Source organism: Curtobacterium sp. MCLR17_043 (assembly GCF_003224215.1).
GTDB lineage: Bacteria > Actinomycetota > Actinomycetes > Actinomycetales > Microbacteriaceae > Curtobacterium > Curtobacterium flaccumfaciens.
Genome location: NZ_QKLH01000012.1, coordinates 1 through 113,697 on the forward strand (window position 1 = coordinate 1; position 113,697 = coordinate 113,697).

The following is a 113,697-nucleotide window of genomic DNA, read 5'->3' on the forward strand; positions in this document are numbered from 1 at the left end:
AGATGTGTATAAGAGACAGATTCCTGGCGTCGAGCGTCCGGGTGGCTCTACCGTCGCGGGATGGCACACCGGAGCGACACCTGGCCCACGCACGAACGCAGCGAGCGACCGTGGCGGAGCACCGTCCGCGGGTGCCGTGACGACCGGCTGGTGACCACCGTGCGGGTGTCGCTGGCCCCGTCCATCGCGAGGGCTCGGTGGACGCCCGACGACGACACCGTCGCGCTGCTCGACCGGAGCGCCACGGCCCTGCGCGCCCTCGACGTCCACCACGGCTCCCGGCTCGCGCCGCTCGGGTCCGTGCTCGGCCGGACCGAAGCCGTGGCGTCGTCGCGGATCGAGGACGAGTCCGCGTCGATCGACGACCTGGCACGGGCCCTCGTCGGCATCCGGGCGAACGCCGGTGCCACCGCGGTCGTCCGGGCCGGCGGCGCCGTCGAGCACCTGGTGTCCGGAGCGGACTCGGGCACCGTCACCGAGGCCTCCCTGCTCGAGGCGCACCGCCTGCTGATGCGCGACGACCCGGTGGACGGACGGTACGCCGGCCGGTACCGCGACGTGCAGAACTGGATCGGCGGCGGTGCCACGCCCCGCGATGCCGTGTACGTGCCACCACCGCCCGAGCTCGTGGCACCGCTGATGGCCGACCTGTTCGCGTTCGTGCACCGTGTGGACCTGCACCCGATCGCCCAGGCCGCGATCGCCCACGCGCAGTTCGAGTCGATCCACCCGTTCACCGACGGCAACGGTCGGATCGGGCGCGCGCTGATCGGTGCCGTGCTCCGGCGTCGCGGGGTGACGACCACGGTCACGGCACCGGTGGCCACCGCGCTCGCGGCGGATCGGCGGCGGTACTTCCGGCACCTCGAGCAGTACCGCGACGGCAAGGTCACCGGGTTCGTGGTCGACCTGGCCCTGGCGATCGGGACGGTCTGTGATGAGGCGACCCTGAGCGCCCTGCTGCTCGCCGAGCACGACGCCGATCGGTCCGCCGGCCCCTGTGCCTCGGGCCCGCACGCGGTCGTCGGCCGTGCGCTCGCCGACGACCCCGTCCTGACCGAAGCGCACCTGGACACCCTGCTCACCACCGACGAGGTCGAGCGCGTCACCCACGACCTGGTGCTGGCGGGAGTGCTCCGTCCGGTCACCGATCGTCTCCGAGACCGGGCGTGGGTCGCACCCGCCGTGGTCGACGAGCTCGAGGCGTTCGAGCAGCGGGTGCAGGCGGCGGTGGGCGGGCGCGAGCGCACGGCGGCCTGACCGGGGGCGCGGGCGAATAGGGTGGGACGGTGAGCAACGAGCACACCGCATCCACCCCGCCCAGCGCCGCCAAGCGGCCCGTGACACGGACCCACCACGGCATCGACTTCGTCGACGACTACGAGTGGCTGCGGGACAAGGAATTCCCCGACACCCTGGCGCACCTCGAAGCCGAGAACGCCCACACCGACGCCGCCACCGCGCACCTCGCGCCGCTGCGCGACCGCATCTTCGCCGAGGTGAAGAGCCGCGTACAGGAGACCGACCTCTCGGTACCGGTCCGCATGGGCGACTGGTGGTACTTCACCCGCACCGCCGAGGGCAGCCAGTACGGCGTGCACTGCCGCGTGCCCGTCGCCGGCCCCGACGACTGGACGCCGCCCGCCGTCGTCGAGGGCGAGTCGACACTCCCCGGCGAGCAGGTGGTCCTCGACGGCAACGCGCTGGCCGACGGCCACGAGTTCTTCTCCCTCGGCACCTACGACATCAGCGACGACGGCACACGCCTGGTCTACGGCATCGACGTCGAGGGCAACGAGCGGTACACCCTGCACGTGCGCGACCTGGCCTCGGGGACCGACCTCGGCGACGCCATCCCGAACACGGGCGCCGGCGCCACGTTCGACCCGGCCGGCCGCTACGTCTTCTACCCCACGGTCGACGAGTCGTGGCGTCCGGACAAGATCTGGCGCCACACGGTCGGCACCGCGGCGTCCGAGGACGTCCTGGTGTTCGAGGAACCCGACGACCGCTACTGGGTCGGCGTCGGTGTCACCCGCTCATCGCAGTACATCGTCATCGAGCTCGGCTCGAAGATCACGTCCGAGGCGCACGTCCTCGACGCCGCGGACCCGACCGGTGAGTTCCAGGTCGTCTGGCCCCGCCGTGAGGGTGTCGAGTACGAGATCGAGCACGCCATCGTCGGCGGCAGCGACCGGTTCCTGGTGCTGCACAACGACGGCGCCGAGAACTTCGAGCTCGTCGACGTCCCCGCCGACGACCCGACGTCCGAGCGTGACCGCCGCGTCGTCGTGGCGCACCACACCGAACGCCGAATCGAGTCGGTCGACGCCTTCGCCGGGCACCTCGCCCTGGAGTACCGGTCCGAGGCGCTCCCCCGCGTCGCGATCATCCCGATCGAGGGCGACGGCTACGGCGACGCGCACGAGGTCCCCTTCGACGAAGCACTGTTCTCGGCGGGGCTCGGCGGCAACCCGGAGTGGGAGCAGCCGACGCTCCGCATCGGGTACACGTCGTTCGTGACCCCCTCCGAGGTCAGCGACCTCGACCTGGCCAGCGGCGAAGTCACCGTCCTGAAGCGCCAGCCAGTGCTCGGCGGCTACGACCCGGCCGACTACGTGCAGGAGCGCGACTGGGCGACCGCGTCGGACGGCACCCGTGTGCCGATCTCGCTCGTCTGGCGTCGGGACGCCGTCGAGGACGGCACCCCGGCACCACTGCACCTCTACGGCTACGGCTCGTACGAGCACTCGATCGACCCCGGCTTCAGCGTCATGCGCCTGTCGATGCTCGACCGCGGTGTCGTCTTCGCCGTCGCGCACGTCCGTGGTGGCGGTGAGCTCGGCCGGCACTGGTACGAGAACGGCAAGACCCTGACGAAGAAGAACACGTTCACCGACTTCGTCGCGGTCGCCGAGCACCTGATCGAGTCCGGCCGGACCAGCGCCGACCGGCTCGTGGCCGAGGGTGGCAGCGCGGGCGGGCTCCTGATGGGTGCGGTCGCCAACCTCGCACCCGAGCGGTTCGCCGGCATCCTGGCCGCCGTGCCGTTCGTCGACGCGCTGACGAGCATCCTCGACCCGGACCTGCCCCTCACCGTCATCGAGTGGGACGAGTGGGGCGACCCGCTGCACGACGCCGAGGTCTACCGCTACATGAGCGAGTACACCCCGTACGAGAACGTCCGCGACGACGTGCAGTACCCGCAGATCCTCGCCGTGACCTCGATCAACGACACCCGCGTGCTGTACGTCGAGCCCGCGAAGTGGACCGCGAAGCTCCGCGAGGTCGGCGCGCCGGTGCTGCTGAAGACCGAGATGTCCGCCGGCCACGGTGGTGTCAGCGGTCGCTACGCGTCGTGGAAGGAGCGGGCGTTCGAACTCGCCTGGCTGCTCGACGTGCTCGGGCTCGCCGACGAGACGCCCGCCGCGGCCACCGCCAACCCGATCGCCGCGGGCTGAGCGACGCCTCGCACTTCGTGAGCAGAAGAGGTCGGGTCCGAACGCGGGACCCGACCTCTTCTGCTCACCAAGCGAACGAAGCGCACCAAGCGCACGCAGCGCGCACCCCGCTCACACGCGGTTGAGCGCGTGCACCGCCTCGTCGTAGGACTCCTCGGCCAGGCGCACCCGGTCCCCCGCGAGCACCCCGTACCCGAAGGTGCCCTCACCCCCGCGCTCCGCGATCGCCGCGTTCGCCCGGAGGATGTCGAGGGCGTGCAGGGACCGCACCCGTTCGGTCAGCACGTCGGCGGCGGTGCCGATCCGCTTCCACAGCGCGTGCGGGAACGCGTCGTCGCCGAGCACGTCCATCGCCATCCGGGCGCGCATCGTCTCCTGCCACGCGGCCTCGGTGGTGGTCCGGTCGGCAGCCTCGCGCTCGGCAGCGGTGTTCGAGGTGTCGTCGGCGACGGCGGCCCGGACGAGCTCGCGCACGCGCGGCTTCACGTCGGCGCCGACGTCCTGCGCGACCTGCTTCGGTGCGCGGAGCGACCACGCCGTCGGAGCCGGTCGCTCGGCCGCGTCGTCGAGGGCGTCGAGCAGTTCGAGGAACGGCACGCCGTGCAGGAACGCGACGACGTCCCGCACCGCCTGGTCGCGACGTTCCCGTGTCGAGGCGAGGATGCGCTCGCGGGTCATCGCGTCGACCAGGTCGTCCTGCGCCGGCGACGACGCCCGCGGCAGCCGGTCGATCAGGTACTCGGCCAGCGCCGCACGCGCGGTGACGCCCGCCAGGCCGTCCGCCGCCTCGGCGGCGCGGTCGACGGCCTCGCCGTCGGGGAACGCCGGGCGGTAGGCGCCCAGGATCGCGGCGATCTCGAGGGTGGTGTCGGCCGCCTGCCGGAGGTCGGCCGTGTCGCCGGAGCGGAGCCGGGCCTCCTGGCCGAGCAGCGCGACGCGCAGCTTGCGGACGCGCTTCGCCAGGATGCGTGCGGTCGTGCCTTTGGCCGGCTTCTCCTCGGTCTGGAGGCGCGGTGCCGGTGCTCCTGCAAGCCCGCGTGCCAGCTTGGACGCGACGGCGGCGGGGCCGGCGCCGACGGCCGCGAAGCGTCCGTCGAGTGCCGCGAACAGCTCGTGGGCGATCTGCGGGTCGACGCCGTCGACGGTCTCGACCTCGACCTCGCGCCAGGTGCGCGGGGTCTCGGGGGCGTCGTCGTCGAGGCGCTGGGCGGTGACCTGGTCGTCGGCGAGCTCGGCGATCTGGTCGCCGTCCTCGTCGAGCAGTCGGGTGACGGTGCGGGTGGTCGTGATCCGGACGACGGGACGCAGCCCGCGGCCACGACGCTCCGTGAAGAGCGCGGCGAGGACCTCGTCGGGCACCGTGTCGGCGTCGTCGGTCAGGGGGAACTGCTGCTCGTGGCGGACCGTGTCCGACTCCGAGCGCTTGATGTGCCAGCCGGCGTCGGGGCCGCCCGTGCGACGGCGGACGGTCACCCGCGCGGCCACCAGGTCGTACCGCTCGGTGTCCCAGTAGGTCGCGTCCAGTTCGAACGGCTCCTGGTGCTCGGTGCGGAGGATGCCGCCCGCGCCGACGAGGTCGGGGAGGGCACCGCCCTCGGCCAGGTCGTAGGTGCGCTCGATCTCGAGGTGCGTGTGGCTCACACGCTCTTGTCTACCAGGCACTGCGGGGTTTCCCCGCACCCGGGGTTAGCCTGCAGGGATGAGCGACACGATCACCCGCGAGCAGTTCACGCCCGAAGCCGGCGGCGTCACGATGTTCACCACCACGTGGTGCGGCTACTGCGCCCGGCTGAAGAACCAGATGTCGAAGGCCGGGGTGCCCTTCACCGAGGTCGACATCGAGCAGACCCCGGGTACCGCCGAGCTCGTCGCCGAGGTCAACGGCGGCAACCAGACCGTGCCGACGCTGGTGTTCCCCGACGGCACGACGGCGACGAACCCGTCCCTGGCCGAGGTGCAGTCCCGCATCTGAGCAGGTCCTCCTCGCAAGACACCGGTGTTCACGCTCCGAACACGCGCATGACGCGGTTCAGAGTGCGAACACCGGTGTTTTGCTGTCCGGGACAGCGCCGGACGCGCCGGCGCTAGCCGCCGAGCGCCTCGGTCAGCAGCGCAGCCATCGCGTCGAGCTGGATGTCACCGGAGTCGACGACCTCTTCGTCCGAACCGTCGAGCGCGCGGGCGGCCAGGGACGCCTTCGAGTCGATGAGCTCGGCGATCTTGGTGTCGATCGTCTGCGCGGCGATGATGCGCCACGCGGTGACGGGCTCTTCCTGCCCGATGCGGTGCACGCGGTCGATCGCCTGGGTCTGCTCGGCGCTCGTCCACGACAGCTCGGCGAGCACGACGTTCGACGACACCTGCAGGTTCAGGCCGACCCCGGCCGCGGTCAGCGAGCAGACGATGACGGCGACGTCGGGGTCGTTCACGAACGAGTCGATCTCGGCCGTGCGCTGCGTCGGGGTCTGGTCGCCGCGGATCGTGGCGGTGCGCAGGCCGCGACGGGCGAACACCTCTTCCGCCTGGTCCATCACGTCGAGGTGCTTCGCGAAGAACACGACCTTGCCGACGTTCGAGGCGAGCTGCGCCGCGTAGTCGGCCGCGAGCTGGGCCTTGGCACGGCCGATGCGGCGGACCATCGAGAACACGTTCTCGCCGGTCGACGAGGCGTCCTGGTCCTCGAGCTCCCAGCGGGCGACCTGGCGGACCAGCTTGTGGTCGATGCCGACGACCGGGTCCTGCCCGGTGCGGGCGTCGAGCGCCTGGTGGTAGCGGCGGACGAGCTTCGCGGTGAGCTCGCGCTCGGCGTCGCGGATGGAGCGACCCTCGTCACCGTCGAGCTCGACGGGGATGTCGGCGATCCGGCGTGCCGGGATGTCCGCGGCGACGTCGACCTTGCGGCGTCGGACGATGCCCTGGTCGATGACGGCACGGCGGGCCTCGACGAAGAACCCGGGGTCGGCCGGCGTCAGGCCGATCTCCTCGAGCTCGTTCATGAGCTTCGCGCGCGGCTTCTTGTCGTCGATCCAGCCGAGGTACTCCCAGATGGTGCGGAAGTCCTCGACCGAGTTGATCAGCGGGGTACCGGTCAGCGCCATGAGCAGCGGCGCGGCGGTGCGCTGGCGGATGCGCTCGGCGATCTGCAGCACGAACCGGGCGCGCTGCGAGTCCCTGTTCTTGATGAAGTGCGCCTCGTCGACGACCATCCCCTTGAACCCGAAGTTGCCGAGCCACCCGGCGTGCCGGTCGAGGATCTCGTAGTTCACGATGACGATGTCGGCGAACCCGTCGAGGTCGTTGCCGTCCCCGTGGATCACCGTGGCGCGGTGGTTCGGCACCCAGCGCTCGGCTTCACGCGCCCAGTTCGTCTTGACGACGTTCGGCACGACGACGAGCAGCGGGAACGCGTTCGCGGCGTCGGCGGCGAGCAGCGACTGTGCCGTCTTGCCGAGGCCGGGCTCGTCGGCGAGCAGGAACGTGCGGTGCCCCTGCGCCGCGGCGGCGACGAGTTCCGCCTGGTGCTTCATGAGCGTGGTGCCCGAGCGCGAGTGCAGCGTCGTGGGCTCCGGCAGCGGCATCGTCGCCGCTCCCCCGCCCGCGCCGTACTCGAACGACTTGAACAGCGGCCCGAACAGCTCCCAGTTCGCCAGGCGACGCGGGTGCGCGACGGGCTGGTCGGCGAGGGCGAAGTCCGGTGGCATGAAGGGGTTCGCCAGCTGGCGCTGCACGACCGCCTGCGGCACGACGGCCCGCACCGGGGTCTCGACGACCGCGGCGGGCTCGGACGCGATGACGAGGTCCTCCGGCTGCAGTTCCATGCCGCCGGCGATCATCATGTCGCGCTTGACCGCACGCGTCGCCTCGGACACCTGGACCTCTTCGGCGAGGAGCTGGATGACGCTGGTGTCGCGCGCCGCCGTCTTCGCGAGGATCGTGGCCACGCCGTCGAGCCGCTTGAGCTGCTCGGCGCGCTGCGCGTCGGTGAGCTCCGTGTCGGCCTTCACTCGCGCGCGCTCTTCGCGCATGAGCAGGGCGACCGCCTGGAACTTCGTCCGGTTCGATGCCTTGAGCGGTCCGCGCTGCGCCGCGGCCTCGACCTCGCGCACAGCGCGGGCGAGGACGGGGATGACGCCGTCGTTGTCCAGCGGCCTGGTGCGACGTGACGCGGTCCGCGTCCCGCCGGCAGCACGCCGGGTGCCTGATCGAGCCAACGCTCCTCCTGTTCCGCCCACACGTCGGGGCGATCCGCCCGTGGGGCGGGAAGTCCTGCACCGGTGCCTGGCGCGGCTCCGGTTCAGCTGCGGGCCACCGTGGCCCACCGCATCGCCGGTCCCCGCATCGGGACGTCCGGTGGACTCCCGCGAGCCGTTCCACACGAGCACCTGCCGGGAGCAGGTTCGGACGGTCCGCGCCGGGATCCGGCGTCGTCACACGCACGTGATGCCCCCTCGGGGCGGTCACGGCCCGGTCCCCGCGTCGATCAAGTGATCGACGGCTGCGTCCGGAATCGACGCGGCACGCGGGAACGCGGTGCGTGCGCGCTCAGTTTACTCCCGGACCACCGACAGAGGCGACCGACGCGTTGCCCGCGCGCGTCGCGACGGCGGACGGGAGGCCCGTGGCGGGCCCGACCCGTGCCTCCAGTCCGTCCTCCGGTCGTGTTCACCCCACCGAAGCGACACGTCTCCGGTTCCCTGCCCCGGTGACCCCGCGAAAGCGACAGGACGCCGCGGATGTTCCGCGCAGAACTGTCGCTTTCGCGACAGCGGCGTCGCGTCTCAGACCTGCGGTGCGGACCGCGGGCGGGTCGAACCACCTGTCGGGAGGCTCGGGGCCGCGTCCGCCAGGGCGGCCTGCGTCGCGGCGAGGAGCTGCTGGGCGGTCTGGATCCCGTTGGCGGAACCGGTGGTCGCCTGGCCGCCGGCGTGGGCGAGCAGCTGGGCGCCGATGGCGGGTCCGATGCGGTCGGCCTCGCGCGGGTTGCGCGCGACCCAGTCGCGGGCGATCGCGTCGGCGAGACGCTCGGCGGCGGCGCCGCGCTCGGCGTCGCCTCGGGACCGGTGCCAGAGCCCGGTGACCACGAGGTGGGCGACGACGGCACCGACGTCACGGACCGGGAAGCCCCAGCCCGCGGTGTCGATGTCGAGCAGGCCGGAGATGCGCCACGGCTCGTCCTCGTCGACGAAGACCTGCTCCAGGTGCAGGTCGCCGTGCACGACCTGCTTGGTCGAGCTCGACCAGCCGATGGAGCGGCGGCCGATGGCGTCGTACAGGCGGTCGATCTCCTCGGCGTCGTGCGGCAGGGCGGCGATGAGCGTGCGACGGTGCCAGTCGGCGTGGTCCATCGCGTCGGCGCGCGCCTGCTGGGTCATCGGGACGGTGGCGACCCGGCCGCTCAGCGCGGCGAGCGACGCCACGAAGCGGGGGTCGTCGGCGATGTCGAGGATGCGGCTGCCGGCGGGCACCCCGCGGATGCGCTCGAGCACGAGCAGGCCGTCGCCACGGCTGGACAGCACACGCGGCACGGGCAGACCGGCCGCGACGAACTGCTCGTGCGACTGCACGATCGGCGCGACCCGGTGCGGGCGGACGATCTTCAGGAACAGGGTGCGCTCGGGGGCGTCCACGCGGACGACCGCGCGCTTGCCGGGCCGGTACGCCGCCACGGTGAGCACCGGGTCGGTGACGGGCATGCCGAGCGTGGTCAGCAGCTCGGCGACGGCGTCGCGGTAGGTGACCTGCGGCAGCACCGGCAGGCCGGGGTCGTTCGGGTACGCCCACACCGACACCGGGTCACCTGTCGCCGGATCGGTGACGATCGCGCTGTTCTGGTCGTGGGTGCCGCCGGTGTCGACGTAGGTCAGGACCGTGGCGCGCTGGCCGTTGCGGTCCACCGTGTCGACCTCGTAGCCGTACAGGTAGCCGTTGCCCGAGGGCTCGACGGAGTGCGCCCGCGCGGCCACCACGGAGGTCCCGGAGCCGGCGAAGGCCTGCGGGATGACGCGCTCATGGTTGGGCCACACGACATCAGTCAACCGTGTCGCGCGGGTTTCGTCGCGTTCGTGCACGGCTCGGCGCGCGGCCGGTGGCTACCGTGGTCGGTGTGAACCCGGTCGCGCGTCTCCGCAGCTCCAGTCGCACGCCGTTCCTGCAGGTCGTGAAGACCGCCGTCGCGGTGGTCGCCGCCGTGCTCCTCTGCCGCCTGGTCGTCCAGGGGCCGTTCCCCACCTTCGCGGCGATCGCTGCACTGCTCGTGGTGCAGCCGAGCATCAACCAGTCGTTCGTGAAGGGGCTCGAGCGGAGCGCGGGCGTGGTGATCGGCGTCGTGCTCGCCACCGGGTTCCACCTGCTGCTCGGCGACGGCGTGTTCGTCGTGCTGCTCGTCATCGTGCTCGCGATCCTCATCGCCTGGGCACTCCGGCTCACCCCGACCTCGGCCACCCAGGTGGGGATCAGCGGGATGCTCGTGCTCACCGCCGGGGTCGTGACGCCGAACTACTCCGCCGACCGGATCCTCGAGACCGTGATCGGTGCGATCGTCGCCCTGGTCGTGAACGCGCTCATCGTGCCGCCCGTGCTGCTCGAACCGGCGCACCTCGCCGTCGCCCGGCTCGCCCGCGACACCGCGGTGGCGTTCGAGCGGATCGCGATCGGCCTGACCGAGGGGTGGGACCGCGAGCGCTGGGACGAGGCGCTCGTCGCGGCCCGCGCACTGCGGCAGCAGCACGCCAAGGCCGAGGCGTCCCTGGGGTCGGCGCGTGAGTCCCTGACGATGAACCCGCGCAGTGGCCGGCACCGGACGATCCTCGACCGCGACGTGGTGACCACCGACCACCTGCGCGTCCTGGTGACCCGGGTCACCGGGATGACCCGGGCGATCCGCGACAACACCGCACCGGACCTGCGTGACGACCCGGTGGTGCACGGCATCGCGACCGAGGTGGCACGGATCGGTGCGGACGTCCGGGCGCTGAGCGCTCGGGTGGAATCGACACGGCTCGACCCGGTGGACGGGGTCGGCGGAGCGGACACCGCTGCCTCCGGGCCGGACGTCGGGCCGTGGGCGGAGGCCTCCGAGCCGTCACTCACCGCGCCGCTCGAGGTGGTCCGGCCGAACTCCCGGCACTGGGTGCTCATCGGGGCACTGCTCGAGGACATCCGACGGGTGCGTGGCGAGCTGCTCGGGGAGGACGACTAGTCAGTCCGCGTCAGCGCGCTGCGCAGGCCGCTCGGTCTGCTTCAGCGCGCTGCGCAGGCCGCTTCCGACGCCGTCCGCACGACGTCCGACCAGATCACCGCGGTCGGCACGACGTCGGTCGCGGTCGCACCCGGGATGCCGGCGTCGGCGTACCGGCTGATCTCCGCGACGACGGCCTCGGTGCCGACCTCGCGTGCAGCACGGCTCGCCACGTCCGGCACCGCCGTCCGCAGTTCCGCGACCACGCGGTCGCGCGGTGCGTCCTCCAGTTGCGCGAGCGCGCCGATGCCCTTCCACGCGGCGTCCAGTTCGGCGCGCAGGCGCACGATGGCCGGGTGGTCGATCGAGTCGTTCATGATCCCCCAGTGCGGGCGGCGCATCGGGTCGCGCTGTCCGCTGCCGGAGCCTAGCAACGAAGCAAGCGGCGCTCACGTCCCTAGAACGTGGGACAGACCGTTCTGCTTTGACCTGTGACGAGATTCAGCGAGTCGGACCCGGAGAACGACCCTCCGCGCCGGTTCGATGCCACGATGGGTCCGAGGAGGTCCACTATGCGGCTGTTGGTGGTCGAGGACGACGACGAGATGCGTGCCCTGATGGAACGCGGACTCGCGGCCGAGGGGTACCGGGTCACGGCCGTCGAGAACGGTGTCGAGGCGCTCATCGCCCTCGGCGAGCAGGCGTTCGACCTTGCGGTCGTGGACGTGATGATGCCCGGCATGTCCGGCTTCGAGCTCGCCCGGCGGATCCGTGAGCGCGAGGACCCCGTGCGGATCCTGCTCGTGACCGCGCGCGACGCCGTCGACGACCGCGTGTTCGGGCTCGACGCGGGCGCGGACGACTACCTCACCAAGCCCTTCGCCTTCGCCGAGCTCACCGCTCGGCTGCGTGCGCTCGGCCGTCGTGAGTCCGCCGGGGCACCCCGCACGATCGAGGTCGGGGACGTCTCCATCGACTCCGAGGCCCGCCGCATCTCGATCAAGGGCCAGCGCGTCGCCGTGAGCCCCACCGAGTTCGCCCTGCTCCGACTGCTCGCCCGGTCCGCCGGCAGTGTCGTCGACCGCCCGAAGATCCTCGAAGAGGTCTGGGACGGTTCGCAGCACGTCGACCCGAACGTGGTCGAGCAGTACATCTCGTACCTCCGCAAGAAGCTCACCGCGCACGAGGCCACCGTCGCCATCGCCACGGTCCGCGGTCGCGGGTACCGCCTGGATCTGCTCGGGGCGTGAGCGGGGCCGACGACGCCCCACGATCGGACCGCCGACGCGGCGGTCCGATCCGGCCGCTGCGTCTGCTGTCGCTGCGTGCCCGGATCACGATCGGGTCGACGGCGATCGCCGCGATCGTCATCCTGCTGCTCGTCCTGGTGATGCGCTTCCAGGTGGTGAGCGTCGTCGCGAGTGCGACCCGCACCCTGCTCGACGCCGATGCCGACCCGTACGTCGCCACGCTCGAGGTCGACAGCGACCCCGACCTCTCGCCGCCGGGCAACGCGCAGCTCGTCGCCGTCGTGTCCCCGTCCGGCGAGATCGTGCTGTCGACGATGCCCGATCGTGTCGAGCAGGCGCTCGGCAGTCTGCGGTCCACCCCCGCTGGCACCTCGATCATCACGGCATCCGGCTCGGAGTACCGCGTCGTGGTGGAGCACCCCGTCAACGAGGCCGGCCGCTGGACCGTCGTCGCCGCCCGCAACTCGCAGGCCGAGGCCATCGTCGTCGACGACCTCACGACGACGCTGTCGCTGACCGGCCTGGCCATCCTGCTCGCCTTCGGCGTGGCGTCCTGGGTGCTCGCGACCACCGCGCTGCGCCCGGTGAACCGGATGCGCCGCGAGGCCGAACGGCTCTCCGTCGCCCCGGAGCGTGCCGAACTGCCGGTGGGCCCGGCCCAGGACGAGCTGGCGTCCCTGGCGACCACGCTCAACGCCTTCCTCGCCCGGACCCGGCAGGCGACCGAGCGCGAACGCCAGATGGTGTCGGACGCCAGCCACGAGCTCCGGACGCCCCTGGCGATCCTGACGACCCAGCTCGACCTCGCCTCGCTCGACGGCAACGACGCCGCCGCCCTCGCCGCCCACATCGAACGCGCCAAGCACAGCGTCGCGCGGTTGTCACGGCTGGCGAACGACCTGCTCGCCCTGTCGCGGATCGAGGAGTCGGAGCGCCGTGAACAGGACGGCGACCGGCGCCCCGAGACCGCCTGGTCGGACCTCGGCGACGAGGTGATGGCCGCGGTCGACCGCGTCCGGCTCATCGCGTCGGCGAAGGACATCACCGTCGACTTCGATCTCGAGCCGCCCGTCGCCGTCGGCGGTTCCGGCCCGGGCATCGGCGGCGGCACCGTCGAACCGCGGTACCGGATCGACACCGGCGGGATGGCCCAGCTCGTCACGAACATCGCGGGCAACGCCGTGGCCGCACTCCCCCGCGGCGGCGGCATCTTCGTGTCCTGGCGGAGCACCGGCGGCGAGGGCGTGCTGCAGATCACCGACGACGGCCCCGGCGTGCCCGAGTCCTTCATCCCGGTGGCGTTCGACCGCTTCACCCGTCCGGACGAGGCCCGGACGTCCCGCCCGAACCCGGACCCGTCCACCGGTGCCGGCGCCCTGCCCGGCGGCTCGGGGCTGGGACTCGCGATCGTGCGTGCGGTGGCGGAACGGGCAGGAGGCACGGCGTCGCTCCGCAACGTGCCCGCCGGTGGGCTCGAGGTCACGATCCGCTTGCCCGAGGTGCGCTGAGCACGACCGCTCACTGGAAGTCCCGCGAGCGGGTGCGGACGGACAGCGACAGGTGCTCGATGCGGTCCGCCACCAGGTTGACGACCCCGTCGGGCGAGCGCTCGAGGATGCCCCGGACGATCACCGCCGGGGACTCCCGCGCCACCCGGCGGAAGCGCCCCCAGACCCCGACGCTGCAGATGACGTTGACCAGCCCGGTCTCGTCCTCGACGTTCAGGAACGTGATGCCGGAGGCCGTCGCCGGACGCTGCCGGTGCGTCACGATCCCGCCGACCTCGACCCGTCGTCCGGTCTCGGCGGTCGCGGTGTCCTGCACGCTGAGCACCCGGCGGGCTGCGAGCCGGTCGCGCACGTGCCGGACGGGGTGGTCGTCGGTCGTCATGCCCGTCGACCACATGTCGGCGATGAGCACGTCCCCGCTCGTCATCTGCCCGAACAGCGGCGGCTGCACGAACACCTGCGTGTCCGGCAACTGGTCCGGACGCTCGGCGGCCGCCTGGGCAGCCGACCACATCGCACCGCGGCGGTCGATGTCGAACGGGGCGAAGGCGTCGGCGGCGGCGAGGGCCTCGAGCTGCGGCGCGGTGAGCCCGACCCGGCGGGCCAGGTCCGACATGTCGCGGAAGGGGCCGTTCGCGTCCCGCTCCGCGACGATCTTCTCGGCGCTCTTCCGGCTGAGCGACGCGACCTCGGCGAGCCCGAGCCGCACGGCGAAGGCACCGTCGCGTCGGTGGCTCGCGGTGTCGTCGGGGAGCGCCTTGTCGAAGGGCAGCACCGGTGGCTGCTCGGTGGCCAGGCACGCGTCGTCACCGGCAGGGGCGTCCCCGTCCGGCAGCGGTTCGAGCGTGGCGTCGACCCCGGACCGCAGGATGTCCGGTCGCAGTACGCGGACGCCGTGCCGCCGGGCGTCGGCGACCAGGGTCTGCGGTGAGTAGAACCCCATCGGCTGCGCCCGGAGCAGTGCCGCCAGGAACGCCCCCGGGTAGTGCAGCCGCATCCACGCACTCGCGTAGACGATGAGGGCGAAGCTGATCGAGTGGCTCTCCGCGAAGCCGAAGTTCGCGAACGCCTGGATCTTCGCGTAGATCGCGTCGGCGTCCGCACCGTGGATGCCGTTGTCCGCCATCCCCGTGTAGAGCTTGTCGCGCAGCCGGTCGATCTTCTCGTGCCCGCGCTTCGAGCCCATCGCCCGTCGCAGCAGGTCGGCGTCGTCACCGGAGCAGTTGCCGACCGCGATCGCCATCTGCATCAGCTGTTCCTGGAACAACGGGACCCCGAGGGTGCGTTCGAGCACGGGTTCGAGCGCCGGGTGCATGTAGGTGATCGGTTCCTCGCCCGTGCGCCGGCGGATGTACGGGTGCACCGCGCCGCCCTGGATCGGACCGGGTCGGACGAGTGCGACCTCGATCACCAGGTCGTAGAACCGCCGCGGGAGCAGTCGGGGCAGGGTGCCCATCTGCGCACGGGACTCCACCTGGAACACCCCGATCGTGTCCGCGCGGCAGAGCTGGTCGTAGACCCCCTGTTCCTCCTTCGGGATGGAGTGCATCTCCCAGCGCTCCCCGCAGCGCTCTGCCGCCAGGTCGAACGAGTACTGCAGCGCCGCGAGCATGCCGAGCCCGAGCATGTCGAACTTCACGAGCCCCATGTAGGCGCAGTCGTCCTTGTCCCACTGCAGCACGGTGCGGCCGTCCATCCGGGCGTGCTCGATCGGCACGACCTCGCCCACCGGGCGGTCGGTCAGCACCATGCCGCCGGAGTGGATGCCGAGGTGCCGCGGGAACCCGAGGACGTCGCTCGCGAGCCCGACGACCGCCGGCGGGATGTCGTGGTCCTGGCTCTCGGTCACCGACCCCCACCGCTCGACCTGCTTCGACCAGGCGTCCTGCTGCCCGGGGCTGTGGCCGAGCGCCTTCGCCATGTCGCGCACCGCGCCCTTGGGCCGGTAGGTGATGACGTTCGCGACCTGGGCGGCGTTGTGCCGGCCGTACTTGGCGTACACGTACTGGATCACCTCTTCGCGGCGGTCCGAGTCGAAGTCGACGTCGATGTCGGGTTCCTCGTCGCGCATCGCCGACAGGAACCGCTCGAACGGCAGCCCGTACCGGATCGAGTCCACCGCGGTGATCTCGAGCAGGTAGCAGACCGCCGAGTTCGCCGCCGAGCCCCGCCCCTGGCAGAGGATGCCCCGACCGCGGGCGTACTGCACCATGTCGCGCACGATCAGGAAGTACCCCGGGAAGTTCTTCTCCTCGATCACGGACAGCTCACGCTCGATGCGCTCCCGCTTGCGAGGGTCGACGCCGTCGGCGCTGCCTGGGTAGAACCGCCGGGCACCCGTCCACGTGAGCTCGCGGAGCCACGACATCGCGGTGTGTCCGTCCGGGACGTCGAGGTCGGGCAACCCTGGCTGCACGGTCTTCAGCCGGAACCCGAGCTCGTCGGCGAGCTCCACGGTCCGCTCGATCGCGCCGGGGTAGCGCCCGAACCGTCTGGCCATCTCGGCGCCGGAGCGCAGGTGGGCGGTGTCGGCGGCCGGTAGCCAGCCGTCGATCTCGTCGAGGCTGCGGCGGGCGCGCACCGCCGCGAGTGCGGTCGCCACCGGGAACCGGTCGGGGGTGGCGTAGTGCACGTTGCCGGTGGCGACCAGGGGCAGCGCGTGCTTCGCGGCGAGGGTGGCCAGGGCGTCGTTGCGGGCGCTGTCGAGCGGGTCGCCGTGGTCGAGCAGCTCCACGACGACGTTGCGGCTGCCGAACCGGTCGAGCAGCACCCGGAGCGCCGTCTCGGCGGCGGACTCGCCACCCTGCTCGAGGGCCTGCCGCACGGAACCCTTCCGGCAGCCGGTGAGGACCCGCCAGTGCCCGTCGGCCCGCGCGGCGAGGTCGTCGAGGTCGTACTGCGGGCTGCCCTTCTCGGACCCGGCGGCCAGGTGTGCGCTCGTCACCGCGCCGGCGAGCCGGTGGTAGCCGTCCTGGCCGTCGGCGAGCAGGAGCAGGTGCGAGCCCTCGGGGTCGGGCACACCGTTCTGCGGTTCGGTCAGCCCCAGGGACAGCTCGGTGCCGAAGACGGTGCCGACCTGCGGGTACGACTCGGCGACCTCGGCCATCCGGGCGGCCCCGTAGAAGCCGTCGTGGTCGGTGAGCGCGAGGGCGTGCAGTCGGAGCCGAGCGGCTTCTTCGAACAGGTGCTCGGGCTGGCTGGCGCCGTCGAGGAAGCTGAAGGCCGAGTGCGCGTGCAGTTCGGCGTACGGCACCACGGGCCCGCCGTCGGTGTCGAGCGGCGACGGGACGTACGGCTCGCGCTTCCGCGACCACGCCGGGCTGTCGCCGCCGTCGCCGTCGTGCGCCGTGCCCGGGCTCCGCTTGTCGGACAGCGCGCGCTCGAACTGCGACCACGGGATGGGTGGGTTGCTGTAGCCCATCAGGTCACGCTCCTGTCGGTGGTGGTGGTCGGGGTCACGTCGCGATCGCCTCGGCCCACCAGCGGTGGTCCGCCAGCACCAGGTACCAGGCGCGCCCCTCGGCGTCGACGAGCTGGAGCCGGTGCAGGCGTCGGCCGCCGGACTCCCACCACCGGACGACGAGCGGCCACGGCCCCGCCCAGGCCGTCACGGCGGAGAACCCGCCGCCCCGGTCACCCTCGGCGCGGAACCGGTCGGGTACGCCGGACAGCACGCCGCGCTCGTCGACGTCGACGCTCGCACCGCCGACGGCGACGACGTCGACCGCTCGGGGACGCTCGAGCACGGTGGCTGGTGGCGGGCCGGGCAGCTTGCCGGGCCACGGTCGGTCGCGAACGGTCGCCAGGGCACGCTCACCACCGGCGGGCGCGTCACCCCACGGCACGAGCACCACGCGCTCGGACAGGGTGCGGCCACCACCGATGCGCGGACTCACCACACCGTCGTGGCCGACCATGCCCTGGATCCGGGCGAGGCCGTGGTGCACGCGCTCGTCCGGGCCGGAGCCCCACAGCCCGCGCTCGTGGTTCGCCATGTCGTCGACGGCGACCGGCTCGAGCACGACCGAGGTGACCGGCGCCTCGAGCCCGCTGGGGTCCACCCCACCGGCGAGCTGCCACCGCACCCGGTCGACCACGTCGGCGGCGTCGAACCAGCGCGGGTGCGCCCAGGTCCGTTCGAGCAGGATGTCGCGCTCGTCGCCGATCCCCACACGGATCGTCGTCGCCACGAGCCCCGCGGCCCGGAGTCGCTCGGCGAAGTCGTCGGCGGAACGCCGGAACGCGAACGCGATCTGGTCGGCGCGGTCCAGCGGGGGTTCGAACGACGCCTCGACCCGGAGTTCCGGCGGGATCTCACGCGCCGCGATCTCGCGGGGGTCGCGGCCCCCGGCCAACCGGTGCAGGAACGCCCCGGCCACGCCGAAGCGGTCCCGCACCTGTTCGTCGCCGAGTGCCGCGAAGTCGCCGAGCGTGGTGATGCCGAGCCGGTCGAGCACCGTTGTGAGGTCGGGGTCGCCGAGCACGCCGAGCGGCAGGTGCGCGAGGAAGTCCGCCGACCCCCCGACGGGCACGAGGCGCACCCGTTCGCCGGGACGCACCGGACGGGCGCGGGCGGCCTGGTCCGCCGCGAACGGGGTGTCGGCCACCCCGGCCCGCACCGCGGGGGCGCCGTGGTCGGCCGCGATGCCGGCGAGGGTCGCCGCCGCCGCGCGCTCACCGCCGTAGTACCGGGCCGGCCCGCGGGCACGGAGCGCGAGGGTGCCCGGCCGCAGCACCTCGACCCCGGGGACCGCCGCCTCGACCGCACGGATGACGGGCTCGAAGGCGCGGTGGTCGAGGGCGTCGTCGTAGGGCTGCACGAGGAGCTCGGGGCACCGCGCCTGCGCCTCACGCACGCGGAGCCCCCGCACGACGCCCTGCTCACGCGCGGACGCGGAGCTCGCGAACACGAGCCCCTTCGCGGTCAGGGCGAGGGGCTGCTCCGGCGGGGTGCCACCGGCCCGAGCCGCCGCGATGACCGGCCAGTCCGGGCACCAGAGCACGATCGTCCGGGTCGGGGGTGGTTCGGGCAGTGCCGCTCCCCGCGTGATCGCGTCGGTCCGGACGCGCCCGGAGGCGATCACGACGCCACCGCCACGGGCCGCAGCACGCGGGTGTCCCCGGAGCCCACCGTCGGCACCGGTGTGGCGGCCCGGACCGCACCGTCGGCCGCGGGCAGGAGCAGCTCGGCGGTCGCCGGACGCACCGCGCCGGCCCGCCCGGTCGCGGTCACGGTGGCCCGGCGCTCCGTCAGGTGGCCGTGGCCCTGACCGATGCCGCTCCACGTCGAGGACGTGACCCGCAGCGTGACGTCCGCCCCGGGCCAGGAGCCGAGCGCGACGAGTGCGCCACCGCGCTGTCGCAGGCGGGCCGACAGCCGTGCCACGTCGCCCGGCACGACCCGGCTGAGCGGTCGGGTGAGGACGATCTGGGCGACGTCGGCCATCGCCGCCGTCACGGCGAGCCACTGGTCACCCGGATCGGGGACGAGCACGAGCCGTTCGAGGTCGATCCCCGCGGCGGCGGCGGCTTCGATCCCGAAGGACGGCACCCCGACGACCGCACACCACGCCCCGGCCGCCGAGGCCGCCTGCAGCATGGTGATCGCGAGCAGCACCGACTCGGGGACGGCGTAGGTGCCACCGACCCGGATCGCGCCACCGGGCAGCAGGGGTTCGAGCGCCGGGGCCGTGGGGAGCCCGGCGGTGTCGACCCGGGTGGACTCCATGTCGGCCACCCGGGACCGCAGGGACGTGATGCGGTCGAGCGCGGCCCGGGCATCGCTCAGGTGGTCCGGCCCACGGCGCGCACCGCCACCGCCCGCACCGCTGCCGCCGCGTGCAGCACTGCTCCGCCCGCCCCGGTCCGGGGTGGGCGACCGGAGTGCCGCCGCCGTCTGCATGCCCTCATATTCGAACATGTGTTCGATGATGTCAATCGCGTCCGACATCCGTGGGCAGTCCTGGTCGAACACGTGTTCGGATCAGGGCATCAGCTCACCAGCTGGCAACCGCCCCGACCCCGCCGAGCACCGACCGCGTCTTGGTCTCGACCTCGTCCGCCTCGTCCGCGGGCACCGACGACCAGGTCACCGCTCCCCCGGCTCCGAAGGTCCGGGAACGCACCGCACCCGACTCGTCGAGCACGGTCACGAGGCTACGGATCGCCACCGACAGGTCGACCGCCCCGCTCGCCGAGAAGTACCCGATCGCGCCCGAGTACACCCCGCGCGGCGCCCCCTCGAGCCGGTCCGCGATCGCCGTGGCACTGCTCTTCGGCGCCCCGGTCATCGACCCCGGCGGGAACGCCGCGTGCACCACGTCGGCCCGCGACGTCCCCGGCGGCAGCACCGCCCCGATCGTCGAGACCAGCTGGTGCACGCTGGCGTACGTCTCGACGGCGCACAGCCGCTCGACGTGCACCGACCCGGGCACCGCGGTCCGCAGCAGGTCGTTCCGCAGCAGGTCGACGATCATCACGTTCTCGGCGCGGTCCTTCGGGCTCGCCGCCAGGTCGTCCCGCGCGGCCGCGTCCGCCACCGCGTCGGTAAGCCGCCGCCGCGTGCCCTTGATCGGCTCCGCGAGCACCGCTCCGGCCGCGTCGATCCGCAGGAACCGCTCCGGTGACCGGCTCGCCACGCGCAGCGCGCCGAGCCGCAGGAACGCACCGAACGGGACGGGATCGGCCGCCCGCATCCGCAGGTACTCGTCCAGGTGCGGGTCCGTACCGGGGCCGCCACGGGCCTCCAGTCCGACCGCGAAGGCGGTGGTGAGGCAGACCTGGAACGCGTTCCCCTCGCGGATCTCCGCGCGGCACGCGTCGACCGCCCGCTCGTAGGCGGCGCGCGTGACGCGTCCGGTCGCCGTGGACACCCCGGCCGGGAGGCCCGTGGCCGCGTCCACGACGCCGGCCGACGTCGTGGGGGTGGGCACCTCCTCGAGCCACACGCGGTTCCGCGCACTGGCCGCCGGTTCCACGTCGGCGACGAGCGCGAGCGCCCAGGCGCCACCGGTGTGGTCGACGACGACGGCGCGGTCGACGAACCGCAGGTCGGCGTCGGCGTACCCGTCGGCGGTGCGGTCCGGGCCGCCGGACTCGCGGCCGAGCTCGTAGCCGAGGAACCCGACCCAGCCCAGCGCGAACCCGCACCCGACGACCGGCTCGGGCAGGCGGGGCGTGCGTCGGAGCAGGTCCGCCAGCACCGCGAAGGCCGGACGCTCCTCGGATCGGGCGGGCCCGAACCACCCCTCGGCGGGCGCGGCGACCGTCAGGTGCGCGCGACGGTCCTGGTGCCGGAACCGTGCGGCGAACGGCCCGTCCGTCCACGCCAGCACGGACCACCGTGCCCGGGGTCGAGCCGTGGCGGGAGCACCGTCGGGCAGGCCGGAGTCGAGCCACACCAGGTCCCCGGGGACCTGCGCCGCCAGGGCCGCGAGGTCGGGGACCGGGTCGAGTCGGCGGACCTCGACGCGGACGCCGGGGTCGGGGGTGCTCAGATCGCGGCGATCGTCCATGCGGCGGCGTGCGAGGCACCGGGCGCGAGCACCACGAGGCCGCGGTCCTCGCCGTCGTTGAAGGCGTCGGGGGCGCACGTCATCGGCTCGACGGCGAGACCGGCGCGGTGGTACTCGGGGACGACGTGGTCGGCGGTGTGCACCTGCGCCCAGCCGCACTCCGGCCCGAAGGTCGCACGGACCCCGCGACCGTCCGCCGCCGTGACCGCGATGGTGGCGAGGCCGGCGGTGTCGCGGTCGAAGCCGGTGAAGGCGTGGTCGATGAACCGGTCGCTGATCAGCGTGGGCGTGCGCAGGTCGAACTCGTCGTGCACGGGGACCAGGTCGGTCGGGACGAGCCGGTCCGGCGTCACCTCGAGCACCTGGGCGGCGGGGAGCGTCAGGGCCCAGTCGTCGACGGTGCCGGTACCCGCGACGAGGTACGGGTGCGGGCCGGTCCCCCACGGTGCGTCCTCGGCTCCGGTGTTCGTCCCGGTGATCGTCGTGTGCAGCCCCTCGGCGTCGAGCCGGTACTCCACGGTGACCTCGACGCGGTACGGGTAGCCCTGCTGCGCCTGGACGGTCGTGGCGAGCACCACGCGGTCGTCCGCCTGCTCCTGCACGCGGAAGTCCGTCCACGCGACGAGTCCGTGCAGGGCGTGGTGCCGTGCGGGCTCGGTGAGGGCGAGCGCGTGGTCGACGCCGCCGAAGGAGTACTCGCCGTCGACGATCCGGTTCGGCCACGGGGCCAGGACGGCACCGCGGAAGACCGGGCGGACCTCGTCGGCGTCGAACGGGACGACCAGGTCTCGGCCCTCGTGCCGCAGGGTCCGCAGTGTCGCTCCGACCGTGGCGATGTCGGCCGTGTACCCGGCGGAGGCGATCGTCAGCGGGGACCCGGACAGCGGCGCGTCGTTGCTCATGGGCTCAGCGTATCGGGCCACCGAGTCCCGCCGGGCGCACGAAAAACCCCGCCGTTCCGAGGAACGACGGGGTTGCGGGTGGATCTGAGGGGACTCGAACCCCTGACCCCCTGCATGCCATGCAGGTGCGCTACCAGCTGCGCCACAGACCCAGATCGTGCTGTTTCCGTACCAACCGGTTCCCCGGAGGCACCATAGAAGCGTACACCATGCGAACGCCGGGCAACGAAATCGAAGCCGTCACCCGGGCGCGTCGCTGATCAGGCGGTGTGGTCCACCGGGAGCTCGAGCGGGATCGTCGGGCAGTCGGCCCAGAGACGCTCGAGTGAGTAGTACTGGCGGTCTTCGTCGTGGAAGACGTGCACGATGATCTCGCCGAAGTCGATGAGGACCCAACGGCCCTCGGTACGGCCTTCGCGGCGGAGCGTCTTGGCACCGAGCTCGAGGAGGCGTTCCTCGACGGCATCGGCGATGGACTGCACGTTGCGCTCGTTCCGACCGGTTGCGAGCAGGAACACGTCCGTGAGCTGCAACGGCCCGGTCACGTCGAGAGCGACGAGGTCCTCGGCCTGCTTGGCGTCGGCCGCGAGTGCTGCGGCCTGCACGAGTTCCAGTGCGCGAGTGGAGGCGGTCACGGATTCCTTCCGGTCGTCGAACCGACGGACAGCCGGTTCGCTTGATGGGTCACGATCATAAGCCACCCCGCCGACAGCGGCCAGGCCAGGGGCGGCGGGGTGGTGGAGAACGGACGTCGAGGACGGCAGCGGTCAGCCGCCGAACGCGTGGGTGGTGAGCAGTGCGGTGATGATGACGCCGGCCGCGGCCAACCCGACCGCGCCGACCGTCACACCGAGGATCAGCGGCGTACGCGACTCCTTCGGCTTGGCGGCGGCGAGCACGACCTGACGGGTCGAGGTGTGGCTGGACACCGCGCGGCTGGCCCGCACCGGGCTGGCGTCGGTCTCGGGCTGCTCGTCCTGCTGCTCGAGCAGGCGGTCGACCTCGGCGCCGTCGATCGGCCGGTGCGACCCCGTCGACGACAGCGACGCCGGCAGGTCGATCGACCCGGTCAGGATCACCTCGCCCGTCGCGTTGAGCGCACCGGTGGGGTCGGCCAGGGCCGAGTTCGGCAGGATGATCGCGTTCGTGTTCGTCACCGCGACGCGGCGGGTGCCCGTCTCGGCGTCGTGCACCTCGGAGTCGTTCGAGTCGTGCGCCTGCTGCGACCAGTGGCCGGCGGGCGGCGCGAAGGCCGTGGTCACCGGCTTCGGCTCGGTCGGACGCTGGAACGCCGCGGGGACCTTCGGGGCCTCGGTCGCGGGCTCGGGCAGCGGCACCTCGTTGGTGTCGTCGTCCTCGGCGTCGAGCGAGAGCGGGAACACCGCGGGGGTCGCTGCGGCGGCGTTCGTCGGGATCGGGACCGGCGTGACGGCGGGCTGCGACCCGGCAGCGGGAGCGGGAGCGTCGTCGGCAGACCGGGCCGGAGCGTCCTCAGACGACTCGTCCGCCGGTGCGACGTCGGTCGTCTCGTCCGCAGGAGCGTCGGACTCGGGGACGTCGCCCGCCGGGGCGTCGGTCTCCGGCGCTCCAGACTCCGGGACGTCGGTCGCGGACGCGTCGGACTCGGTGACGTCGGCGGGCGGCGACCACGTCGACCGGTGGCGGCGGGGCTCCTCGGCGTGCGCAGCGGCCTCCTCGAGGGGCTCGAGCGCGTCCGGGGACCCGTCGGCCTCGGTGGCCTGGGCGACCGCGGCCTGGTCGAGGACCGTCGGGGCAGCGGGCTGCTCGTCGTGCGCGGCCTCGGCGTCCGGAGCGCTCTGCGGCGCGGCGGAGGGGTCGATCGTGTCCACCGACCCGAGGACGTCCTCGACGGTGCGGTCGGACGACTGGGGCGTGGGGTTCTGCAGCGGGACCGGCAGGACCGCCTGGCGCTCGGCGGCACGGAGCTGCCGGATCTGCCGACGGGTGAGCCCACCGCTGCCGGGGACGATCTCGGTCGCGGAGGCCGGCGGGAACGGCGGCACACCGGCCGCGGGTGCCGACACCGGGACGGACGCGGCGGATCCGGGGTCGGTCTGCGCCGATGCCGGCGCGGACGACTGGGCGGGGCCGCCGGGGGCCGGGGCGACGTGCGACCCCGGACGGCGACGGGACTCGGGGGTCTCGGCGGCGGGTGCGGCGACGGTCGGGGGCGGCGTCGCGGGCTGCGAACCGGCCGCGGCGGCACGCTCCCGCTCGCGCGCCTGGCGCCGCGACAGGGGCGGCTGCGCGTCGGACGAACTCATGCAACGCTCCGATACAGATGGTGCTTGGAGATGTACTGGACGACACCGTCGGGAACCAAGTACCAGACGGGGAACCCCCGTCGAACCCGGTCACGGCAATCCGTCGAGGATATGGCCAGTGCAGGGACTTCGAGCAAGCTTACGTCCCGCTCGGGCAATCCGGTGAGGCTCAAGGCGTGTCCCGGACGCGTCACGGCCACGAAGTGCGCGAGGTCCCAGAGACCATCATGGTCTTTCCAGTCGACGATCTGCTGAACGGCGTCTGCGCCCGAGATGAAGACGAGCTGGGCATCCGGCCGTTGTTCGTGCAGGTCCCGCAGGGTGTCGACGGTGTACGTCGGCCCCGGGCGGTCGATGTCCACGCGGCTGACGGTGAACATCGGGTTCGACGCGGTGGCGATCACGGTCATCAGGTACCGGTGCTCGGCGTCGGTGACGTCGGACTTCATGTACGGCTGTCCGGTGGGGACGAAGACGACCTCGTCGAGGTCGAACGCCCGCGCCACCTCGGACGCCGCGACCAGGTGCCCGTGGTGGATGGGGTCGAACGTGCCACCCATCACGCCGATGCGTGGCCGTCCGGTGGTCTCGAGCATCGAGTGGTCGGTCAGATCTTGGTGTGACCGAACTCGTCGACACCCGTCTCGTGGTGGCGGGTGGCCTCGAACTTCTGGGAGTGGCGGTAGGCCACGTCGCGGAAGCTCCAGGTCACGAAGCCGAGGAAGATGAAGAAGAGGGCGCCGACCATGGGGAACACGAACGCGGGCGCCCCGGAGGCGTGCTCAGCAGCTTCTGCGAGGAGGGTCATCGTTCGTGCTCCGTTCGGTCGGGGAAAGACGCCGTTCAGTCTAGCCGCGGATCTGCCCGGAGCCGCGCACGATCCACTTCGTGCTCGTGAGCTCCGGCAGGCCCATCGGACCGCGCGCGTGCAGCTTCTGCGTCGAGATGCCGACCTCGGCACCGAAACCGAACTCGCCGCCGTCGGTGAACCGGGTCGAGGCGTTCACCATCACGACCGCCGAGTCGACGGTCGCCAGGAACCGTTCGGCGGTGTCGACGTCGTTCGTCACGATCGACTCCGTGTGGTGCGTCGACCACCGGGCGATGTGCGCCATCGCCGCGTCGACGTCGGGCACGACACGGATCGACAGGTCGAGGTCCATCGACTCGGTCGCCCAGTCGTCGTCGGTGGCGCGGAGCACCCCGGGCACGATCGCCCGCGTGGCGTCGTCGCCGCGCAGCGTCACACCGGACGCCCGCAGCCGGTCGGCCAGCAGTGGCAGGAGCCGTTCGGCCGCGGCCTCGTGCACCAGGAGGGTCTCGAGGGCGTTGCACACGCTCGGCCGCTGCACCTTGCTGTTCAGGACGATGTCGACCGCACGCTGCTCGGGCGCGGACGCGTCGAGGAACACGTGCACGACGCCCGCACCGGTCTCGATGACCGGCACCTGCGACTCGGTGACGACGGTCTGGATGAGCGCGGCGCTCCCCCGCGGGATCAGCACGTCGACCAGGCCGCGTGCCCGCATGAGCTCGGTGGCACCGGCGCGGCCGAACTCGTCGATGGTCTGCACCAGGTCGCGGGGCAGCCCCACCGACTCGACAGCGTCCTGGATCCGGGCGACGAGCACGGCGTTCGTGTGCTGGGCCGCCGACCCGCCACGGAGCACGACGGCGTTGCCCGACTTGAGCGCGAGGGAGGCGATGTCGACGGTGACGTTCGGGCGTGCCTCGTAGATCGCCCCGACGACACCGAACGGCACGCGCACCTGGGTGAGCTGGAGTCCGTTCGGCAGCTGCGACCCGCGCACGTGCTCCCCCACGGGGTCGGTCAGCCCGACGACGTGCTCGACCGCGGCGGCGAGGGCCTCGATCCGGACGGGGTCGAGTCGCAGCCGGTCGAGCAGCCCGGACGAGAGCCCGCCGTCCTCGCCGGCGACGAGGTCGTCGTGGTTCGCGGCGATGATCTCGTCGGTCGCGGCACGCACCGCCGAGGCGATCGCGCCGAGGGCCGCGTCCTTGACGGCGGTCGTCGCGGTCGCGAGCGCCGACGAGGCGGCCCGTGCCGCCACGAGCTTGTCGGTGAGGGTCGGGGCGGGCGCGATCGACGACATGGACCGATTGTAGGTCCGCCCCTCGGTTCGTGACGGGCGTGCCGGACGCTCGCCGTGCCTCCAGGCCCGGTCCGCCGCTCCGAGCGGGCACGACACGTCGTCACCCGCCTGCCGAGCGGTCACCGATCGTCGCTCCGCGCCGCCCCTACCGACGGTTCCCGACCGTTCGACGGCGTCCCGACGGGGAGTCGTGACCGCCTGGAGGCCCGGCACCGGTCTCCGGGACCGGCGCCGGGCCTCCAGGCGGTCGTGTCCACCCCACCGACCGGTCACGCCACGTCGTCCTGCGCCACGCGAGCGGTCACAGACCGTCGCTCCGCGACGCCCACACCGACGGCCTCCGACCAGTCGGCGCCGTCCCGACGGGGAGTCGTGACCACTCGCTGCCACTGGCGCGACGCGGCGCCGCACTGTGCGGGCTGCGTCAGGGACGCGGCGCGGCGTGGAACCAGGTGCCGAGGTGTTCGCCCGCCAGCGCGCGGTCGACCAGCGCCGTGTCGGTCACGAGCACCGCGGTGCCCGCCTCGGCCGCGAGCCGTGCGGCGGCGACCTTGGTCCCCGCTCCCCCGGTGCCGACGCCGGCGGTGCCGATCGAGCCGAAGGTGACCCCGGCGAGCTCGTCGCCGAACGGCACCTCGTCGATGCGGGTCGCGCCGGGCTGCTCCGGGGGTGCCGTGTAGAGCGCCTCGACGTCGGACAGCAGCACGAGGGCGTCGGCGCCGAGCAACCGGGCCACCAGGGCTGCGAGCCGGTCGTTGTCGCCGAAGCGGATCTCGTGCGTGGCGACGGTGTCGTTCTCGTTCACGATCGGCAGCACGCGCAGGGCGAGCAAGCGGTCGATGGCGCGCTGGGCGTTCACCCGGTGCGTGGGGTTCTGCAGGTCACCGGCGGTGAGCAGGATCTGCGCCGCGACGACACCGTGCCGGTCGAGTTCCTTCTGGTACCGGAACATCAGGACGTTCTGCCCGGTGGCGGCCGCCGCCTGCTGCGTGGCGAGGTCGTCCGGCCGGCCCTCGAGCCCGAGGAACGGGAACCCGGTCGCGATCGCACCGGACGACACGAGCACGACCTCGGTCCCCCGGCCGTAGGCGGCAGCCAGCGCGTCCACCAGGGGGCCGATCTGGCCGGCGGCGTCACCGCTGACCGAGGACGAGCCGACCTTGACGACGATCCGCCGCGCACGCGGGATGTCCTCGCGCCGTGTGACGGGTCCGAGGTCGGTGCGGGCGGTCGTGTCGGTCATGCCGCGGTCAGTCCTTCTGGTCGCTGGTCTCGACCTGGTCGGCGTCGAACTGGTCGCCGGTGCCGAGCTGGTCGCTGGTCACCACGTCGTCGTCCACCCAGAGCCCGGAGACGCGCTCCTGCTCGAGCTCGGCACGGGCAGCCGCCTTGGCGTCCATCCGCTCGAAGTACTCCTCGCGCCGCTCGTTGCGGGTCGGACGCGAGGTCGCACCGATGCGGGCGTCGGTCCCTCGGGCGCTCGTGATGAGCTCCGCGGTCGACGTGAGCGTGGGCTCCCAGTCGAACACCATGCCGCCGTCGCCACCGATGACGACGGTGGAGCCGGCGACGGCTCCGGCCTTGAACAGGCCGTCCTCGACGCCGAGCTTCGCGAGCCGGTCGGCCAGGTAGCCGATCGCCTCTTCGTTCGTGAAGTCCGTCTGCTGGACCCAGCGCTCCGGCTTGGCGCCGCGGACGCGGTAGAAGCGGTGCTCCTCGCCACCCTCGGCGCGCACGGTGAACGGCTTCTCGTTGACCGAACGGGGGCGGAGCACGATGCGCTCCGGCACCGGCTCGGCCGCACGGGCGGCGCGGGCCTGCTCGACGATGTCGGCCAGGGCGAACGTCAGCTCGCGGAGCCCCTTGCGGGACGCCGTGGAGATCGGGAAGACGCGGTAGCCGCGGCCCTCGAGCTCGGCGGTGACGAACTCGGCGAGCTCCTGCGCCTCGGGCACGTCGATCTTGTTCAGGGCGATGAGCTGCGGGCGCTCGAGCAGCGGCACCTGGCCCTCGGGCACCGGGTAGCGCTCGAGCTCGCCGAGGATGACGTCGAGGTCGCTGATCGGGTCGCGGCCCGGGTCGAGCGTGGCGCAGTCGATGACGTGGAGCAGCGCCTCGCACCGCTCGACGTGGCGCAGGAACTCGAGACCCAGGCCCTTGCCCTCGGACGCGCCCTCGATCAGACCGGGGACGTCGGCGACGGTGAAGCGGGTGTCACCGGACTCGACGACGCCGAGGTTCGGGGTGAGGGTCGTGAACGGGTAGTCCGCGATCTTCGGCTTGGCGGCGGAGACGGCCGCGATCAGCGAGGACTTGCCGGCGCTCGGGAACCCGACGAGGGCCACGTCGGCGATGGTCTTCAGCTCGAGGCTGATGTCCCCCGCCCAGCCCTCGGTGCCGAGCAGCGCGAAGCCGGGGGCCTTGCGCTTCGTGGTGGAGAGCGCCGCGTTGCCGAGGCCGCCCTGTCCACCGGGGGCCACGACGACGCGCATGCCGGGCTCGGTGAGGTCGGCGATGACCTCGCCGGACTCGTCGTACACCACGGTGCCGACGGGCATCGGGAGCTCGAGGACCTCGCCGCTGACACCGCTGCGGTGGTCACCCATGCCGGGCTGCCCGTTCTTCGACGAGCGGTGCGGCGAACGGTGGTAGCCGAGCAGCGTCGTCACCTGCGGGTCGGCCACGAGCACGATGTCGCCACCGTCACCGCCGTTGCCGCCGTCGGGCCCGGCGAGGGGCTTGAACTTCTCACGGCGGACCGACACGCAGCCGTTGCCGCCGTGCCCCGCGCTGAGGTGCAGGGTCACGCGGTCGACGAAGGTCGCCATGGGTCCACTCCAGGTGTTTCGTTGTGCCGACGGGATCGTCGGCGGGAAAAGCGAAGGAGGGGCGGGCACTCGGCCCGCCCCTCCAGCTGCAGTCGTTCGAACGACTACGCGTTGACGATGTTGATGACCTTGCGGCCACCCTTGGTGCCGAACTCGACCGAACCGGACGAGAGGGCGAACAGCGTGTCGTCGCCACCGCGGCCGACGTTGGCGCCCGGGTGGAAGTGCGTGCCGCGCTGGCGGACGATGATCTCGCCGGCGTTGACGACCTCGCCACCGAAGCGCTTCACGCCGAGGCGCTGTGCGTTCGAGTCACGACCGTTGCGAGTGGAACTCGCACCCTTCTTGTGTGCCATGAGTTGACTCCCTTACGCGATCTTGGTGATCTTGACGCGGGTCAGCTCAGCGCGGAAACCCTGGCGCTTCTTGTACCCGGTCTTGTTCTTGAACTTCTGGATGATGACCTTGGGACCACGGAGGTCGTCGAGCACCTCGGCGGTGACGGTCACGTTCGCGAGCTCGGAAGCCGCCGACGTGATCTTGTCACCGTCCACGAGGAGCACGGGGGCGAGGTCGATGTTGCCCTTGTCGTCCGCCTTGGCACGGTCGATGGTCAGGATGGTGCCGACCTCGACCTTCTCCTGACGGCCGCCGGCGCGCACTACTGCGTAAACCACGTGGAAATCCTTACGTAACTCTGCTTGAGGGAAGTCTCGGGTGCCCACTTCTGCACGAGCGGCTCCCGGAAGGCCGGGCCCGATCGGCGACGCAGGCAGAACGGCCCGCTGACACCAGGGACCGAGAATACTCGATCACCCTGGGTCCGGTCAAACGGCGACACCCGTACGATTGCACGGTGACCGTGTTGATCGACCCACCGACGTGGCCCGCCCACGACACACTGTGGTCGCACCTCGTCAGTGATGAATCCTACGCGGAACTCCACGCGTTCGCTGCGCGGGCCGGTGTGCCGCGCCGTGCGTTCGACCACGACCACTACGACGTCCCGCTCTCGCGGTACGACGAACTGGTGGCCGCTGGCGCCTCGGCCGTGACCGGTCGCGAGCTCGTGCTGCGGTTGATCCGCAGTGGGCTGCGCGTGGCGCAGCGGGACAAGCGCGGTCTCTGACCGCCCGTCCGGACGCCCGGGAGGCGCGGCGTGCGTCCGCCCCGCCCGGCACCGCGCACGGTGCGCCGCCGGCTCGCAGGGCCGCGCGAACGGGCTCAGCGGGGCGCTGGACCGCCCCAGGGGTTCGCCGGGGGCTGCTGCTGGTCTGGGCGTGGCCCGGCGCCGTACTGGCCGCCGTACTGGCCGTGGGGGTCGGGCTGCACGCGCCCCTGCCCGTACGGTGCCGGCGGCTGCTGCTGTGGCTGCTGTGGTGCCGGCGGCTGGATCGTCGAGGGTGGGACCGCGTCGGCGGGTCGGACGGTGCCCGGCATCCCCGAGGTCGTCGACGAGCCACGTCCGCGGCGCGGCCGACCGAGCCAGAGCCAAGCTGCCGTGGCGGTCGCCAGGAGCATCACGGTGAACGGCAGACCGTTCTGCAGCGGTCGCGTGAGCACGTCGATGACGAGCTGGGAGCCGCCGGCGGTGGCCGCTCCGAACGAGCCGGTGAAGACCCCGACGAGCATCAGGGCCACCGTGCCCGCGGCGCCGGCGAGGACCACGCGGAGCAGGAGCCTCGGCAGCGGGCTGCGGCGGTCGATCGGCGTCAGGAACGCCAGGGCCAGGAACGCGCCGACGTAGTACGGGAACGGAGCCACGAAGACCCCGGTCGTGAAGCTGCCGAGCAGGCTCGTGCCGGCGCCGTAGTGCCGGAACGGACTGACCACGAGCGAGGTGCCGAGCAGCCCGAAGAGCCCGGACACGAACTCGACGAGCACCAGGGCCACCACGGCGATGAGCGCACCGGCCGTGTTCGTCACCGAGGCGCCGGGCGCGAAGGCCCGGCGGGGGTCGGCCGGGGCACGGGGCGGCCGCGGCGGGGCGTACGGCGCGCCGGCACCGGGCTGACGCCCGTACTGCGGCACGCCGCCCTGCTGCGGCGGCACCGGGCCGCCGGGCTGCTGGGCACCCGGGCCGGGCGGTGCGGGCTGGGACCAGCCCGCACCGTAGTACCCACGCTGCTGCTGCGGGTCGCCCGGGTTCGACACGTCAGTTCCCCAGGATCACGGAGCCGTCGGAGCCGTCGGCGTCGTCGGTCGACTCCTCCGTCGGCGTGGCGGGAGCGCTGATGCTCGGCGACGAGACCCGGCGGGAGCGCGAGCGCCCCTGTCCGGGCTGCTTCGGCTCCGGGAGCGCCTGGAGCACCGAGTCGAGCAGGGACTCGGCGTCCGGGGCGACCGCGCGGGGCTCGCGCTTGGGCGCCGCGGCGATCGGGATGTCCAGGATCGCCACGGTGTTGTCGGTCGGCGTCACGGTGGCGCTCGAGCTCACGCGACGGCGGGCCGGGGCCTTCGCCTTCGGTGCGGCTGCGGGCTCGGTGACGGCCGGAGCAGCGACCTTCGGCGCGCGCGCCTCGGGCTCGACGATCACGGCGGGCTCAGCGGTGACCGACGACCCAGACGGGTCCGACGGCTCGGCAGCGGGTGCCTGCAGTGCATCGGTGGCCCGAGCGTCGGCAGCGGCCTGCTGGTCGCCGCCCTGCTGGTCTCCGCTCTGCTGCTCTGCCCCGCGGCCGCCACGGCCACGGCGACGACGCTTCGAACCGGTCGGCTGCTCGCCACCCGTGCTGTCCGGGCCGGTCGACGCGTCGGCCGACGACGGTGCCGTGGCCTCCGTCGCGGTCGCGGTCACGGCAGCTGCTGCGGCCTCTTGTTCGTCGTGCGAGAGGGTCGAGGCGGCGATCCGCGACAGCGCGTTCTTCACGTCGTCGGTGATCTGGTGCGCCTGGCCGGAGGCACCGTTCGACTGCCCCGAGGAACCGGAGTTCCCCTTGCCACCGTTGCCGTTGCCGTTGTCGGATCGGCCGTTCTCGTTGCCGTTCCCGCCGCGGCCCTTGCGACGGCCCTTGCTCGGGCCCGGGTCGGCGTTGTTGTCGTTGATCTTCGCGTTGACCTCGTCGAGGGACTCGCGCAGGCCGACACCGATCTTCTTGCGGGTCATCTGCACGAGGCCGAGCGAGGTGATCTCGGCGACCTGGTGCTTCGTGCGGTCGCGGCTCAGGCACTCGACCAGGCGGCGGAGCACGAGGTCGCGGTTCTCCTCGAGCACCATGTCGATGAAGTCGACGACGATGATGCCGCCGATGTCGCGCAGGCGGAGCTGGCGGACGAGCTCCTCGGCGGCTTCGAGGTTGTTCTTCGTGACCGTCTCTTCGAGGTTGCCACCGGAGCCGACGAACTTGCCCGTGTTGACGTCGACGACCGTCATGGCCTCGGTGCGGTCGATGACGAGCGAACCACCGGAGGGCAGCCAGACCTTGCGGTCGAGCGCCTTGTCGATCTGCTCGTTGAGGCGGAACTCCTCGAAGGAGTCCGGGCCCTCGTAGCGGACGACGCGGTCCTTGAGGTCCGGGGCCACGGCCGACAGGTACTCGTCGATGGTGCCGCCGGCGGCCTCGCCGTCGATGATCAGCTTCGTGAAGTCCTCGTTGAAGACGTCACGGACGATCTTGATGAGCAGGTCGGGCTCGGAGTGCAGCATGACCGGGGCGTGACCACCGGCGACCTTCTTCTGGATGGCCTCCCACTGGCTGGTCAGGCGCTGCACGTCGCGGGTGAGCTGCTCCTCGGTCGCGCCCTCGGCGGCGGTGCGCACGATGACGCCCGCGTGCTCCGGCAGGACCTCCTTCAGGATCTTCTTCAGTCGGGCACGCTCGGTGTCCGGCAGCTTGCGCGAGATCCCGTTCATCGAGCCGTTCGGCACGTAGACCAGGTAGCGACCCGGCAGCGAGATCTGGCTGGTGAGGCGGGCACCCTTGTGGCCGACCGGGTCCTTCGTGACCTGCACGAGGACCTTGTCGCCCGGCTTGAGCGCTGCTTCGATGCGGCGACCGTGGTTGCCGGTCTCGACGGAGTTCCAGTCGACCTCACCGGCGTAGAGCACGGCGTTGCGGCCACGACCGATGTCGACGAACGCCGCCTCCATCGAGGGCAGGACGTTCTGCACCTTGCCGAGGTAGACGTTGCCGATGAGCGACACGTTCTCGGACTTGGTGATGTAGTGCTCGGCGAGGATGCCGTCCTCGAGCACGCCGATCTCGATCGTCGACGAGCTGGAGCGGACGATCATCTGGCGGTCGACGCTCTCGCGGCGAGCGAGGAACTCGTCCTCGCTGACCACCTGACGGCGGCGTCCGGCATCGCGGCCGTCACGACGACGCTGCTTCTTCGCCTCGAGCCGGGTCGAGCCCTTGATGCGCTGCGGCTCGGTGATGAGCTCCGGCTCGCGGCGGCGCGGCTCCTGGTGGTCGCGCGGCTCGCGGGCCTCGCGGTCGGCGCTCGAACCACGGCGACGCGAGCGACGGCGCGAGCCGCCCTGGTCGTCGCGGTCGTCACGGTCGCGGTCGAAGCGGTCCTCGCGGTCGTAGCGGTCGTCCTCGTCGCGGTCACGGTCGCGGTCACGCTCGAACCGGGGCGCGCGCTGCGGCAGCTCCGGCAGCACCGGCGCGTGGAAGATCAGGCTGAGCGTGCTCGTGGCCTTCGGCACGAACGGCTCGTCGGCGGGTGCGGCGTCGTCGCTCGCCTCGGCCGTCGGTGCGGCGTCGGCCGGACGGGAGGCGCGGTCCGCGTCCGCCCCGTCGGTCGCGGTGCCCGACCGGTCGCCCGTCACGACCGGCAGGTCACCGGTCAGCGTGCTCACGTCGTGCGGCTCGGCACCGCTGTCGGCGACGGCCTCGACCGCGACGGAGACCGCCCCGGTGTCGGTCTGCTCGACGGGCGACGCGGGCGAGGCCGGAGAGTCGGGCGAGTCCGGCGAACCGGGAGAGTCCGGCGAACCGGCCGACGCGACGCTGGCCGCGGGACGGGCGTCAGCGCCGCCCGTCAGCGCGAGGGTCTCGTCGGCGTGGGGTGCCTGCTCGGCGCCCCCACGGGCCTCCTGGCCGGACGACCGGGCGCGGCGACCGCCGAACAGGCGGCTCCGGCGCTTCGGCGCGTTCTCGTCGTTGGTCGTGTTGTCGTTGTTCTGCTCCACCATGGACTGGTGCACTCCTCGGCCCCACTCGCACCCTTTCGGGTGGCGGGAATTCTGTGTCGTGGCGGGCGGCGTCGACGCCCCCGCGCTCGCTGTCTCGTGATCGGTCCGCGTCATCTTCTCGTTGCGTCCGCGCCCGTTCCGGTCCGGGCACCCGGCCCGTTCCGGCTCGGCATCGGAGTGACGCTGCCCGACCACAGTGCGCTCTCACCGCACCGGATCGTCCGGGTTCGGCCCGGTGGGGCGTCACTCGGAAAGCTCTCTTCGGTGTGCGGTTGGCCGCACGACCTCCAGGCATTATCGCATGCCGCACCCGGAAAGCACCGGAACCCGCATGCGATGATGACCGCGTGACCGCGTCTGCACCTGCCCCCCGTCGTCCGATCGCGATGGCGGTCTTCCTGCTCGTCACCGGGATCGTCGGCCTGTTCGGCTCGTTCCGGCTCGTCCTCGACGAGTTCACGAAGTACGAGAACCCGAAGGCCGTCCTGAGCTGTGACGTGAACCCGTTCATCAACTGCTCCGACGTGATGGCCAGTTGGCAGGGGCACCTGTTCGGGTTCCCGAACCCGCTGCTCGGCGTCATGGGGTTCGTCGCCCCGATCGCGGTCGCCGTGCTGCTGCTCGCTGGGTTCCGGAACGGTTCGCGCTGGTTCTGGATCGTCTTCAACGCCGGTGTCTTCCTGGCGTGGGTGTTCGTGACCTGGCTGTTCACGCAGACCGTGTTCGTCATCGGCGCGCTGTGCCCGTGGTGCATGCTCGTCTGGTCGATGACGATCCCGATGTTCTGGGTGTTCACGATCTGGAACACGGCCCAGGGTCGCTTCGGCGCCGGGGCACAGCGTGTCGGGCGGTCGCTCCTGCCCTTCAGCTGGGCGTTCGCGCTGGCGAACTACCTGGTCATCATCGTCACGATCATCATCAAGTTCCCCGCGGTCCTCACCAGCTTCTGAGCCGTCCCCGCTACCCCTACGCTCGGGATCGATGAGCGAGATCGAGAGCAGCAGGGCGCGCCGGGACGCCGCACGGGAACGTGCGCGAGCGGCACGGGCGGCGGAGCAGTCGCGCCGTCGTCGCCTCCGCACACTCGGCATCAGCGGGATCATCGTCGGGGGCCTCGCGGTGGTCGCGGTGGTCGTCCTGGTCATCGCGAACTCCGTGCAGCCCGCCGGGCCGGGTCCGCGGAACGCGGCGAGCGACGGCGTCCTGCTCACCGGGGTGCACGGCAGGATCGTGCCCGTCGAGACGCGCGCGGTGCCCGACGGCGGGACCCCGACGCCGACCGAGCAGGACGGCTCGAAGACCGCGATCACGATCTACGCGGACTACATGTGCCCGTACTGCAACCAGTTCGAGACGGCCCAGATGCCCCGGATCCGACAGTGGGTCGAGGACGGAACCGCCACCCTCGAGCTGCATCCGCTCGGGCTGCTCGACCGCGTGTCGCTCGGATCGCGGTACTCGACCCGCTCCGCTGCGGCCGCCGCGTGCGTCGCGGACCACGACCCGGACGCGTTCCTGGCCTTCAACAGCTCGCTCTACGACCACCAGCCCTCGGAGAGCACGCGCGGACTGACGAACGACGAGCTGGCGTCCCTCGCGCGCCAGGCCGGGGCGACGGACCCGGCTGTGGCACCGTGCATCACCCGGCAGGACTTCGCCGGGTGGGTCGCCGACGCCACGAACCGGGCGATGAACGGCCCGGTGCCGAACTCGTCGCTCGACGGGATCACGAGCACGCCGACGATCATCGTCGACGGCGAGCAGTACAACGCGGACGGTGCGGCATCCCTCGCCGACATCGACGCGTTCGCGGCCTTCGTCCGGGAGCACGGCAGGGCGTCCTAGCCTTCTCCGCTCGCGACGAACGGCCCCCGCTCCCGGATGGGAGCGAGGGCCGTCGGTCGTTCGGGGAGTGCTACTTCGCCGCGGCGTCGATCGCGCTGATGACGGTGCTCAGGTCGTCCAGGCGCTTGCCGTCGACGACGATCGTCGGCGTGCCGAAGCCCTGCGTGCCCGCGAGCGCCTCGTTCGTGGTGACGGCCTGCGTCGACTTCGTCACCCAGCCCTTGAACTGCTCGGACGACAGGCACTGGGACAGGTCCGAACCGGTCGCGCCGCCCGCCTTGACGAGCTTCGCGATCTCGGAGTTGGTCAGGCCCTTGGTGCCCTCGGCTGGCTGGTTCTCGAAGAACTGCGTCTGCACGTCGAGGAACTTGTCCGGTGCGTAGTTCGCCACGCACATGGCGGCGTTCGCGGCACGGCTGGCGTAGCGGGAGCCCGCGTAGCTGCGGTCGAGGATCGACACCGGCTGGATCGCCAGGGTCGCGTCGCCCGACTTCACCTTGTCGAGGATCTGGTCGGAGTAGGCCGCCTCGAACTGCTTGCAGACCGGGCAGGCCCAGTCGACGTACTCGGTGACCGTCACGGCGCCGTCGCTGTTCGCCGTCGGGACCGGCGAGGCCGAGCCCGTCGGGGAGACGGCCGGCGTGGTCACCGGGGTGACCTTGCCGTCCTGGCCGGTGAACTGGATCGCGCCGGTGGCCATGTTCTTCGGCCCGGCTGCGGACACCACGGGCGCGTTGTTCACGTTCACCACGACGATCGCGATGATCGCGGCGATCGCCACGATGCCCAGGCCGATGCCGCCCTGCAGGAACCACTTGTTGCGGCGCTTGCGGCGCTTCTCGGCGTCCGCGCGCTGGCGTGCGACCTCTCGGGCGTGCTGACGCCGCTCGTTCTTGGTGGGTCGGTCGTTGTTCGTCACGTCGTCCCCGTCGCTCAGGCGAACCAGAGCGCGAGCTCGCGCGCGGCCGACTCGGGGCTGTCCGAACCGTGGACCAGGTTCTGCTGCACCTTGAGGCCCCAGTCGCGGCCCAGGTCACCACGGATGGTGCCGGGCGCGGCGGAGGTCGGGTCGGTGGTGCCGGCGAGCGAGCGGAAGCCCGCGATCGCACCGTTGCCGGCGACGCGCACGGCGACGACGGGACCGGACTGCATGAACTCGACGAGCGGCTCGAAGAACGGCTTGCCCTGGTGCTCCTCGTAGTGCGCGTCGAGCAGGTCGCGCGGTGCGGTGAGCATCTTCAGGTCGACGAGCTCGTAGCCCTTCGCCTCGATCCGGCGGAGGATCTCACCGGTCAGCTGGCGGGCGACGCCGTCGGGCTTGACGAGGACGAGGGTCTCTTCGAAGTCGGACACGCAGTACTCCCTGTGTTCGGGGTCGAATGTGGTGGTCAGTCCTCGCCCATGGCCGCTCGGCGCGCGGCGTTCTGACGGTCCAGTTGACCGCCCTTGACGAAGCAGAAGACCCACAGCGCCAGGAACACCACGGCGACCGCGAACATGAACGGTTCGATGAACCCGGTGGCGAGGATGGCCGCCTGCAGCAGCCACCCGAACCATACACCGGCCCGGTTGCCCGTCAGACGTGAGGCAGCTGCGAGGACGATGATCGCGCCGATGCCGCCACCGAAGGCCGCGGCGGGCGGCAGCGTGCCCTTGCCGAAGACGACGAGCATGGGGAAGAAGAACATGATCGCCTCGAGCACCAGCGTGATCGAGAGCAGGCTCTCCTGCGCCCCGCGTTCGCGGCGCGGCTTCCGGGCGCGCGGTGCGCGGCCCGGCCGGGAGGTGGGCCCACGCGAGCCGGTTCCAGACGACCGCGGAGCTTGCGGAGAGGTCGGCTGGCCGTGCTCGTGGGGACGTGGTGCGTCCGTCACTTCGCCTCGCCTTCGCGGTGCACGAGGTCCATGACCGCGCCCACCATCACGATGGAGCCCGCGACGAGCACGAGGGCGTCCTCGGCGTCCGCCTCGTCGGCCAGGCTGCGCGCTTCTTGCAGTGCGGATGCCAGGGACGGCTCGACGACGACGCGGTCCTCGCCGACCTCGTCGACGACGACACGGGCGAACTCGTCCGCGTCGAGCGCTCGCTCCCCCGGCGGCTGCGTCACGACGAACGTCGCGACGGTGTCCTTGAGCGCGCGGACGAACCCGCGGGCGTCCTTGTCGCCGAGGATCCCGACGACGCCGACGACGTGCTCGGAGGGGAACGCCACCGGCAGCGCCTCGGCGAGCGCCTTCGCACCGTGCGGGTTGTGCGCGGCGTCGACGACGACGGTCGGGTCGGTCGCGATGGGCTGCAGGCGACCGGGGCTGGTCGTGCCGGCGATGCCCTCGGACAGGACGTCCTCGTCGAGGGCCTGGGCCCCGCGGCCGAGGAACGACTCGACCGCCGCGATCGCCACGGCGGCGTTCTCGGCCTGGTGCCGCCCGAACAGCGGCAGGAACAGGTCGTCGTAGCGGCCGGCGATGCCCTGCACGGTGATGAGCTGTCCGCCCACGGCCGGGGTGACGTCGACGACGCTGAACCCCGTGCCCTCGACGGCCAGGGTGGACTCGGTGAGCTCGGCAGCGCGCTCGAGTTCGGCGAGGGCCTCGGGGACCTGTCGGCTCGACACCACGGAGGACGACGGCTTGACGATGCCCGACTTGGTGCGGGCGATCTCGGCCACGGTGGCACCGAGCTGCTTCGCGTGGTCGATGGCGATCGGCGTGAACACCGACACCTGGCTCTGCACGACGTTGGTGGAGTCCCACTCGCCGCCCATCCCGACCTCGATCACGGCGACGTCCACCGGCGCCTCGGCGAAGCACGCCAGGGCGAGCACGGTGAGCGCCTCGAAGAAGGTCAGCGGGAGTTCGCCCTTGTCGGCGAGTTCGCGGTCGGTGATCTCGAGCACCGGGGCGATGTCGTCCCAGTTCTCGACGAACCGGTCCGCCGCGATCGGCTGCCCGTCGACCACGATGCGTTCCCGGATCGACACCAGGTGCGGGCTCGTCATCAGACCGGTGCGCAGACCGTGTGCCCGGACGATGCTCTCGATGGTGCGCGCGGTCGACGTCTTGCCGTTCGTGCCCGTCACGTGGATCACCGGGTACGCCAGGTGCGGGTCGCCGAGCAGCTCGACGGCGCGGCGCGTGGCGGTCAGCCGGCGCTCGGGGGCCTGTTCACCGATGCGGGCGTACAGGGCGGCCTCGACGCGGCGGACCTCGTCGTCGTCGCCGCCGTAGGGCACGGCGTCGGCTGGGGTGTCTCCGGAGGGGCCGACCGGGATCCGGATGCCGTCCTCGTCGCGCCCATCAACACCGTGACCGTCGAGCTCGTCGTGTCCGACGAACTCCTCGTTCGCCTCGTGGTCGTCGTACTGGTCGTCGTCACTCATGCGCGTGCTACCTCCACGGATACCTTCGCACCGTCACCGACGTCGGAGGTGGTGTCGTCCGCCCCGAGGGGCTCGATCTCGACGCTCGTCGCCAGGGTCTCCCCCGCGATGAGCTCCTGGTGTGTGCGGACCGCGCCGTCGGCCGTGCCGTCCACCCGGAGGGTCAGGGCGACGCGGTCGCTGACGTCGAGGTCGGCGTCGCGGCGGGCCTGCTGGACGGCGCGGACGACGTCACGGGCGAGCCCCTCGGCCTCGAGCTCGGGCGTCGTCACGGTGTCGAGCACCACGAAACCGCCCTCGTCGAGGAACGCCACGGCCACCGAGGCGTCGGCCACGGTGAGGTCGAGTGAGTACTCGCCCTCGATCAGGTCGACGCCACCGACGGTCACGCCGGAGTCGGTCGCGGTCCAGTCGCCCTTCTTGGCTGCCGGGATCACCTGCTGCACCTGCTTGCCGATGCGGGGACCGGCGACGCGGGCGTTCACGGTGAGCTTCCGCTCGATGCCGTACTGCGCCAGCGATTCCTCGGCCTGGGCCTCGAGCACCACGCGCTTGACGTTGAGCTCGTCGCGCAGGATGTCGGCGAACGGTTCGACCGCGGCCGGGTCCGGCACCACCAGGGTCAGCGTGGCCAGGGGCAGGCGGACGCGCTTGCCGGTGGCCTTGCGGAGCGCCAGGCCCTTCGAGGCGACGTCGCGCACGCGGTCCATCGCGTCGACGAGGGCGTCGTCGGCGGGGAACTCGTCGGGGTCCGGGAAGTCCGTCAGGTGGACGCTGCGTCCGCCGGTCAGGCCCTTCCAGATCTCCTCGGTGACGAGCGGCGCGAGCGGGGCGGCTACCCGGGTCAGGGTCTCGAGCACGGTGTACAGCGTGTCGAACGCCGCACGGGTCTCGGCGCCGGCGTCCGCGTCGGCCCCGGTCCAGAACTTGTCGCGCGAGCGGCGGACGTACCAGTTCGTGAGCACGTCGGCGAAGTCGCGGACGGCCTGGGCTGCGAGCGGGGTGTCGAGCGCGTCGAGGTGCGTCCGGACGTCGGTGACGAGGACCCGGGTCTTCGCGAGCAGGTATCGGTCGAGCACGTCGGTCGAGTCGGTCCGGCGCTGGGCCCGGTACCCGTCGGGACCCGAGGCGTTCGCGTACAGGGTGAAGAAGTAGTACGTCGACCACAGCGGCAGCATGAACTCGCGGACGCCCTGGCGGATGCCCTCCTCGGTGACGACGAGGTTGCCGCCGCGGATCACCGACGAGGACATCAGGAACCAGCGCATGGCGTCGGCACCGTCGCGGTCGAAGACCTCGGAGACGTCCGGGTAGTTCCGGAGCGACTTCGACATCTTCTGGCCGTCCGAGCCGAGGACGATGCCGTGGCTGATGACGTTCTGGAACGCCGGCCGGTCGAACAGCGCGGTGGAGAGCACGTGCATCACGTAGAACCAGCCGCGCGTCTGCCCGATGTACTCGACGATGAAGTCGGCCGGGCTGTGCGACTCGAACCACGCAGCGTTCTCGAACGGGTAGTGCACCTGGGCGTACGGCATCGAGCCGGAGTCGAACCACACGTCGAACACGTCGGTGATCCGGCGCATCGTCGAGTTGCCCGTGGGGTCGTCGGGGTTCGGCCGCGTCAGGTCGTCGATGAACGGCCGGTGCAGGTCCACTTCGCCCTCGGCGTTCACCGGCAGGCGACCGAAGTCGCGCTCGATGTCGGCGAGCGAGCCGTACACGTCGGTGCGCGGGTACTCGGGGTCGTCGGACTGCCACACCGGGATCGGCGTGCCGAAGTAACGGTTGCGCGAGACCGACCAGTCGATGGCGTTGCCGACCCACTTGCCGAACTGGCCGTCCTTGACGTTGTCCGGCACCCAGTTGATGTCCTGGTTGAGCTGGCCCATGCGGTCGCGGAGCTCGGTGACGCGGACGAACCACGACGAGACGGCCTTGTAGATGAGGGGCTTCCGGCACCGCCAGCAGTGCGGGTAGCTGTGCTCGTAGGACGCCTGGCGGAGCAGTCGCCCGGCGTCGCGGACGGCCTTGGTCAGTGGCTTGTTCGCGTCCGACCAGAGCAGGCCGGCGACCTCGCCGAACTGCGACGTGAAGACGCCGCCCTCGTCCAGCGACAGCACGACGGGGATGCCGGCCGCGGCGCAGACCTCCTGGTCGTCGGCACCGTACGCCGGGGCCTGGTGCACGATGCCGGTGCCCTCACCGGTCTCGACGTACTCGGCGACCAGTACTCGCCAAGCGTTCTCGTACCCTTCCTGGTCGGCTAGGAAGTCGAACAGCCGCTCGTACTCGACGCCGTCGAGCTCGGCGCCCGTCAGCGTGCGCGCGACGGCGGCGAGCGCCTCGTCACCCGAGGCGTAGCCGAGCTCCTTCGCGTGCGCGGCCACGGTGTCCGACGCGAGCAGGTAGGAGACGGAACCGGCGTCGGCACCGTCAGCCGCGCCTCCAGGCCCTGCCGGGACGACCGCGTACGCGATCTCCGGACCGACTGCCAACGCGGCGTTCGTCGGGAGGGTCCAGGGGGTCGTCGTCCAGGCGAGCGCCCGCACACCGGTCAGGTCGAGCGCGGAAGCGCGGTCGCCGTGCAGCGGGAACGAGACGGTGACGGACTGGTCCTGGCGCATCTTGTAGACGTCGTCGTCCATGCGCAGCTCGTGGTTGGACAGCGGCGTCTGGTCGTTCCAGCAGTACGGCAGGACCCGGAAGCCCTCGTACGCCAGGCCCTTGTCCCAGAGCTGCTTCCAGGCCCAGAGCACGCTCTCCATGAAGGTGACGTCGAGGGTCTTGTAGTCGTCCTCGAAGTCGACCCAGCGTGCCTGGCGGGTGACGTACTCCTGCCACTCGTCGGTGTACTGCAGCACCGACTTCTTGGCGGCGGCGTTGAAGACGTCGATGCCCATGGCGTCGATCTCGTGCTTCTCGGTGATGCCGAGCTGCCGCATCGCCTCGAGCTCGGCGGGCAGGCCGTGGGTGTCCCAGCCGAAGCGGCGGTGCACCTGCTTGCCGCGCATGGTCTGGTAGCGCGGGAAGACGTCCTTGGCGTAGCCGGTCAGCAGGTGCCCGTAGTGCGGCAGGCCGTTGGCGAAGGGCGGGCCGTCGTAGAAGGTCCACTCCGGGCAGCCCTGTCGCGCGTCGATGGACGCCTGGAACGTGTCGTCGCGCTTCCAGAAGGCGAGGATGCCCCGCTCGACGGCGGGGAAGCTCGGCGAGGGGACGACGCCATCGGCATCGGCGTTCAACGGGTACGGCACCGGGACTCCTTGTGGGTTCGCTCGATCTCCACGAGGACGGAAACAGGTTCCGCGGTACCACCTCGTTTGCCGCCCAACGTGCGCTGTGCGACCACTCTGTGTCGGGGGTGGTGACGGTCCCGAACCCGCCCGGTTCTACTGACGGAGGCGCTGGTGCGCTCCGCGTTCTTCCGGAAGCTCCCCGGTGATGGCCGGATCGATGCTCGTGGAACACGACTTTACCGGACGGGAGCATGCTTGAGCGATGCCCGCAGAAGAACGCCCGGAGTCACTCGTCACCGTCCTGATCGCGTTCGGGGCGAACCTGCTCGTCGCGATCGCGAAGACGATCGCCTCGCTCGTGTCGGGTTCGGCCTCGATGGTGGCCGAGGCGGCGCACTCCTGGGCGGACACCGGCAACGAGGTGTTCCTGCTCGTCGCGGAACGACGGGGCGGCAGGAAGCGGGACACCGCACACCCGCTCGGGTACGGACGCGAGACCTACATCTGGTCGATGTTCGCCGCGTTCGGGCTGTTCACGGCCGGTGCGATCGTGTCGATCTACCACGGCATCTCGGAGTTCGGGGACACCGGGCCGGCCGAGGACGTCGTCCTCAACTACGTCGTGCTCGGGGTCGCGTTCCTGCTCGAGGGCACGAGCTTCCTGCAGGCGTACCGGCAGGCGCACGGTGCCGCGACGAAGCGCAAGGTCCCGGTGCTGCGGCACGTGCTGCAGTCGTCGAACCCGACGCTCCGTGCGGTGTTCGCCGAGGACGCGGCGGCGCTGATCGGCCTGGTCGTGGCGTTCCTCGGGGTGTTCCTGCACCAGGTCACCGGGCTGGCGGTCTTCGACGCACTCGGCTCCATCGCGATCGGTGTGCTGCTCGGGGTCGTCGCGATCGTCCTGATCGACCGCAACCGCCGGTTCCTGCTCGGCCAGAGCACGTCCCCGGAGCTCGAGAACGCGGTGCTCGTCGAGCTGCTGGGCCGGTCGCAGGTCGAGCGGGTCACCTACCTGCACCTGGAGTTCGTGGGGCCGTCGCGGGTGTACCTCGTCGCGGCCGTCGACCTGACGGGCAACGAGACCGAGGAGCACGTGGCGGTGCGGTTGCGCGAGGTGGAGCAGTCGCTCGAGGACAGCCCGTACATCGAGGAGGCCGTCCTCACCCTGAGCTACCCGGGCGACGAGTCGCTGGTGCCGACCGACGGCGACGTGCCCGAGGTCGTGCGGGACGGGACGGCTTCGGACGTGGCGTCCGGGGGCGCGGGGACCCTGCGCACGGAGTGAGCGTCGACTGGGTGGGTGGCCGGCGGCGGGGTTCGTGTTGCAAGACGCCGGCGTGTCAGCAAGACGCCGCAATGTGCTCGAGACGCCGCCGGTTTCAGCGGCGTCTCGCCGTCGAGGCGGCGTCAGGTGAAGACGCCGGCGCGTCAGCGGGCGTCGAGGCCCGCGACCACCGGGGTGAGTGCCGCCGCGACGTACTCGACGAGCGCACGGCGGCCGACCCCGTCGGTGACCCACACCCCGAACGCCGCGGCGGCGGCACCGAGCATCGCGCCGGACACCGTCTGCGGCCAGAGTGAGCGCGCCTGCTCCCCCGTGCGGCCCGCGACGAAGGCGGCGACGGCCTCGTGCTGCGCCGTCACCCGGACCGCGACGCCCGCCACCAGCTCGGGCCCGATGCCCATGACCTCGGCCTGCGCAACGGCCCACGGCACCCGCTCGGGGTCGTGGGCACGGGCTGCTGCGAGCAGCGCCTGCTCGACGGCCCGGACGACGCTCGGCTCGGTCGAGGCGGCGAGGTACCCGGGCAGCCCGGCGACGGCGGCGTCGAGTTCGAGCCACATCACGTCGGCCTTCGCCGGGAAGTAGTTGAAGAACGTCGCACGGCTGACCCCGGCGCGGGCGGCGATCTGGTCGACGGTGGTGCGTCCGTACCCCTGCTCGAGGAAGAGCTCGGCGGCGGCGTCCGCGAGCACCTCGGCGCTCGAGCGTCGGGGTCGGCCACCGCGGCGGATCGGTTCGTCCACGGGACCCAGTAAACCGCTAGACTCGGTCAGCCATGATATTGGACTCAGTACAGAAAACCCTCACCGCGGTCGCGGGCGCTTCGGCGGTCCTGCTCGTCCTGGCTGCCTGCAGCGGACCGGGCACGAGCACCGGGAGCAGCACGCCGGTCGCCGGCGGCACGCTCACCTACGCCTCCGGCGACGCCGAACCGACCTGCCTCGACCCGCACGTCGGCGGCAACTACCCGCAGGCGCTCCTGGCGACGCAGTACATCGAGGAGCTCGTCGGGCTCGAGGACGGCAATCCCACGCCGGAGCTCGCGACGAAGTGGAGCACGAGCGACGACGGGAAGACCCTGACGTTCACCCTGCGCGACGACGTCTCCTTCACCGACGGCACCCCGTTCGACGCCGCCGCGGTCGTGGCGAACATCAAGCACGTGCAGGACCCGGCCACCGCCTCGAGCACCGGCTACCTGGCGCTGCAGTCCATCACGAAGGCGACCGCCACCGACGAGCACACCGTCACGCTGACGCTGAGCCGACCGGACAGCGCGCTGCTCGAGTCCTTCTCGCAGCCCTGGGTGGGCATGGAGTCCCCGAAGGCGCTCGAACGGAAGCAGGCGACGAACTGCGAGTCCCCCGTCGGCACCGGCCCCTTCGAGGTCACCGGTTGGAAGCACGGCGACCGCGTCACCCTGACGAAGAACACCGACTACTGGGGCGCGACGAAGCCGCGCCTGTCCGGCATCACGTGGCGGTTCCTGCCGGACTCGACCTCGCGCTACGCCGCGCTGCAGTCCGGTCAGGTCGACGTGATCGACAACGCCCAGCCCGACCAGCTCAAGGCCGCGTCGCCGAAGGGCGCCATCCGCGACCTCGACGCCCCGCGCCCCGGCGCCTCGAACCGGCTCGAGCTGAACTCCGGGCACGGGGTGTTCCGCGACGAAGCGGTGCGCCAGGCCTTCATCGCCGGTGCCGAGATCGACCCCGGCCTGCAGTCGCTGTTCCTCGGCACCGCGAAGCGCTCGTACTCGGTGCTCTCGAGCGCGGAGCCGCTCGCGTACTCGGAGAAGAGCCGGTTCGACTACTCCCCCACCAAGGCGAAGCAGCTCCTCGACGACGCCGGGTGGAAGGTCGGGTCCGACGGCATCCGCGAGAAGGACGGCCAGCAGCTCACCGTGACGTTCCCCGTCTCGACGAACCAGTCGGTGCCGGCCGAGCGCAGCCTGTTCCAGCAGATCCAGGCGTCCGAGAAGGCCGTCGGGTTCAAGGTCGTGCTCGACGAACTCGACCTGTCCAGCTGGTACGCCGCCCTCGCCGCGAACGAGTACGACGTCGTCAGCGCCCCGTACACGAAGGTCGGCCCCGACGTCCTGCGCATCCTGTACGACAGCGCGAGCATCGAACCGGCACCGTCGGGCTACTTCGCGAACCTGGCCCAGCTCGACGACCCCGCCGTCGACCGGCTGCTCGAGCAGGCCGCCCGCACCTCGGACGCCGACGACCGTGCCGACCTGTACGAGCAGGCGCAGAAGGCGATCCTGGCGCGCGACACCGTGCTCCCCCTGTACGACCAGCAGAACCACTTCCTGGTGCGCTCGGCCGTGCACGGCATCCGGACCACCCCGGTCTCGACGCCGTGGTTCGGCACCGCCTGGATCGACCGCTGACCCGGATGCGGTGGGTCTGGTGGGCCGTCCGGCGGCTCGCCGGGGGCATCGGCGTGCTCTGGGCCGTCGCGACGATCGTCTTCGTCGCGATCCGGCTGATCCCCGGTGACCCGGCGCTCGCGATCCTGGGCGGACCGGGGTCGCAGGCCTCGGCCGAGGCCGTCGCCCAGGTCCGCCACGAGTACGGCCTCGACCAGCCGGTCCTGGTGCAGTACGCGGTGTTCCTCGGACGCCTGGCATCCGGGCAGCTCGGCGACTCGTACGCCTTCCGCACCCCGGTCGCGACGCTCCTCGCCCAGCAGCTGCCCGTCACGCTGACGCTCGCGGTCGCCGGCCTCGTCGTCGCCTGGGTGCTCGCGATCGTCGCCGCGTGGGCCTCGACGCAACGCGGCCGGATCGCCGCCGGGCTCACCAGCGCCCTGAGCGTCACCGCGAGCGTGATGCCGCACTTCTGGCTCGGCAGCGTGCTCATCGTGGTGTTCGCCACGTCCCTGGGGTGGGTGCCGGCGGTCAGTGACGGCACCGCGCGCGGCTGGGTGCTGCCGGTACTGACCGTGGCCGTGCCGGTCGCCGGGTACCTGGCCGAGACCGTGCGCGACGGCGTGGTCGACGCGCAGCGCTCGGCCTTCGCACTCGCCGCCCGGGGTCGGGGCGAGACCCGCCTCGGCCTGTTCGGACGGCACCTGCTCCGGCACGCCGCCCTGCCCGGGATCGCGCTGTCCGCGTGGGCCTTCGGGTCGCTCGTCTCCGGGGCCGTGGTCGTCGAGTCCGTGTTCGCCCTGCCCGGCATCGGCCGTGCCCTGGTCACCGCGGTCACCCAGCGGGACATGCCGCTCGTCGCCGGCATCGCGATGGTGTCGGCGGCCGCGTACGTGGTCGTACTGGCCGTGGCCGACCTCGTCGAACGTGCCGTCGATCCGCGCAGCACCGCACGGAACGCGGCCCTGCGCCCCGGTGCTGCGCGACGCCGTGGGCCCGGCCGTCCGGCGGGCGCGCGGTGAGCGGGATCGCCGACCCGGGCCTCCAGACCGGAGCGCCCGGCCACCAGACCGCCGCCGGCACCGAGCGCGTCCGTGGGGGGACGCTCGGCGCCGGCGGCATCGCCGCGGGGGTGGTCGTCCTGGTCGCCGTGGTGGCGGCGGCGTGGCCCGCCCTGCTCGGCGGCGGGGACCCGCTCGCGGTGCACCCCGCCGATGCCCTGGCCGCGCCGAGCGGCGCGCACCCGTTCGGCACCGACGAGTCCGGACGCGACGTCCTGGCGCGGGTGGTCGCGGGGACCCGGGCATCGCTCGTCGTCGGCGTCGCCGCGACCCTGATCGGCGGCGGCGTGGGCGTCCTGCTCGGCGTCGTCGCCGGTCTCGGTGCCGGGGCCGGACGACTCGGACGACTGCTCGACGCCGTCATCGGCCGCGTCACCGAGGTCGCGTTCGCCCTGCCGCTGCTGCTCGTCGCGCTGGTCGTCATCGCCGTGACCGGTCCGGGTCCGGTGCCGGCGGTGCTCGCCGTCGGGTTCGCGACCGCTCCCGGGTACGCCCGGATCGTGCGCGGCCTGGTCCGGGCCGCCCGGAGTTCGCAGGTGGTCGAGACGGCGGTGCTGCTCGGCCGCTCCCCCGTCCGCACCGTGGTCCGGCACGTGCTGCCGACGGCGCTCTGGCCCGTCGTCGCCGTCGCCACGCTCGGGGTCGGGCAGGCGGTCGTGTGGGCCTCGGCGCTGAGCTACCTCGGCGTCGGCACGCCCCCGCCCGCGCCGGAGTGGGGCGCGATGCTCGCCGACGGTCGCACCTACCTGCAGACCGCACCGTGGATGAGCACCTTCCCCGGACTCGCGATCGTGGTGCTCGCGACCGCCGTGACCGTGCTCGGCCGGGCGATCCGACGCACCGGGGCCGCACGGTGAGCGCCGTCCTCGACGTCCGCGGGCTCACCGTCGCCATCGGCGGCACCCCGATCGTGCACGGAGTCGACCTGCGCGTCGACGCCGGCCAGTGCGTCGCCCTGGTCGGGGCGTCCGGCTCCGGCAAGACCGTCACCGCCCGCGCCGTGCTCGGTCTGTCCGTGCCCGGCGCCGCCGTGCACGCCGACGTGTTCACGGTCGACGGCGTCGACGTCGGCGGGTACACGGACCGGCGGTGGCGTCGGCTTCGGGGATCGCGGGTCGGCTACGTCGGCCAGGAGGCCCTGGGCGCGTTGGACCCGCTGCGCCCCGTCGGGCGCGAGGTCGCCGACAGCCTCCGCCTGCACACCGAGATGCGTGCGGCCGAGCGCGTGGACGCCGTGCGCGACGCCCTGGCCGCGGTGGGCCTCGACCCGGACATCGCGACCGACGGCCGGCTCGCCGGGACACTGTCGGGCGGGATGCGACAGCGGGCCCTCATCGCCGCGGCGACCGTCGGGTCCCCCGCGCTGCTGGTCGCCGACGAACCGACGACGGCCCTCGACGCCGGGGTCGCCGTCACCGTGATGGAACAGCTGCGGGCGGCGCAGACCCGGGGGGCGGGAGTGCTCGTCATCACGCACGACCTGGGCCTCGTCGCGGGGTGGGCCGACCGGGTCGCCGTCGTGCACGAGGGCCGGATCGTCGAGCAGGGCGCGGTCGCCGAGGTCTTCGCGGCGCCGCAGCACCCCGCGACCCGGGCGCTGGTGCGCGCGGCCGGTGCTGCCGCGGCTGCGCCCGCGCCGGCGCACGGTGCCGATCTCGCAGACCGGTGCGAGGTCGATGGCTCCGTGCAGCCCTCTGACGATGCACCGAGCGGCCAACCTCGCACCGACCGCACGACTCCGCACCGTGCGCCGATCGGCAGCCGCGGCACCGAGCGGGCAACCTCGCACGGTGCGAGGGACGTGCTCGCGGCGCAGGGGCTCTCGCGGGAGTACGACGGGGTGCTCGCGGTCGACGACGTGTCGTTCGGGCTCGAACGCGGCCGGGTGCTCGGGGTGATCGGCGCCTCGGGCTCGGGCAAGACGACGCTGGCGCGGATGCTCCTCGGGCTCGAGACGCCCGACGCCGGCGCGGTCACGCTCGACGACGAACCCTGGGTCCCGCTGCCCGAGCGCGAGCGCCGCCCCCGACGGCACCGGGTCGCGGCCGTCGTCCAGGACCCCGGCGCGACGTTCGACGAACGGTGGAACGTCGAGCGCGTCCTCGCCGACGCGTTCTCGCGCGGTGACGAACGGCGGGCACGCGGTGCGCTCGGCGAACGGGTCGACGCGGCACTGCGACAGGTCGACCTCGACCCCGTGCTGCGGTCCCGCTCCCCCCGCACCCTGTCCGGCGGGCAACGCCAGCGGCTCGCGATCGCCCGTGCGCTGGCGACCGATCCCGAGGTGATCGTGCTCGACGAGCCGGTGACCGCCCTCGACGCCACGGTGCAGGACGCCGTGCTGCGGCTGCTCGAACGGCTCCGCGACGAGACCGGCGTGGCGATGGTGTTCGTGTCGCACGACCTGCGGGCGGTCCGGCGGATGGCGGACGACGTCCTCGTGGTGCACCGCGGCGCGGTCGTCGAGCACGGCCCCGCCGCCGAGGTCTTCGCGCGCCCGGCGCACCCGGTGACCGCGCGGCTGCTGCACGCCGCGGAGCGGCTGGCAGTGGGCCCCGCCGCGGGGACCGCAGCCGGCCTCGCGGGCTGAGCGACCGTCCATGCGCGCTCGCACCCGTGGACTGTCGCTGCGCGCGTGACGTCACCGACGGCCCTGAACGGCCAGGAGGCCCGGCGCGCGTTCCGTGACGGACGTGCACCGGGCCTCCTGGCCGGGTTGCCGCGGGGCGGCCCCGTGGTCAGGAACCGGAGGGTTCCTTCTGGGCGGCGTCGGCCGAGATGATCGGGATCTCGCTCGTCGAGAAGTCCTTCGCCCAGTCGGACTGCGCGAGCTCCGACGTCGGGTCGTTGTAGTCCTCGATGACGCCGGCGATCTCGTCCTCGGAGCCGACCGTCGGGCCGGAGCCCATGAGCGGGCTCGCGGCGGTCTCCTTGGTGAAGTACACCGCGACCAGGCCGATCACGGCGGCGAGCATCAGGTAGAACGCGGGGATGTCCTCGGCCCAGCCGTACCCGGCGTCCTTCGCGGCGTTGATGAGCGCAGCGGTCGCGAGCGGGGTGGTCCCGCCGAAGAGCGACACCGACACGTTGAACGCGATCGCCAGGGCGCCGTAGCGGATGATCGTCGGGAACAGCGCGGGCAGCGTCGACGGCATGGTCGAGGTGAACGTGACCAGCACGACGCCGAGGATCAACAGGCCGGCGAAGACGCCGACACCGGTGCCGGTCTGGACCAGCTTGAGGGCCGGCCAGGACAGCAGGATGAAGCCGATGCAACCGGCGGCGAGCACCGGACGGCGGCCGAACTTGTCGGACAGCCGACCACCGAAGGTGATGACGACCATCATGAGCAGCATCACGATGACGATGAGGATCAGGCCGAACGTGGCGTTCTGGCCGAGGTTCTGCTCGAGGTAGGTCGGCATGTACGACAGCAGCATGTAGTCGGTCACGTTGAAGACCAGGACCAGGCCGATGCAGATGATGAGCGAGCGCCAGTTCTCGGCGAAGAGCTTGAGGAACGGGGTCTTCTGGCCCTCGCGCTCGGCGGCCTGCTCCTGCTGCTTCTGGAACGCCGGGGTCTCCTCGAGCTTGAGGCGCAGGTAGAGGCCGATCAGGCCGAGGGGGCCCGCGACGATGAACGGGATGCGCCAGCCCCAGCTGAGCAGGGCGTCCTCGGACAGGCCGAACTGCAGGCCGGTGACGATCGAGGCGCCGAGCACGTAGCCCGCGAGGGTGCCGAACTCGAGCCACGAGCCCATGAACCCGCGGCGCTTGTCGGGCGAGTACTCGGCGATGAAGGTCGCGGCGCCCCCGTACTCACCACCGGTCGAGAAGCCCTGCACGAAGCGGGCGACGAGCAGCAGGACCGGGGCCCAGAAGCCGATCGTGTCGTACGACGGGATCAGGCCGATCATGAGCGTGCCGGCGGCCATCAGGATCATCGTCAGCGCGAGGACCTTCTGGCGGCCGATCTTGTCGCCGATCGGGCCGAACACGGCACCACCGATCGGGCGCACGATGAACGCGGCGGCGAAGAAGCCGAACGTGGCGACGATGTTCGCGGCCGGGTCGCCCTGCGGCAGGAACACCTGCGAGATGGTGACCGTCAGGTACGCGAAGATGCCGAAGTCGAACCACTCCATGGCGTTGCCGAGCGCGGCAGCCGCGACGGCACGCTTGAGCAGTGACTCCTCGACGACGGTGACGTCGTCCTTCGTCAGATCGCGACGAGCGCGCTTCGCGGCGCCCTTCGTGCGCAACGGCCGATCGCCGTGCGGGTGGGGTGCGTTGTTCGGTGCCAAGTCGTTCCTCCGGGGTGCGGTGCTTCCTTCGGGCGTCCGGCGGACGGCGACGTTGCAGCTCCTGCGAACCCTGCGCTCGCCGGACAAACCCAGGAAGACTAGCAGGCTCCGGGCGTGTCCGACAGTTCGGTGTGCTAGGCGCTGCTCGGTGATGGCCGCGTCCGACCGGTTCGTCCGCCTGCGTACGCGTGCACGGCCGCTACGATTGGGGCACCGCGCGTCAGGCGCGGAACACTCAGGCACCTCATCACGGACTCGGTGCCGCACACACGTACGGAAGGCACACCCATGACCAAGCCCATGCCCGAGAAGCCCGGCGTCGACGGACTGGAGCAGGTCTGGGGGCCGGTCTGGGAGCAGGACGGCACCTACCGCTTCGACCGCGACGCCGCCGGTCACCGCGACGCCGTCTGGTCGATCGACACCCCGCCGCCCACCGCCTCCGGCTCGCTGCACATCGGGCACGTGTTCTCGTACACGCACACCGACCTCAAGGCCCGGTTCGAGCGCATGCGCGGCAAGCACGTCTTCTACCCGATGGGCTGGGACGACAACGGTCTGCCCACCGAGCGCCGTGTGCAGAACTACTACGGCGTCCGCTGCGACCCGACGCTGCCGTACGACCCCGAGTTCACGCCGCCGTTCGAGGGCGGGGACGGCAAGTCCTCGAAGGCCGCCGACCAGCTGCCCGTGTCGCGTCGCAACTTCATCGAGCTGTGCGAGCGCCTGACCGTGCAGGACGAGCAGCAGTTCGAGGAGCTCTTCCGCACGCTCGGGCTGTCGGTCGACTGGACCCAGTCGTACCGCACCATCGACGACACCTCGCGGGCCAGCGCCCAGCGCGCGTTCCTGCGCAACCTCGAGCGCGGCGAGGCCTACCAGGCCGACGCCCCGACCCTGTGGGACGTCACGTTCCGCACCGCGGTCGCGCAGGCCGAGCTCGAGGACAAGGAGATGCCCGGCGCGTACCACGGCATCGCCTTCCACCGCACCGACGGCGGCGGCGACGTCGTCATCCAGACCACCCGCCCCGAGCTCCTGCCCGCCTGCGTCGCCCTGGTCGCACACCCGGACGACGAGCGGTTCCAGGACCTCTTCGGCACCACGGTCCGCTCCCCCCTGTTCGACGTCGAGGTCCCGGTGCTCGCACACCACCTGGCGCAGAAGGACAAGGGTGCCGGCATCGCGATGGTCTGCACCTTCGGTGACACCACCGACGTCGTGTGGTGGCGCGAGCTGCAGCTGCCGAACCGCGCGATCATCGGCTTCGACGGCCGCGTGCGCTCGGACGAACCCGCCTGGATCGGGTCCACGACGGGCCGGGAGCTCTACGCCGAGATGGCCGGCAAGACCGTGTTCTCGGCCAAGAAGGTCGTCGTCGACGCGCTGACCGAGTCCGGCGAGCTGATCGGTGACGTCAAGACCATCCAGCACCCGGTGAAGTTCTTCGAGAAGGGCGACAAGCCCCTCGAGATCGTGTCGACCCGCCAGTGGTACATCGTCAACGGTGCGCGCGACGAGCAGCTGAAGAGCACGCTCCGCCAGCGCGGCGAGGAGATCGCGTTCCACCCGGACTTCATGCGCGTGCGCTACGACAACTGGGTCGGTGGCCTGTCCGGCGACTGGCTCATCTCGCGCCAGCGCTTCTTCGGCGTGCCGCTGCCCGTCTGGTACCCGCTCGACGCCGACGGCAACCCGGTGTTCGACCAGCCGATCGTGCCGACCGAGGCGCAGCTGCCCGTCGACCCGGCCTCCGAGCCCGCCCCCGGCTTCACCGAGGACCAGCGCGGCGTGCCCGGCGGGTTCCAGGGCGAGCTCGACGTCATGGACACCTGGGCCACCTCGTCGCTCACGCCGCAGCTCGCGGGCAAGTGGGAGACCGACCCGGCGCTCTACGACCTGGTGTACCCGTACGACGTCCGCCCGCAGGCGCAGGACATCATCCGCACGTGGCTGTTCACGACCGTGCTCCGCAGCCAGCTCGAGGCCGACGTGGTGCCGTGGAAGCACGCCTCCATCTCCGGCTTCATCGTGGACCCCGACCGCAAGAAGATGTCGAAGTCGAAGGGCAACGTCGTCACGCCGCTGTCGATCCTCGAGCAGCACGGCGCCGACGCGGTCCGCTACTGGGCGGCCTCGTCCAAGCTCGGCACGGACGCAGCCTTCGACCCGCAGAACCCGAAGCAGATCAAGGTCGGCCGTCGTCTGGCGATCAAGGTGCTCAACGCGGCGAAGTTCGTCTACGGCTTCCCGCTGCCCGAGGGCGCCACGAGCGTCACCGAGGCGCTCGACGTCGACATGCTCGCCGAGCTCGGTGCCGTCGTCGAGCAGGCCACCGCGGCGTTCGACGGGTTCGACCACGCGCGTGCCCTCGAGATCACCGAGCGTTTCTTCTGGACGTTCTGCGACGACTACCTCGAGCTCGTGAAGGAGCGCGCCTACGGCACCGCGTCCGACGCGACGCACGAGACGCAGGCGAGCGCGGTCCTGGCGCTGCGCGGCGCGATCGACGTGCTGCTCCGCCTGCTGGCACCGTTCCTCCCGTACGCGACGGAAGAGGTGTGGGCCTGGACCCACGACACCAGCGTGCACCGGGCCTCCTGGCCGACCGCGGCCGACCTGCCGACCGACGCGGCCCCCACCGGGCTGCTCGCGGCCGTCGGACAGGCGCTCATCGGGATCCGCGGAGCGAAGACGGCGGCGAAGGCGTCCCAGAAGACGCCCGTGACGCGTGCGGTCGTCGCGGCGCCCGCCGAGACGCGGGTGCTCATCGAGCGCGCGGCGGTCGACCTGGCGGCCGTCGGCCGCATCGATAACCTGTCGTTCGTCGACGGCGACGAGCTCGCCGTCACCGAGATCGAGCTCGCGGAGCAGCAGGCGTAACGTCGCCTGTCCGGGCCGGGTCGCCTTGGTGACCCGGCCCGTCCACCACCGGACTGGAGGCACGGATGCAGTTGGGCACACGCTGGAACGTGGGTGGGGAGCCGCCTGCGCGACTGCCCGAGACGATGGTCGTCGCCGTGCGCGGGGTCGAAGACGAGCTCGCGGCGGAGTCCGTCGACACGGCGACGTGGGGCTGGACCCTGACCTTCCTCGAGGGCAAGCCGATCGTCGAGCTCGACGACGGCACCTCGATCCACCTCGACGCGCTCGGGCACGCCCAGGTGACGAACCCGGACGACGCGGGCGAAGAGGACTAGCGCGCGCTGCGCGCGGGCGCGCTGCGCGGCGCTTGGAGTGCAGAAATGGTCGGGTCCCCGGTGGGGACCCGACCATTTGTGCTCACGATGCGGGCGCCCCCGCCGGGGAGCGCCCGCGTGATCGCCGAGGGATCAGGACTCGGCGAGCCAGGTGCGCAGGACTTCGTTCACCTCGGCGGTGTGCGTGGTGAGCAGACCGTGCGGGGCACCCTCGATCTCGACGTACTCCGCCGCGGGCAGCGCCTGGGTGAAGCGTCGTCCGGTGGCGTCGATCGGGAGGATGTTGTCCGACGTGCCGTGCACGATCAGTGCGGGGACGGTGACCTTCGGGATGTCCTGACGGAAGTCGGTCGGCCAGGTCAGGGGTGCGGCCGCGGACGCGATCGAGCCGGAGCCGGCCGCGATGTTCCAGGCGTTGCGGACCTGCTCCTCGGAGATGCGGGTGCCGAGGTTCTCCGACAGGTTGAAGAAGTCCTGGTAGAAGTTCGTGAAGTACGCGTAACGGTCCTTCGCCACGTCGGCGGCGATGCCCTCGAAGAACGACATCGGGCCGGCGCCGTCGGGGTTGTCGTCGGTGATGGCGAGGAACGGCTCGAGCGAGGCGAGGAACGCGACCTTCGCGATCCGGTCCTCACCGTGGCGGCCGATGTAGCGGGCGATCTCGCCGGTGCCCATCGAGAAGCCGACGAGGATCACGTCGCGCAGGTCGAGGGTCTCGAGGACCGTGTGCAGGTCGTCGGCGAAGGTGTCGTAGTCGTAGCCGGTGGACGGCTGCGAGGACTGGCCGAAGCCGCGGCGGTCGTACGTGATGACGCGGTAGCCGGCCTCGAGGAGCATCGGAACCTGCCCCTCCCACGAGTTGCCGTCGAGGGGGAAGCCGTGGATCAGCACGATCGGCTGCCCCTGGCCCTTGTCCTCGTAGTGGAGTTCGATGTCGACGCTGTTCTCGGTTCCGACGGTGATGGCACCCATGATCGTTCCTTCCCTGAGTATCGCGGAGAACGATCGTTCTCCGCCGATGTGGACTACAGTAGAGAACGCCCGTTCCCAGCGCAACTCGAGAACGGTGAACACTCAGGGAACGGGGTACACACATGGCCACCAGCACCGTCGAGCCGGACGTCCGAGCACACATCGTCGAGGTCGCGGACCAGCTGTTCTACACGCGCGGGATCCAGTCCGTGGGGATGGACGAGATCCGCACGGGCGCCGGGGTCTCCCTCAAGAAGCTGTACGCGGCGTTCCCCGGCAAGGAACAGCTCATCGCCGCGGTGCTCGCCGGCCGCCACGACATGTGGGAGCAGGGCGTGCACGGCGCGGTCGAGGCTGCGGCCAGCCCGCGCGACAAGCTCCTGGCGGTCTACGACTTCCTGGAGTCGTGGTTCGGCGACGACACGTTCCGCGGCTGCGGGTTCATCAACGCCTTCGGCGAGCTCGGCGCGACCTCGCCCGCCGTCGCCGAGATCGCGCGCGCGCACAAGGACTCGTTCCAGCAGTTCGTGCAGCGACTCACCGCCGAGGTCGTCGCCGACCCCGAGCACGCCGAGGAACTCGCCGCGCAGCTCGCACTGCTCGCCGAGGGCGCGCAGACCACCGCGGCCATCGCCGGCACCACGGCGCCGGCCGCGCACGCGCGTCGTGCCGCGGTGACCCTGATCGACGCCGCGATGCGCTGACACGCGACCGCGATGCGGACTGGAGGAGCGTGGCGGCGCCGCCACGGGCCTCCCGTCCGTCCGTTGGTCGCGCCGGGCGCGGGTGCGCCTGCCGGGCCGTTCCGGGCGTCCCTGGTCGTTCCGGGCGTACCGGGTCGGTTCTTTCGACCAGGGACGCCCGATCCCGCTTCCCAGTCCGGGCGTCATGGGAAGGAACGGACTCCAGCACCCGTGCATAGGGTGGGCAGATGGCAACCCCGTTCGACGTCCCGAGCACCCTCCCCTACGCCCTGCCGCCCTTCGGCGACGTGCGACTCGAGCACTACCGACCGGCGTTCGAGGCCGGCATGGCCGAGCAGCGCGCCGAGGTCGAGGCCATCGCCACCGACCCGCACGCCCCGACGGTCGAGAACACCCTGGTCGCACTCGAGCGATCCGGGCAGCTGCTGACCCGCGTCAGCCACGTGTTCTTCACGCTGTCGTCGGCCGACTCGACGCCGGAGCTGCACGACCTCGAGGCCGAGGTCTCCCCGCTCCTCGCCGCCCACCGTGACGCGATCACGCTCGACTCCCGCCTGTACGCCCGCGTGCAGGAGGTGCTCGACGGTGCCGAAGCCGCCGGGCTGACCGGTGAGGCGCTGCGCCTGGTCGAGCGGACCCACGCCGAGATGACCCTGGCGGGCGCGGGCCTCGACGACGCGGGCAAGGAGCGTCTGACCGCGATCAACCAGGAGCTCTCGACCCTGACGACGACCTTCGAGCGGAACCTGCTCGAGGACACCAACGACTCCGCCGTGCACGTGACGAGCGAGGACGAGCTCGAGGGGCTCGACGACGGGGCGAAGTCCGCCGCGGCCGCCGCTGCCGCCGACCGGGGCCTCGACGGCTGGCTCATCACGCTGCCGCTCTACACCGGACACCCGTGGCTGTCCTCGCTGGCGAACCGCGACCTGCGTGAGCGGATCATGCGCGCCTCGCTCGCCCGCGGTCGTCGCGGCAACGAGTACGACAACCGCGAGGTGCTGCTCCGCATCGTCCGGCTGCGGGCCGAGCGCGCCGAGCTGCTCGGGTTCCCGAACCACGCCGCCGTGGTGACCGCCGACGAAACGGCGAAGACCCCCGAGGCCGTCGACGGGCTGCTGTCCTCGCTCGTCGGCGCCGCGGCACGGAACGCCGACGACGAGCGCGCTGTCCGGTCGCGCACGGTCGGGTTCGACATCGAGTCGTGGGACTGGGCGTACGCCACCGAGATCCTGCGCGGCGAGCAGTTCGCCGCGGACAGCACCGCGCTCCGCCCGTACTTCGAGGCCGACCGGGTCCTGCACGACGGGGTCTTCCACGCCGCCGGCGCCCTGTACGGCCTGACCTTCACCGAGCGCCCGGACCTGCGCGGCTACAACGACGAGGTCCGGGTCTTCGAGGTCGCCGCCGACGACGGCGAGCACGTGGGGCTGTACCTGCTCGACCTCTACACACGTGACGGCAAGCGCGGCGGCGCGTGGATGAACCCGGTCGTCGAGCAGTCCGAGCTGCTCGGCACCCTGCCCGTCGTGGTCAACAACCTCAACGTCGCGAAGCCGTCCGCCGGCTCCCCCACCCTGCTCATCCAGGACGAGGTCGAGACGCTCTTCCACGAGTTCGGCCACGCCCTGCACGGCCTCATCGCCCGCACCACCTACCCGCGGTTCTCCGGCACGAACGTCGAGCGGGACTTCGTCGAGTTCCCGAGCCAGGTGAACGAGATGTGGCTGTCGTGGCCGTCCGTGCTGGCGAACTACGCGAAGCACCACGAGACCGGAGCACCCCTGCCGCCCGAGCTCGTCCTGGGGCTCAGCGAGTCCGAGGGGTTCAACGAGGGCTTCGGCACGACCGAGTACCTCGCCGCCGCACTGCTCGACCAGGCGTGGCACCGGCTCTCGGCGGCCGACGCCGCGGCGGTGACGTCCGTCGAGGACTTCGAGCGGGACACCCTGGCCGCCGCCGGCATCGCGGTCGAGGCCGTGCCGCCGCGCTACTCGTCGACGTACTTCGCACACACGTTCTCGGGCGGGTACGACGCCGGGTACTACGGGTACATCTGGTCCGAGGTGCTCGACGCCGACACGGTGGAGTGGTTCCGCGACAACGGCGGGTTGGACCGTGCAGCCGGCAGGCGGTTCGCCGAGCGTCTGCTCGGGGTCGGCGGGGCGAAGGACCCGCTCGAGGCGTACCGGGACTTCCGCGGCCGCGACGCCGAGGTCGGCCCGCTGCTGCGGCGCCGCGGGCTCGAGTAGGCGCGCCGGCGCAGGCCGCCGAGCGCCGTCGCACCGCACCGCACCGCACCGCACCGCACCACGAAACGGACACAGCACCACGGAATCCCGTGGTGCTGTGTCCGTTCGCTGGTTCCGGAGGGCTACGCCGACTTCTCGACGCGCTTGGCCCGGGGCCGCGGCACGATCGTCGGCGCCGCGTTCTCGAGCACGGACTCGCGGGTGATCACCACTCGGGCGACGTCGTCGTCGGACGGGACGTCGAACATCACCGGGCCGAGGACCTCTTCGAGGATCGCCCGGAGCCCGCGGGCACCCGTCTGGCGCAGCACCGCGAGGTCCGCGATGGCCTCGAGCGCACCCTGGTCGAACTCGAGCTCCACGCCGTCGATCTGGAACATCCGCTGGTACTGCTTGACCAGCGCGTTCTTCGGCTCGGTCAGGATCTGCATGAGCGCCGCCTGGTCGAGCTGCGACACCGTGGTGACGACGGGTAGACGACCGATGAACTCGGGGATCAGACCGAACTTGTGCAGGTCTTCCGGCAGCACCTCGGAGTACAGGTCCTGGTGGTCGGTCGCGCTGTGGAGGGGTGCCCCGAAGCCGATCCCGCGCTTGCCGACGCGCGAGGACACGATGTCCTCGAGCCCGGCGAACGCACCCGCCACGATGAACAGCACGTTCGTCGTGTCGATCTGGATGAACTCCTGGTGCGGGTGCTTGCGGCCGCCCTGCGGCGGGACCGAGGCGACCGTGCCCTCGAGGATCTTGAGCAGCGCCTGCTGCACGCCTTCGCCCGAGACGTCGCGGGTGATCGACGGGTTCTCGGCCTTGCGGGCGATCTTGTCGACCTCGTCGATGTAGATGATGCCGGTCTCGGCGCGCTTCACGTCGTAGTCGGCGGCCTGGATGAGCTTGAGGAGGATGTTCTCGACGTCCTCGCCGACGTAGCCGGCCTCGGTCAGGGCGGTGGCGTCCGCGACGGCGAACGGCACGTTGAGGCGCTTCGCCAGGGTCTGCGCGAGGTACGTCTTGCCGCAGCCGGTCGGGCCGATGAGCAGGATGTTCGACTTGGCGATCTCGATGTCGTCGCGGTCTTCGGCGGCGGTAATCTGCCCCTGCGCCCGGATGCGCTTGTAGTGGTTGTAGACGGCCACGGCGAGGGCGCGCTTCGCCGGGTCCTGCCCGATGACGTACTCCTGCAGGAAGTCGAAGATCTCCCGCGGCTTGGGCAGTTCGAAGTCCCCGCTCGAGGTGTCCTCGCCGGCTTCGGCCAGACGTTCCTCGATGATCTCGTTGCAGAGCTCGACGCACTCGTCGCAGATGTAGACGCCCGGTCCGGCGATGAGCTGCTGGACCTGCTTCTGGCTCTTGCCGCAGAACGAGCACTTGAGGAGATCGCCGCTCTCTCCGATGCGTGCCATTCCCGTGCCTCCCTGATTGGACATGCCGGCCGCGCTGTCGCACCACCGCTGGTGCACCGCTGCTGGTGGGCACCTCGTCGTGGACACGAGCCTAACCGCAACCGGTGACACCGACCGCGATGCCCCTCCGGAATCCGCCCGCGCGTTCGCCCAGGGCGTGCGAGCCTGCTACGGTGATCCGGACTTCTCTACATCTTGTAGAACAGCAGGTGCAGAACCACCCCGGAAGGAACCCCATGCAGAAGCGTCTCGCCGCCGGCGGCGCCGTCACCCTCGGTGTCGCAGCCGTCATCGTCCTCGGCAGCGCCACGGCGGCCAGCGCACACGTGTCCGCCACGGCCACGTCGACCGCAGCGAACTCGTACACCACGGCGACCTTCTCGGTCCCGCACGGCTGCGACGGCTCCCCCACGACGAAGATCCAGTTCCAGGTGCCGGAGTCCGTCATCGAGGTCACGCCCACCGTGAACCCGAACTGGACGATCACGAAGGCGACCGAGCCCTACACCGACCCGTCGGCGTCGGCATCCGACGAGGACCACGCCGAGACGGCCGCCGAGCGCGTCACCAGCGTCACGTACACCGCGAAGACCCCCCTGCCCGCCGACGAGCGCGACACCTTCGCGCTCTCGTTCTCGCTGCCGGACGGCAAGGTCGGTGACCTGGTCGAGTTCCCCGCGATCCAGACCTGCGAGAAGGGCAGCGTCGAGTGGAACCAGGAACAGAAGGCCGGCGAAGCCGAGCCCGAGCACCCGGCACCCTCGATCACGCTGACCGCCGCCGAGGCGACGGACGACGACGGCGACCCGATCGCCGCCACCCCGACGGCCGAGGCCGCCGGCTCGACCGCCTCGAACGACCCCGACCTGGTCGGTCGCTTCCTCGGCCTCGGCGGCCTGGTGCTCGGCGCCGTCGCCCTGGTCCTCGCCGTCGCCGGCACGCGTCGTCGGAGCTCCGCCAAGTGACGCAGCGCGGCTCGCTTCGGTCCCGGCCACGGTCCTCTGTCTGGAGGCTCGTGGCCGGGACCGCCGCGGCCGTCGCGATCGCCGGTGGTGCGGTCCTCGGGCTCGCCGGTCCGGCCAGCGCACACAACTACCTGATCTCGTCCGACCCGGAGGTCGGCGGCACCCTGACCGAACTGCCGAAGACGTTCGACATCACGACGAACGACAAGCTGCTCGACATCGGCGACTCGGGGTCGGGCTTCGCGTTCCGCATCGTCGGCCCGGACGGCAAGTACTACGAGGACGGCTGCGTCGACGTCGAGGGGCCGTCGATGACCACGGCCGCAGCCCTCGGCGACTCGGGCAAGTACACCGTCGAGTGGCAGATCGTCTCCGCCGACGGGCACACCGTGTCCGACGAGTACCCCTTCACGTGGAAGGCGCCGTCGGGCTTCACCCCGGCCTCGGGTGCGGCGAAGCCCCCGACCTGCGCCACCGCTGGTGACGACGACGCCGGCTCGGACACCACCACCGGCACCGCCTCGGGATCGAGCGACTCGGCGGCGTCCGACGCGATCTGGATCGGCGCCGGTGGCGTCGTGCTGGTCGGCGTGATCGTCGCGGTGCTGCTGCTCCTGCGCCGCAAGCCGGCCCCGGAGTCCGACGACTCCGACGACTAGCCGCAACGCAACGACGAAGGCCCCGCACCGTTCGGTGCGGGGCCTTCGTCGTTCCTGCTGGTGCTACTTGACGAGCGCCGGCAGGTTCTTGCGGCTGGTGAGGACCTGGTCGATCAGGCCGTACTCCACGGCTTCCTGCGCAGACATGATCTTGTCGCGCTCGATGTCGTGGTTGATCTCCTCCGGCGTCTTGTTGGAGTGCTTCGACAGCGTCTCCTCGAGCCAGGTGCGCATGCGGAGGATCTCCGCTGCCTGGATCTCGATGTCGGACGCCTGACCGCCACCCTGCTGGGTCGCGGGCTGGTGGATCAGCACACGGGCGTTCGGCAGCGCGAGGCGCTTGCCGGGGGTGCCACCGGCGAGGAGCACCGACGCGGCCGAGGCGGCCTGGCCGAGGCAGACCGTCTGGATCTGCGGACGGATGTACTGCATCGTGTCGTAGATCGCCGTCATCGCGGTGAACGAGCCACCGGGCGAGTTGATGTACATCACGATGTCGCGGTCGGGGTCCATCGACTCGAGCACGAGCAGCTGGGCCATGACGTCGTCAGCCGACGCGTCGTCGACCTGCACGCCGAGGAACACGATGCGGTCCTCGAACAGCTTGGCGTACGGGTCCTGGCGCTTGTAGCCGTAGGCCGTGCGCTCTTCGAAGCTCGGCAGGATGTACCGATTGGACGGAGCCGGGACGTTCTGCGCGCCACCGAGCATGGGGAGATGCATTCTCGTTTCCTTTTCTTCGGTGGTGATCAGGACTGGGCGTCGGGCTCGGCTGCGCTGGTGGGCGTCTCGCCGTCGCCGACGGTGCCACCACCGCCGATGACCTCGGCACTCGAGGCGCGGAGGTGGTCGACGAAGCCGTACTCGAGCGCTTCCTGCGCCGTGAACCAGTTGTCGCGGTCGTTGTCCTTGAGGACCTGCTCGACCGACTTGCCGGTCTGCTCGGCCGTGAGCTCCGCCATGCGCTGCTTCATGTCGAGGATGACCTTGGCCTGCGTCTGGATGTCGGCAGCGGTCCCGCCGAAGCCACCGGACGGCTGGTGGAGCAGCACGCGCGCGTTCGGCGTGATGTAGCGCTTGCCGGGCGTGCCGGAGGACAGCAGGAACTGTCCCATCGACGCGGCGAGGCCGATGCCCACGGTGACGATGTCGTTCGGGACGAACTGCATCGTGTCGTAGATCGCCATGCCGGCGGTGATCGAACCACCGGGCGAGTTGATGTAGAGGTAGATGTCCTTCTCAGGGTCCTCGGCGGCGAGCAGCAGCAGCTTGGCTGCGATCTCGTTCGAGTTGTCGTCGCGGACCTCGGAGCCGAGCCACACGATCCGGTCTCTCAGAAGGCGGTCAAAAACACTGGGGTTCAGTGTTGCTTCGGCCATGGAAAAGCTCCCGTTCAGTTGTCGCTTGTTGTCGAACTTATCGGGTGCAACGCACCAGTTCTCGTCTGTTCGCCGACAGCAATGCGGTGGTGCGGAAATACGGACGGGAGGCGCGGTGCCAGCTGGCACCGCGCCTCCCGTCCGTCCTACTGGTGGCGTCGAGATCGTTACTCGGCGTCCCCTGCCGGCTCCTGCGCGACGCCCGCCGTGAAGGCGGACAGGTCGACGGCGTCGCCGTTGGTGTCCTTGACGGTCACCTTGGACAGGACGGTCGCGACCGCCTTCGAACGAGCGACCTCGCCGACCATGCCGGGGATCTGGCCGTTCTGGTCGATGACCTTGATGAACTCGGCCGGCTCCATGCCGTACTGCGCGGCGGCCTGGATGAGGTACTGGGTCAGTTCCTCCTGCGAGACCTGGATCTCTTCCTTCTCGGCGATCGCGTCGAGGAGGATCTGCGAGCGGAAGGCGGTCTCGCTGGACTCGGAGACCTCCTTGCGGTGCTCCTCGTCCTCGAGGCGGTTCTCCTGCTCGAGGTGACGGTGCACCTCGTCGGCGATGAGCTGCTCCGAGATCGGGATGTTGACGTCCTCGGTGAGCTTCTCGACGAGCTTGTCGCGAGCCGCGGCGCCCTGACCGAAGGTCTTGGACTTCGCGATCTGCTCCTTCAGGTCGGCCTTGAGCTCGTCGATGGTGTCGAACTGGCTGGCGATCTGGGCGAACTCGTCGTCGGCCTCGGGGAGCTCGCGCTCCTTGACGGCGGTGACGGTGACGGCGATCTGAGCGGTCTCGCCCTCGCGGTCGCCACCGACGAGCTTCGACTCGAAGGTCGTCGACTCACCGGCGGTCAGGGACTCGAGCGCCTCGTCGATGCCCTCGAGCAGGTCACCGGAGCCGATCTCGTAGGAGACGCCGGTGGCCGAGTCGACCTCGTCGTCGCCGATGCTGGCGGTGAGGTCGATCTGCGCGAAGTCGCCGGTCTTCGCCGGACGGTCGACCGTCACGAGCGTGCCGAAGCGGGTGCGGAGGTTCTGCAGTTCCTCTTCGATCTCGTCGTCCGACACCTCGACGGCGTCGACGGTGAGCTCGTACGAGGAGTAGTCCGGCAGGTCGAACTCGGGGCGGACGTCGACCTCGAAGGTGAGGACGAGGTCGCCGGTGAAGTCCGCGACGTTCGGCAGCTCGGCGACGTCGGCCTCGGCACGGCCGAGGATGCGCAGCTCCTGCTCTTCGACCGCCTGGCGGTAGAAGTTGTCGATGGCGTCACCGACGGCGTGGTTCAGGACCTCGCCGCGGCCGACGCGCTGGTCGACGATCGCCGGCGGGACCTTGCCCTTGCGGAAGCCGGGGATGTTGATCTGCTCGGCGATGTGCTTGTAGGCGTGGTCGATGCTCGGCTTGAGATCGTCCGGCGTCACGTTCACGGTGAGCTTGACGCGGGTGTCGCTCACCTTGTCGACGGTGCTGGTGGCCAAGGGATGTTCTCCTGTTGGTTGACGTTCGTGTGGTCGGTGGTGCTCGGAGGACCTGGTCGGGGCGACAGGATTTGAACCTGCGACCTCCCGCTCCCAAAGCGGGCGCTCTACCAAGCTGAGCTACGCCCCGTTGCTTCGTGCCAGGGATCAGCCGCGCACGCCGAGGGGCGCATGCGACCCCGGTGAGTCTAGCGGTCCGACGGCGCGCTGTTCCCGGGGGTTGCTCAGTCGTCCTCCGCGGCGCGTCGCAGACCCCGCCGCCACCGGATCCCGACGGCCACCTGGACCCCGAGGGCAGCCACCGCCAGCAGCAGCCCGACGACGATCCGCCCGACGTGCAGCAGTGCGTGCGCGAGCTGCGACTGCGGGTCACCGAACAGGTCGGGACGCAGGGACAGCACCGCGGCGGCGAGGACCACCAGTACGTACGAGACCACCCGCGACCAGCGGATGGTGCGCTCGGCACCGCCGTCCGGCTTCGGGATGACGCGCGTCGGCATGTCGGTGCTCGTTCGTCCGCTACGATGGTTGGGCTGCGCCTGGTGCGCAGGCGCGGGGATGTAGCTCAATGGTAGAGCCCCAGTCTTCCAAACTGGCTACGCGGGTTCGATTCCCGTCATCCCCTCTCTTGTGGCTACTGGGAAGTAGGCCCGTCCGGGCAACGGACGCTCAGGCCGAACCCCTCCGAAAGCACTCCCCTAGTATTACGAGGAAGACTCGGCGCAGTCGCCCGAGGGGACTCAGGAGTGATCGCATGGCCGAAGCGCGCGAAGAAGACCTCATCGTTCAGTCCAGTGACATGGCACTCATGAACGTGGCATCGCTGCACTCCACGGGCTCGCTCGACTTGAGCCCCCGCTACCAGCGCCGCAATCGGTGGGACCGTGAGCGCCAGTCGCAACTGATCGAGTCGTTCTTACTGAACGTCCCTGTCCCTCCCGTGTACCTGGCAGAGGAGTCGCGAGGGGTCTTCGCCGTCATCGACGGGAAGCAGCGGCTCACCGCGATCGTCCAGTTCATCAATAACGAGTTCTCTCTCACAAAGCTCCAGCTGAGGCGTGATCTGGAGGGCATGCGTTACCGCGACCTGGCGGCGGACGCTGCGTCGGCGCTCGGAATGAGGCCGTTGCGGGCCGTTACAATCCTTCGGCAGACCCCCGACTGGGTGAAACACGAAGTTTTCGTGCGACTCAACAGGGGCGGCCAGCCCCTCAACGCGCAAGAGATCCGAAACGTTGCGTATGCAGGACCGTTGAACGACCGCATCATCGAGCTGGCGGAGGACCCGTTCCTTCACAGGCAGCTGAAGATCACTTCGCCAGATTCTGCCGCTTATGCGGATATGTCCGACGTGGAAACGGTCGTACGATTCTTCGCGTTGGCCACTCAGTGGCGGAACTTCGGTGGGAACCTTCGTGAGGCACTCGACCGCTTCATGCTCGAACATCACGAAGCTGGTCCAAGCCGTGTCACCGATCTCGCCAACCGGTTCACACGCGCCCTCCGCTGGTCTGAAACCCTGTGGGGGCAGCATGCGTTCCAACGGCACGATGGGTCTCAATGGCGTGATCAAATGATCGGCGGCGTTTTCGATGCCGAGATGGTCGCCGTCGATGCCCTTACCGACAAGCAGCTCAATGCTCTGAAGCCAAGTCGCGTGCTGAGCAACACGCGAAGTCTGTTCACAGATCCAGAGTTCGACGGCTCAGTTAGGTTGAGCACCAACACCTCGGCTCGGGTGCGCTACCGCATCGAGAAGATGACCGCATTGCTCGAGGGCTGAAGTGGCAGCAGTCGACGATCTACTCCTTCGGCTCGGGCGTATCGACACCGTGGTGGATGAAGCGGCCAAGATGTCGGGTGTGACCTCTCCCGAACTGGTCGACCATGCGCTGCGGGGAGTCGCGGTCCAAGGACTCTCGTCGTTCGAGCAGTTTCTGCGGGACCGCGGCAGCGAGTGGGCGGACCATCTAACGCAGGCACGGATCTCGGCGGCAAGCTTGTCCGGGGGCACCCTTGCTTTCTCCGATCGGATCGTCCAGACGTTGCCTCGCCGATTTCGCGACCTTGATGACAGCCAACGCTCAACCCTCGTTCAAGAACTAGCAACGACGATGACTTCCTTCTCGTCGGGCAATCTGGTCGGCCACGACCTTTTCTTCGCATGGTCAGGCAGTAATGTCCAAACGAGCGATGTCGACGGCATCGTGAGACTGGTGGGCTTGAAAGGCTGGGGCGACCTTACGGCTGCTTGGAAGGTGCTAGATCCCCGTTTCCCGGGGAATGCGTCAGCCGAGAAGATCATGAAGGACTTCTCGTCACAGCGCCACATGTATGCCCATCAAGTCGACGCTTCCATCAATCCGACGGCAGTAAGCACGATCACCCGGAATGTGAAGCTCACAGCCATGCTTCTCGACATGGTTGTCTCGGCTGCCCTTCAACAGATCGCGCGCGGACTGACGGTGCCGACTGGGATCGGGAACTCACTGACACTTCGCCACATCACTCGGGATGGCTCGTACTGGAGCGAATTCCCTCCGTCAAAGGCGCGCGCATACCGGCGACATGCCTCGCTCGGAGAGGCGCTCTCGGCTGCGACGCCCCGCGCTCGCGCGAAGGACGAGGTCATCGTCGTATTTGACCAGAACGATATCGTGGACTGGCGTGCAGCAATCTGACCGAGTCGCGTAGCTACGGCTCGGCGACGAACGCCTCGAAGCGCGCGATCTGGTCGCCGTAGTCGGTCGGGTACAGGTGGCCGTAGATGGTGTCGGTCGTGGAGACGGACGCGTGCCCCATCCATCGGCTGACCTCGTACGGCTTGAAGCCCGCGGCGAGCATGAGGGAGGCGTACGTGTGGCGCAGGTCGTGGAAGCGCATGTGCTTCACCACACCCGCCCGCTGGGCGGCAGGCACGAGGTAGTAGGCGCGAACTCCCCCGCAGTCGATGTTCCGGGACCAGTCGAGCCGGCGAGAGCCGTTGCTGCGGGCTGGCCAGAACAGCGCGTCGGGAACGCCGCTGTGTGGGTGCGCCAGCAGGTACTCGCGCAGGTGAGCGATGAGCGAGCGCGAGAGCAGCGGCACGTTCCGGGTGGAGCGGGCGCTCTTGGGGGTACCGACCTGCCACTCGCCGTCCACACGGCGGATGGACTGCCGAACCTCTACGTGTCCAGCCGCCAGATTGAGGTCGCGGATGCGCAGCCCTTGCAGCTCGGCGGCACGTAGCCCTGTGCCCGCTGCGAAGCGGATCAGCAGCCCGTATGGCTCGTACTCGTCTAGCTCCTTGGCGACCTGCTCCACCTGCGCCGCTGTGAGGAGCACCGGAGCGAACCCCTCGGCGTTGGTGGCACGAGGGATATCCACGGCGTCGCACGGGTTGTGAGCAATCAGCCGGTGCCGCAGCGCGTACCGGAACACCTTGTTCAGCGCGATGAAGTGGTTGCGCACGGTGGAAGATGCTCGGCCGGTGGCGATGAGGTCGGCCACCCACGCCTCCACCTCTTCCGAAGTGATGGTCGAGATGCGACGCTTGCCGAACGTCGGCAGCACGCGGGCGTCGTACAGCTGCACGTACCCGGCGTAGGTGCTCGGCTTCAGCTTCGCGCGGGACGCCGCGAGGGACGCCTGCACGACTTCCTCGAAGCTCTTGCTGCGTCCAGCCAACGGCTCCGTCGTCTGGCCGCGCGCCTTCTGGTTCTCCACCGTCAGGGCGAACCGCTCGGCCTCGCGCTTGACGGTGAACGAACGCTGCCGGAACTTGCCGCCGTCGCGCCAGCGCACCTCGTACGCGCGGCCGGCTTTGCGCTCTACCTCTCTTACGTGGGCCACTACGCCACCGCCCCGACTCGAGCGATGGAGTTGTACGCGCGCCGCACAACAGACTCGCTCCAGGTGGTCAGCCCGGTGGGCGTCAGGTACTGCTTGTCGGTGAGCTCCGCGGCGATGGACCGGAAGCTCGCCCCGGCGTCCCGCGACAGCACGATGCGGCGCATTAGCCCGGCTGGGATGGCGGACGGTCGGCCATTGCGCTCGCCACGGCGGGCACGAGCAGCGAGGGCGTCTTTCGTCCGGACAGAGATCATCTCGCGCTCAAGCTCGGCGAACGTCGCCAGCATCTGAGCCATCGCTCGGCCCTGTGGCGTCGCCAGGTCCACCGCTAGGTCGAGGATGACGAGGTTCCAGTGCTGCTGCTGTGCCGCGACCAAGATCTCGCTCGCGTGCAACACCGACCGCGCCAGGCGGTCGATCTTCGCGACGACGAGCGCTTCCGCTTGCCCTGTACGCAGCAGGTCCAGCGCGCGGCGCAGCTCCGGGTTCACGGCCTTACCGCTGCGGCCGAGGTCGGCGACGACCTCGACCGTCCACCCGCGGCGGCTAACCTCAGCGTGGATGGCCTCGACCTGCGCCTCGACGCCGAGGCCGGAGCGTTCCTGTTCTTCCGTGCTGACGCGCACGTAACCGATCACGTGCATCAGACCGCGCCCTCTCGCGTCAGCCCGATGACGGGCGCGCCGTCCTCGTCGGTGAGCAACCCCGCCGACTCTTGGTCCGCGACGATCTGGAACTGCACCTGGCTCGTCGGGTCGTACTCGCCCAGAAGCTCGATTAGCTCTTGCACGGTCATGGTTCCGTCCTCTCGGTCTGCGGCGGAAACGTCCGGTTGCGCCTTCCGCCTCGACCTGAATCGAACCTCCGCATCTGAGATTTCACCAGCGCCGTCCGAATATCCGAGCGTGCGGCCCGAACGCGTCCGAGGGGTCACCGGGGTACCCGGTCGGAGGCGTTCGGCCGACACAGTCCGATCGAAAGGACGCCTGGACCACTGCCGGTTCACCGGGTCCTCCGCCCCTTGCGGACCTGCGGCCCGCCGTGCACCGGCTTGGGCTGCGGTTCGCCGCGTTCGGCCGCGGTGCGCGGTGCCGGGTTGCCGGTCTTCCGCTGGCGACGGGCGCGGGCAGCCTGACGCTCTTCCATGGCGGCGTCGGCGGCGGCTTCCTCGGCGGAGTAGTCGGGGGTGCCGTCCGGTTCGTCCGGGAGCTCGGTCACCGCGTCGTCGTCCAGGTCGTAGACGAACGCCGCCTCGATGTTGCGCTCCAGCAGGCTGACGGTCACGCCCATCTCGATCTCCTGCTTCCCGGCCAGCTGGGCGCGGTCCAGCAGGTCGCGGGCGGCGGCCAGCTGCACGGCGTACGGCACCTTGGCGTCCTGCATCAGTTCCACCAGCCGTGCCGCGGCCTTATCGCTCGCTTCGAGGATGCGCTGCTGCGCCCGCCGCCGCACCTGCGGGGCAGCGCCGCCGTGCATACGGCAGACGTTCGTCCCCAACATCGCCCAGTTCCGACACGGCTCCCCGTTACGACGGCGTGCGGTGCAACGGGTGTCGGCGTGCATGAGGTCCGAGCTGTTCTTATTGGACATGTCTTCTTCTCCTAGGTGTAGTGCGATGCGAAGGCGTCAGGAAGACACCACGTTCTCCGTGGATGACTTCTTCGTATTTCTCCGAGGAGTAGATGAGTTCTTCGGAGGCCACGGCGACTTCTTCGGCAGGCTCGGAAGAAACCGTGGTAGAGCCCGGGTTTCAGGAAGAATTCATCAGACGGAAGGGTGACGTGTTCGTGGTGCCTTCGGGCCAGTACCACTCCCACCCACCGTCGAGACGCGACTTGCGAGATTCGATGGGCGGACGCGTCTTCTTGCGAGCGCGAGTCAGAGTGCTCGGTGAGTACCCTTCCGCCTTCCCGGCCGCCGTACCCTCGGACGCGGGCGCAATCCCCTCGCGCTCGCGCATGAACTCCTGCAGCCACATCACCGCGTCGTCGCTCGCCGGAGTCTGATTGATGAGCTGGTTCACGTTTGTGAGCGTTTCACCCAAGTACTCGACACGGGCAGCGTGCGTCTCATCGCCGTCATCGAGCTTCACCAACTGTCTTCGAGCCGATACGCAATCGACATCTCCCCGAAGTCCGCGTAGTTCCCCTTGTCCTGCGTCATCACCACTTGCTGCTGATCGTCATCCTTCGCGAACACCATCACGGCGCGCGCTGCATCGCGGTAAGCGTGGCTACCAGACAGCTTGTCGGAGGCGTTGCCGCCACCCTTGTTGAAGTGCATGATGCCGATAACGACAACGTCCATTTCCCGAGCCAGCTTCGCGAAAGGATCGAGCACAGACCGAACGACTTCTCGGTGGTGGTCGTTGCCGGTCATGCTCGACGTGATCGGATCGAAGATCACAAGTCGCGCTCCGGTCTGCTGAATACCGTCCTGCACTGCGTGTAATTCGTCCGGCAGCAGCGGATAGCGCTCGCCGGAGGCCCGGTCAACACCTGTTGTGATCGCAAGTTCGTAAATGCGATCCATGTCGGCTCCCGCTGCCGCGAGGCGGGGCTTCACCTGCGTGGCCCAGTCGTCCTCAACGCTCACATACAGCACCGAGGTCTTCTGGCCCAAGAGGTCGCCTGGAAGCGTGCCGCGCTGAACCTGCGCCGCGAGCCAGAGCGCGAACGTCGACTTCCCAACGCCACCGCGACCCCCGAAGAGCGTCACAGCTCCGAGCGGAATGCGCTTGTCCCACAGGAAGCGCTGACGCCGAGACGAGACCGCCGACGCAGGCCGGAGTACCACGCGACCAGCGGATTGCCCCGGCTCAGCCATACTGCGTTGCCGTGCCTCCCGCATCGCCTCGTACAGAGTTGCCGCCGACCCCTCGTAGCGCCGGAAGAAGTCGGTGACGTCAGCCCCTGCCTGATCGGCGGGCAGAAGACCTTCCTGCACTAGGTCGAGGATTGACGCATTCGCCCCGACTGAGCGAAGTCGCTCGGCGACCTTCTTGGCTCCAGAGCGCCCGGCTTCATCAGCGTCGTATGCCACGAGTACCTCGCGCCCTCGGAGCAATTGGAGGTCCTTCGGTGGGGTTGAGGATCCTCCCGTGCCAGTGACCGCCACGAAGAGACCCGCGGACTCCTGATTGGCGATCAGCGCATCCAACTCCCCCTCGCACAGGAGCACGGGCAGGTCATTCCCCACCAGGACTTCCGCCGGGTACAAGATGGCCGTGCCGTGTCCACGCGCGTTCAACATCTTGTTGGCAGCCCCGGACTTGTACCGACGAACATTCACCCACTCGTCCTCGTAGCGAACCGGGATGGTGATTCTGCTCCTATCCCATCCGAGGGAATAACGCTTGATGCTGTCCCTTGAAAGTCCGCGCTCGTTCAATAGGTATGCGAGCGCTCGCTTTCCATTGCGACTGAGTAGATCGGCGTGCCATCTCGCAGGCGCGTCCTGGTCCGCGAGCGGGACTTCAGCTCGATCAACAGCGGGCTTTCTCTCCACTACGCGGGCCGTTGGATAGAAGACGCGATCTGCTTGCGCCGGGTCGAGACCTCGGAGCGCGAGGCCTCTCTTTACGTCAGACCAGTCGCAGCCGAAGCAGTTCGCGAGGACCCGCCCGCTCTCCGCAACGCTGAACCCGAACGAGGGCTTTTCGTCGCGGTGGTCGGGGTTCGGGCAGCTTGCCTCCCATTGATTCTGCGCGGTCCGGTGAGCATCGAGCTTGGTGGCCCACTCAATTGCGACAGCAGGGGGCTCGCTCCACTCCGAGCTCACGACTGCTGCTCCGGAGTGAACGTTCTGGCGTCGATGTAGGCGTCGAGCTGGTCGTGGCTGAACAGCGTGTGAAGACCGAGCTTCGTGTGCCCGATCTTCTTGTCGGCAACGAGCCGGCGAAGCTGTCGCTCGCTTGTGCCGAGGTAGGCGGCTGCGTCGGGGTACCGCAGCCAGGTACGAGTAGAGGTTTGCGAGTTGCCGAGGGGTGTCATGGTCCGCTCCGGTCGAAGTTGAGACCGGGCGGAGCACACAAGGGTGCCGCAACGTCGCCCGGTCAGAGGTTGATCTGTCGGACGACGGAGAACGCGGAACTAAGCCGCGGGGGTCGCCCAGCGAGCGGTGTTCGGAGCGTTGGGGCTAGCAGGACGAGCAGCGGGACGAGCAGCGGGCACGCGGAGAGTCCGGCCAGAGGCGACGAGCACGACCAGCACCCGCAGCGCGTGGCGCAGCCGGGCGTTGAGGCGATTGATCCTGTCCTGCGTGCGCTGGTGGGCACGTCGCATCTCGGCGACGACGCGCTCGGTGAAGACAGCATCCGACAGCTGCGAGAAGACGACGGCGAGTTCAGGGAGCAGCCGCGGGGCGCGCTCGATAGACGCCGGTCGGGCTGTGGTGGCGTTCCGCCCCTGCCATGCCGTGCTTCCGTACTGCATCCGTCTCACCGCCTCTTCCTGTCGTGGGACTCTAGAGCATGTTTTCTGTAGTGCCGAGCTCGACCCAGCGGTTGCGCAGGCGCATCGGCCGGTAGTGCTGCCCGTCGGTCGGTTCCGCGTCCAGCGTCACGGAGACGCCGTGCACGTCGCTGGTGCAGTCCACCGCCACGAGCAGGTCGAGCCCGCGCACGGGCACCTTCGCGTTCCAGGACTGCGGGTAATAGAGCGACTGAAGCGACTTCGCCACGGTCCAGCCCGACATGTACGGCAGGACGCCACGGTCCGCCCACACCGCGATACGCATTGCAGCGTCGATCACGATGCCCTGACACGGCACACGTTCGGCGGTGAGGTCGGCACGCAGTCGCATGGTGGCCAGCTCCACGCGGCTCAGGTGGCGCAGCGGGCTGTCGCTGGGCGAGGATGGCGCGGGGTCGAGGTTCGGCCAGCTGCGTTTCCAGTTCCACAGCGCGTGCAACGCGTCTAAGGGGCGCTCTGGTAAAATATTCGATGTCACGGTCAAGTCCCTCCGCCGCCCCGACTCTTCTCCTGGGAGTCGGGGCGGTGTTCTGTTAGGTCAGTACTTCTTGCTGAGCGCCGGATAGCGGACGACGAGGCTTCGGTACGCGCCGTAGGGGTCCTCCGCCTTTTCTGCCAGCCACTCGGCCTCCCGAGCGAGCCGTTCGAGCTCATCGATCTTCTGCTGCGCCCGGCTGTGCAGGGCGGTGTAGCGAGCGGCGACTTGCTTCAGGTCCGTGCGGCTCTCGTGATCCAGCGCGTACTCGACCTCTTCGCGGATGGACTGCTCGACCTGGGTGGTCTCTCGCGTCAGGACCGTTCCCCGCTCCACGAGAGCTTGGGAGCTACCGACCAGGGAGTTCTCGTAGACGCGCACGCGGTCGAACACGGCGTCGTCCACGCGCTTGATCTCGGTCTGCTCTGCGACCGAGTTGGGGTAGCTCTCCTCGCGAGCGTGGATGCGATAGGCCTCCGGGTCCGCTGCGACGGCTGGGCTGTAGTCGAAGACGGACATGTCAGGCTCCGATCCGGCGCACGGGGCGCTTGGCCAGGTCGCGGATGCGATCCCGGGTGCTGGTGGTCTGGTCGGTTCGCTCGAACGCAGCGCCGAACGCACGCTCGGCGGCGTCCAGCTCGGCGCGTAGTTCCTCCGCTGCACCGCGGTAGTCGCCGGCCTTCTGCCGGAGGTTCTTCGCTGCACGCGGTCCGCCGTAGGCGGGGTATGGGGTGGTATTGACGGTCATCGGTCTTCCTTCTCGGTCAGGCGGTCGCTGCTGAGCCGGCCGCGGGTGGTGGTGGAGTGAAGCGTGTCGGCGACTTCGGGGAACAGCACGCCGAGGGTGCTCAGGTGGTCGATTAGGGCTACTCGCACGATTGTCGCTTTGGATACGCCGCCGAGCCGCACCATTAGATCGAGTGCGTCCCCTACTTCCTTTGGCAGGGTCGTGCGCAATTCTGATTCATACCCGAGGGGCTGTGGTCCACGCTTACCCATTGCGTTCCTTCCGTTTGCGTTAGCATTAACCATACGCCGCAAATTAACGTGGCAGGGCAAAAGCGCCGTTTTGTTTTGCTGACGCTATCGACAATGACGAAAGGCGATGCTCGTGAACACCAACACCAACCGCGCCACCGAGTACACCGGTGACGACAAGGAGCGGGCGAAGCGCCCGCTCACCGTGCAGGAGCAAGCCAGGGCCATGCGGCGCGAGGGCCTGATGGATCAGCGATCAAAGTCAGGGGAAGCGCGGCGGTAGTCTCTGAACATGGCGAGTCCCGAGTTCTGGCGCGAGGTTGCTTCCAACCCTCCACGCGTGCATTTCCCTCCTACCCCTTACCCGGAGGTTGCACGCCTGCAGGTGCAGCTAGGAGCGCGGCTGGACCGAGCACGCTTGCGCGCATTGGAGCTCGATTCCGAGGTAGCAGACTGGCGTCATCTTCAGCCGCTGCGACTCGAAACCGTCATTGACCAGGACCGGCACGGCTGGGGACTACGCCTCCATGTTGAACACGAAGCAGACCTCACAAGCTGGGGGTTGACCTTCGGGGAGGCCATTCACCACCTCAGGAGCGCCCTCGACACCACGCTCGTGACGCTCGCCAAGGTGGAAGGACTAGCGCCGAAGCGTCGGCTTCAGTATCCGATTGTGACGGACGAGAAGGATTGGGCCGATCAGCGCAAGCGCCACCTGCGCGAAGTCCCAAGCTGGGTGTGGAAACCCGTCTACGCCGCGCAGCCGTTTCTGTCGGAGAGCCCTTCCCGACACCCTCTGGCTCGCCTCAACGACTTCGACAACGACAACAAGCACCGAACGCCATCTGTTGGCACTGTCCTGCCAGCCGAGCTCGAACACGACTTCACTCCGGTCCTGCGGAGCGGCCGCTCCGTCGGGCCAGCCAGGCAACTCGCTTACGACCTCTCGCTGGCTGATGGGTCCATGCTGCTCCACGAGAGGGTTGGGGATGAGGAAGTGGAAGGCGTGATGGGCGACCTATGGTGGAGTGCGGACATCGGCGTTGAAGATCGCCAAGGCAAATACGTCTCGAGCGTGGACTTCTACCAGGAGGCAGAGAAAGCCGTGCAGGACGCGTGCGCAATGCTCCTCGCGGTGTGGGAAGGCCGATTGGCAGGTGAAGGGCCGTTCGTCACTCAACCGGGCGACTCTTTTCGCCGCCGCAAGCCGGATGGAGTGAAGCGTGGCTGAGCCGAGGCGCTTGAAGAAGGGTGTTCGACTCGGCGTGATCAGAGGCGGCACCGGTGACTTCCGGGCCATCGCCACCCTGAGCTTCGCGTCGGACGGCGGTGTTCATATCACCCCGGCCCGGATACCCGACGTGAAGTGGCGGTACGGGACGCATCCCGCTGGGCGCAGGCTCCTGCGTAGCGAATACTCGGAGACGAAGCACCGTCCCAAGCTTCACTACCATTCTTCTGGGTATGTCGCCGCATCTCTCGACGGTCAGAGGATTGAACGCAGATCTGCCCAGTTCCCATCGCTGTCATCCCTTCGCAAGGGGCAGATATTCTCGGTCAGCGCGGTACGGCCCTGGGAGTTACCGAAGATCGACAAGCCCAGAGCGGGCGACATGTGGACACTTCAGCCGCGGTGGCCTTGGGCCGTGTGCTGGACACTTTCACTCCTGGAACTGCCCGAGTTTGACGGTACCCGCCTACACCTGCTGCGCAATCGTGGTCTAATCGCGGGCGACCCCACCCGGTTCGTACTCGATCTTCGAGAGTTTGGCAGAAGTGCCTTGCTGGTCGGTCACGTGCTCATAGAGGAGGACTTCGGGTTCGATAACGAAACGGCGGTCACCGTGGCTGCCTACGCGAACGGCCCTGACCAGACGCTCGCTCAAGATCCCTTCGTGCTGTGGAGCGCAACGGCGCGCAACCCCCTCTTGGCTTGGGAACCGCGCGAGCACGACATCGACGTATCGGACTTGGATAGCTCTCTCGCAGGACCAGTCCGAGAGTGGTCGATTGCGGAGCGCCTTGAGAAGCGATGGGGTCTGCGGCCGAAAGGCATCGACTAGTCACTCGCCCCTCCGTAAACCCCTCCTACCGCGCCCCACCACCCCTAACCGTGGTGAACCGACGTGAACCGCTATACTCCTCGTGAACGTCCGAAAGTACGGGCGAGAACAGCTCAAAGAGGGCCGATGCGGTTCACGTCGGTTTGCGCCCGTAATGCATAAGGGACGTTCTTCCAAACTGGCTACGCGGGTTCGATTCCCGTCATCCCCTCCACAACACGGGCCCTCCGCCGACAGCGATTCCCGTCATCCCCTCCACAACCTCACCTCCTGCGTCAGGGGTCGGCGAACTCGAGGTTGATCTCCGGGGAGTCGCCGAGTTCCACCCGGGCACGCTTCCGCTCCGCCGCACGCAACGGCACGAGGTAGCCGCCGTCCTTCGGGAACAGCGACGTCGTCCACGTCACCGAGCCGATCGTCACGCGGGCCGGGATCACACCCCACCCGTAGGTGAGCACCGGCGCGAGGTCGGCGATGACCTCGGCATCGTCCGGTGGCACGACGACGAAGAAGAACGGTGACGGGCCGCGCCACTCGATCACCTCGCCGCGGAACTCGAGCTCCATGCGGCGATCGTACGGCCGCGGCGTCGAGCGCGCCGGGTCGGGATTCGTTCTCGGTGGATGACGGTTCCGGTTCACGATCGCCGGGGTCTGCGAACCGGAACCGTCACGGGCGAGGAGGAACTGGTGCCTCCCCCGGGCCAGCGGGACCTGGACGACGCGCCCCGTGCCTCCAGGCCGGAGCCGGGGAGCACGGGGCGCGAGTCGCCGTCAGGACGGACGCGTCAGCGGTATGACGCGGCCTGTCCGTACAGCACCTTCGTGAAGGAGGAGACGTAGGAGGACTCGTCGCCTCCCGGCAGGTTGTACGTCATGAAGACGCCGTAGCCGTCGGCCTTCGTGCGCTGCGCGAGCGACACTGCCGTGGCCTGCGGGGTGTTCTGGATGTCGACCGCGGCGGCGGAGATCTTCGACTTCGGCAGGCCCGGGATCGTCGGCGCCGTGTAGGTGCCGTAGTACGGGTTCCAGGCGTAGTCGAGCTTCCCGCCGGTCGACGGGTTCGCCGTCTTCAGGGCATCGGAGGACGGGCCGATGTCGTAGAACGAGATGATCTTGCCCGGCATGTCCGCACGCAGGGCGCTGATGAGCCAGCCGATGGACTGCTGGTTCGGCTGCGGGGTGCCGTTCACGCCGTAGTCCGAGTACTCGTCGTCCAGGTCGACGCCGTCGAGTCCGTACTTCTTGACCGTCGCGGAGACCTGCGCCGCGAAGTCCCGTGCCGCGGCCTTCGTCGGGAAGTTCGCCAGGCCGGCGCCCTGGTGGTTGCCGAGCACCGAGAGCGTCACCTTGATGCCCTTGGCCTGCAGCGGGCGGATCTGCGTGGCCGCCTGGTCGAGGGTCCGCTGCACGTTCGCGTTGTTGTACAGGACCGCCTTGCCGTCCTCGTAGTTGATGTTCGCGGCGAAGATGATCGCCACGTCGAACGCGTTCGCGCCGTTCTCCAGCGTGTACCGCCCGACGTTGGCGAGCTCGTCGTTGTTCACCTCGACGTAGGCGATGCTCGTCGGCCCCGACTTGGTGGGCGCAGCGTGGTGCCCGTGTCCATGACCGTGACCGTGCCCGCCGCCGTGGGACGAACCGTGTCCGTGCCCGTGGCTGGACCCGGACGAGGAGGGCGCCGCGGATGCTGCGGCGGGCACCAGTGGTGCCGCGAGCATGGCGACCAGTGCGGTCGCGATGCTGAACTTCGTGGACTGCTTCATGTGGTTCCTCCTTGGGTGGGACGGGCGGTCGGTCAGTCGGTCGTTCAGTCGGTCAGTCGGTCAGTTGGCCGGTCAGTTGCGCGGGAACCGGAAGGTGCGGACCTCGTAGGCGTCGACGGTGAACGAGGAGGCATCGGCGTCGGACGACGCGTCACCGAGCGGTTCTTCGAGCAGGGTCACCTCGACGGCAGCGCCGAAGGTCGCCTCGTCGGCCGAGACCGCGATGCCCCCGGTCCCCCGCTGCCCGGACGGCTCGTAGAAGCGCACGACCAGGTCACCCGACCGGTCGTCGGCGAGCTTGACGCTCGACAGCACGACGTCGCCGGAGACCTGCACCAGCGGCTCGAAGCCGTGCGCCCCGGTGATCGTCCGCGCGCCCGCGTTCATCCGCACCCCGGCCGACGTGGCGCCGAGCTGGTCGGTGCCGATGACGATGCCGTACCGGTGCGTCTGCACGCCCTGGTCGGTCTCGGGGTCCGGGAACCGCGGTGCCCGCAGCAGCGACAGCCGCACGGTGGTGGTGACGTGCCCATCGACGGCGTCGCGCGTGGTGTCGAAGCCGTGGATCGAGTCGTTCACGAGCGCGACACCGAAGCCCGGCTCGGACACCAGCACGTAGCGGTGCATCGAGGTCTCGAACTTCGCGGCCTCCCACGAGGTGTTCGTGTGCGTCACCCGCTTCTGCGCGCCGAACTGCGTCTCGGCGACGGTGTGCTCGGCACGGACGTCCAGCGGGAACGCCACCTTGAGGAACTTCTCGGTCTCGTGCCAGTCGGTCACCTGGTCGAACTCCAGGGTGCGGGACCCCGGCGCCAGGACGATCTCCTGCGTCACCGTCGAGTCACCGAACGCCCGGGACACGACGACCCGTGCGGCCCCGGTGTCGTCGACCGACGCGGTCAGCCCGGTGGTCGACACGAGGTCCTCGACGCGGTTGCGGTAGTACCGGTCGACGTCCCACGCGTCCCACATGTTCGGGAAGTCCTGGTGCAGCTGCAGCAGGTTCGCCGCTTGCCCGGCCGCGATCGCCTCGCGCCCGCTCGCCAGGTCGACGGCGCTCATCACGAGCCCTTGCGCGTCGACCACGACCCGCACCAGGTCGTTCGCCAGCACGTACCCGCCGTCCTGCTGCGACAGGGACACGTCGGTCGCTGCCGCCACGTCGGTCGCCACGACAGCGCCCTGCGCGGGTGCACCGGCCTGGAGGAACGGGGCCGGGTTCACGACGACGGCCGCGTCCCCGGTGCCGGCGAGCGCCGAGAGCGCCTGGTCGATGATCGCGGTCAGCGCCGCGGCCGTCTCGGCGTACCGCTCGACCGCTTCGCGGTGCACCCACGCGATCGAGGTGCCCGGCAGGATGTCGTGGAACTGCTGGAGCAGGACCTGCTGCCACAGGGCGTCGAGCTCGTCGTACGGGTAGGCGAAGTCGGTGCGGGCGGCGGCGGTCGCTGCCCAGAGCTCGGCCTCGATGAGCAGCTGCTCGCACCGGCGGTTGCCCTGCTTCGTGCCGTGCTGCGACGTGAGCGTGGCCCGGTGCAGCTCGAGGTACAGCTCCCCCACCCACACGGGCGGATCGGTCAGTTCGGACTTCGCCCGGTCGAAGAACGTGTCCGGGTGCTCCCAGCGGACCTTCGCGCTGCCCTCGAGGTCGGCCAACCGTGCGGCGGTGCCGGTCATCTCGCGGGTGGTGCCACCGCCGCCGTCGCCCCAACCGACCGGGGCGATCGAGCCGCTGGCGAGCCGGTTCTCGCGGAACTGGCGGGAGGCCTTCGCGACCTCGCTGCCGGACAATCGCGAGTTGTAGGTGTCCATCGACGGGAAGTGCGAGAACACCCGCGACCCGTCGATGCCCTCCCACAGGAACGTGTGGTGCGGGAACTTGTTCACCTGGTTCCACGAGATCTTCTGCGTGAAGAACCACTCGAAGCCCGCGCGGCGCATCAGCTGCGGCAGCGCCGGCGAGTACCCGAAGCTGTCCGGCAGCCAGACGCCCTTGGGCCGGATGCCGAACTCGCGCTCGAAGAAACGCTGGCCCTGCGAGAACTGCCGGACGATGCTCTCGCCGGTCGGCATCACGGTGTCGGACTCGACCCACATGCCGCCGATCGGCAGGAACCGGCCGGCCTGGACCGCGGCCTTGACGCGGGCGTAGACCTCGGGGCGGTGCTCCTTGATCCACGCGTACTGCTGCGCGCTCGACATGCCGTACAGGAAGTCGTCGGTCTGGTCGATGAGCTCGGTCATGGTCGACGTGGTGCGGGCGACCTTGCGAATGGTCTCGCGCACGGGCCAGAGCCAGGCGGAGTCGATGTGGGCGTGCCCGACGGCCGAGATCGTGTGCGCCGAGGCCTCGGCGGGAGCGGCCAGCACCTCGGCGAGCGCCGCACGGGCGTCCCCGGCGGTCTCCGGGATGTGCTGCAGGTCGAGCGCGTCGAGGGCGTCGTCGAGGGCCTGCAGGATCCGCATGCGTCGGGGTCCGGCGGGCAGCTCGGCCTGCAGTTCGAGCAGGACGTCGATGTCGAGGGCGAGTTCGTGCACCTCGGACTCGAAGACGGCGAGCTCCATCCGGCGGGTGGCGTAGAGGCGCTTCGAGGACGAGGTCTGCACGTCGCCCTCCTGTGTCGGCAGGAAGGGGTGGTAGTCGAGCAGGACGGGGTTCGATGCGGCCTCGACGAACAGTTCGACGGTCTCGCCGCCCTCGGCCCGCTCGGTGACCAGGACCCACTGGTTGCGCGGGTTGATCGACTTCACGGGGGTGCCGTCGGCCAGGTAGACGAGTCCCTCGCACTGGAACCCGGGCATGTTCTTGTCGAAGCCGAGGTCGATCACGGCCTCCACCCGGCGTGCGGCCCACTCGGTCGGCACGGTCCCGGTCAACCGGAACCACGTCGTGCCCCAGGCCGCGCCCCACGGGGTGCCGACCTCGTAGGGCTCGAACGTGAGCGCGAGCCCCTCGGTCGGCGGGACCGGCTCCCCCGGCAGCTCGTGCCACGCGGCCCGGAGGGCCGTCGTGGTCGCGTGCACCGCGGGGGTGATCCGCTCGTCGAGCACCCGTCGGGCGCGTCCGGTGGTGAGGGGGATGTCGTCGTGCATGGGGCCTTCCGGGGTCAGGGCGTCGTCGCCGGGTGGGCGACGCGGACGGTGGTGGTGTCGAGGTCGGACGGCACGTCGACGCAGCGGTCGATGCCGCGGGCAGCGAGCAGCGCTGTGTCCGAGAGTCGGGAGCGCAGGACGACCTGCGGGCCGCGGCCGTCCGGTGCGGCCTCGGCCAGGGCGAGCCAGGCGGCGGCGAACCGACCGCCGGGGGCGCAGTCGGCGCGGGTGCCGTGCCGGTCGGTGCCGTCGGACAGCACGTCGTCGAGGACGAGCGCGGTGGCCGACGGTGCGGCGCGGGCGTCGCGGGTGTGCTCGGCGCGGGCGAGGGCGGCGAACGCCTCGCCGGCGGGCTTCAGCCGTCCGTCGTTCGTGAACAGCCCGAGGTCGTACTCGAGCTCCGGGAAGTCCGCGAGCGACCGGGCGACGTCGTGGGAACACCACCACGTCACCCCGAGCACATGCTGCGCGTCGAGGACGTGCCGGATGGTCTGCTCGGTGAACGCGGCGGCGTCGGCGGGGTCGACGACGTTGGTGGGTGCGCCGACCTCCTGCAGCCAGTTCGGCCGGGCGGGGTCGCGGTTCCAGGCTGCGGCGAGCTGGAGCAGGTACTCGCCGTGCCGCACCGAGCCGGCGCCGAGGGCGCCGTGCAGGGCCGCCGAGCCGTTGAACACCCAGGAGTGCGTGACGGTGGCGTCACCGTGGTCCGCCGCGTGCTCGGGGCCGAAGGGCTGGGCGTCGTCGTACCAGGCCGCGTCGTACTGCGCGACGGTGACCAGTGGCCCGGGACGCGACCCGGTGGCGGAAGCGACCGACGAGGCGGGGTCGAGCCGCGCCTCCAGGCCGACCGACACGGACGAAGCGGCCGACGCCGACGACCCGTCCGACAGCCCCGCCCGCGCCGCCGCGACCATCGCCGCCGCCCACGCGTGCCCCTGCTCCCCCGTGATCGTGTGCGGTGCGGGGTGCGGGGCGTGTGCGAACTGGTTGACCTCGTTGCCGATGGTGATGCCGAGCAGGTTGGGCTTGTCGGCGACGGCTCCGGCGAGCGCCCGGACGTACGCGGCGGTCGACGCGACCACGTCCGGGTCGGTGAACATGTTGCGGCGGTGCCAGCTGTCCAGCCAGGACGGCACGAAGTCGAAGCTCGACAGGTGCCCCTGCAGCGCGTCCACGTTGACGTCGAGTCCGAACGACCCGGCGAGGTCGACGACCGTCGCGACGTCGTCGAGGGCCTGCTGCCGGATGAGCGTCCGGTTCGGCTGGACGACCGGCCAGAGCGGGAAGATCCGCACGTGGTCGGCGCCGATCGACGCGATCGCCTCGAGGTCCCTCGCGGTGTCCGACCGCGAGAAGTCGAGCCACGAGTGGAACCACCCGACCGAGGGCGTGTAGTTGACCCCGAACCGCATCAGCCCTTCACACCGCCCTCTTCGACGCCCTTGAAGAAGAAGCGCTGCAGGACGGCGAAGATCACGGCGATCGGGATGAAGGCGATCATGGTGCCGGCCGCGATCATCCGCTGGTCGGTGGCGAACGTGCCCTGCAGGTACTGCAACCCGACGGTCAGGGTGAGGTTCTCGGGCGACTGCAGCACGATGAGCGGCCAGAGGAAGTCGTCCCACGCGCCGATGAACGAGAAGATCGCGATGACCGCGATGGTCCCCTGCACGGCGGGCAGCGAGATGTAGCGGAGGCGCTGCATCGCGTTCGCACCGTCCATCACCGCTGCCTGGTCGATCTCCTCGGGGATCTGCCGGAACGCGTTGAACATCAGCAGGACGTTGAGCGCCGCGATCATGCCGGGCAGGGCGACACCGACCAGGTTGTCGGCGAGGCCGAGGTCCTTCACGGTGACGAACTGCGAGATGATCGTCGCCTCGCCGGGCAGCACGAGGGTGCCAAGGAACAGGCCGAGCACGAGCTTCCGGTGCCGCCACTGCAGACGGGCGAGGGCGAAGCCGGCCAGGGTCGCGAACACGATGTTGCCGAGCACGTCGATCGCGGCGACGAGCAGGGAGTTGCCGATGTACCGCCACACCGGGATCGCGGCGGCGACCTTCAGGTAGTTCTCGATGGTCGGTTCGGACGGGATGAACGACGGGTTCGCCGTGTAGATGTCCTCACCGGCGCCCTTGAGCGACGTGGACAGCTGCCAGAGGAACGGGCCGATCGTGATGAAGAGCACCACGATGAGCAGGACGTAGCGGACGACCTTCTCGCGGGTGGACATGACGCCCCAAACCGCGCGGCGCCGCTTGCGTCCGTCACGTCCGTTCTGCCTGGAGGCCCGTCCAGCGCCCGTCGCGCCGGTCACGTCCGGCGTCGGGCTGGCTGCGCCCTGCGCGCCGCCGATGACGGGTTCGGTCGTGCTGGTCGTGTTCGTCACTTGTCCGCCTTGCTGTTCATCCGGGCGAGGGCGAGCATCGGCACGAGCGTCACGACGAAGAGCAGGAGGCTCAGGGCGGACGCGTAGCCGAGGTTGCCGGTGAAGCCGCGGGCGTACTGCTGGATGAGCATGACGAGCGAGTTGTCCTGCCCGCCGGGTCCGCCGGTGCCGTTGGTGAGGATGTAGAGCTCGCTGAACACCCGGAGCGCGGAGACGCACACCAGGATCCCGACGAGTGTCATGGTGCCGCGGACCCCGGGCATCGTGACCGACCAGAAGCGTCGGACGGCGCCGGCGCCGTCGAGCGCGGCGGCCTCGTGCAGGTCCTTGCCGACGTTCCCGAGGGCGGCCAGGAAGATGATCATGTAGTAGCCGAGCCCCTTCCACACCGTCAGGCTGATGGCGCTGAGGAGCAGCAGCCACCGGTCGGTCAGGAACGGGACGCTGCCCTGCACGACGCCGAGGGCCTGCGCCATCTCGTTGATGACGCCGCGGTCGTCGAGGATCCACGTCCAGATGAGCCCGACGACGACCGCGGACGCGATGACCGGCGTGTAGAACGCGGTGCGGAAGAACGCGATCCCGGGCAGCTTCTGCTGCACGAGCACCGCGATGAGGAGCGGGAGGACCGTCAGCAGCGGCAGGCACACCGCCATGTAGATGACGCTGTTGAGCAGCGCCTCCCACACCTGCGGGTCGGCGAGCAGGGTCTCGAAGTTCTGCACCCCGACCCACTGGCTGACGCCGCCGAGCGGGCTGGCGTTCGTGAACGACAACCGCACCGTGTTGATCGAGGGCCACAGGCTGAACGCGACGAGCCAGATCAGTGCCGGCAGGACGAGCAACCAGGGCGTGTACCAGCGGTTCGCACGCATGACGATCCTCCCTCTTCCTTCTCCGGGGCCGGATCAGCCGTTGGCCAGCAGGCTGTTCATCTTGGTCTGGGCGGTCTCGAGCGCCTGCTTCGGCGCCACCTGGCCCTTCATCGCGAGGGCGATCTGCTGGTCGAGGAAGTCCGTCATCGCGGAGTTCGCCTCGACCGGGTTGATGACCTTCGCCGTCTTCAGGGCCTCGTTCGCGAGGACCCGGGCCTCGCCGTTCACGGTGCCGTCGTCCTTCGAGAAGTACGGGTCGGACTGCGACGACGTGGTGGACGGGAAGATGTTGACCTTGTGCGCGAACGCCTCCTGGTTCTCCGCGTTGGTCATGAACTTCGCGAAGGCCTCGGCGGTGGCGAGGTGCTTCGACTTGCTCGAGACCGACAGGCCCTGCACGTAGAGCGGCGGGGTGTCGAGTGCGGGGCTGACGGTGACCTTGCCCTTGAGCGACGGGTTGTTCTTCTCGAAGTCGGCGAGCGAGGTGGCACCACCGGTGGTCCAGGCGACCTTGGCCTGCGTGAACAGGGTGGAGTTGCCGAGGTAGTCGCTGTTCAGCACGTTGGAGGGCATGTAGCCGTCCTGGTACGCGTCCTTGTAGCGGTCGATCAGGTCGGCGGCCTTGGACGAGTCGGCGAAGGTGAACTTCGTGCCGTCGGCGTTGAGCACCTTGACGCCGGCGAGCGTGAAGTCACCGAGGCCGGGCTTCCGGCTCATCAGGTAGTCGGTCGGGCAGTTGTCGTGCATGGTCTTCGCCTGCGTGAACAGCTCGTCGGTGGTCTTCGGCGGGTTCTTCGCGTCGAGGCCGCACTTGGCGAACATCGTCGAGTTCCAGTAGTTCACGTCGGTGTTGAGGTACCAGGGGTACCCGAACGTGCCGTCGACGCCCTTGTACTTGTAGGAGTCCAACGCGCCGGCGACGTACGTGCTGGCGAGCTTCGAGTCGTCCTTCGCGACGTCCTGCAGGAACCCGCGCTTCGCGAGGGGCAGGGCGATGTCCGGCGGCAGGTTGATCACGTCGGGCAGGCTGTTCGACGAGGCCTGGCTGAGCACCTTGTCGGCGTACCCGTCGCCGGGCTGGTCCTGCAGCTTCACCTTCGCGTCCGGGTGGGCCTGCTCGAAGTCCTTGATGACCCCGTTGAGGTACCCCGTGTAGGTCGGCGTGAGCGCCCAGGTCTGCAGGGTGATGGTGCCGCTGATCTCGCCGCCGCCGTTGTCGGCCGCGTTCCCGCCGCTCGAGCAGCCGGTCAGGACGAGCGCCGTGGCGGCGGCCGTCGCGAGCAGCGCGGTGGCGCGGCCCCTCGTCATGCGTGTGGTGGTCCTCATGGCGTCTGACTCCCTCGTCATAGCTGAACCGGTTCAGCAGCAGTCACCGAACCCGTGTGTGGCAGCCACTGTGAATGACTAAAGCGCTATAGTCAACCCCGTGGCCACCAAGCGTCGAACGACGATCGCCGACATCGCCGCGCGGGCCGGCGTGTCCATCAGTGCGGTGTCGTTCGCGTTGAACGACCGCCCCGGGGTCTCCGACGAGACCCGTCGCCGCGTGCGCGAGATCGCCCGCGAGCTCGACTGGCAGCCGCACACCGCGGCCCGGGCACTCGGCGGCGCGAAGGCCGGTTCCATCGGCTTCGTGCTGAACCGCCCGGCCCGGACCCTGGGCACGGAGTCGTTCTTCGGCGACCTGATCTCCGGCATCCAGCTCGGGCTCGCCGGCACCCACGTCGGCATGAACCTGCTCGTCGCGCGCGATGCCGAGGAAGAACTCGAGACCTACCGGGACTGGTGGCGCGGACACCGTGTCGACGGCGTGATCGTGATCGACCCTCGTCGCGACGACGCCCGGCTCGCCCTGCTCGCCGACCTCGGCCTGCCCACCGTCGTCGTCGGCTCGCACCCCTCCCCCGACGGCGCCGCCCCCACGGTCTGGATCGACGACTCGGACGCCACCGACACCGTTCTGCGGTACCTGCACGCCCTCGGGCACCGACGCATCGCGCACGTCGCCGGCCGGCCCGAGTTCGAGCACACCGCCATGCGCATGGACCGGCTCCGGGCGTTCGCTGCCGACGAGGGGCTCGACGACACGGTCTCGGTGCCGACGGACTACTCGGCCGAGGCCGGCGCGAGCGCCACCCGCACCCTGCTGTCCCGGAGCGTCCGACCGACCGCGATCGTCTACGACAACGACGTGCTCGCCGTCGCCGGGCTGGGCGTGGCGAGCGAGATGGGCGTCGCGGTGCCCGGCGACGTCTCGATCGTGTCCTTCGACGACTCGGCGATGATCCGGCTCGTCCGCCCGGCGATCACCTCGCTCACCCGCGACACCGTCGAGCTCGGACAGCGTGCGGCGACCCTGCTGCGCGCGCAGATCGACGCCAGCGCCCCGCTCCCCTCACGCCCGGGCCCCTCGCTCACCCTGAGCGTCCGCGAGTCCACCGGCCGCGCCCCCGCCTGACCCGCTCCGGACGTCGGCGCCGACGACCCGCTCCCGCTCCCGCCGTGCTCGCCAGTCCGGCTGCCGACGCGCCCGCTGCCGCCGCTCCCCCTCCCGCAGCGCGGCGCGGCTGCCTGCAACTGGCGCACGCACCGCACTGCACTGCACCGACGCGGGACGACGTGGTCTTCTCCGCGCCGTGACGGTTCTGGTTCACGAAACCCGAGGATCGTGAACCAGAACCGTCATCGATGCGGATCGGAACCTCCTTCCCCGCGGTCGACGGTCACCGGCGGGTCGTCGGGGGTCGGACCCGCTCGAGGGCTCGCCGCATGGACGACGTCGTGCTGAAGCCGAAGCGTGTCGCGACGTCGGACGGGCGGTCGCCACGGGTGAGTGCGCTGCGGACGGCGAGACTGCGGTACCAGCGGCCGAGCTGCGCGGGCGAGCATCCCGTTGCTGCGGCGCACCGGCGCTCGAGGGTGCGCTCCGACATCCGGACACCGACGAGGATGCCCTGCAGAGACGACGGACCAGCCGGATCGAACAGGCGGTCGAGGATCCGCGCGAGACCGTTGTCGCCGAGCATCGGGGGCGGGTTGTCGCGGAGCACCGTCGTGACGACGAGCCGGGCGAGGGCCTGCTGCTGCGCGCCGTGCCACCTCCCGCCGTCGAGGTGCCCGACGTGGCGCAGCGCGAGGCCGACGTCTGGCGAGGGCGCACCGGGTGGGCCGGTGCTCGCGATGGGCGGGAGTGCGAGGACCTCGTCGACGAGCGGGCCGAGCGTTGCGGCACCGACGAGGACACCGGTGAGGGCGAAGAGCGCCTCGTGCGGGAACGCGTACGTCTCCGCGACGCGGGGCGGGCCGGAGCGCTCGGGGCCCGTGCTGATCGTGATCGTCGCGTGCCCTTCGACGAGGGCGGCGGTGCCGGCGTCGACGATCGCGATGTCCTCTCCGTGCCGGACCCACACGGAGCGGGACCGCGTCGCCACCCAGACGTGGGTGCCCGTCGGTTCGACGTCGAGCGTCCACGCCTCGTCGTCGGACCGGACCTCGGTGCCCGGCCCGACCTGGAGCCCGACGGCGTCGATCAGTGCTCGGAGCGCGTCACCCATCCGACGAGCGTGATCCACGGGCAGGACGCGTGGGCGTGGATCGGGCGACCTGTGGAAGAGGGGGGATAACCCCACCCGGGGTGGGGAGAGGGCAGGATGGGGGAACGGCTCCGCGATCGCGAGGCTGGATGCATGACCGACACCGACCGCCTCGACCAGGCGCGAACCGTCCCGCTGGACGACGTCACGCCTTCGCCCGACCAGGCCCAGACCGTCCCGCTGGGCGACTTCGTGCCCCCTGGAGCCACCAAGCCGATGCCCCAGTACCCGCGCCAGCACCAGCAGGACCCCCAGGACGCCCCGCAGTCCCCGCCGGCGTCGTGGAGCGCCACCCCGCGGGTCGGGTCCGGTCCGGTCGGTGGTTCCGGTCGCGGGTCCGGCATGACCGCCGGGCAGTTCTACCGCGACGCGTGGAGGCGCCTGCCGCGGGACTTCGGCTACATGGCGCTCACCGCCGTGCTGCTCTGCACGCTGTACTTCGCGTTCCCGGCGGCGATCTTCGGTGGCGGGTTCCGCGACCTCTTCAACCCCTTCGTCCTGCTCATGTTCTTCATCGCGCTGTTCGTGGCGCGGTGGCTCGGACAGTTCGAGAAGCTCCGCATGAGCTGGGCCGACCGACGCCCGATCCGCCCGGTGGACTGGACGCCCCGGTGGCAGCAGAACTGGTGGACCCGTACCGGCTCGGCCGTCGCCAACCCGCACTACTGGCTTTACCTGCTGCACGCCGCGGTCGTCTACCCGCTCGTCGCGGTCGTGACCGTCGGGACCGGTGCACTGCTGCTCGTCGGCTTCGCCTGGCCGATCGTCGTGGGCGGACTGTACTTCGCGAACAACGTCCGGGTCGGCTACTTCACGGACAGCGTCGGGTTCGTGACCGGCGTCGGCGCCCTCGGCCTGCTGTCGATGGCCGCCTCGGTCGTGCTCTTCCCGCTCTGGGCCCGCGGATCCGTCCTGGCGCACTACTGGGTCGACTTCGGCCTGCTGGGCGGCTTCCGCGCCGAGCAGCTCGAGCAGCGCGTCGCCGGCCTGCAGGCCTCCCGCGCCGGTGCCGTCACCGCCGAGGGGCAGGCACTCCGCCAGATCGAGCGCGACCTGCACGACGGCCCGCAGCAGCGGCTGGTGCGACTCCGCATGGACCTGTCCGCCGCCGAGCGCGCCTTCGAGAAGGACCCCGAGAAGGCCAAGCAGCTCATCGGTGAGGCGTCCGAGCACGCCCAGGACGCCCTCGACGAACTGCGCGCCCTGTCACGCGGCTTCGCCCCGCCGATCCTGCTCGACCGCGGACTCGTCGCGGCGCTCGAAGCACTGGTCGCCCGCACCCCGATCCCGGTGGGCCTGGACGTCCGGCTGCCCGAGGGCCTGGAGCTCGCCACGGAGATCCAGCGCAACGTGTACTTCACGGTGAGCGAGCTGCTGACGAACACCATGAAGCACGCCGGCGCCACCACCGCCGGGGTGTACCTCGGCCTGGTCGTCGACGCCTCGGGCCTCTGGTACCTGACGGTCAGCGTCACCGACGACGGCCGGGGCGGTGCCCGACCGCAGCAGGGCCACGGGATCGAGGGCCTGATCGGCCGCATGCGGGCCCTCGACGGCGACCTGGTCGTCTCGAGCCCCGAGGGTGGCCCGACCGAGGCCACCGCCCGGATCCCCCTCGGTGCCCTGAACGGCGTCCCGACGGCGGCGAACCAGCGGTCGTGACCCCACGGGGGCGCCCGCGCTCCCACTAGGCTGGTCGGCATGACAGACGGCCCGCATGCAGCACGCATCCGGGCCGTCGTCGTCGACGACGCCGTCCTGCTGCGCGAGGGCCTGGCCCGCGTGCTCGACGAGGCCGGCATCGACGTCATCGGGCAGTACTCCGACGCCCGGGCCTTCCTGGCGACGCTGCCCGAGGGTGCACCCGACGTCGTGGTGATGGACGTGCGGATGCCGCCGACCTTCACCGACGAGGGTGTCCGCGCCGCCGTCGAGACCCGCCGGATCGCTCCACGGACGGGTGTGCTCCTGCTCTCCCAGTACGTCGAGGCCACCTACGCCGAGGACGTCCTCGCGGCCGGCGCGACCGGCATCGGCTACCTGCTCAAGGACCGCGTCACCCGGCTCGAGGAGATCGACGACGCCGTCCGCCGCATCGCCGCCGGGGGCACCGTGCTCGACCCCGAGGTCGTCACGCAGCTGATGAGCCGCCGCCGCGACCCGCTCGCAGCCCTGACCCCGCGCGAGCGTGACGTGCTCGGGCTGATGGCCGAGGGCCGCACGAACGCCGCGATCGCCCGCGCCCTGGTGATCGGCACCGGAGCCGTCGAGAAGCACGTGTCGAGCATCTTCGGCAAGCTCGCGCTCGAGGACACCGGAGAGGACCACCGCCGCGTCCTCGCCGTCCTCGCCTACCTCGGATGAGCCGAGCCCGAGGATGAACCGGGTCCCCGCACCCCTGCTGGCCCTCACCGCGATGGTGTCCGTCCAGCTCGGCGCCGCGATCGCGAAGACCCACTTCGACGACGTCGGCGCGGTCGGTGCCGCCACGCTGCGGCTCGTCATCGGCGCCGTCGTGCTCGCCCTGGTGGTCCGTCCCCGCGTCCGGCACTGGACGCGGGCGCAGTGGCTCGGTGCGGTCGGCCTCGGCCTGGCGCTCGGCGGCATGAACGTCTTCATCTACCTGTCGTTCGCGAGCATCCCGATCGGTGTCGCCGTGACGATCGAGTTCCTCGGGCCGCTCGCCCTGTCGCTCGTGCACACCCGGCGCTGGCGCGATGCCCTCTGGGCCGTGCTGGCGCTCGCGGGGGTCGTGCTGCTCGGCGTCGGGCCGACCGCGGTGACCGAGGTGGGCGGGGTCGTCTGGGCGGTCCTCGCCGCCGCGTGCTGGGCGGGCTACATCGTGATGAACCGGCACGTCGGCGCCGCGATCCCCGGCGTCGACGGGCTCGTCGTGTCGATGGTGGTCGCGATGCTCGTGTCGTTGCCGTTCGGGCTCCGGTCCGCGGTCGACGGCGTCCTGCGCGAACCGACGCTCCTGCTCGTCTTCGGCGCCGTCGCCGTGCTGTCCAGCGTGCTGCCGTACGCCCTCGAGATGCTCGCGCTCCGCCGGATGCCGACACGGGTGTTCGGGGTGCTGCAGAGCCTCGGCCCGGCGATCGCCGCCCTGGCCGGCCTCGTCGTGCTGGCCGAGGGGCTGTCGGTGCTCGAGACGGTCGCCCTGGCGTGCGTCACCGCCGCGAGCGTCGGCGTGACGCTGTCGGCCCGTCGCCGACGCGGCGGACCGGTGGGGTGAACGAAGAGGAGGGCCGGATCACGTCCGCCGACGGCGGTGCGTGATCCGGGCTTCCTGAGAAGACCGTCTACTCGTCGCGCAGGAAGTCTGCGTACGTGGGCTCCGACTGCTCACCCGACAGGAGGGACGGATCGTTGATCCGCCGCTCGACGTAGGCGCTGATGACCTCGGGAGGGGTGAGCACGTGGGCGACCCAGGACGGCACCGCTGCGTTCTTCATGGTGCCTCCTTCGTGGGCACGGGTCCGGATCGAATGCCTCGATCAGTGAGTTACTTGCTGAACCCGCGTTCGCTAAACCATCCTCGGGGTGCGGGTGGAAGTCAACGCAGTGCGTTCTGTGGACTCCGGTTCGCGCTGTCCCGGTCGGCACGGAGCGTGCGGTGCTTCACCGCGGAGCGCCACACCCACGCCTCGGCCTGCTGCCCGAACTGCGCCCACTCCACCAGCACGGCGTCGCGGGTCCAGCTCTTGGCGAAGGCCTTCACCCGGACGTGGAAGGTCGGGAACTGGATCCACGCCCAGACCGGCTTCGGGGTGACGGCGTGGCAGACGTCGCCGCCGCGGGCGTCCTCCGACAGGGAGTACGCGCGCGGACGCTCGACCTCCGGGTGTTCCGGGGGCTGCCACCGGTTCTCGCGACGCCGTCCCACGACGGTATTCGAACGTGTGTTCGAACGACAGTCAAGTCGACCGCGCCGTCTGGACGACGACCTGGCGTCGGACGGGCGTGTCGTCGGCGGGCGGCGAGCCGGGGCGGATGGGCACGCGTTCCCACCTCGTTGACGGTTCTGGTTCACGATCCCCGGGCGGCGCGAACCGGAACCGTCATCGCGCGGACACGAACGTCCGTCCCTCGCCGGGCAGAGCAGCGGGAGTCGACGCACACTCCGGCTCCGGCTCAGCCCGCGCGGGCCGCCAGACGCTCGGAGCGTCGGCGTGCCTGCTCCCCGGGGTCCGGCACCGGGGCGGCCTGGATGAGCCGTCGTGTGTACGGGTCCTGGGGCGAGCGCAGGATGGCGTCGCGCGTGCCGTGTTCGGCGACCCGGCCACCGTGCAGCACGACGACCCGGTCGCACAGGGTGTCGACCACGGCGAGGTCGTGCGTGACGAACAGGCACGCGAACCCGAGGCGCTCCTGCAGCTCGCGGAACACGTCGAGCACGCGGGCCTGCACCGACACGTCGAGTGCGCTCGTCGGCTCGTCGGCGATCAGGAGCGCGGGGTCGAGCGCCACCGCGCGGGCGATCGCGACGCGTTGCCGTTGGCCGCCGGAGAGTTCGTGCGGGTAGCGCTCGGCGTACCCGCCGTCGAGACCGACGTCGGCGAGGAGCCGTTCGACACGCTCCTCGACCTGCACCGCCGGCAGCCGGAGGATCTGGCGGAGCGGCTCGGCGACGGTCTGCCCGACGGTGTACCGGGGGTTGAGCGACCGGAGCGGGTTCTGGAACACCACGCCGACGTGCTGGCGCATCTGCCGGCGGGCGGCTCGTCGTGCGCCGGCGACGTCGGTGCCGTCGACGACCACCGAGCCCGAGGTGATCGGCGCGAGGCCCACCGCGGCCCGGCCGATGGTGGTCTTGCCACTGCCGGACTCCCCCACCAGGCCGACGATCTCGCCACGGCCGACGGTGAACGACACGTCGTCGACGGCACGGAAGCGCCCGCGCAGGGCGCCGCCGTACTCGACCACGAGGTGCCGGACGTCCAGGACGGCGGCCGGGGGCTCCGTGGCGGAGCCGAGCCGGGCCTCCAGACCGGACCCGGTGCCCATGCGCGGGACCGCAGTGAGGAGTTCGCGCGTGTAGTCGGCGGACGGTGCGGCGAAGACCGCCTCGGCGGTGCCGGTCTCGACGACGCGGCCTCGGCGCATCACGACCACGCGGTCGGCGAGGTCCGCGACGACGCCCATGTCGTGGGTGATGAGCAGGATCGCGGTGCCGGTGCGCTCGCGCAGCGCGCGGAGGACGTCGAGCACCTCGGCCTGCACGGTGACGTCGAGGGCGGTCGTCGGCTCGTCCGCGATGAGTAGGTCCGGGTCGGCGGCGAGCGCCATCGCGATCATCACGCGCTGGGCCTGCCCGCCGGAGAGTTCGTGCGGGTACTGGCCCAGGCGGCGTTCGGGTTCGGGGACCTCCACGGCGCGGAGCAGCTCGAGCGAGCGCTCCCGGACGGCGGCGCGGTCGTGCTGGCCGTCGGTGCGTCGGACGGCCTCGGCGAGCTGGAACCCGATGGTGAACACCGGGTTCAGCGCCGCGGACGGGTCCTGGAAGATCATCGACACGCTGCGGCCCCGGACCGACCGGAGGGTGCGCTCGTCGGTGCCGATGACCTCGAGGTCGCCGAGCCGGATGCTCCCCGAGGCGCGCGCACCGTCGGGGGCGATGCCCATCGCGGTCATCGCGGTCATGCTCTTGCCGGAGCCGGACTCCCCCACGACCGCGACGACCTCGCCCCGGGCCACGGTGAACGAGGCGTCGTCGACGGCGCGGACCACCTCGCCGTCCACGTCGAAGGTGACGGTGAGGTGCTCGACGGTCAGGACGTCGGTGGTGCCGCTCATGGGGTCTCCGGGGGGTCGGTGTCGTCGCGGGCGGCCTTGAAGGCCTCCCACTCCTCGAGCATCTTGCGGTGGTAGCCCTGCAGCCACTGCATGTAGTCGCGGCCGTTGAGCAGACGCTCGCGGACCTCGGCGTCCACGTCGCCCGTGCCGGTACGGCCGGCGCCCTCGACGACGGCGAGCCCGCGGCCGATGATGTCGCGCTGCCGGTCGAGGTACTTCCGTTCGCTGGCGAGCCAGGAGCCCCAGACGTCGGCCTCGGCGCGGAAGTAGTGACTGCGCTCGCCGGGGACGATGTGGCGCTTCACGAACCCGGAGTCGACGAGCCGTCGGGTGGCCATCGACACCGACCCCGAGCTGGCACCGAGCGCTGCCTGCAGGTCCGACGACGACGAGTGCGGTGCGCGGGTCATCATCAGGTAGCCGAGCACCCGGGCGTCGGTGAGGGGCATGCCCGCGCCGTCGTTGAGCATCAGGGCGAACTCCTCGACGAACGCCTGGCGCTCCGGTCCGAGCAGCCGGTCGTCGTCGGCGTCGGTGCCGGCGCCGTCGGTGCCGTCGGCGCCCCTGTCGTCCGTCACGAGGCCAGCCCGGCGGCCACCTCGGGTCGCTCGTCCGGGATCGACCACGGCTCCTGCGACATGCCGCCACCGCCACGGATCGCCCGCACGGTGCCGTCCTCGTCGCGGGTGTAGGTGATGTCCTCGTCGACCGAGCCGAAGCGGTTGCCGTGGGTCATCCGCAGGGTGTCGGCGTCGACGACCTCGAGTCGGGTGGGGGTGTCCATCGGCTCGGCGCCGGACGGGTCGACCTCGACGAGCCGGTCACCGATCCGGGCGACGTCGGTGACGCCCCACGGGTTGGCGAAGCGTCCGGTGAACGTGGCGGTGTCGACGTCGTCGGGTACCGGGGTCCCCGGGGCGTCGGCGTCGGCCGCGGCGTCGAGCATGGCGATGACCGCGGTGGCGATGAGCGTGGCGGGTCCGGCGGCGGCACTCGTGAGCACGGACACGACGAGCCCGGACGCCGGGTCGAACATCGACTGGGTGATGTGGCCGGGGAACCCACCCGAGTGGCCGCGGATCTCGCGCCCGCCGATCCGGTCGACGATGAACCCGGCACCGTAGCCGCGGGCCGCGGGGTCGTCGGTGGCGCTCCAGGCCTTCCGCTGCGCGAGGCGCTTGGAGTGGTCGTCGAGCAGGGTGCCCTGCCCGATCACGTGCTGCGAGAAGTAGCGGACCAGGTCGGACGCGGTGCCGTGGAACCCGGTGGCGGCGGCCATCGCGCGGGTGTCGACGTGGTCGATGCGCTGCCGGTGCCGCGCGGTGTGGAAGCCGGTGTACCCGACCACGAAGTCGTCGGCGCGTGCGGGGTCCCAGTCGGGGCCGGTGTTCCGCAAGCCCAGGGGTTCGGTGATCGACTCCCGCACGAAGTCGTTGTACGACTGGCCGGACACCGCGGCGATGACCAGGCCGAGCAGGGAGTAGCCGAGGTTCGAGTAGTTGAACGACGAGCCGGTCGGCACCTTCTGGCCCCGGTCGAGCACGAGCGCCAGGAGTTCCTGCTCGTCGGGGAACGGGCGGAGCAGGGACCAGTAGTCGCCGTCGTGTCCGTCGCGGATGACGCCGGCGCCCATCTCCATGAGCTCGCGCAGGGTGGCGTCGGCGAGCGGCGAGCCGCCGTCGACCAGGGCCGGGACGTACGTGCCGACGGTGTCGTCGAGCCGGAGCGACCCGCGCTCGGCGAGCTGCAGCAGGGCCGTCGCGGTGAAGGTCTTGGAGTGCGAGGCGATGCGGAACAGGTCGGAGGTGGTCAGGCGGCGCCCGGCCTCGACGTCGGCGTAGCCCCAGGCCTCGTCGAACAGGACCTCGCCGCCGAAGCCGACGGCGACCTGCACGCCGGGCACCTGCAACTGCCACACCTTGTACGACACCCACTCGCGGATGTAGGGCAGGGTCTTCCGGTACGCGGAGAGGGTGTCGGTCACGGTGGTCCTTTCGAAGGGCGGTGGTTCGAGTCTGGCGCGTCGGTCGCGACGGTGCCCGCCGCGACGCACGTCAGCGCCGACGCGGGTCGAGTGCGGCGCGCAGCGTGTCGCCGAGCGCGATGACGGCGAGCACGGTCACGGCGAGGAACGCCGCCGGCGCGATGAGCATGTGCGGGGCCCGGAGGAACTGCGACGTCGCCGCGGACAGCTGCAGCCCCCACGAGATCGCCGGACGCTCCAGCCCGATGCCGAGGTAGGTCAGCGACGACTCGGACACGATGACCCCACCGACGGTGATGGTGGCGAGCACGAGCAGCGGCGAGATCGACGACGGCAGCACGTACCGGGTGGTGATCCGCCACGTCGACAACCCCATCGTCCGGGCGGCGAGCACGAACTCGGCGCCCCGGACGCTGCGGACGCTCGACCGCACGAGCCGGGCCATCGTCGGCCACCCGAACAGGGCGAGCACGAGCGACACGGTGAGCACCGACCGCTCCCCCACGCTGTTCAGCACGACGACGGCGCCGAGCAGGAACGGGAACCCGAGGAACACGTCGGTGAGCCGGGCGAGGACGGCGTCCACCCATCCGCCGACCATGCCCGCGACGGTCCCGACGACGACCGCGACCATGCCGGCGAGCAGGGTCGTGAGCACCGCGACGGCGATCGACGACCGGGTGCCCCAGATGACGTTCGCGTACACGTCGCAGCCCTGCAGGTCGAAGCCGAACGGGTGCCCGGCGGTCGCTGACGCCCCGCTCCGGCCGAGGTCGCACACCCGGGGGTCGCCGTGGCCGAACAGCCCGGCGAACAGCTGCGGGAACGCCGCGATGAGCAGGACCACCACGAGCACCGACGCGGGCACCCAGAACCCCGGCGTCCGTGCGGCGGCGAGCAGTGGCCGACGCCGGACCCCGACGACGGGGTCGACGGTGGCGCCGAGGGCTTCGGTGGTCATCGGGAGGCTCCTGTCCGGACGCGCGGGTCGAGGGCGGCGTGCAGCAGGTCGACGAGCACGCTCGTGACGAGGAACACCAGGATGAGGGCGGTCGAGATGCCGACGACGACGGCACCCTCGTGCGAGCGGATGCCCTGGAACAGCAGGTTCCCGACGCCCGGCAGGTTGAAGATGCCCTCGATGATGACGGTGCCGCCCATCAGGTACCCGAGGTCGGTCGCCAGGTAGGTGGCGGTCGGGATGAGCGAGTTCCGCAGGACGTGCACGCCGACGATCCGGCCCGGCGCGAGCCCCTTGGCGCGGGCCGTCCGCACGTAGTCGGCGTCGAGTGTCTCGATCATCGACGTCCGGGTGAGCCGGGACACCGCGGCCAGGCCGAACAGGGCGATCACGAACGCCGGCAGGACGTACGCGGTCGGCCACCCGGCGCTGACGCCCGCGACCGGGAACCAGTGGAGCCGCACCGAGAACACCAGCTGCAGGGCCACGCCGAGCACGAACACGGGGACGGCTCCGACGACGATGGTGCCGACGAGCACCGTCTTGTCGAGCACGGTGCCGCGCCTGAGCGCCGAGACCACGCCGAGCCCGATGCCGAGGACGATCTCGAGCGCCCAGGCGCTGAGCGCCAGCGTGATCGTCACGGGCCATCGCGAGGCCATCTGCTCGCCGACGGACTGCCCGTTGAAGTCGGTGCCGAAGTCACCCCGGAACAGGCCGCCCAGGTACTGCACGTACTGCAGCCACAGCGGCTGGTCCAGGTGGTACTCCGCCCGCAGCGCCCGCACGACCGAGTCGGTGAGGGGGCGCTCGCCGCCGAGCGCCTTGATCGGGTCACCGGGCAGCGCGAACGTCATCGCGTAGATGAGGAAGGTCACCCCGAGGAACACGATGACCAGGCCGCCGAGTCGGCGACCGACGGCGAGCGTCGGACGCATCACGCGCCTCCCGTCTGTCCCGTGGTGATCAGGGGCGGACGGGAGGCGTGGGTCGGGTCCGCCACGTGCGCCGCGCAGGCGAGGATCGCCCCGTACTGCACGCCCACGAGCTTCCCCACCGGGATCGGCTGCGCACCCGTCGACGCGTCCGCCTGCCAGCGCGCGTAGCGCTCGGCCAGGCGGTCGCGGAGCCGCCGGAGCGGCGCGGACGCCGTGCCGGCGGTCGTCTCCGCCTCGACGGCGCGCAGGAGCATGCCGCCGTAGCGCAGGCGGAAGCAGCGGACGAGGTCCTCGCATCCGAAGCGCTCCGCGACGGTGGCCGTCCGGTCGGCCGGTTCCCGTTCGGCACGGCGGCGGTCGGTGTCCGCGATCCCGGCGAGCATCGGGACGAACGCACGGGAGGCCTCGACGAACGGGGACGGGATCGTGAGCATCGGCGATGCCTCGTCGAGGAACGCCTGCAGCTCCGCACCCGAGGCGCCGAGCTCGTCCGCGCACCGGCGCAGCAGGTCGGCGTACGGCTCGCCGGTCGGGGTCTGGTCGTCGGCGTCGGGGTGGCTCCAGTACGGCAGCTCGGCCACCATGCAGAGGGCGCCGTGCCGCATCGCCCACGCCGCGCTCGATCCGCCGTGGATGTGCTCGCCGGGGTCGACGCCGAGTTCCTCGAGGTAGGCGTACGCCGTCTCGATGCCGTCCATCGCGAACACGGCCGGGGCGAGCTCCCGCAGGTACGGGGACTCCGGCTCCCCGGTGTCGAGCGGCAGCCCGAGTGCGGCCGGCACCGCGTGCAGGGTCTCGACGACGTCGGGCAGGTCCTCGGACAGGTAGTAGTAGACCCCGCCCATCTCACCGTTGTGCAGGCTCACGAGCAGGTCCGGCTCGGTGTCGTCGATGAGCCGCATGAACGCGAGCGTCTCGGGCAGCACCTGGTCGAAGTACACCGACTTGTAGCTGTTCGGGAACGTCCACTCGACCTGGCTGTCCGGAGCGGGCCGGTAGAAGTGCCGCGAGCAGAACACGCGGTCGTGCGGGTCGTGGAACCACGCCTCGTTGAGCCGCATGCCGTCCGGGTCGATCGTCGGGACGATGTGCCAGGTGACGTCGAGCGCCTGCACCCGCTCGTCACCGAGGGCCGTCTCGGCGAGGTGCAGTGCCGTCCACGAACCGATCGGCTCGTTCGGGTGCACCCCGCCGACCACGACGGCCGCGTGCGACCCGGTGCCGATGCGGTAACTGTGCAGGGGTTCGCCGAGGCGGCTCGTGCCGATCCGGGTGACCGTGACCCGGTCGGGGTGCGCCGCGGCGAGCGCGGCGAACCGGGCGTGCAGGTCGTCGACGAGCGGGAAGCCGTCGCGGTCGGGGACGTCGCGGACCAGGTCGAGGACGGTGTGCTGCTCCATGCCCCGCCCTACTTCACGGCGATCTGCGCGATCACGGGGCTGCCCGCCACCGCCGGCAGCTTCGCGATCTTGTCGCTCGTGACGTACGAGTACTTGTCGAAGAAGGTCGGGACGATCGGGAAGTCCTTCAGGACGGCCTGCTGCGTCTTCGTGTAGTACCCGTTCGCCTCGTCCTGCGAGCCGGCGGAGTCGGCCTTCTCGAGCAGCGAGTCGACGTCGTCGGACTGGTAGTAGCCGGTGCACGGGGAGCAGCCGCCGGCCGTGGTGAACAGCGCACGGAGCGTGTTCTGCTGGCTGATGTACAGCGCGCCCCAGTGGCCGAAGTGCGGGCCGGCGACGGTCTTGTCGGTGAGCTCCGAGTAGTAGGACGCCCAGTCGGTGGTGGCCTTCGCCTCGGCGTCGACGCCCAGGTTCTGCCGGATCTGGTTGGCGTACGCCTCGTACAGGGAGTCGAGGCCGGTGCCGCCCGGGTAGACGAGCGTCATGGTGCCGTCGAAGCCGCCGGCACTGGCGAGGAGCTTCTTCGCCGCTGCCGGGTCGAACTCGCAGGCGTCGCCGCAGATGCCCTCTTCGGTGCCGGACATCGACGGTGGGGTCAGCGCGGTGGCCGGGTCGTACAGGCCGCCGTAGATCGCGTCGTTGACCTCGTCACGGTCGATCGACATCGAGATCGCGCGGCGCACGTCGGGGTCGGAGTACCGGTCGTCCCACAGCGGGAATCCGAGGTAGTCGATGCCGGGGGCGTCGAAGGAGTGCAGGCGGTCGCCGAAGTCGGCCTTCGCGCTCGTCATCTTGTCGGTCGGCAGGAACAGCACGTCGGCGTTGCCGGCCAGGACGTCGGTGTACGCGGTGTTCATGTCGGAGTAGCTGCGGAAGGTCACCTCGTCGGTGGCGGGCTTCGTGCCCTCGTAGTCCTTCCAGGCCGTGACGGTGAACTCCTGGTCCGCCTTCCACGCCTTCGTCATCTCGTACGGGCCGTTGCCGATCGGCTTCTTGTCGTACGCCTTCAGGTCGTCGTACGCGGCCTCGGGCATCGGGTAGAACGCCGTCTGGGCCTGGCTGAGCTGCAGGGGGAACTGGCTGTCCGCGTGGGTGAGCGTGACCGTGAAGGTGTCCTTGCCGGTGACCTTCAGCCCCGACATCTCCTTGGTCTTCGGGGTGCCCTTCGCCGGGTTGAGGTCGGTGTACCCGACGATCCCGGCGAGCTGACCGCTGTTCTCCCACGCGTTCGGGCCGTAGGCGACGTGGTTCCAGGCCTTCACGTAGCTCTCCGGCGTGACGGCCTCGCCGTTCTGGAACGTCCAGCCGTCCCGCAGCGTGATCGTCCACGTGGTGGCGTCGTCGCTCTCGACGCTCTTCGCCGCGACGTATTGCAGATCACCGTCGGCGTCGGTCTGGGTGAGCGGCGCGAACACGCTCATCACCTGGTCGAAGGCTACGGTCTGCCGGCCCGGGGTCAGGTGATCGGGCTCGCCGGTCGCGTAGACCAGGCTCGAGGGAGCGTCGTCGTCAGCCGCGCCGCCCGCCGAACAGCCGGTCGCCACCAGTGCCAAGGTTGCCGCCGCGGCCAGCGCGGCGATCGTCCTGCGTCGCATGATCTCTCCTCGATCGGGTGCGGCCGGATCCCTGCCCGGTCGTCGTGGTGGGAAAGCTAGGACGGTTCGAATCCCGACCACAAGACTTCTTTCAATGCGCTCTGAGAGTTTTACCGCGCAGAAACACTGACGAAACGACACCCGTCGCGCGACCGGGCCCGTTGTGCCACGCTCGGAACATGCGCCACACACCGCACTTCCTGATGACCGACGTCGACGAGGTCCGACGCCTCATCACCGGGAACCCGTGGGCGACGATCGTGTCGCACACCGCGGCCGGGCTGGTGGCGTCGCACTACCCGGTGCTGCTCGAGACCCCCGGCCCCGACGACGACCCGGACGCCCTCGTGCTGGTGTCCCACGTCGGCCGCCCCGACGAGGTCGCGCACGAACTCGGACGGCACGAGGTCCTCGTCGTGTTCCAGGGCCCGCACGGCTACGTCTCCCCCGCCTGGTACCCGCCGGAGCAGTTCGTGCCCACCTGGAACCACGTCACCGCCCACGTCTGGGGCACCCCCGAGATCCTGTCCGACGACGAGAACTTCCGGGTGCTCGGCGAACTCGTCGACCACTTCGAGCGGGTCATGCCCTCGCCCGTGTCGTTGCAGATCGACGAGGAGACCGCTCGCCGGATGGCCAAGGGCACCGTCGGCATCCGGATCCGCGTCACCCGGTTCGACGCCCGCGCCAAGCTGTCGCAGAACAAGGCTCCCGAGGTGATCGACCGCATCGTCGCCGGGCTGCGGGGCGACGGCCCCTACGCGTCGCCGGCGCTCGCCGACGAGGTCGAGCGGGTCCGGCCCGTCCCGTCCCCGGCGAACGGCCTGGAGGCGTCGTGACGGACGTCCTGCTCCGCACCGTCCGGCGGGTGGGCACCTCCGGGGCCCCTGCCGACGTCCGCGTCGTCGACGGTCGCGTCACCGAGATCGCACCGACCGGCACCCTCGACCCCAGGAGCGTCGACACCGACGTCGTCGAGGCCGCCGGCGCCTGGCTCGGCCCGGGGCTCCGCGACCACCACACGCACTTCGACCAGTGGGCACTCGTCCGCCGCCGTGTCGACGTCACCGGCTGCGACTCCGCCGAGACGACCGCCGACCTGCTCGCCGCCGTCGCGCGGGCGGGCGTGGCGGACCGCGTCCTGGTCGGACACGGCTACCGCGACGGGATGTGGCCGCGCCCTGCGCGACGCGAGCTGCTCGACCAGGCTGCCCCGGGCCTCCCGGTCGTCGTGATCAGCGCGGACCTGCACGCGGTGTGGTGCAACGCGCTCGCGCTCGCGCACTTCTCGGCTGCTGTCGGCCGCCCGCTCGAGGCGGGTGAGGACGGGGTCCTGCGCGAGCAGGACGCGTTCGACGTGACCGGAGCGCTGTCGCAGGTGCCGGACGACCTGCTCGACGCCTACGTGGCGGACGCTGCCGAGGCTGCGGCAGCCCGCGGGGTGACGGGCGTGGTCGACCTCGAGATGCGCTTCGGGCTCGACCGCTGGCGCCGCCGGATCCACGCAGGCACCGACGCGATCCGGGTCGCGTCCGGGGTGTACCCGGCCGAGCTCGACGAGGCCATCGCCCGGGGACTGCGCACCGGCGACGTGGTCGACGGCACGCGGGGCCTGCTCACGATGGGGCCGTTCAAGGTGGTCACGGACGGGTCGCTCGGCACCCGGACCGCCGCCATGACCGACGGCTCCGGTGTGCTCGCCTGGCCGTTCGAGGAGCTCGTCGCGATCACCCGCCGTGCCGTCGACGCCGGACTCGTCCCCGCGATCCACGCGATCGGCGACCGTGCGAACACCCTGGCGCTCGACGTCTTCGAGTCCGTCGGGGCCCGCGGCACGATCGAGCACGCGCAGTTGCTCGTCGACACCGACGTCGACCGGTTCGCCCGGCTCGGGGTCGCCGCGTCCGTGCAGCCCGAACACGCCATGGACGACCGGGACATCGCCGACCGGCACTGGGCCGGGCACACCGACCGGGCGTTCGCCTTCGCCTCGCTCGCCCGGGCCGGCGCGCACCTGCTGCTCGGCTCGGACGCCCCGGTGGCGCCGCTCGACCCGTGGGTGTCGATGGCGGCGGCCGTCGGGCGGGACCGCGACGGGCGGGACCCGTGGCACCCCGCCGAACGGCTCTCGGCACTCGTCGCGTGGCAGGGGTCGACCGACGGGCGCGTCGGGGTGTCCGTCGGCGACGTGGCGGACCTGGTGCTCGTCGAGACCGACCCGCTGGCCGCGTCCTCGTCCGCCGCACTGCGCGGCATGCGGGTGCTCGGGACGGCCGTCGCCGGGCGGTTCACGTACCGGGAGGTGTGAGCGGGCGGGTGCGCCTGTGCCCCGTGAGCTACTTCTGGTCCTTCGGGCACCAGTAGAGCTTCCGACCGGCCATGTCGGCCATCCGGATCTCGGTGCCGCACACCCGGCACGGCTCGCCCTGGCGGTGGTACACCCAGTGGCGGTCCTTACGGGAGCGCAGGGCCTTCTTGTGGTCGGCCTCGGACAGGTCGTCCATCGTCATCATCAGGCCGTCGCGGACGCCGTCGTGCAACAGCTTCGACCAGTCGGCCCAGAGCGCCTTGGCCTGCTTGACGGTGATCTTCTTGCCGGGCTTGTACGGGTCGATGCGCTGCCGGAACAGCAGCTCGGCGCGGTAGATGTTGCCGATGCCGGCCACGACGGACTGGTCCATGAGCAGCTGCCCGATCGCGACGTTCCGACGGCGGACGTTGTCGACGAAGGTCTTCTCCGCCTCGGGCCCGTCGTCGTTCATCGGGTCGGGGCCGAGCTTGTCGAGCGCGCGCTGCACCTCGGCCGGGGTCTCCACGACGCACGCGGTCGGGCCACGCAGGTCGGCGACGGTGTCCTCGGTGAGGATCCGCACCCGGACCTGGCCCACCGGGTCCGGCGGGAAGGACTCGATCGGGTCCTCCGCCTTCTCCTGCTCGGCCATCCGGTAGCGGGCGAGCCGCGGGGCGCCGATCGAGCTGAGCGACTCTTCGCGGTCGTCGTCGTCGGACAGCGCCTCGGCGGTGGAGATCACGCCCGCGAAGTCCCACGCCCCGTACAGCCCGAGGTGGACGCGGAGGAACAGGTCGTCCTCGAACTCCAGGAACATCTGCTTCGCCACCGCACGCGCGGCGATCATGCGCTTGCCGTCGAGCTGCGCGGCCCCGGCGGCGAAGCGACCCTGGGGGCTCGACACCTCGCAGCGCTTGCCGACGAAGTGCCGGGTGAACTGGTTGGCGATGCGGTGGACGGAGTGACCCTCGGGCATGACTACCGTTCTACCCGGTACCCCTGACGGGTCGGACTACGCGTCGATCTGGCGGCCGGCGATCAGCCCGGTGGTCTCGTACTCGGCCAGCTGGGCGATGCGGCGGGCGTGGCGCTCTTCGCCCGAGAACGGCTCGGCGATGAACAGGTCGACGAACCGGATCGCTTCGTCCTCGGTGTGCTGGCGGGCACCGATGGAGATGACGTTGGCGTCGTTGTGCTGCCGGGCGAGCAGGGCGGTCGACTCGTTCCAGACGAGCGCGGCGCGGATGCCCTCGACCTTGTTGGCGGCGATCTGCTCACCGTTGCCGGAACCGCCGAAGACGACGCCGAGGGCCTGGACTCCGGCGCGCTGGTCCTGCACCACGGCGTGCGCGGCGTTGATGCAGAACGAGGGGTAGTCGTCGAGCGCGTCGTACTCGGTCGGACCGTGGTCCACCACCTCGTGCCCGGCTTCGGTCAGGTGGGTTGCGAGGGTCTTGTTGAACTCGAGGCCGGCGTGGTCCGTTCCGAGGTGGATGCGCATGGAACCGATCATATTCCTGCGGCTCCGGGGCCCGGACCACCACGGACTACGGTGCGCGGACCACCACGACGAGGTACCGGGTGGGGTCCTCGCCCGGGTTGCGGTAGACGACGTCGGCGGGGTCGCCGAGCTCGATCCGGTCCCCCGCCGCCAGGCGCGTCGGCTCGCCGCCGACGACGACCTCGAGCACGCCGTCGACGACCCAGATGCAGTGCCGCAGGAACGCGTAGGCGGACGCCGGGTAGGCCACCTCGCGGCCGGCCGGGAGGCGCACCTCGGTGACGTCAGCGGGGAACGCCGCGCTCGAGACCGGACGGCGGCGGTACCCGGTGTCGGGATCGGTCCAGGAATCGGCGGTCGCGCCGCGCTGGACCCCGCGCGCCTCGTCGGGGTCCGTCACCCTGGGCACCTCGTGCTCCAGGGCATCGTCGAGGAGCTGCGAGATCGTCAGACCGAAGGCACCCGACAAGCGACCGAGGATCGTCGCGGTGGGGCTGGAGACCCCGCGTTCGACCCGGTTGATCATCGCGCGGGAGACGCCGGACTCCTCGGCGAGCTCGGTGAGGCTCCACTTCCGCTCGGTGCGGAGTCGCTGGAGGCGTTCACCGAGCGCCCGCTGCTCGGCGACCGAGGTGTCGTCGGCGCCGGTTGCGGGATCGGCGTATGCGTCGTCTACGATGTGAGACATGACGACAGCATATGCGACGAACGGGGTCGTGATCCGCGACTGCTCCCCGACCGACCTCGACGTCGTGCACGCCCTGCACGTCGATGCGGTGCTGCACTCCACCGCCATCTGGCAGGACACCCCGCACCCGCGTGCGTACTTCGACGGGTGGCTCGCCGAGCGGCAGGGCGGCGGGTACCCGGTGGTCGTGGCCGAGGTCGACGGCGCCGTGGCCGGGTACGCCACGTACTCCCAGTGGCGGCAACCGGACGGGTACCGGCTGACCGTCGAGCACAGCGTCTACGTGGTCGAGGCGTTCCGCGGCCGGGGCATCGCGACGACCCTGATGGCCGAGTTGGTCGCGCGGGCCACCGCCGACGGCCGGCACGTCATGATGGCCGGGATCTGCAGCACCAACACGGGGTCGATCGCCCTGCACGAACGCCTGGGGTTCACCACGGTCGCGGTCGTGCCCGAGGTCGGACGCAAGTTCGACCGCTGGCTCGACCTGACGCTCATGCGCCTGCCGCTCGTCTGACGCGACGGGCGGGGCGGGCGCACCACGGGCCTCCCGGCCGCCCGTCGACGAACCGAACCTGGTTCCGGACACGGAACCACGCGATCCCGCGGTGCTGTGTCCGGAACCTGGTTCCGGAGCGTCAGTCGGTGGTGTCGAAGATCGGGCCGACCGTGCGCGAGCGCTTGAGTTCGAAGAACCCGGGGTACTTCGCGACGGCGACGACGCCGTCCCACAGGTCGAGCGCCTCCTGGCCCTTGGGCGCCGGGGAGATGACCGGTCCGAAGAACGCGGCGCCCTCGACGGCGATGACCGGCGTGCCGACGTCCTGTCCGACGCGGTCGATGCCGTCCTGGTGGCTGGCGCGCACGGCGGCGTCGACCTCGTCCGTCCAGGCGTACTCGAGCAGGTCGGCGTCGAGGCCGAGCTCCGCGAGCACGGCGGGGACGACCTGGTCCGGGTCGGACTCCTGGCGGTGGTGGATGTGCTCGCCGAGGGCGTCGTAGAGCGGCTTCACGATGTCCTGCCCGAGCCGGAGCCGCGCCGCCGTGACGATGCGCGGGTAGACCTGACCGGCGTGCAGGCGCTCCTTGTAGCTCTCCGGCACGTCCTGGTCCTCGTTGAGGACGAACAGGCTCATCACGTTCCAGGTCACGTCGAGGTCGCGGTGCTCGGCGACCTCACCCACCCAGCGGCTCGTCATCCAGGCCCAGGGGCAGTTCGGGTCAAACCAGAACTCCACGGCGGTGCGCGCGGTGGTGGGGTCGGTCGGGTTGTCCACAGTCGTCTCGGTCACGATCCGAGCGTACGCGGCGTCGCTAGGCTGGAACCCATCGTCCCGCCGGCGCACGACGCCGTCCGGGGCCCCGTACGCGGACACCGATCGTCCGCGTCCCCAGCGAAGATGGAGCGTTGCGTGCCCGGAGAGAACCTCACCCGAATCGAAGCCCAGGAGCGCGCGGCCGTCGTCGCCGTGCAGACGTACGACGTCGAGCTCGACCTGACCCGCGGCGCCGACAGCTTCGGCAGCACCACGCGGGTGCGCTTCACCGCCACCGCCGGCGCATCGACCTTCATCGACGCCATCACGAAGACCGTGCACGCGATCACGCTGAACGGCACCGCGCTCGACGTCGCCGCGGTGAACGACGGCGTGCGCATCCAGCTCGACGACCTGCAGGAGCAGAACGAGCTCGTGGTCGTCAGCGACGCGCTGTACACGAACACCGGTGAAGGCCTGCACCGCTTCGTCGACCCGGTGGACGACGAGGTGTACCTGTACTCCCAGTTCGAGGTCCCGGACTCCCGCCGCATGTTCGCGGTGTTCGAGCAGCCCGACCTGAAGGCCGAGTTCTCCTTCACCGTGACGGCGCCGTCGCGGTGGCAGGTCGTCTCGAACTCCCCCACGCCGGAGCCGCACGTCGACGGCGACGTCGCGACCTGGGCCTTCCCGCCCACCGCGCGCATCTCGAGCTACATCACCGCGCTCGTCGCCGGCCCGTACGAGGTCGTGCGCGACGAGCTGACCAGCCGCGACGGCCGGACGATCCCGCTCGGCGTCTTCGCGCGCAAGTCGCTCGCCTCGTACCTCGACCCCGAGTACGTGTTCGACATCACGAAGAAGGGCTTCGCGTACTTCGAGGAGAAGTTCGACGTCGCCTACCCCTTCGACAAGTACGACCAGCTGTTCGTACCGGAGTTCAACGCTGGTGCGATGGAGAACGCCGGCGCGGTCACCTTCACCGAGACCTACGTGTTCCGGTCGAAGGTCACCGACGCCATCAAGGAGCGCCGGGTCGTCACGATCCTGCACGAGCTCGCCCACATGTGGTTCGGCGACCTGGTCACCATGAAGTGGTGGAACGACCTGTGGCTCAACGAGTCCTTCGCCGAGTGGGCCTCCACGATCGCCACGGCCGAGGCCACCGAGTGGACCGAGGCCTGGACCACGTTCCAGGCCATGGAGAAGTCCTGGGCCTACCGCCAGGACCAGCTCCCCTCGACGCACCCGATCGTCGCGACGATCAACGACCTCGAGGACGTCCAGGTCAACTTCGACGGCATCACCTACGCGAAGGGCGGCTCGGTCCTCAAGCAGCTCGTCGCCTGGGTCGGCATCGACGCGTTCTTCGCCGGTGTCTCCGCGTACTTCAAGAAGCACCACCACTCGAACACCGAGCTCCGCGACCTGCTCGTCGAGCTCGAGGCGACGAGCGGCCGTGAGCTGACCGAGTGGTCGAAGCTCTGGCTCGAGACCGCGGGCGTGAACACCCTGCGTCCCGAGATCGAGACCGACGAGTCCGGCGTCATCACGTCGTTCACCGTCCTGCAGGAAGCCCCCGCCGACTACCCGACGCTGCGCCCGCACCGTCTGGCGATCGGCGTGTACGCCTTCCGGAACGACGAGTCCGCGCCGTTCGGCGCCGACACGGCCTCCGCCGGCGGCAAGCTCGAGCGGGTCCACCGCGTCGAGATCGACGTCGACGGTGCCCGCACCGAGGTGCCCGAGCTCGTCGGCGTCCAGCGCGGCGACCTCGTGCTGCTGAACGACGACGACCTGGCCTACGCCAAGATCCGTCTCGACGAGCACTCCCGGCGCACCGCGATCGAGCACCTCGCGTCGATCGCGAACCCGCTCGCCCGCTCGATCGTCTGGGGTTCCGTGTGGGACGCCACGCGCGACGCCGAGTCCCCGGCCAGCGACTACGTCCGCCTGGTGCTGGGCAACATCGCGACCGAGACCGAGTCGACGACCATCCGCACGACGCTCTCGCAGCTGCTGCTCACCGCACGCAACTACGTGGCACCGGGCTCGGTCGAGGCCACGGTCCGCACCGTCGGCGACACGCTCTGGCAGCTCGCGTCCTCGGCTGAGGCCGGCTCGGACGCGCAGTTCCAGTTCGTGAAGTTCTTCGCGCAGGTCCCGTCCACGCCCGAGCACGTCGCGACCCTGCAGGGCCTCCGCGACGGATCGGTCACGCTGCAGGGCCTCGAGATCGACACCGACCTGCGCTGGGAGCTGCTCGAGGGCCTCGTGCTCGCGGGTGCTGCGGACAACGCCGAGATCGACGCCGAGCTCGCCGCGGACAGGACCGCGTCGGGCGAGCAGGCTGCTGCCCGCGCCCGGGCGACGATCCCCACGGCCGAGGGCAAGCTGGCGGCGTTCTCGTCACTGGTCGACTCGTCCGAGCTGCCGAACGCCATCGTGCGCCAGACCACGGTCGGATTCCAGCACGTGAACAGCCCGGTGCTGCTCGAGGGGCTCGTGCCGAAGTACTTCGAGGTCCTCACGCGCATCTGGGCCGAGCGCAGCTACCACATGGCGGACACCATCGTCTCGGGCCTCTACCCGGCGCCGCTCGCGTCGGCCGAGCTCCGTGACGCCGCCGCCGCGTGGCTCGAGGAGCACCCGGAGACGCCGGCGCTGCGCCGCATCGTGTCCGAGAGCCTCGCGGGCACCGAGCGCGCACTCCGGGTCCAGGCCGCCGACGCCTGACCCCTGCTCTGATCCGGCGGGGTCTTGGTGTTCCTCCAGGGATGCCGAGGCCCCGCCGCTTAGCATCGACCGGATATGAACTTGGCTGCAACGACCGAAGACACGTCCAAACTGGTCTCGAACGCGTTCACGGACTTCGTCGACACCTGGCAGGCACCGATCACGATCGTCATCACGATCATCGCCGCGATCATCCTCCGGCTGATCCTGCGCCGGATGATCAAGCAGGTCGTCGACCGGATCGTGAACGGCGTCAAGAAGCGCCAGGGAGCCGCTGACACCCAGGCCCTCATCGCGTCGCCCGTGCAGACCGCTCGGGTCGTCCAGCGCACCCGGACGCTCGGCAGCGTCCTCGAGAACCTCGCCACCGTCGTCGTGGTCGCGATCGCACTCGTCATCATCGCCACTGCTGTGTGGAAGGGCGCCGCGGTCGGCATCGTCGGTGGTGCGTCCCTCGTCGCAGCCGGCCTCGCCGTCGGCGCCCAGTCCATCGTGAAGGACCTGCTGTCCGGCATCTTCATGATCCTCGAGGACCAGGCCGGCGTCGGAGACGTCGTCGACACCGGTCAGGCCACCGGCGTCGTCGAGAACGTCGGGCTGCGCGTCATGCAGATCCGCGACGTGAACGGCATCCTGTGGTTCGTGCCGAACGGCCAGATCCTGCGCGTCGGCAACCTGTCGCAGGGCTGGTCGCGCGTGCTCGTCGACATCACCGTGCCCTACGACACCGACATCGACGCCGTGCAGGACGCCCTGCTCAAGGCGGCCGTCACGATGTCCCAGGAGTCGCGCTGGCGGCAGCGGATCGTCGAGAAGCCCGAGATCTGGGGCCTGCAGTCGATCACCGACGCCGGCATGGTCTTCCGCCTCGTCGTGAAGACCCGCGCGTCCGAGCTCGACGTCGTCGGCCGGGAGCTCCGCACCCGCCTGAAGCACGCCGTCGACGACCTCGGCATCACCCTGCCCGCGATGGCGATGATCATGCCCGAGGGCTGGGAGAACGCCACCTCGATCAACGGCCTGCGCACCGTCCGCACCCAGCCGACGCCGGCCCCCACGAAGCCCCGGCGCCCCAAGCGCAACATCCTCGGGCAGCCGATCCGCACCGACGACCCCGACAGCGGGAAGGACGCCCGATGACCGACCCCACACCCCCGAGCGGCACGGGCGGGCCCGCAGCACGCGGCTCGCTCGGCATGCCCGGCGCCCCCGGCATGCCCGGCTCGGTCGGCGTCCCGGCGCAGCCGATCACCCTGCGCGTCGGGGAGCACGGCGCCTCGGCCACCGGGTCGCTGTACGAGCGGATCGGTGGCGCTCCGACCTTCGACCGGCTCGTCCGGCGCTTCTACGAGGGCGTGCAGCAGGACGAGGTCATCTGGCCGATGTACCCGGCCGACGACCTCGAGGGTGCGATCTGGCGCCTCTCCGCCTTCCTGCAGCAGTACTGGGGTGGCCCGGGCACCTACAGCGAACAGCGCGGCCACCCCCGCCTGCGGATGCGGCACAACCCCTTCCGCATCACGTCCGAGGCCCGGGAACGATGGCTCCACCACATGCACGAGGCGGTCGAGTCGCTCGAGCTCGCACCCCTCGACGAAGCCGAACTCTGGGGCTACCTCGACCGCGCTGCCCACGCGATGACGAACACCTTCGACTGACGCGCGCGGCACACGCCGTCGTGTCGTCGAGACGCCGCCGAATCCGGCGGCGTCTCAACGCTCCCGAGGCGTCTTCCGCTGACGCCGGCGTGCAGTGATCGTCGCGAGCGGCGGACGGGAGGCCCGTGGCGGCGCCGCCACGGGCCTCCCGTCCGACTGTCCGCACGTTCTCGTGTTCGCGGGACGCCGGCGTCTTCAGGCAGCGCGTCTCAGCGCGGTCAGCGCACGTATGAGCCGGAGGCGAGGTCCTCGACCAGGGACGGCCGCGACGGCCGCCAGCCGAAGGCCGACCGGGCGTGTGCGCCGGACGCCTCCTGGTGCAGCAGCAGTGCGTCGGCGTAGTCCCGCCCGAGCCGTTCGCGGGTCGCGTCCACGCTCTCGGCGACGACCGGTGCACCGTGGGCCCCGGCCTCGGCGATCTGCCGGACGGTCGGGTTGTCGCCGGTCGCGGCGACGATGTACCCGTCGGGCTCGCCGCGGTGCAGCGCGAGGACGTAGAGCTCGCCGAGGTCGTCGACGTGCACCGTCGTCCAGCGCTGCGAGCCGTCGCCCACCAGCCGCACCGGCTGCTCGCCGTCGCTGACGAACATCGCCGGGATGCCGGCGCCGCGCCCGTACACGATGCCGGGGGCGACGATGGTGCTCCGCACGTCGCTCACCCCGAGCAGTGCCTCGTTCGGTCCGCGCCAGGCGGTCAAGGGCGGCGGGTCGATCGGCGACTGCTCGGAGATGTCCGTCGAGTCACCGAAGGTGAAGATGCCGCCGGTGTGCACGAACGGCTTCGGTGTGCCGGCCAGGGCACCGATCGCGGTGCGGATGAAGTCCGGGTCGACGTCCGGAGCCGATGCCGTGTGGACGACGCCCTCGCTCTCGTGCAGCAGGCGTTCGACGACGTCGGTGTCGGTGACGTCGCCGACCAGGGCCCGGCCACCGGCGTCACGGACGTGCTGGGCCTTCTCGTCGGACCGGACGAGCGCGGTGACCTCGTCGCCGTGGGCCACGAGGGAGCGGAGGACTGAGGAGCCGATGTACCCGGACGCACCGGTGAGGAAGACGTGCATGCGGCCAGCCAACCACGGCACCCGGGCGGCGTGGTCGGCGTCCTCGTCGACCGCGGCGTCGCGGTCGTCGTCGTCGTCGTTAGGAGCTCAGGGTCCAGGCGCGGCGCTTGACGAGCACGTGGCCGCGCGAGGTCGTGAGTCGGCTCCACGGACCCGTCTCGAACAGGCGGACCGGGTCGTGCCCGAGGAACCCGAGGCTCTCGCCCGCGAAGCCCGCACCGGCGGGCAGGTGCTCGACGCCGGGAACCGGTCGGCCCCAGACCTCGGCGCGGATTCGCCGGACGATTGCCTCGCCCGCGTTGGACGGCACGGCGTCGGCGACCTCGGCGATGCCGTCGCGTGTGGCGCGGCGGAGGAGTTCCGGTGAGACGTCCGGCAGCGGGACCCAGCCACCGCGGGGCGGGGAGATGGCCGCCCACGTCACGGTGTGCACCTCGTGCGGCAGCTCGACCTCGATCGGGGTGGCCCGCGTCGGGTCGGCGCCCTCGGCGTGTTCGGCGTCCTGCGCCTCGGCCAGCAGGCGGAGGCGTTCGAGGAGCGACTGCAGCGGGACCACGGTGTCGATCGACGCGGGTTCGGTGAGCGAGAACGTGCGGAGGCCGAGCACCGTCGGCAGTTCGTCGAGCAGCCCGAGCGGGTAGAGGATCGCCGTGTAGACGGCCAGGACGCCGGAGTCGGCGATGAGCCGGACCGAGCCGTCCTCGATCCGAGCGGCACGTCCGAGGTACGTGCGGAGGTCACCGAGCGAGGCGGCGTCGGGAAGCGTGAACGAGTTGCCCATGTCGTCCCCGATCCTACCGGCCATCGGCGCCGCGCAGCCTGGGCGCGACGACCTGCGACGGCGGCGGGCGGGCGTTCGTAGACTGCACAGCGTGAACGGCGAACCCGACTTCCTGCGGACCCTGCGACTCGAGGACACCGGCGCGAGCACGGGCGAGACGATCCTGACCGGTGCCAGCCACTGGTCCCCTGGCGGACGGGTGTTCGGCGGGCAGGTGCTGGCGCAGTGCATCGTCGCCGCGCAGCGCACGATCGAGGGACGCGACGTCCACTCGATGCACGGCTACTTCCTGCGGCCCGGCGACATCGACGTGCCGATCACCTTCGGCGTCGAGCGAATCCACGACGGCCGGTCGTTCGCGGCCCGTCGCGTGCAGGCGTACCAGCGCGGTGTCCCGATCTTCTCGATGATCGCATCGTTCCAGGTGCCGGACACCGGCATCGAGCACCAGGACCCGTACCCGGTGGACACCCCGGACCCGGAGTCCCTGCCGTCGGCCGCGTCGATCCTGTCCGCGATCGACCACCCGGTCGCACGTGCCTGGGCCGCGCGGTCCATCGACCTGCGACACGTCGAGGGGCCGGTGTTCGTCGACGTGCAGGGCGAGCACGTGCCGCACCAGGCGGTCTGGTTCCGGGTGCAGGGCGACCTGCCGGACGACCCGGCGCTCCACCGTGCGGTGCTCGGGTACGCGAGCGACCTGTCGATCCTCGAGCCGATCATGCGGCGGCACGGCGTCGCCTGGGGCACCCCGGGGGTCAAGAGCGCGAGCCTCGACCACGCCATGTGGTGGCACCGCGACGGTCGCGCCGACGAGTGGATCCTGTACACGCAGGAGTCCCCGAG

General features: G+C 70.8%; 104 protein-coding genes and 3 tRNA genes (1 of these 107 only partly in view). 37 read left to right on the forward strand and 70 right to left on the reverse strand.

Features of this window, described 5'->3' with window-relative positions; translation table 11 throughout:
• The first annotated feature begins 60 nt into the window (after positions 1-60).
• Together DEJ03_RS12360 and DEJ03_RS12365 are read left to right on the forward strand one after the other, a co-directional pair.
• Positions 61-1,260 (forward strand): Fic family protein, encoded by a 1,200-nt coding sequence (locus tag DEJ03_RS12360; protein ID WP_110864833.1) that lies wholly within the window; start codon positions 61-63, stop codon positions 1,258-1,260.
• A gap of 29 nt (positions 1,261-1,289) precedes the next feature.
• Complete coding sequence (locus tag DEJ03_RS12365; protein ID WP_110864834.1) at positions 1,290-3,461, forward strand: S9 family peptidase; 2,172 nt, start codon at positions 1,290-1,292, stop codon at positions 3,459-3,461.
• 111 nt (positions 3,462-3,572) lie between these two features.
• On the opposite strand, the gene DEJ03_RS12370 is transcribed toward DEJ03_RS12365, so the two are convergent.
• A complete protein-coding gene (locus tag DEJ03_RS12370; RefSeq protein ID WP_181422701.1) occupies positions 3,573-5,102 on the reverse strand; it encodes a CYTH domain-containing protein in 1,530 nt (509 codons plus the stop codon).
• 58 nt (positions 5,103-5,160) lie between these two features.
• Here DEJ03_RS12370 and DEJ03_RS12375 point away from each other — a divergent pair, with 58 nt between their 5' ends.
• Positions 5,161-5,433: a mycoredoxin gene (locus DEJ03_RS12375; protein ID WP_027464730.1), complete on the forward strand. Its 273-nt coding sequence runs from the start codon at positions 5,161-5,163 to the stop codon at positions 5,431-5,433.
• A gap of 112 nt (positions 5,434-5,545) precedes the next feature.
• Here the strand turns inward: DEJ03_RS12375 and DEJ03_RS12380 are convergent, their stop codons facing one another.
• The gene (locus DEJ03_RS12380; RefSeq protein WP_181422702.1) at positions 5,546-7,672 is read right to left on the reverse strand and encodes a DEAD/DEAH box helicase; all 2,127 of its coding nucleotides are present in this window, start codon (positions 7,670-7,672) and stop codon (positions 5,546-5,548) included.
• 567 nt (positions 7,673-8,239) lie between these two features.
• Entirely contained in the window at positions 8,240-9,484 is a 1,245-nt protein-coding gene (locus DEJ03_RS12385) for an aminoglycoside phosphotransferase family protein (RefSeq protein ID WP_110864837.1), read from the reverse strand.
• 80 nt (positions 9,485-9,564) lie between these two features.
• Between DEJ03_RS12385 and DEJ03_RS12390 the strand changes: the two genes are divergently transcribed.
• The gene (locus DEJ03_RS12390; RefSeq protein WP_110864910.1) at positions 9,565-10,659 is read left to right on the forward strand and encodes an aromatic acid exporter family protein; all 1,095 of its coding nucleotides are present in this window, start codon (positions 9,565-9,567) and stop codon (positions 10,657-10,659) included.
• A gap of 41 nt (positions 10,660-10,700) precedes the next feature.
• Here DEJ03_RS12390 and DEJ03_RS12395 read toward each other — a convergent pair whose 3' ends face one another.
• Entirely contained in the window at positions 10,701-11,039 is a 339-nt protein-coding gene (locus DEJ03_RS12395; RefSeq protein WP_027464726.1) for a hypothetical protein, read from the reverse strand.
• A 171-nt stretch (positions 11,040-11,210) separates the two neighbouring features.
• On the opposite strand from DEJ03_RS12395, the gene DEJ03_RS12400 reads away from it, so the two are divergent.
• Together DEJ03_RS12400 and DEJ03_RS12405 are read left to right on the forward strand one after the other, a co-directional pair.
• Positions 11,211-11,888, forward strand: coding sequence for a response regulator transcription factor (locus DEJ03_RS12400; RefSeq protein WP_017885962.1), 678 nt, complete (start codon positions 11,211-11,213; stop codon positions 11,886-11,888).
• Positions 11,885-13,396: a cell wall metabolism sensor histidine kinase WalK gene (locus tag DEJ03_RS12405; RefSeq protein WP_110864839.1), complete on the forward strand. Its 1,512-nt coding sequence runs from the start codon at positions 11,885-11,887 to the stop codon at positions 13,394-13,396. Before DEJ03_RS12400 ends, DEJ03_RS12405 begins: the two co-directional genes overlap by 4 nt.
• 10 nt (positions 13,397-13,406) lie before the next feature.
• On the opposite strand, the gene DEJ03_RS12410 is transcribed toward DEJ03_RS12405, so the two are convergent.
• The 15 genes from DEJ03_RS12410 to rplU form a co-directional block, all read right to left on the reverse strand.
• Positions 13,407-16,817: an error-prone DNA polymerase gene (locus DEJ03_RS12410; RefSeq protein WP_110864840.1), complete on the reverse strand. Its 3,411-nt coding sequence runs from the start codon at positions 16,815-16,817 to the stop codon at positions 13,407-13,409.
• A 34-nt stretch (positions 16,818-16,851) separates the two neighbouring features.
• Entirely contained in the window at positions 16,852-18,480 is a 1,629-nt protein-coding gene (locus DEJ03_RS12415; protein ID WP_110864841.1) for a DNA polymerase Y family protein, read from the reverse strand.
• Positions 18,477-19,316, reverse strand: coding sequence for a hypothetical protein (locus tag DEJ03_RS12420; RefSeq protein WP_181422703.1), 840 nt, complete (start codon positions 19,314-19,316; stop codon positions 18,477-18,479). The genes DEJ03_RS12415 and DEJ03_RS12420 overlap by 4 nt, the downstream gene beginning before the upstream one ends.
• A 76-nt stretch (positions 19,317-19,392) precedes the next feature.
• On the reverse strand, positions 19,393-20,910 hold the full coding sequence (locus DEJ03_RS12425; protein WP_110864842.1) for an anthranilate synthase component I family protein: 1,518 nt from the start codon (positions 20,908-20,910) through the stop codon (positions 19,393-19,395).
• Positions 20,889-21,812 (reverse strand): aldose 1-epimerase family protein, encoded by a 924-nt coding sequence (locus tag DEJ03_RS12430; RefSeq protein ID WP_110864843.1) that lies wholly within the window; start codon positions 21,810-21,812, stop codon positions 20,889-20,891. Before DEJ03_RS12430 ends, DEJ03_RS12425 begins: the two co-directional genes overlap by 22 nt.
• A 79-nt stretch (positions 21,813-21,891) precedes the next feature.
• A tRNA-Ala gene (locus DEJ03_RS12435) sits at positions 21,892-21,964 on the reverse strand.
• A gap of 108 nt (positions 21,965-22,072) precedes the next feature.
• Complete coding sequence (gene rsfS / locus DEJ03_RS12440) at positions 22,073-22,447, reverse strand: ribosome silencing factor (RefSeq protein ID WP_027464721.1); 375 nt, start codon at positions 22,445-22,447, stop codon at positions 22,073-22,075.
• A gap of 132 nt (positions 22,448-22,579) precedes the next feature.
• On the reverse strand, positions 22,580-24,097 hold the full coding sequence (locus DEJ03_RS12445) for a hypothetical protein (RefSeq protein ID WP_110864844.1): 1,518 nt from the start codon (positions 24,095-24,097) through the stop codon (positions 22,580-22,582).
• Complete coding sequence (nadD, locus tag DEJ03_RS12450) at positions 24,094-24,693, reverse strand: nicotinate-nucleotide adenylyltransferase (protein ID WP_027464719.1); 600 nt, start codon at positions 24,691-24,693, stop codon at positions 24,094-24,096. The genes DEJ03_RS12445 and nadD overlap by 4 nt, the downstream gene beginning before the upstream one ends.
• 11 nt (positions 24,694-24,704) lie before the next feature.
• Positions 24,705-24,905 (reverse strand): hypothetical protein, encoded by a 201-nt coding sequence (locus DEJ03_RS12455; protein ID WP_035807661.1) that lies wholly within the window; start codon positions 24,903-24,905, stop codon positions 24,705-24,707.
• 40 nt (positions 24,906-24,945) lie between these two features.
• Complete coding sequence (locus DEJ03_RS12460; RefSeq protein WP_110864845.1) at positions 24,946-26,211, reverse strand: glutamate-5-semialdehyde dehydrogenase; 1,266 nt, start codon at positions 26,209-26,211, stop codon at positions 24,946-24,948.
• Positions 26,212-26,635: 424 nt separating this feature from the next.
• Positions 26,636-27,454 carry a glutamate 5-kinase gene (proB, locus tag DEJ03_RS12465; RefSeq protein WP_217499638.1) on the reverse strand — a complete coding sequence of 273 codons (819 nt, stop codon included), beginning with the start codon at positions 27,452-27,454 and terminating at the stop codon, positions 26,636-26,638.
• A gap of 7 nt (positions 27,455-27,461) precedes the next feature.
• Positions 27,462-29,039, reverse strand: coding sequence for a GTPase ObgE (gene obgE / locus DEJ03_RS12470; RefSeq protein WP_110864846.1), 1,578 nt, complete (start codon positions 29,037-29,039; stop codon positions 27,462-27,464).
• A 104-nt stretch (positions 29,040-29,143) separates the two neighbouring features.
• Positions 29,144-29,395 (reverse strand): 50S ribosomal protein L27, encoded by a 252-nt coding sequence (gene rpmA, locus DEJ03_RS12475; protein ID WP_017885976.1) that lies wholly within the window; start codon positions 29,393-29,395, stop codon positions 29,144-29,146.
• 12 nt (positions 29,396-29,407) lie between these two features.
• Entirely contained in the window at positions 29,408-29,716 is a 309-nt protein-coding gene (gene rplU, locus DEJ03_RS12480) for a 50S ribosomal protein L21 (protein WP_027464715.1), read from the reverse strand.
• A gap of 179 nt (positions 29,717-29,895) precedes the next feature.
• Between rplU and DEJ03_RS12485 the strand changes: the two genes are divergently transcribed.
• Complete coding sequence (locus DEJ03_RS12485) at positions 29,896-30,168, forward strand: DUF4031 domain-containing protein (protein ID WP_071405560.1); 273 nt, start codon at positions 29,896-29,898, stop codon at positions 30,166-30,168.
• A gap of 95 nt (positions 30,169-30,263) precedes the next feature.
• Here the strand turns inward: DEJ03_RS12485 and DEJ03_RS12490 are convergent, their stop codons facing one another.
• The gene (locus DEJ03_RS12490) at positions 30,264-31,193 is read right to left on the reverse strand and encodes a hypothetical protein (RefSeq protein ID WP_110864847.1); all 930 of its coding nucleotides are present in this window, start codon (positions 31,191-31,193) and stop codon (positions 30,264-30,266) included.
• A 1-nt stretch (position 31,194) separates the two neighbouring features.
• Positions 31,195-34,179 (reverse strand): Rne/Rng family ribonuclease, encoded by a 2,985-nt coding sequence (locus DEJ03_RS12500; RefSeq protein WP_181422704.1) that lies wholly within the window; start codon positions 34,177-34,179, stop codon positions 31,195-31,197.
• 347 nt (positions 34,180-34,526) lie between these two features.
• Between DEJ03_RS12500 and DEJ03_RS12505 the strand changes: the two genes are divergently transcribed.
• Both DEJ03_RS12505 and DEJ03_RS12510 read left to right on the forward strand, forming a co-directional pair.
• Positions 34,527-35,129 carry a vitamin K epoxide reductase family protein gene (locus DEJ03_RS12505; RefSeq protein ID WP_244993419.1) on the forward strand — a complete coding sequence of 201 codons (603 nt, stop codon included), beginning with the start codon at positions 34,527-34,529 and terminating at the stop codon, positions 35,127-35,129.
• 31 nt (positions 35,130-35,160) lie between these two features.
• Positions 35,161-36,024, forward strand: a complete 864-nt coding sequence (locus DEJ03_RS12510) for a thioredoxin domain-containing protein (RefSeq protein ID WP_110864850.1) — start codon at positions 35,161-35,163, stop codon at positions 36,022-36,024.
• Between the two features lie 70 nt (positions 36,025-36,094).
• Here DEJ03_RS12510 and DEJ03_RS12515 read toward each other — a convergent pair whose 3' ends face one another.
• Genes DEJ03_RS12515 through ileS form a run of 5 tightly spaced genes read right to left on the reverse strand, consistent with a single transcriptional unit; the run spans position 36,095 to position 42,657 of the window.
• A complete protein-coding gene (locus tag DEJ03_RS12515; protein WP_110864851.1) occupies positions 36,095-36,943 on the reverse strand; it encodes a thioredoxin domain-containing protein in 849 nt (282 codons plus the stop codon).
• A 14-nt stretch (positions 36,944-36,957) separates the two neighbouring features.
• Positions 36,958-37,377 carry a nucleoside-diphosphate kinase gene (gene ndk / locus DEJ03_RS12520; RefSeq protein ID WP_017885984.1) on the reverse strand — a complete coding sequence of 140 codons (420 nt, stop codon included), beginning with the start codon at positions 37,375-37,377 and terminating at the stop codon, positions 36,958-36,960.
• Between the two features lie 35 nt (positions 37,378-37,412).
• Positions 37,413-37,898, reverse strand: a complete 486-nt coding sequence (locus DEJ03_RS17710; RefSeq protein WP_146237718.1) for a DUF4233 domain-containing protein — start codon at positions 37,896-37,898, stop codon at positions 37,413-37,415.
• On the reverse strand, positions 37,895-39,403 hold the full coding sequence (locus DEJ03_RS12530) for a folylpolyglutamate synthase/dihydrofolate synthase family protein (RefSeq protein ID WP_181422705.1): 1,509 nt from the start codon (positions 39,401-39,403) through the stop codon (positions 37,895-37,897). The genes DEJ03_RS17710 and DEJ03_RS12530 overlap by 4 nt, the downstream gene beginning before the upstream one ends.
• Positions 39,400-42,657 (reverse strand): isoleucine--tRNA ligase, encoded by a 3,258-nt coding sequence (gene ileS / locus DEJ03_RS12535; RefSeq protein ID WP_110864853.1) that lies wholly within the window; start codon positions 42,655-42,657, stop codon positions 39,400-39,402. Before ileS ends, DEJ03_RS12530 begins: the two co-directional genes overlap by 4 nt.
• A gap of 244 nt (positions 42,658-42,901) precedes the next feature.
• Between ileS and DEJ03_RS12540 the strand changes: the two genes are divergently transcribed.
• Positions 42,902-43,924 carry a cation diffusion facilitator family transporter gene (locus tag DEJ03_RS12540; RefSeq protein ID WP_110864854.1) on the forward strand — a complete coding sequence of 341 codons (1,023 nt, stop codon included), beginning with the start codon at positions 42,902-42,904 and terminating at the stop codon, positions 43,922-43,924.
• A gap of 143 nt (positions 43,925-44,067) precedes the next feature.
• On the opposite strand, the gene DEJ03_RS12545 is transcribed toward DEJ03_RS12540, so the two are convergent.
• Entirely contained in the window at positions 44,068-44,667 is a 600-nt protein-coding gene (locus tag DEJ03_RS12545) for a TetR family transcriptional regulator (RefSeq protein WP_110864855.1), read from the reverse strand.
• Between the two features lie 32 nt (positions 44,668-44,699).
• Here DEJ03_RS12545 and DEJ03_RS12550 point away from each other — a divergent pair, with 32 nt between their 5' ends.
• The 4 genes from DEJ03_RS12550 to DEJ03_RS12565 are packed head-to-tail and all read left to right on the forward strand — an operon-like array spanning position 44,700 to position 49,949.
• Complete coding sequence (locus DEJ03_RS12550; RefSeq protein WP_110864856.1) at positions 44,700-46,319, forward strand: ABC transporter substrate-binding protein; 1,620 nt, start codon at positions 44,700-44,702, stop codon at positions 46,317-46,319.
• Between the two features lie 5 nt (positions 46,320-46,324).
• On the forward strand, positions 46,325-47,320 hold the full coding sequence (locus tag DEJ03_RS12555) for an ABC transporter permease (protein WP_110864857.1): 996 nt from the start codon (positions 46,325-46,327) through the stop codon (positions 47,318-47,320).
• Entirely contained in the window at positions 47,317-48,216 is a 900-nt protein-coding gene (locus tag DEJ03_RS12560) for an ABC transporter permease (protein ID WP_110864858.1), read from the forward strand. The genes DEJ03_RS12555 and DEJ03_RS12560 overlap by 4 nt, the downstream gene beginning before the upstream one ends.
• A complete protein-coding gene (locus DEJ03_RS12565) occupies positions 48,213-49,949 on the forward strand; it encodes an ABC transporter ATP-binding protein (RefSeq protein ID WP_110864859.1) in 1,737 nt (578 codons plus the stop codon). The genes DEJ03_RS12560 and DEJ03_RS12565 overlap by 4 nt, the downstream gene beginning before the upstream one ends.
• A 148-nt stretch (positions 49,950-50,097) precedes the next feature.
• Here DEJ03_RS12565 and proP read toward each other — a convergent pair whose 3' ends face one another.
• A complete protein-coding gene (gene proP, locus DEJ03_RS12570) occupies positions 50,098-51,663 on the reverse strand; it encodes a glycine betaine/L-proline transporter ProP (RefSeq protein WP_228513609.1) in 1,566 nt (521 codons plus the stop codon).
• A 288-nt stretch (positions 51,664-51,951) separates the two neighbouring features.
• Between proP and valS the strand changes: the two genes are divergently transcribed.
• Together valS and DEJ03_RS12580 are read left to right on the forward strand one after the other, a co-directional pair.
• Positions 51,952-54,546, forward strand: a complete 2,595-nt coding sequence (gene valS / locus DEJ03_RS12575; protein WP_258370813.1) for a valine--tRNA ligase — start codon at positions 51,952-51,954, stop codon at positions 54,544-54,546.
• Positions 54,547-54,611: 65 nt separating this feature from the next.
• Positions 54,612-54,863 (forward strand): hypothetical protein, encoded by a 252-nt coding sequence (locus DEJ03_RS12580; RefSeq protein WP_027464702.1) that lies wholly within the window; start codon positions 54,612-54,614, stop codon positions 54,861-54,863.
• A gap of 132 nt (positions 54,864-54,995) precedes the next feature.
• Here the strand turns inward: DEJ03_RS12580 and DEJ03_RS12585 are convergent, their stop codons facing one another.
• Complete coding sequence (locus DEJ03_RS12585) at positions 54,996-55,835, reverse strand: alpha/beta fold hydrolase (protein ID WP_110864860.1); 840 nt, start codon at positions 55,833-55,835, stop codon at positions 54,996-54,998.
• Positions 55,836-55,957: 122 nt separating this feature from the next.
• On the opposite strand from DEJ03_RS12585, the gene DEJ03_RS12590 reads away from it, so the two are divergent.
• Positions 55,958-56,539: a TetR/AcrR family transcriptional regulator gene (locus DEJ03_RS12590; RefSeq protein ID WP_110864861.1), complete on the forward strand. Its 582-nt coding sequence runs from the start codon at positions 55,958-55,960 to the stop codon at positions 56,537-56,539.
• 227 nt (positions 56,540-56,766) lie between these two features.
• Positions 56,767-58,791, forward strand: coding sequence for a M3 family metallopeptidase (locus DEJ03_RS12595; RefSeq protein ID WP_110864862.1), 2,025 nt, complete (start codon positions 56,767-56,769; stop codon positions 58,789-58,791).
• 122 nt (positions 58,792-58,913) lie between these two features.
• Here the strand turns inward: DEJ03_RS12595 and clpX are convergent, their stop codons facing one another.
• A complete protein-coding gene (gene clpX / locus DEJ03_RS12600) occupies positions 58,914-60,194 on the reverse strand; it encodes an ATP-dependent Clp protease ATP-binding subunit ClpX (RefSeq protein ID WP_017886000.1) in 1,281 nt (426 codons plus the stop codon).
• A 236-nt stretch (positions 60,195-60,430) separates the two neighbouring features.
• Between clpX and DEJ03_RS12605 the strand changes: the two genes are divergently transcribed.
• Complete coding sequence (locus DEJ03_RS12605; RefSeq protein ID WP_181422706.1) at positions 60,431-61,159, forward strand: YcnI family protein; 729 nt, start codon at positions 60,431-60,433, stop codon at positions 61,157-61,159.
• Between the two features lie 50 nt (positions 61,160-61,209).
• Positions 61,210-61,818: a copper resistance CopC family protein gene (locus DEJ03_RS12610; RefSeq protein ID WP_181422707.1), complete on the forward strand. Its 609-nt coding sequence runs from the start codon at positions 61,210-61,212 to the stop codon at positions 61,816-61,818.
• Between the two features lie 63 nt (positions 61,819-61,881).
• Here DEJ03_RS12610 and DEJ03_RS12615 read toward each other — a convergent pair whose 3' ends face one another.
• The 5 genes from DEJ03_RS12615 to DEJ03_RS12635 all read right to left on the reverse strand — a co-directional run bounded on the left by DEJ03_RS12615 (position 61,882) and on the right by DEJ03_RS12635 (position 65,172).
• Positions 61,882-62,541 carry an ATP-dependent Clp protease proteolytic subunit gene (locus DEJ03_RS12615; RefSeq protein WP_027464696.1) on the reverse strand — a complete coding sequence of 220 codons (660 nt, stop codon included), beginning with the start codon at positions 62,539-62,541 and terminating at the stop codon, positions 61,882-61,884.
• 26 nt (positions 62,542-62,567) lie between these two features.
• A complete protein-coding gene (locus DEJ03_RS12620) occupies positions 62,568-63,197 on the reverse strand; it encodes an ATP-dependent Clp protease proteolytic subunit (RefSeq protein WP_071405541.1) in 630 nt (209 codons plus the stop codon).
• 167 nt (positions 63,198-63,364) lie between these two features.
• Entirely contained in the window at positions 63,365-64,672 is a 1,308-nt protein-coding gene (tig, locus tag DEJ03_RS12625) for a trigger factor (RefSeq protein WP_027464695.1), read from the reverse strand.
• A 53-nt stretch (positions 64,673-64,725) separates the two neighbouring features.
• Positions 64,726-64,802: transfer RNA gene (locus tag DEJ03_RS12630), tRNA-Pro, on the reverse strand.
• 94 nt (positions 64,803-64,896) lie between these two features.
• On the reverse strand, positions 64,897-65,172 hold the full coding sequence (locus tag DEJ03_RS12635) for a hypothetical protein (RefSeq protein WP_110864864.1): 276 nt from the start codon (positions 65,170-65,172) through the stop codon (positions 64,897-64,899).
• A 54-nt stretch (positions 65,173-65,226) separates the two neighbouring features.
• Here DEJ03_RS12635 and DEJ03_RS12640 point away from each other — a divergent pair.
• The 3 genes from DEJ03_RS12640 to DEJ03_RS12650 all read left to right on the forward strand — a co-directional run bounded on the left by DEJ03_RS12640 (position 65,227) and on the right by DEJ03_RS12650 (position 67,353).
• A tRNA-Gly gene (locus DEJ03_RS12640) sits at positions 65,227-65,297 on the forward strand.
• A gap of 129 nt (positions 65,298-65,426) precedes the next feature.
• Positions 65,427-66,455 (forward strand): DUF262 domain-containing protein, encoded by a 1,029-nt coding sequence (locus DEJ03_RS12645; RefSeq protein WP_110864865.1) that lies wholly within the window; start codon positions 65,427-65,429, stop codon positions 66,453-66,455.
• A 1-nt stretch (position 66,456) separates the two neighbouring features.
• Entirely contained in the window at positions 66,457-67,353 is an 897-nt protein-coding gene (locus tag DEJ03_RS12650) for a hypothetical protein (protein ID WP_110864866.1), read from the forward strand.
• A gap of 13 nt (positions 67,354-67,366) precedes the next feature.
• Here the strand turns inward: DEJ03_RS12650 and DEJ03_RS12655 are convergent, their stop codons facing one another.
• The 12 genes from DEJ03_RS12655 to DEJ03_RS17720 all read right to left on the reverse strand — a co-directional run bounded on the left by DEJ03_RS12655 (position 67,367) and on the right by DEJ03_RS17720 (position 74,407).
• Positions 67,367-68,503, reverse strand: coding sequence for a site-specific integrase (locus DEJ03_RS12655; protein WP_110864867.1), 1,137 nt, complete (start codon positions 68,501-68,503; stop codon positions 67,367-67,369).
• Positions 68,503-69,147 (reverse strand): recombinase family protein, encoded by a 645-nt coding sequence (locus tag DEJ03_RS12660; RefSeq protein WP_110864868.1) that lies wholly within the window; start codon positions 69,145-69,147, stop codon positions 68,503-68,505. Before DEJ03_RS12660 ends, DEJ03_RS12655 begins: the two co-directional genes overlap by 1 nt.
• The gene (locus DEJ03_RS17990; protein WP_181422708.1) at positions 69,147-69,299 is read right to left on the reverse strand and encodes a hypothetical protein; all 153 of its coding nucleotides are present in this window, start codon (positions 69,297-69,299) and stop codon (positions 69,147-69,149) included. The genes DEJ03_RS12660 and DEJ03_RS17990 overlap by 1 nt, the downstream gene beginning before the upstream one ends.
• Before the next feature lie 206 nt (positions 69,300-69,505).
• A complete protein-coding gene (locus tag DEJ03_RS12665) occupies positions 69,506-70,093 on the reverse strand; it encodes an HGGxSTG domain-containing protein (protein WP_309146896.1) in 588 nt (195 codons plus the stop codon).
• A gap of 160 nt (positions 70,094-70,253) precedes the next feature.
• Positions 70,254-70,526: a hypothetical protein gene (locus DEJ03_RS12670; protein ID WP_146237720.1), complete on the reverse strand. Its 273-nt coding sequence runs from the start codon at positions 70,524-70,526 to the stop codon at positions 70,254-70,256.
• Between the two features lie 65 nt (positions 70,527-70,591).
• Entirely contained in the window at positions 70,592-72,283 is a 1,692-nt protein-coding gene (locus tag DEJ03_RS12675; protein WP_146237721.1) for an AAA family ATPase, read from the reverse strand.
• On the reverse strand, positions 72,280-72,495 hold the full coding sequence (locus tag DEJ03_RS12680; RefSeq protein ID WP_110864872.1) for a helix-turn-helix domain-containing protein: 216 nt from the start codon (positions 72,493-72,495) through the stop codon (positions 72,280-72,282). The genes DEJ03_RS12675 and DEJ03_RS12680 overlap by 4 nt, the downstream gene beginning before the upstream one ends.
• Before the next feature lie 99 nt (positions 72,496-72,594).
• Positions 72,595-72,936, reverse strand: coding sequence for a hypothetical protein (locus tag DEJ03_RS17715; RefSeq protein WP_146237722.1), 342 nt, complete (start codon positions 72,934-72,936; stop codon positions 72,595-72,597).
• Positions 72,937-72,967: 31 nt separating this feature from the next.
• Positions 72,968-73,459 (reverse strand): hypothetical protein, encoded by a 492-nt coding sequence (locus tag DEJ03_RS12685; protein ID WP_146237723.1) that lies wholly within the window; start codon positions 73,457-73,459, stop codon positions 72,968-72,970.
• 54 nt (positions 73,460-73,513) lie between these two features.
• On the reverse strand, positions 73,514-73,969 hold the full coding sequence (locus DEJ03_RS12690; RefSeq protein ID WP_110864874.1) for a hypothetical protein: 456 nt from the start codon (positions 73,967-73,969) through the stop codon (positions 73,514-73,516).
• A gap of 1 nt (position 73,970) precedes the next feature.
• Positions 73,971-74,198, reverse strand: a complete 228-nt coding sequence (locus DEJ03_RS12695) for a hypothetical protein (protein ID WP_110864875.1) — start codon at positions 74,196-74,198, stop codon at positions 73,971-73,973.
• Positions 74,195-74,407 carry a hypothetical protein gene (locus DEJ03_RS17720; RefSeq protein ID WP_146237724.1) on the reverse strand — a complete coding sequence of 71 codons (213 nt, stop codon included), beginning with the start codon at positions 74,405-74,407 and terminating at the stop codon, positions 74,195-74,197. The genes DEJ03_RS12695 and DEJ03_RS17720 overlap by 4 nt, the downstream gene beginning before the upstream one ends.
• Positions 74,408-74,561: 154 nt before the next feature.
• On the opposite strand from DEJ03_RS17720, the gene DEJ03_RS17995 reads away from it, so the two are divergent.
• The 3 genes from DEJ03_RS17995 to DEJ03_RS17725 are packed head-to-tail and all read left to right on the forward strand — an operon-like array spanning position 74,562 to position 76,491.
• Positions 74,562-74,711 (forward strand): hypothetical protein, encoded by a 150-nt coding sequence (locus tag DEJ03_RS17995; RefSeq protein ID WP_181422710.1) that lies wholly within the window; start codon positions 74,562-74,564, stop codon positions 74,709-74,711.
• A 9-nt stretch (positions 74,712-74,720) separates the two neighbouring features.
• A complete protein-coding gene (locus DEJ03_RS12700) occupies positions 74,721-75,659 on the forward strand; it encodes a hypothetical protein (RefSeq protein ID WP_146237725.1) in 939 nt (312 codons plus the stop codon).
• Complete coding sequence (locus DEJ03_RS17725; RefSeq protein ID WP_146237726.1) at positions 75,652-76,491, forward strand: hypothetical protein; 840 nt, start codon at positions 75,652-75,654, stop codon at positions 76,489-76,491. Before DEJ03_RS12700 ends, DEJ03_RS17725 begins: the two co-directional genes overlap by 8 nt.
• Before the next feature lie 275 nt (positions 76,492-76,766).
• Here DEJ03_RS17725 and DEJ03_RS12710 read toward each other — a convergent pair whose 3' ends face one another.
• From DEJ03_RS12710 to DEJ03_RS12740, 7 genes are all read right to left on the reverse strand, one after another.
• Entirely contained in the window at positions 76,767-77,057 is a 291-nt protein-coding gene (locus tag DEJ03_RS12710) for a DUF1905 domain-containing protein (RefSeq protein WP_110864878.1), read from the reverse strand.
• A gap of 221 nt (positions 77,058-77,278) precedes the next feature.
• Positions 77,279-78,256, reverse strand: coding sequence for an endo-beta-N-acetylglucosaminidase H (locus DEJ03_RS12715; protein ID WP_110864879.1), 978 nt, complete (start codon positions 78,254-78,256; stop codon positions 77,279-77,281).
• Positions 78,257-78,328: 72 nt separating this feature from the next.
• Entirely contained in the window at positions 78,329-81,349 is a 3,021-nt protein-coding gene (locus tag DEJ03_RS12720; RefSeq protein ID WP_110864880.1) for a glycoside hydrolase family 38 C-terminal domain-containing protein, read from the reverse strand.
• Between the two features lie 14 nt (positions 81,350-81,363).
• Positions 81,364-82,761 (reverse strand): cellulase family glycosylhydrolase, encoded by a 1,398-nt coding sequence (locus DEJ03_RS12725; RefSeq protein WP_110864881.1) that lies wholly within the window; start codon positions 82,759-82,761, stop codon positions 81,364-81,366.
• Positions 82,761-83,738 (reverse strand): carbohydrate ABC transporter permease, encoded by a 978-nt coding sequence (locus DEJ03_RS12730; RefSeq protein WP_214521659.1) that lies wholly within the window; start codon positions 83,736-83,738, stop codon positions 82,761-82,763. Before DEJ03_RS12730 ends, DEJ03_RS12725 begins: the two co-directional genes overlap by 1 nt.
• Positions 83,735-84,613, reverse strand: coding sequence for a carbohydrate ABC transporter permease (locus tag DEJ03_RS12735; protein WP_027464687.1), 879 nt, complete (start codon positions 84,611-84,613; stop codon positions 83,735-83,737). The genes DEJ03_RS12730 and DEJ03_RS12735 overlap by 4 nt, the downstream gene beginning before the upstream one ends.
• A gap of 33 nt (positions 84,614-84,646) precedes the next feature.
• Complete coding sequence (locus DEJ03_RS12740; protein WP_110864882.1) at positions 84,647-85,921, reverse strand: sugar ABC transporter substrate-binding protein; 1,275 nt, start codon at positions 85,919-85,921, stop codon at positions 84,647-84,649.
• A 118-nt stretch (positions 85,922-86,039) separates the two neighbouring features.
• Here DEJ03_RS12740 and DEJ03_RS12745 point away from each other — a divergent pair, with 118 nt between their 5' ends.
• On the forward strand, positions 86,040-87,071 hold the full coding sequence (locus tag DEJ03_RS12745; RefSeq protein WP_110864883.1) for a LacI family DNA-binding transcriptional regulator: 1,032 nt from the start codon (positions 86,040-86,042) through the stop codon (positions 87,069-87,071).
• Positions 87,072-87,336: 265 nt separating this feature from the next.
• On the opposite strand, the gene DEJ03_RS12750 is transcribed toward DEJ03_RS12745, so the two are convergent.
• On the reverse strand, positions 87,337-88,167 hold the full coding sequence (locus DEJ03_RS12750; protein WP_110864884.1) for a helix-turn-helix domain-containing protein: 831 nt from the start codon (positions 88,165-88,167) through the stop codon (positions 87,337-87,339).
• Positions 88,168-88,299: 132 nt separating this feature from the next.
• Between DEJ03_RS12750 and DEJ03_RS12755 the strand changes: the two genes are divergently transcribed.
• The 3 genes from DEJ03_RS12755 to DEJ03_RS12765 are packed head-to-tail and all read left to right on the forward strand — an operon-like array spanning position 88,300 to position 91,441.
• On the forward strand, positions 88,300-89,868 hold the full coding sequence (locus DEJ03_RS12755; protein ID WP_110864885.1) for a sensor histidine kinase: 1,569 nt from the start codon (positions 88,300-88,302) through the stop codon (positions 89,866-89,868).
• 39 nt (positions 89,869-89,907) lie between these two features.
• Positions 89,908-90,570 (forward strand): response regulator transcription factor, encoded by a 663-nt coding sequence (locus tag DEJ03_RS12760; protein ID WP_110864886.1) that lies wholly within the window; start codon positions 89,908-89,910, stop codon positions 90,568-90,570.
• 13 nt (positions 90,571-90,583) lie between these two features.
• Positions 90,584-91,441, forward strand: coding sequence for a DMT family transporter (locus DEJ03_RS12765; protein ID WP_110864887.1), 858 nt, complete (start codon positions 90,584-90,586; stop codon positions 91,439-91,441).
• A 67-nt stretch (positions 91,442-91,508) separates the two neighbouring features.
• Here the strand turns inward: DEJ03_RS12765 and DEJ03_RS18000 are convergent, their stop codons facing one another.
• The 9 genes from DEJ03_RS18000 to DEJ03_RS12805 form a co-directional block, all read right to left on the reverse strand.
• Positions 91,509-91,661 (reverse strand): hypothetical protein, encoded by a 153-nt coding sequence (locus DEJ03_RS18000; RefSeq protein WP_163343414.1) that lies wholly within the window; start codon positions 91,659-91,661, stop codon positions 91,509-91,511.
• A gap of 101 nt (positions 91,662-91,762) precedes the next feature.
• Entirely contained in the window at positions 91,763-92,092 is a 330-nt protein-coding gene (locus DEJ03_RS12770; protein ID WP_035807629.1) for a hypothetical protein, read from the reverse strand.
• Between the two features lie 248 nt (positions 92,093-92,340).
• Positions 92,341-94,002, reverse strand: coding sequence for an ABC transporter ATP-binding protein (locus DEJ03_RS12775; RefSeq protein WP_110864888.1), 1,662 nt, complete (start codon positions 94,000-94,002; stop codon positions 92,341-92,343).
• Positions 93,999-94,580 (reverse strand): GbsR/MarR family transcriptional regulator, encoded by a 582-nt coding sequence (locus tag DEJ03_RS12780; RefSeq protein WP_110864889.1) that lies wholly within the window; start codon positions 94,578-94,580, stop codon positions 93,999-94,001. The genes DEJ03_RS12775 and DEJ03_RS12780 overlap by 4 nt, the downstream gene beginning before the upstream one ends.
• The gene (locus DEJ03_RS12785) at positions 94,577-95,986 is read right to left on the reverse strand and encodes a serine hydrolase (protein WP_258370816.1); all 1,410 of its coding nucleotides are present in this window, start codon (positions 95,984-95,986) and stop codon (positions 94,577-94,579) included. Before DEJ03_RS12785 ends, DEJ03_RS12780 begins: the two co-directional genes overlap by 4 nt.
• A gap of 70 nt (positions 95,987-96,056) precedes the next feature.
• Entirely contained in the window at positions 96,057-96,947 is an 891-nt protein-coding gene (locus DEJ03_RS12790) for an ABC transporter permease (protein WP_110864890.1), read from the reverse strand.
• Positions 96,944-97,885, reverse strand: a complete 942-nt coding sequence (locus DEJ03_RS12795; RefSeq protein WP_110864891.1) for an ABC transporter permease — start codon at positions 97,883-97,885, stop codon at positions 96,944-96,946. The genes DEJ03_RS12790 and DEJ03_RS12795 overlap by 4 nt, the downstream gene beginning before the upstream one ends.
• Positions 97,885-99,285 (reverse strand): M14 family zinc carboxypeptidase, encoded by a 1,401-nt coding sequence (locus DEJ03_RS12800; protein ID WP_110864892.1) that lies wholly within the window; start codon positions 99,283-99,285, stop codon positions 97,885-97,887. The genes DEJ03_RS12795 and DEJ03_RS12800 overlap by 1 nt, the downstream gene beginning before the upstream one ends.
• Positions 99,286-99,293: 8 nt before the next feature.
• A complete protein-coding gene (locus DEJ03_RS12805; protein ID WP_258370817.1) occupies positions 99,294-100,880 on the reverse strand; it encodes an ABC transporter substrate-binding protein in 1,587 nt (528 codons plus the stop codon).
• A gap of 179 nt (positions 100,881-101,059) precedes the next feature.
• On the opposite strand from DEJ03_RS12805, the gene DEJ03_RS12810 reads away from it, so the two are divergent.
• Positions 101,060-101,719, forward strand: coding sequence for an FMN-binding negative transcriptional regulator (locus tag DEJ03_RS12810; protein WP_110864894.1), 660 nt, complete (start codon positions 101,060-101,062; stop codon positions 101,717-101,719).
• Complete coding sequence (locus DEJ03_RS12815) at positions 101,716-103,188, forward strand: amidohydrolase (protein WP_181422711.1); 1,473 nt, start codon at positions 101,716-101,718, stop codon at positions 103,186-103,188. Before DEJ03_RS12810 ends, DEJ03_RS12815 begins: the two co-directional genes overlap by 4 nt.
• A gap of 28 nt (positions 103,189-103,216) precedes the next feature.
• Here DEJ03_RS12815 and DEJ03_RS12820 read toward each other — a convergent pair whose 3' ends face one another.
• From DEJ03_RS12820 to DEJ03_RS12830, 3 genes are read right to left on the reverse strand one after another with little or no spacing between them, the layout of a single operon-like run.
• Positions 103,217-104,146, reverse strand: coding sequence for an Fpg/Nei family DNA glycosylase (locus tag DEJ03_RS12820; protein ID WP_110864895.1), 930 nt, complete (start codon positions 104,144-104,146; stop codon positions 103,217-103,219).
• Between the two features lie 36 nt (positions 104,147-104,182).
• Positions 104,183-104,671 (reverse strand): ribose-5-phosphate isomerase, encoded by a 489-nt coding sequence (locus tag DEJ03_RS12825; RefSeq protein ID WP_027464669.1) that lies wholly within the window; start codon positions 104,669-104,671, stop codon positions 104,183-104,185.
• 46 nt (positions 104,672-104,717) lie between these two features.
• The gene (locus tag DEJ03_RS12830; protein WP_110864896.1) at positions 104,718-105,359 is read right to left on the reverse strand and encodes a helix-turn-helix domain-containing protein; all 642 of its coding nucleotides are present in this window, start codon (positions 105,357-105,359) and stop codon (positions 104,718-104,720) included.
• Here DEJ03_RS12830 and DEJ03_RS12835 point away from each other — a divergent pair.
• Positions 105,358-105,876: a GNAT family N-acetyltransferase gene (locus tag DEJ03_RS12835; protein ID WP_110864897.1), complete on the forward strand. Its 519-nt coding sequence runs from the start codon at positions 105,358-105,360 to the stop codon at positions 105,874-105,876. The genes DEJ03_RS12830 and DEJ03_RS12835 overlap by 2 nt on opposite strands.
• 121 nt (positions 105,877-105,997) lie before the next feature.
• Here DEJ03_RS12835 and DEJ03_RS12840 read toward each other — a convergent pair whose 3' ends face one another.
• Positions 105,998-106,558, reverse strand: a complete 561-nt coding sequence (locus DEJ03_RS12840; protein WP_258370818.1) for a disulfide bond formation protein DsbA — start codon at positions 106,556-106,558, stop codon at positions 105,998-106,000.
• A 213-nt stretch (positions 106,559-106,771) separates the two neighbouring features.
• Between DEJ03_RS12840 and pepN the strand changes: the two genes are divergently transcribed.
• From pepN to DEJ03_RS12855, 3 genes are all read left to right on the forward strand, one after another.
• Entirely contained in the window at positions 106,772-109,351 is a 2,580-nt protein-coding gene (pepN, locus tag DEJ03_RS12845) for an aminopeptidase N (protein ID WP_110864898.1), read from the forward strand.
• Positions 109,352-109,426: 75 nt separating this feature from the next.
• Complete coding sequence (locus DEJ03_RS12850) at positions 109,427-110,491, forward strand: mechanosensitive ion channel family protein (protein ID WP_110864899.1); 1,065 nt, start codon at positions 109,427-109,429, stop codon at positions 110,489-110,491.
• Between the two features lie 56 nt (positions 110,492-110,547).
• Positions 110,548-111,009 (forward strand): globin, encoded by a 462-nt coding sequence (locus tag DEJ03_RS12855; protein WP_241660472.1) that lies wholly within the window; start codon positions 110,548-110,550, stop codon positions 111,007-111,009.
• A gap of 218 nt (positions 111,010-111,227) precedes the next feature.
• On the opposite strand, the gene DEJ03_RS12860 is transcribed toward DEJ03_RS12855, so the two are convergent.
• Positions 111,228-112,070 carry an NAD-dependent epimerase/dehydratase family protein gene (locus DEJ03_RS12860; RefSeq protein WP_110864900.1) on the reverse strand — a complete coding sequence of 281 codons (843 nt, stop codon included), beginning with the start codon at positions 112,068-112,070 and terminating at the stop codon, positions 111,228-111,230.
• A gap of 79 nt (positions 112,071-112,149) precedes the next feature.
• Entirely contained in the window at positions 112,150-112,851 is a 702-nt protein-coding gene (locus DEJ03_RS12865) for a hypothetical protein (protein ID WP_071405518.1), read from the reverse strand.
• Between the two features lie 91 nt (positions 112,852-112,942).
• Between DEJ03_RS12865 and DEJ03_RS12870 the strand changes: the two genes are divergently transcribed.
• Positions 112,943-113,697: the 5' portion of an acyl-CoA thioesterase II gene (locus tag DEJ03_RS12870; protein ID WP_110864901.1), read on the forward strand. 109 nt of this gene lie beyond the right edge of the window; only the first 755 of its 864 coding nucleotides appear in the window; the start codon lies at positions 112,943-112,945; the stop codon falls past the right edge of the window.

Bases quoted from the DNA above. Each gene is read 5' to 3' on its own strand.
- DEJ03_RS12585 (WP_110864860.1), bottom strand. From the start codon at position 55,835: ATGGGTGCCATCACCGTCGGAACCGAGAACAGCGTCGACATCGAACTC.
- DEJ03_RS12855 (WP_241660472.1), top strand. From the start codon at position 110,548: ATGCCCGGCGCCCCCGGCATGCCCGGCTCGGTCGGCGTCCCGGCGCAG.
- clpX (WP_017886000.1), bottom strand. From the start codon at position 60,194: ATGGCACGCATCGGAGAGAGCGGCGATCTCCTCAAGTGCTCGTTCTGC.
- DEJ03_RS12840 (WP_258370818.1), bottom strand. From the start codon at position 106,558: ATGACGAGCCGCTGGGTGGGTGAGGTCGCCGAGCACCGCGACCTCGAC.
- DEJ03_RS12710 (WP_110864878.1), bottom strand. From the start codon at position 77,057: ATGGAGCTCGAGTTCCGCGGCGAGGTGATCGAGTGGCGCGGCCCGTCA.
- DEJ03_RS12635 (WP_110864864.1), bottom strand. From the start codon at position 65,172: ATGCCGACGCGCGTCATCCCGAAGCCGGACGGCGGTGCCGAGCGCACC.
- DEJ03_RS12500 (WP_181422704.1), bottom strand. From the start codon at position 34,179: ATGGTGGAGCAGAACAACGACAACACGACCAACGACGAGAACGCGCCG.
- DEJ03_RS12720 (WP_110864880.1), bottom strand. From the start codon at position 81,349: ATGCACGACGACATCCCCCTCACCACCGGACGCGCCCGACGGGTGCTC.
- rpmA (WP_017885976.1), bottom strand. From the start codon at position 29,395: ATGGCACACAAGAAGGGTGCGAGTTCCACTCGCAACGGTCGTGACTCG.
- DEJ03_RS12680 (WP_110864872.1), bottom strand. From the start codon at position 72,495: ATGACACCCCTCGGCAACTCGCAAACCTCTACTCGTACCTGGCTGCGG.
- DEJ03_RS18000 (WP_163343414.1), bottom strand. From the start codon at position 91,661: ATGAAGAACGCAGCGGTGCCGTCCTGGGTCGCCCACGTGCTCACCCCT.
- DEJ03_RS12420 (WP_181422703.1), bottom strand. From the start codon at position 19,316: ATGTTCGAATATGAGGGCATGCAGACGGCGGCGGCACTCCGGTCGCCC.
- DEJ03_RS12605 (WP_181422706.1), top strand. From the start codon at position 60,431: ATGCAGAAGCGTCTCGCCGCCGGCGGCGCCGTCACCCTCGGTGTCGCA.
- DEJ03_RS12750 (WP_110864884.1), bottom strand. From the start codon at position 88,167: ATGGGTGACGCGCTCCGAGCACTGATCGACGCCGTCGGGCTCCAGGTC.
- DEJ03_RS12665 (WP_309146896.1), bottom strand. From the start codon at position 70,093: ATGTCCAATAAGAACAGCTCGGACCTCATGCACGCCGACACCCGTTGC.
- DEJ03_RS12760 (WP_110864886.1), top strand. From the start codon at position 89,908: ATGACAGACGGCCCGCATGCAGCACGCATCCGGGCCGTCGTCGTCGAC.
- DEJ03_RS12755 (WP_110864885.1), top strand. From the start codon at position 88,300: ATGACCGACACCGACCGCCTCGACCAGGCGCGAACCGTCCCGCTGGAC.
- DEJ03_RS12765 (WP_110864887.1), top strand. From the start codon at position 90,584: ATGAACCGGGTCCCCGCACCCCTGCTGGCCCTCACCGCGATGGTGTCC.
- DEJ03_RS17990 (WP_181422708.1), bottom strand. From the start codon at position 69,299: ATGACCGTGCAAGAGCTAATCGAGCTTCTGGGCGAGTACGACCCGACG.
- DEJ03_RS12725 (WP_110864881.1), bottom strand. From the start codon at position 82,761: ATGCGGTTCGGGGTCAACTACACGCCCTCGGTCGGGTGGTTCCACTCG.
- DEJ03_RS12830 (WP_110864896.1), bottom strand. From the start codon at position 105,359: ATGTCTCACATCGTAGACGACGCATACGCCGATCCCGCAACCGGCGCC.
- DEJ03_RS12540 (WP_110864854.1), top strand. From the start codon at position 42,902: ATGCCCGCAGAAGAACGCCCGGAGTCACTCGTCACCGTCCTGATCGCG.
- DEJ03_RS12425 (WP_110864842.1), bottom strand. From the start codon at position 20,910: ATGGACGATCGCCGCGATCTGAGCACCCCCGACCCCGGCGTCCGCGTC.
- DEJ03_RS12555 (WP_110864857.1), top strand. From the start codon at position 46,325: ATGCGGTGGGTCTGGTGGGCCGTCCGGCGGCTCGCCGGGGGCATCGGC.
- obgE (WP_110864846.1), bottom strand. From the start codon at position 29,039: ATGGCGACCTTCGTCGACCGCGTGACCCTGCACCTCAGCGCGGGGCAC.
- nadD (WP_027464719.1), bottom strand. From the start codon at position 24,693: ATGCTCGAGACCACCGGACGGCCACGCATCGGCGTGATGGGTGGCACG.
- DEJ03_RS12510 (WP_110864850.1), top strand. From the start codon at position 35,161: ATGAGCGAGATCGAGAGCAGCAGGGCGCGCCGGGACGCCGCACGGGAA.
- DEJ03_RS12375 (WP_027464730.1), top strand. From the start codon at position 5,161: ATGAGCGACACGATCACCCGCGAGCAGTTCACGCCCGAAGCCGGCGGC.
- DEJ03_RS12455 (WP_035807661.1), bottom strand. From the start codon at position 24,905: ATGACCCTCCTCGCAGAAGCTGCTGAGCACGCCTCCGGGGCGCCCGCG.
- DEJ03_RS12740 (WP_110864882.1), bottom strand. From the start codon at position 85,921: ATGACGAGGGGCCGCGCCACCGCGCTGCTCGCGACGGCCGCCGCCACG.
- DEJ03_RS12430 (WP_110864843.1), bottom strand. From the start codon at position 21,812: ATGAGCAACGACGCGCCGCTGTCCGGGTCCCCGCTGACGATCGCCTCC.
- DEJ03_RS12835 (WP_110864897.1), top strand. From the start codon at position 105,358: ATGACGACAGCATATGCGACGAACGGGGTCGTGATCCGCGACTGCTCC.
- DEJ03_RS12825 (WP_027464669.1), bottom strand. From the start codon at position 104,671: ATGCGCATCCACCTCGGAACGGACCACGCCGGCCTCGAGTTCAACAAG.
- DEJ03_RS12445 (WP_110864844.1), bottom strand. From the start codon at position 24,097: ATGAGTTCGTCCGACGCGCAGCCGCCCCTGTCGCGGCGCCAGGCGCGC.
- DEJ03_RS12580 (WP_027464702.1), top strand. From the start codon at position 54,612: ATGCAGTTGGGCACACGCTGGAACGTGGGTGGGGAGCCGCCTGCGCGA.
- DEJ03_RS12410 (WP_110864840.1), bottom strand. From the start codon at position 16,817: ATGGGCTACAGCAACCCACCCATCCCGTGGTCGCAGTTCGAGCGCGCG.
- DEJ03_RS12595 (WP_110864862.1), top strand. From the start codon at position 56,767: ATGGCAACCCCGTTCGACGTCCCGAGCACCCTCCCCTACGCCCTGCCG.
- DEJ03_RS12620 (WP_071405541.1), bottom strand. From the start codon at position 63,197: ATGGCCGAAGCAACACTGAACCCCAGTGTTTTTGACCGCCTTCTGAGA.
- DEJ03_RS12795 (WP_110864891.1), bottom strand. From the start codon at position 97,885: ATGCGTCCGACGCTCGCCGTCGGTCGCCGACTCGGCGGCCTGGTCATC.
- DEJ03_RS12805 (WP_258370817.1), bottom strand. From the start codon at position 100,880: ATGCGACGCAGGACGATCGCCGCGCTGGCCGCGGCGGCAACCTTGGCA.
- DEJ03_RS12550 (WP_110864856.1), top strand. From the start codon at position 44,700: ATGATATTGGACTCAGTACAGAAAACCCTCACCGCGGTCGCGGGCGCT.
- DEJ03_RS12615 (WP_027464696.1), bottom strand. From the start codon at position 62,541: ATGCATCTCCCCATGCTCGGTGGCGCGCAGAACGTCCCGGCTCCGTCC.
- DEJ03_RS12865 (WP_071405518.1), bottom strand. From the start codon at position 112,851: ATGGGCAACTCGTTCACGCTTCCCGACGCCGCCTCGCTCGGTGACCTC.
- DEJ03_RS12530 (WP_181422705.1), bottom strand. From the start codon at position 39,403: ATGAGTGACGACGACCAGTACGACGACCACGAGGCGAACGAGGAGTTC.
- DEJ03_RS12360 (WP_110864833.1), top strand. From the start codon at position 61: ATGGCACACCGGAGCGACACCTGGCCCACGCACGAACGCAGCGAGCGA.
- valS (WP_258370813.1), top strand. From the start codon at position 51,952: ATGACCAAGCCCATGCCCGAGAAGCCCGGCGTCGACGGACTGGAGCAG.
- DEJ03_RS12775 (WP_110864888.1), bottom strand. From the start codon at position 94,002: ATGAGCGGCACCACCGACGTCCTGACCGTCGAGCACCTCACCGTCACC.
- DEJ03_RS17715 (WP_146237722.1), bottom strand. From the start codon at position 72,936: ATGCAGTACGGAAGCACGGCATGGCAGGGGCGGAACGCCACCACAGCC.
- DEJ03_RS12660 (WP_110864868.1), bottom strand. From the start codon at position 69,147: ATGCACGTGATCGGTTACGTGCGCGTCAGCACGGAAGAACAGGAACGC.
- DEJ03_RS12810 (WP_110864894.1), top strand. From the start codon at position 101,060: ATGCGCCACACACCGCACTTCCTGATGACCGACGTCGACGAGGTCCGA.
- DEJ03_RS12860 (WP_110864900.1), bottom strand. From the start codon at position 112,070: ATGCACGTCTTCCTCACCGGTGCGTCCGGGTACATCGGCTCCTCAGTC.
- DEJ03_RS12735 (WP_027464687.1), bottom strand. From the start codon at position 84,613: ATGCGTGCGAACCGCTGGTACACGCCCTGGTTGCTCGTCCTGCCGGCA.
- DEJ03_RS12790 (WP_110864890.1), bottom strand. From the start codon at position 96,947: ATGACCACCGAAGCCCTCGGCGCCACCGTCGACCCCGTCGTCGGGGTC.
- DEJ03_RS12395 (WP_027464726.1), bottom strand. From the start codon at position 11,039: ATGCGCCGCCCGCACTGGGGGATCATGAACGACTCGATCGACCACCCG.
- DEJ03_RS12460 (WP_110864845.1), bottom strand. From the start codon at position 26,211: ATGTCGTCGATCGCGCCCGCCCCGACCCTCACCGACAAGCTCGTGGCG.
- DEJ03_RS12690 (WP_110864874.1), bottom strand. From the start codon at position 73,969: ATGTCCGTCTTCGACTACAGCCCAGCCGTCGCAGCGGACCCGGAGGCC.
- DEJ03_RS12695 (WP_110864875.1), bottom strand. From the start codon at position 74,198: ATGACCGTCAATACCACCCCATACCCCGCCTACGGCGGACCGCGTGCA.
- DEJ03_RS12400 (WP_017885962.1), top strand. From the start codon at position 11,211: ATGCGGCTGTTGGTGGTCGAGGACGACGACGAGATGCGTGCCCTGATG.
- DEJ03_RS12645 (WP_110864865.1), top strand. From the start codon at position 65,427: ATGGCCGAAGCGCGCGAAGAAGACCTCATCGTTCAGTCCAGTGACATG.
- DEJ03_RS12715 (WP_110864879.1), bottom strand. From the start codon at position 78,256: ATGAAGCAGTCCACGAAGTTCAGCATCGCGACCGCACTGGTCGCCATG.
- proB (WP_217499638.1), bottom strand. From the start codon at position 27,454: ATGACCGACACGACCGCCCGCACCGACCTCGGACCCGTCACACGGCGC.
- DEJ03_RS12700 (WP_146237725.1), top strand. From the start codon at position 74,721: ATGGCGAGTCCCGAGTTCTGGCGCGAGGTTGCTTCCAACCCTCCACGC.
- DEJ03_RS12590 (WP_110864861.1), top strand. From the start codon at position 55,958: ATGGCCACCAGCACCGTCGAGCCGGACGTCCGAGCACACATCGTCGAG.
- DEJ03_RS12820 (WP_110864895.1), bottom strand. From the start codon at position 104,146: ATGCCCGAGGGTCACTCCGTCCACCGCATCGCCAACCAGTTCACCCGG.
- DEJ03_RS12850 (WP_110864899.1), top strand. From the start codon at position 109,427: ATGAACTTGGCTGCAACGACCGAAGACACGTCCAAACTGGTCTCGAAC.
- DEJ03_RS12800 (WP_110864892.1), bottom strand. From the start codon at position 99,285: ATGGAGCAGCACACCGTCCTCGACCTGGTCCGCGACGTCCCCGACCGC.